The 115,343-nt window shown below is 51.8% G+C and carries 91 protein-coding genes, 1 tRNA gene, 2 rRNA genes and 2 other annotated features (1 of these 96 running past the window's edge); of the genes, 38 read left to right on the forward strand and 56 right to left on the reverse strand.

From position 1 onward, the window contains the following. On the forward strand, window positions 1-537 hold the 3' end of the coding sequence (locus DCX48_08500; protein QXE14535.1) for a NupC/NupG family nucleoside CNT transporter. It extends 648 nt beyond the left edge of the window; 537 of the gene's 1,185 nt are visible here — the last part of the coding sequence; the start codon falls outside the window, past its left edge; it ends in the stop codon at window positions 535-537. 198 nt (window positions 538-735) lie between these two features. Here the strand turns inward: DCX48_08500 and DCX48_08505 are convergent, their stop codons facing one another. Next, window positions 736-1,185 carry a DUF3574 domain-containing protein gene (locus tag DCX48_08505; protein ID QXE14536.1) on the reverse strand — a complete coding sequence of 150 codons (450 nt, stop codon included), beginning with the start codon at window positions 1,183-1,185 and terminating at the stop codon, window positions 736-738. A gap of 69 nt (window positions 1,186-1,254) precedes the next feature. Beyond that, window positions 1,255-2,406, reverse strand: coding sequence for a tRNA/rRNA methyltransferase (locus DCX48_08510; protein QXE14537.1), 1,152 nt, complete (start codon window positions 2,404-2,406; stop codon window positions 1,255-1,257). A 249-nt stretch (window positions 2,407-2,655) separates the two neighbouring features. On the opposite strand from DCX48_08510, the gene trxC reads away from it, so the two are divergent. From trxC to DCX48_08535, 5 genes are all read left to right on the forward strand, one after another. Beyond that, a complete protein-coding gene (trxC, locus tag DCX48_08515) occupies window positions 2,656-3,075 on the forward strand; it encodes a thioredoxin TrxC (GenBank protein QXE14538.1) in 420 nt (139 codons plus the stop codon). A gap of 146 nt (window positions 3,076-3,221) precedes the next feature. Beyond that, window positions 3,222-3,974 (forward strand): DTW domain-containing protein, encoded by a 753-nt coding sequence (locus DCX48_08520; GenBank protein ID QXE14539.1) that lies wholly within the window; start codon window positions 3,222-3,224, stop codon window positions 3,972-3,974. A 32-nt stretch (window positions 3,975-4,006) separates the two neighbouring features. Further along, window positions 4,007-6,655 carry a bifunctional acyl-CoA synthetase/GNAT family N-acetyltransferase gene (locus DCX48_08525; GenBank protein ID QXE14540.1) on the forward strand — a complete coding sequence of 883 codons (2,649 nt, stop codon included), beginning with the start codon at window positions 4,007-4,009 and terminating at the stop codon, window positions 6,653-6,655. Window positions 6,656-6,832: 177 nt separating this feature from the next. Next, window positions 6,833-8,188 carry a CDP-diacylglycerol--serine O-phosphatidyltransferase gene (locus DCX48_08530; GenBank protein QXE17189.1) on the forward strand — a complete coding sequence of 452 codons (1,356 nt, stop codon included), beginning with the start codon at window positions 6,833-6,835 and terminating at the stop codon, window positions 8,186-8,188. 62 nt (window positions 8,189-8,250) lie between these two features. Then, window positions 8,251-8,574 carry a YfiM family lipoprotein gene (locus tag DCX48_08535; GenBank protein ID QXE14541.1) on the forward strand — a complete coding sequence of 108 codons (324 nt, stop codon included), beginning with the start codon at window positions 8,251-8,253 and terminating at the stop codon, window positions 8,572-8,574. Here DCX48_08535 and DCX48_08540 read toward each other — a convergent pair. The 5 genes from DCX48_08540 to gmhB form a co-directional block, all read right to left on the reverse strand. After that, window positions 8,571-9,851, reverse strand: coding sequence for an MFS transporter (locus DCX48_08540; GenBank protein QXE14542.1), 1,281 nt, complete (start codon window positions 9,849-9,851; stop codon window positions 8,571-8,573). The two genes, DCX48_08535 and DCX48_08540, sit on opposite strands and share 4 nt — an antisense overlap. Before the next feature lie 307 nt (window positions 9,852-10,158). Then, window positions 10,159-10,274, reverse strand: a 5S ribosomal RNA gene (gene rrf, locus DCX48_08545). Between the two features lie 36 nt (window positions 10,275-10,310). Further along, window positions 10,311-10,386, reverse strand: a tRNA-Thr gene (locus DCX48_08550). An 18-nt stretch (window positions 10,387-10,404) separates the two neighbouring features. Next, window positions 10,405-10,520 (reverse strand): 5S ribosomal RNA (gene rrf, locus DCX48_08555). 110 nt (window positions 10,521-10,630) lie between these two features. After that, window positions 10,631-11,185 (reverse strand) — a sequence feature (possible 23S ribosomal RNA but 16S or 23S rRNA prediction is too short). Further along, window positions 11,178-11,369: a sequence feature (possible 16S ribosomal RNA but 16S or 23S rRNA prediction is too short), on the reverse strand. It overlaps the preceding feature by 8 nt. A 382-nt stretch (window positions 11,370-11,751) precedes the next feature. Continuing rightward, complete coding sequence (gmhB, locus tag DCX48_08560; GenBank protein QXE14543.1) at window positions 11,752-12,315, reverse strand: D-glycero-beta-D-manno-heptose 1,7-bisphosphate 7-phosphatase; 564 nt, start codon at window positions 12,313-12,315, stop codon at window positions 11,752-11,754. A 180-nt stretch (window positions 12,316-12,495) separates the two neighbouring features. Here gmhB and metN point away from each other — a divergent pair, with 180 nt between their 5' ends. The 6 genes from metN to proS all read left to right on the forward strand — a co-directional run bounded on the left by metN (window position 12,496) and on the right by proS (window position 18,145). Next, the gene (metN, locus tag DCX48_08565) at window positions 12,496-13,527 is read left to right on the forward strand and encodes a D-methionine ABC transporter, ATP-binding protein (protein QXE14544.1); all 1,032 of its coding nucleotides are present in this window, start codon (window positions 12,496-12,498) and stop codon (window positions 13,525-13,527) included. Next, window positions 13,520-14,173: a D-methionine ABC transporter permease MetI gene (gene metI, locus DCX48_08570; GenBank protein ID QXE14545.1), complete on the forward strand. Its 654-nt coding sequence runs from the start codon at window positions 13,520-13,522 to the stop codon at window positions 14,171-14,173. The genes metN and metI overlap by 8 nt, the downstream gene beginning before the upstream one ends. A gap of 61 nt (window positions 14,174-14,234) precedes the next feature. Continuing rightward, window positions 14,235-15,050 carry a MetQ/NlpA family lipoprotein gene (locus tag DCX48_08575; GenBank protein QXE14546.1) on the forward strand — a complete coding sequence of 272 codons (816 nt, stop codon included), beginning with the start codon at window positions 14,235-14,237 and terminating at the stop codon, window positions 15,048-15,050. A 107-nt stretch (window positions 15,051-15,157) separates the two neighbouring features. Further along, entirely contained in the window at window positions 15,158-15,568 is a 411-nt protein-coding gene (rcsF, locus tag DCX48_08580) for an Rcs stress response system protein RcsF (GenBank protein ID QXE14547.1), read from the forward strand. Further along, on the forward strand, window positions 15,565-16,281 hold the full coding sequence (gene tsaA / locus DCX48_08585) for a tRNA (N6-threonylcarbamoyladenosine(37)-N6)-methyltransferase TrmO (GenBank protein ID QXE14548.1): 717 nt from the start codon (window positions 15,565-15,567) through the stop codon (window positions 16,279-16,281). Before rcsF ends, tsaA begins: the two co-directional genes overlap by 4 nt. A 145-nt stretch (window positions 16,282-16,426) precedes the next feature. Then, window positions 16,427-18,145, forward strand: coding sequence for a proline--tRNA ligase (gene proS, locus DCX48_08590; protein QXE14549.1), 1,719 nt, complete (start codon window positions 16,427-16,429; stop codon window positions 18,143-18,145). A 105-nt stretch (window positions 18,146-18,250) separates the two neighbouring features. On the opposite strand, the gene rpoS is transcribed toward proS, so the two are convergent. The 7 genes from rpoS to ftsB all read right to left on the reverse strand — a co-directional run bounded on the left by rpoS (window position 18,251) and on the right by ftsB (window position 24,286). Beyond that, entirely contained in the window at window positions 18,251-19,243 is a 993-nt protein-coding gene (gene rpoS / locus DCX48_08595) for an RNA polymerase sigma factor RpoS (GenBank protein QXE14550.1), read from the reverse strand. Window positions 19,244-19,296: 53 nt separating this feature from the next. Further along, entirely contained in the window at window positions 19,297-20,331 is a 1,035-nt protein-coding gene (gene nlpD / locus DCX48_08600) for a murein hydrolase activator NlpD (GenBank protein ID QXE14551.1), read from the reverse strand. A gap of 424 nt (window positions 20,332-20,755) precedes the next feature. After that, window positions 20,756-21,382, reverse strand: a complete 627-nt coding sequence (locus DCX48_08605; GenBank protein QXE14552.1) for a protein-L-isoaspartate(D-aspartate) O-methyltransferase — start codon at window positions 21,380-21,382, stop codon at window positions 20,756-20,758. Window positions 21,383-21,520: 138 nt separating this feature from the next. Then, the gene (gene truD / locus DCX48_08610; protein QXE17190.1) at window positions 21,521-22,567 is read right to left on the reverse strand and encodes a tRNA pseudouridine(13) synthase TruD; all 1,047 of its coding nucleotides are present in this window, start codon (window positions 22,565-22,567) and stop codon (window positions 21,521-21,523) included. 117 nt (window positions 22,568-22,684) lie between these two features. Further along, window positions 22,685-23,182: a 2-C-methyl-D-erythritol 2,4-cyclodiphosphate synthase gene (locus tag DCX48_08615; GenBank protein QXE14553.1), complete on the reverse strand. Its 498-nt coding sequence runs from the start codon at window positions 23,180-23,182 to the stop codon at window positions 22,685-22,687. 51 nt (window positions 23,183-23,233) lie between these two features. Further along, window positions 23,234-23,947, reverse strand: a complete 714-nt coding sequence (locus DCX48_08620; GenBank protein QXE14554.1) for a 2-C-methyl-D-erythritol 4-phosphate cytidylyltransferase — start codon at window positions 23,945-23,947, stop codon at window positions 23,234-23,236. Between the two features lie 3 nt (window positions 23,948-23,950). After that, window positions 23,951-24,286 (reverse strand): cell division protein FtsB, encoded by a 336-nt coding sequence (gene ftsB, locus DCX48_08625; GenBank protein QXE14555.1) that lies wholly within the window; start codon window positions 24,284-24,286, stop codon window positions 23,951-23,953. Between the two features lie 341 nt (window positions 24,287-24,627). On the opposite strand from ftsB, the gene DCX48_08630 reads away from it, so the two are divergent. The 3 genes from DCX48_08630 to DCX48_08640 all read left to right on the forward strand — a co-directional run bounded on the left by DCX48_08630 (window position 24,628) and on the right by DCX48_08640 (window position 27,020). Next, window positions 24,628-25,413, forward strand: coding sequence for a basic amino acid ABC transporter substrate-binding protein (locus DCX48_08630; GenBank protein QXE14556.1), 786 nt, complete (start codon window positions 24,628-24,630; stop codon window positions 25,411-25,413). Window positions 25,414-25,546: 133 nt separating this feature from the next. Further along, window positions 25,547-26,311 (forward strand): amino acid ABC transporter permease, encoded by a 765-nt coding sequence (locus DCX48_08635; protein QXE14557.1) that lies wholly within the window; start codon window positions 25,547-25,549, stop codon window positions 26,309-26,311. Next, window positions 26,298-27,020: an amino acid ABC transporter ATP-binding protein gene (locus DCX48_08640; GenBank protein QXE17191.1), complete on the forward strand. Its 723-nt coding sequence runs from the start codon at window positions 26,298-26,300 to the stop codon at window positions 27,018-27,020. Before DCX48_08635 ends, DCX48_08640 begins: the two co-directional genes overlap by 14 nt. Before the next feature lie 75 nt (window positions 27,021-27,095). Here DCX48_08640 and DCX48_08645 read toward each other — a convergent pair whose 3' ends face one another. From DCX48_08645 to DCX48_08685, 9 genes are all read right to left on the reverse strand, one after another. Continuing rightward, window positions 27,096-27,440: a DUF3561 family protein gene (locus DCX48_08645; GenBank protein ID QXE14558.1), complete on the reverse strand. Its 345-nt coding sequence runs from the start codon at window positions 27,438-27,440 to the stop codon at window positions 27,096-27,098. Between the two features lie 45 nt (window positions 27,441-27,485). Continuing rightward, a complete protein-coding gene (gene cysC, locus DCX48_08650) occupies window positions 27,486-28,103 on the reverse strand; it encodes an adenylyl-sulfate kinase (protein QXE14559.1) in 618 nt (205 codons plus the stop codon). A 1-nt stretch (window position 28,104) separates the two neighbouring features. Beyond that, window positions 28,105-29,595 carry a sulfate adenylyltransferase subunit CysN gene (gene cysN, locus DCX48_08655; GenBank protein ID QXE14560.1) on the reverse strand — a complete coding sequence of 497 codons (1,491 nt, stop codon included), beginning with the start codon at window positions 29,593-29,595 and terminating at the stop codon, window positions 28,105-28,107. Window positions 29,596-29,606: 11 nt separating this feature from the next. Continuing rightward, window positions 29,607-30,515 carry a sulfate adenylyltransferase subunit CysD gene (cysD, locus tag DCX48_08660; GenBank protein QXE14561.1) on the reverse strand — a complete coding sequence of 303 codons (909 nt, stop codon included), beginning with the start codon at window positions 30,513-30,515 and terminating at the stop codon, window positions 29,607-29,609. Between the two features lie 9 nt (window positions 30,516-30,524). Further along, window positions 30,525-31,967 carry a uroporphyrinogen-III C-methyltransferase gene (gene cobA, locus DCX48_08665; GenBank protein QXE14562.1) on the reverse strand — a complete coding sequence of 481 codons (1,443 nt, stop codon included), beginning with the start codon at window positions 31,965-31,967 and terminating at the stop codon, window positions 30,525-30,527. A 504-nt stretch (window positions 31,968-32,471) separates the two neighbouring features. Next, window positions 32,472-33,206, reverse strand: coding sequence for a phosphoadenylyl-sulfate reductase (locus tag DCX48_08670; protein QXE14563.1), 735 nt, complete (start codon window positions 33,204-33,206; stop codon window positions 32,472-32,474). 12 nt (window positions 33,207-33,218) lie between these two features. Beyond that, window positions 33,219-34,952: an assimilatory sulfite reductase (NADPH) hemoprotein subunit gene (gene cysI, locus DCX48_08675; GenBank protein QXE14564.1), complete on the reverse strand. Its 1,734-nt coding sequence runs from the start codon at window positions 34,950-34,952 to the stop codon at window positions 33,219-33,221. Then, entirely contained in the window at window positions 34,952-36,781 is a 1,830-nt protein-coding gene (locus tag DCX48_08680; protein ID QXE14565.1) for an NADPH-dependent assimilatory sulfite reductase flavoprotein subunit, read from the reverse strand. The genes cysI and DCX48_08680 overlap by 1 nt, the downstream gene beginning before the upstream one ends. A 278-nt stretch (window positions 36,782-37,059) precedes the next feature. Next, entirely contained in the window at window positions 37,060-38,784 is a 1,725-nt protein-coding gene (locus DCX48_08685; protein ID QXE14566.1) for a metal-dependent phosphohydrolase, read from the reverse strand. 525 nt (window positions 38,785-39,309) lie between these two features. Here DCX48_08685 and DCX48_08690 point away from each other — a divergent pair. Next, window positions 39,310-40,050, forward strand: a complete 741-nt coding sequence (locus DCX48_08690; protein QXE14567.1) for an EAL domain-containing protein — start codon at window positions 39,310-39,312, stop codon at window positions 40,048-40,050. Window positions 40,051-40,271: 221 nt separating this feature from the next. Then, window positions 40,272-41,951, forward strand: a complete 1,680-nt coding sequence (locus tag DCX48_08695; protein QXE17192.1) for a hypothetical protein — start codon at window positions 40,272-40,274, stop codon at window positions 41,949-41,951. A 70-nt stretch (window positions 41,952-42,021) separates the two neighbouring features. On the opposite strand, the gene DCX48_08700 is transcribed toward DCX48_08695, so the two are convergent. Beyond that, entirely contained in the window at window positions 42,022-43,314 is a 1,293-nt protein-coding gene (locus DCX48_08700; protein ID QXE14568.1) for a carbohydrate ABC transporter substrate-binding protein, read from the reverse strand. 579 nt (window positions 43,315-43,893) lie between these two features. Here DCX48_08700 and DCX48_08705 point away from each other — a divergent pair. After that, entirely contained in the window at window positions 43,894-45,246 is a 1,353-nt protein-coding gene (locus DCX48_08705; protein QXE14569.1) for a glycoside hydrolase family 28 protein, read from the forward strand. Between the two features lie 82 nt (window positions 45,247-45,328). Beyond that, the gene (gene queD / locus DCX48_08710; GenBank protein QXE14570.1) at window positions 45,329-45,691 is read left to right on the forward strand and encodes a 6-carboxytetrahydropterin synthase QueD; all 363 of its coding nucleotides are present in this window, start codon (window positions 45,329-45,331) and stop codon (window positions 45,689-45,691) included. Window positions 45,692-45,755: 64 nt separating this feature from the next. Here the strand turns inward: queD and queE are convergent, their stop codons facing one another. Next, window positions 45,756-46,427 (reverse strand): 7-carboxy-7-deazaguanine synthase QueE, encoded by a 672-nt coding sequence (gene queE / locus DCX48_08715; GenBank protein ID QXE14571.1) that lies wholly within the window; start codon window positions 46,425-46,427, stop codon window positions 45,756-45,758. A gap of 318 nt (window positions 46,428-46,745) precedes the next feature. Here queE and DCX48_08720 point away from each other — a divergent pair, with 318 nt between their 5' ends. Further along, entirely contained in the window at window positions 46,746-47,729 is a 984-nt protein-coding gene (locus DCX48_08720; protein QXE14572.1) for an MBL fold metallo-hydrolase, read from the forward strand. Between the two features lie 15 nt (window positions 47,730-47,744). On the opposite strand, the gene DCX48_08725 is transcribed toward DCX48_08720, so the two are convergent. Further along, a complete protein-coding gene (locus DCX48_08725) occupies window positions 47,745-48,677 on the reverse strand; it encodes a LysR family transcriptional regulator (GenBank protein ID QXE14573.1) in 933 nt (310 codons plus the stop codon). Between the two features lie 98 nt (window positions 48,678-48,775). Here DCX48_08725 and DCX48_08730 point away from each other — a divergent pair, with 98 nt between their 5' ends. Together DCX48_08730 and DCX48_08735 are read left to right on the forward strand one after the other, a co-directional pair. Then, on the forward strand, window positions 48,776-49,765 hold the full coding sequence (locus DCX48_08730; GenBank protein ID QXE14574.1) for an MBL fold metallo-hydrolase: 990 nt from the start codon (window positions 48,776-48,778) through the stop codon (window positions 49,763-49,765). An 8-nt stretch (window positions 49,766-49,773) separates the two neighbouring features. Beyond that, on the forward strand, window positions 49,774-50,520 hold the full coding sequence (locus DCX48_08735; protein QXE14575.1) for an SDR family oxidoreductase: 747 nt from the start codon (window positions 49,774-49,776) through the stop codon (window positions 50,518-50,520). A 352-nt stretch (window positions 50,521-50,872) separates the two neighbouring features. Here the strand turns inward: DCX48_08735 and DCX48_08740 are convergent, their stop codons facing one another. The 3 genes from DCX48_08740 to DCX48_08750 form a co-directional block, all read right to left on the reverse strand. Next, window positions 50,873-52,012, reverse strand: coding sequence for a glycoside hydrolase family 105 protein (locus tag DCX48_08740; GenBank protein QXE14576.1), 1,140 nt, complete (start codon window positions 52,010-52,012; stop codon window positions 50,873-50,875). A 43-nt stretch (window positions 52,013-52,055) separates the two neighbouring features. Further along, window positions 52,056-53,615, reverse strand: coding sequence for an MFS transporter (locus DCX48_08745; protein ID QXE14577.1), 1,560 nt, complete (start codon window positions 53,613-53,615; stop codon window positions 52,056-52,058). A 301-nt stretch (window positions 53,616-53,916) separates the two neighbouring features. Further along, window positions 53,917-54,807, reverse strand: coding sequence for a LysR family transcriptional regulator (locus tag DCX48_08750; protein QXE14578.1), 891 nt, complete (start codon window positions 54,805-54,807; stop codon window positions 53,917-53,919). A gap of 168 nt (window positions 54,808-54,975) precedes the next feature. On the opposite strand from DCX48_08750, the gene DCX48_08755 reads away from it, so the two are divergent. Beyond that, a complete protein-coding gene (locus tag DCX48_08755; protein ID QXE14579.1) occupies window positions 54,976-56,394 on the forward strand; it encodes a coniferyl aldehyde dehydrogenase in 1,419 nt (472 codons plus the stop codon). A 47-nt stretch (window positions 56,395-56,441) separates the two neighbouring features. Then, window positions 56,442-57,119, forward strand: coding sequence for a type 1 glutamine amidotransferase domain-containing protein (locus DCX48_08760; GenBank protein QXE17193.1), 678 nt, complete (start codon window positions 56,442-56,444; stop codon window positions 57,117-57,119). A 90-nt stretch (window positions 57,120-57,209) separates the two neighbouring features. Here DCX48_08760 and DCX48_08765 read toward each other — a convergent pair whose 3' ends face one another. The 7 genes from DCX48_08765 to rlmD form a co-directional block, all read right to left on the reverse strand. After that, the gene (locus DCX48_08765) at window positions 57,210-58,286 is read right to left on the reverse strand and encodes an ABC transporter substrate-binding protein (protein QXE14580.1); all 1,077 of its coding nucleotides are present in this window, start codon (window positions 58,284-58,286) and stop codon (window positions 57,210-57,212) included. A 5-nt stretch (window positions 58,287-58,291) separates the two neighbouring features. Next, window positions 58,292-60,484: a TonB-dependent siderophore receptor gene (locus tag DCX48_08770; protein QXE14581.1), complete on the reverse strand. Its 2,193-nt coding sequence runs from the start codon at window positions 60,482-60,484 to the stop codon at window positions 58,292-58,294. Window positions 60,485-60,937: 453 nt separating this feature from the next. Beyond that, window positions 60,938-62,233, reverse strand: a complete 1,296-nt coding sequence (locus DCX48_08775) for a phosphopyruvate hydratase (GenBank protein ID QXE14582.1) — start codon at window positions 62,231-62,233, stop codon at window positions 60,938-60,940. Between the two features lie 98 nt (window positions 62,234-62,331). Continuing rightward, entirely contained in the window at window positions 62,332-63,969 is a 1,638-nt protein-coding gene (gene pyrG / locus DCX48_08780) for a CTP synthase (glutamine hydrolyzing) (protein ID QXE14583.1), read from the reverse strand. Window positions 63,970-64,195: 226 nt separating this feature from the next. Then, a complete protein-coding gene (locus tag DCX48_08785) occupies window positions 64,196-65,008 on the reverse strand; it encodes a nucleoside triphosphate pyrophosphohydrolase (protein ID QXE14584.1) in 813 nt (270 codons plus the stop codon). A gap of 324 nt (window positions 65,009-65,332) precedes the next feature. Beyond that, window positions 65,333-67,570 carry a GTP diphosphokinase gene (gene relA / locus DCX48_08790; protein QXE14585.1) on the reverse strand — a complete coding sequence of 746 codons (2,238 nt, stop codon included), beginning with the start codon at window positions 67,568-67,570 and terminating at the stop codon, window positions 65,333-65,335. Between the two features lie 50 nt (window positions 67,571-67,620). Then, window positions 67,621-68,973 (reverse strand): 23S rRNA (uracil(1939)-C(5))-methyltransferase RlmD, encoded by a 1,353-nt coding sequence (gene rlmD, locus DCX48_08795; GenBank protein QXE14586.1) that lies wholly within the window; start codon window positions 68,971-68,973, stop codon window positions 67,621-67,623. A 115-nt stretch (window positions 68,974-69,088) separates the two neighbouring features. Here rlmD and barA point away from each other — a divergent pair, with 115 nt between their 5' ends. Next, entirely contained in the window at window positions 69,089-71,890 is a 2,802-nt protein-coding gene (gene barA, locus DCX48_08800; GenBank protein ID QXE14587.1) for a two-component sensor histidine kinase BarA, read from the forward strand. Window positions 71,891-71,980: 90 nt separating this feature from the next. Here barA and DCX48_08805 read toward each other — a convergent pair whose 3' ends face one another. The 6 genes from DCX48_08805 to DCX48_08830 form a co-directional block, all read right to left on the reverse strand. After that, window positions 71,981-73,126, reverse strand: a complete 1,146-nt coding sequence (locus tag DCX48_08805; GenBank protein ID QXE14588.1) for a glycerate kinase — start codon at window positions 73,124-73,126, stop codon at window positions 71,981-71,983. Between the two features lie 176 nt (window positions 73,127-73,302). After that, on the reverse strand, window positions 73,303-74,187 hold the full coding sequence (locus tag DCX48_08810; protein ID QXE14589.1) for a 2-hydroxy-3-oxopropionate reductase: 885 nt from the start codon (window positions 74,185-74,187) through the stop codon (window positions 73,303-73,305). A gap of 90 nt (window positions 74,188-74,277) precedes the next feature. Then, complete coding sequence (garL, locus tag DCX48_08815; protein QXE14590.1) at window positions 74,278-75,048, reverse strand: 2-dehydro-3-deoxyglucarate aldolase; 771 nt, start codon at window positions 75,046-75,048, stop codon at window positions 74,278-74,280. A gap of 69 nt (window positions 75,049-75,117) precedes the next feature. Further along, the gene (gene gudD / locus DCX48_08820) at window positions 75,118-76,458 is read right to left on the reverse strand and encodes a glucarate dehydratase (protein QXE14591.1); all 1,341 of its coding nucleotides are present in this window, start codon (window positions 76,456-76,458) and stop codon (window positions 75,118-75,120) included. Window positions 76,459-76,495: 37 nt separating this feature from the next. Then, window positions 76,496-77,848 (reverse strand): glucarate dehydratase, encoded by a 1,353-nt coding sequence (locus tag DCX48_08825; protein QXE14592.1) that lies wholly within the window; start codon window positions 77,846-77,848, stop codon window positions 76,496-76,498. Window positions 77,849-78,452: 604 nt separating this feature from the next. Further along, on the reverse strand, window positions 78,453-79,805 hold the full coding sequence (locus DCX48_08830) for an MFS transporter (protein ID QXE14593.1): 1,353 nt from the start codon (window positions 79,803-79,805) through the stop codon (window positions 78,453-78,455). 560 nt (window positions 79,806-80,365) lie between these two features. On the opposite strand from DCX48_08830, the gene garD reads away from it, so the two are divergent. The 4 genes from garD (at window position 80,366) to DCX48_08850 (ending at window position 85,274) form a co-directional block, all read left to right on the forward strand. Beyond that, entirely contained in the window at window positions 80,366-81,940 is a 1,575-nt protein-coding gene (gene garD, locus DCX48_08835) for a galactarate dehydratase (GenBank protein QXE14594.1), read from the forward strand. Window positions 81,941-82,650: 710 nt separating this feature from the next. Further along, window positions 82,651-84,141, forward strand: a complete 1,491-nt coding sequence (locus DCX48_08840) for a PAS domain-containing methyl-accepting chemotaxis protein (protein ID QXE17194.1) — start codon at window positions 82,651-82,653, stop codon at window positions 84,139-84,141. 174 nt (window positions 84,142-84,315) lie between these two features. After that, window positions 84,316-84,720, forward strand: coding sequence for a hypothetical protein (locus DCX48_08845; GenBank protein ID QXE14595.1), 405 nt, complete (start codon window positions 84,316-84,318; stop codon window positions 84,718-84,720). Window positions 84,721-84,917: 197 nt separating this feature from the next. Further along, the gene (locus DCX48_08850) at window positions 84,918-85,274 is read left to right on the forward strand and encodes a hypothetical protein (protein ID QXE14596.1); all 357 of its coding nucleotides are present in this window, start codon (window positions 84,918-84,920) and stop codon (window positions 85,272-85,274) included. Window positions 85,275-85,366: 92 nt separating this feature from the next. Here the strand turns inward: DCX48_08850 and DCX48_08855 are convergent, their stop codons facing one another. The 5 genes from DCX48_08855 to DCX48_08875 form a co-directional block, all read right to left on the reverse strand. After that, window positions 85,367-85,588 carry a cytoplasmic protein gene (locus DCX48_08855; protein QXE14597.1) on the reverse strand — a complete coding sequence of 74 codons (222 nt, stop codon included), beginning with the start codon at window positions 85,586-85,588 and terminating at the stop codon, window positions 85,367-85,369. Window positions 85,589-85,686: 98 nt separating this feature from the next. After that, the gene (gene ligA, locus DCX48_08860; protein QXE17195.1) at window positions 85,687-87,732 is read right to left on the reverse strand and encodes an NAD-dependent DNA ligase LigA; all 2,046 of its coding nucleotides are present in this window, start codon (window positions 87,730-87,732) and stop codon (window positions 85,687-85,689) included. Between the two features lie 156 nt (window positions 87,733-87,888). Then, on the reverse strand, window positions 87,889-89,325 hold the full coding sequence (hldE, locus tag DCX48_08865) for a bifunctional D-glycero-beta-D-manno-heptose-7-phosphate kinase/D-glycero-beta-D-manno-heptose 1-phosphate adenylyltransferase HldE (protein ID QXE14598.1): 1,437 nt from the start codon (window positions 89,323-89,325) through the stop codon (window positions 87,889-87,891). A gap of 243 nt (window positions 89,326-89,568) precedes the next feature. Further along, a complete protein-coding gene (glnE, locus tag DCX48_08870; GenBank protein QXE14599.1) occupies window positions 89,569-92,424 on the reverse strand; it encodes a bifunctional [glutamate--ammonia ligase]-adenylyl-L-tyrosine phosphorylase/[glutamate--ammonia-ligase] adenylyltransferase in 2,856 nt (951 codons plus the stop codon). A gap of 52 nt (window positions 92,425-92,476) precedes the next feature. Then, window positions 92,477-93,814, reverse strand: a complete 1,338-nt coding sequence (locus DCX48_08875; protein ID QXE14600.1) for an inorganic triphosphatase — start codon at window positions 93,812-93,814, stop codon at window positions 92,477-92,479. A gap of 346 nt (window positions 93,815-94,160) precedes the next feature. Between DCX48_08875 and DCX48_08880 the strand changes: the two genes are divergently transcribed. Together DCX48_08880 and DCX48_08885 are read left to right on the forward strand one after the other, a co-directional pair. Next, a complete protein-coding gene (locus tag DCX48_08880) occupies window positions 94,161-94,781 on the forward strand; it encodes an SH3 domain-containing protein (GenBank protein ID QXE14601.1) in 621 nt (206 codons plus the stop codon). A gap of 108 nt (window positions 94,782-94,889) precedes the next feature. Continuing rightward, on the forward strand, window positions 94,890-96,134 hold the full coding sequence (locus DCX48_08885; GenBank protein QXE14602.1) for a multifunctional CCA addition/repair protein: 1,245 nt from the start codon (window positions 94,890-94,892) through the stop codon (window positions 96,132-96,134). A 59-nt stretch (window positions 96,135-96,193) separates the two neighbouring features. On the opposite strand, the gene DCX48_08890 is transcribed toward DCX48_08885, so the two are convergent. Beyond that, window positions 96,194-97,012, reverse strand: a complete 819-nt coding sequence (locus DCX48_08890) for an undecaprenyl-diphosphate phosphatase (GenBank protein ID QXE14603.1) — start codon at window positions 97,010-97,012, stop codon at window positions 96,194-96,196. Between the two features lie 307 nt (window positions 97,013-97,319). Then, a complete protein-coding gene (gene folB, locus DCX48_08895) occupies window positions 97,320-97,673 on the reverse strand; it encodes a bifunctional dihydroneopterin aldolase/7,8-dihydroneopterin epimerase (protein QXE14604.1) in 354 nt (117 codons plus the stop codon). 107 nt (window positions 97,674-97,780) lie between these two features. Here folB and plsY point away from each other — a divergent pair, with 107 nt between their 5' ends. Beyond that, complete coding sequence (plsY, locus tag DCX48_08900; protein ID QXE14605.1) at window positions 97,781-98,416, forward strand: glycerol-3-phosphate 1-O-acyltransferase PlsY; 636 nt, start codon at window positions 97,781-97,783, stop codon at window positions 98,414-98,416. 78 nt (window positions 98,417-98,494) lie between these two features. Here plsY and DCX48_08905 read toward each other — a convergent pair whose 3' ends face one another. Then, window positions 98,495-100,081 carry a methyl-accepting chemotaxis protein gene (locus DCX48_08905; protein QXE14606.1) on the reverse strand — a complete coding sequence of 529 codons (1,587 nt, stop codon included), beginning with the start codon at window positions 100,079-100,081 and terminating at the stop codon, window positions 98,495-98,497. 247 nt (window positions 100,082-100,328) lie between these two features. Here DCX48_08905 and DCX48_08910 point away from each other — a divergent pair, with 247 nt between their 5' ends. Next, on the forward strand, window positions 100,329-100,859 hold the full coding sequence (locus tag DCX48_08910) for an inorganic diphosphatase (protein ID QXE14607.1): 531 nt from the start codon (window positions 100,329-100,331) through the stop codon (window positions 100,857-100,859). 93 nt (window positions 100,860-100,952) lie between these two features. Here the strand turns inward: DCX48_08910 and DCX48_08915 are convergent, their stop codons facing one another. The 3 genes from DCX48_08915 to DCX48_08925 are packed head-to-tail and all read right to left on the reverse strand — an operon-like array spanning window position 100,953 to window position 107,055. Beyond that, entirely contained in the window at window positions 100,953-101,303 is a 351-nt protein-coding gene (locus DCX48_08915; protein ID QXE14608.1) for a gamma-glutamylcyclotransferase, read from the reverse strand. 2 nt (window positions 101,304-101,305) lie between these two features. Beyond that, window positions 101,306-105,343 carry a translocation/assembly module TamB gene (locus DCX48_08920; GenBank protein ID QXE14609.1) on the reverse strand — a complete coding sequence of 1,346 codons (4,038 nt, stop codon included), beginning with the start codon at window positions 105,341-105,343 and terminating at the stop codon, window positions 101,306-101,308. Next, a complete protein-coding gene (locus DCX48_08925; GenBank protein ID QXE17196.1) occupies window positions 105,340-107,055 on the reverse strand; it encodes an outer membrane protein assembly factor in 1,716 nt (571 codons plus the stop codon). The genes DCX48_08920 and DCX48_08925 overlap by 4 nt, the downstream gene beginning before the upstream one ends. Window positions 107,056-107,531: 476 nt before the next feature. Here DCX48_08925 and msrA point away from each other — a divergent pair, with 476 nt between their 5' ends. Both msrA and DCX48_08935 read left to right on the forward strand, forming a co-directional pair. After that, window positions 107,532-108,170 carry a peptide-methionine (S)-S-oxide reductase MsrA gene (gene msrA / locus DCX48_08930; GenBank protein ID QXE17197.1) on the forward strand — a complete coding sequence of 213 codons (639 nt, stop codon included), beginning with the start codon at window positions 107,532-107,534 and terminating at the stop codon, window positions 108,168-108,170. Between the two features lie 171 nt (window positions 108,171-108,341). Further along, complete coding sequence (locus tag DCX48_08935) at window positions 108,342-109,667, forward strand: HlyC/CorC family transporter (GenBank protein QXE14610.1); 1,326 nt, start codon at window positions 108,342-108,344, stop codon at window positions 109,665-109,667. Between the two features lie 64 nt (window positions 109,668-109,731). On the opposite strand, the gene DCX48_08940 is transcribed toward DCX48_08935, so the two are convergent. Then, window positions 109,732-109,938, reverse strand: coding sequence for a DUF1107 domain-containing protein (locus tag DCX48_08940; GenBank protein QXE14611.1), 207 nt, complete (start codon window positions 109,936-109,938; stop codon window positions 109,732-109,734). A gap of 348 nt (window positions 109,939-110,286) precedes the next feature. On the opposite strand from DCX48_08940, the gene DCX48_08945 reads away from it, so the two are divergent. Beyond that, a complete protein-coding gene (locus DCX48_08945) occupies window positions 110,287-110,865 on the forward strand; it encodes a YtfJ family protein (protein ID QXE14612.1) in 579 nt (192 codons plus the stop codon). A gap of 2 nt (window positions 110,866-110,867) precedes the next feature. On the opposite strand, the gene cysQ is transcribed toward DCX48_08945, so the two are convergent. Next, a complete protein-coding gene (cysQ, locus tag DCX48_08950; protein QXE14613.1) occupies window positions 110,868-111,608 on the reverse strand; it encodes a 3'(2'),5'-bisphosphate nucleotidase CysQ in 741 nt (246 codons plus the stop codon). 328 nt (window positions 111,609-111,936) lie between these two features. On the opposite strand from cysQ, the gene DCX48_08955 reads away from it, so the two are divergent. Together DCX48_08955 and DCX48_08960 are read left to right on the forward strand one after the other, a co-directional pair. Next, window positions 111,937-113,889 (forward strand): bifunctional 2',3'-cyclic-nucleotide 2'-phosphodiesterase/3'-nucleotidase, encoded by a 1,953-nt coding sequence (locus tag DCX48_08955; GenBank protein QXE14614.1) that lies wholly within the window; start codon window positions 111,937-111,939, stop codon window positions 113,887-113,889. A 190-nt stretch (window positions 113,890-114,079) separates the two neighbouring features. Continuing rightward, window positions 114,080-114,634: an NADPH-dependent FMN reductase gene (locus DCX48_08960; GenBank protein QXE14615.1), complete on the forward strand. Its 555-nt coding sequence runs from the start codon at window positions 114,080-114,082 to the stop codon at window positions 114,632-114,634. Between the two features lie 63 nt (window positions 114,635-114,697). Here the strand turns inward: DCX48_08960 and DCX48_08965 are convergent, their stop codons facing one another. Then, window positions 114,698-115,120 (reverse strand): DUF2502 domain-containing protein, encoded by a 423-nt coding sequence (locus DCX48_08965; protein QXE14616.1) that lies wholly within the window; start codon window positions 115,118-115,120, stop codon window positions 114,698-114,700. Window positions 115,121-115,343: the final 223 nt, after the last annotated feature.

Raw genomic sequence — 115,343 nt, forward strand, 5'->3', positions numbered from 1 at the left:
CCTGACGACGAACCAGAACTGAAGCTAGAAAAGCTGCATGAAGACCAAAGCTTCTTTGAAATGCTGGGGGAATACATTCTTGCCGGTTTTAAAGTCGCGATGATTATTATGGCGATGCTAATCGGCTTCGTGGCCTTGATTGCCGCCGTCAATGCGCTGTTCAGCACCGTCTTTGGCATTAGCTTCCAGGCTATCATGGGCTATGTCTTTTCACCGCTGGCCTGGCTGATCGGCATTCCGTCTTCCGATATCCTGAACGCGGGCAGCATTATGGCAACCAAGCTTGTAGCCAATGAGTTCGTTGCGATGATCGAATTGAAGAAGATCGCCGCAGAAATGTCGCCGCGCGGTTTGGGGATTTTGTCTGTCTTCCTGATTTCCTTCGCCAACTTCGCATCAATCGGCATTATCGCAGGCGCAATCAAAGGGCTGAATGAAGCACAGGGCAATGTGGTATCACGCTTTGGCCTGAAGCTGGTTTATGGTTCTACGCTGGTGAGTTTGCTGTCTGCGGCAGTGGCGGGATTGGTGCTGTAGTACGTATGAGATAAAAGTCAGTCGAGCGGTGATAATGGGTAGATCGTAAAGACGCTGTAAATACATGCCTGTACGCTCGGCTTGCGCCATCCATGGCGCAAACGCTTTACTCTTCTATCCCATTATCACCGTTCTTGTTCTGTCGATGGGATTACAAACGATATGAATCAGCCCCTGAAAAAGGGGCTGATAATAAAATCAGAAGGCGACGCAGACAGGAGCATCAATCCGCATGACGGATTCCTGCGCGAAACGTGATTTGTAGGCGGTGCGCAGCGCTTCGATATCGCGCTCTTTATCAGCACCGTGAATCAACATCAGCGCCTTGCTGTTCTCTCGGGCAACCAGTCCATTGTTCCCCAGCCATTGTCCTTTGGCATCAAACACCGTTAGCCCTTCTTTAAAGCGTGGCGTAACCTCACCGTCCAAAAACGCTTTCCACTCGGCATCAGAAATCACAGGGCCAGCAGGACGATTCAAACCAAAATACAGCGTGGTCTGTACCTGCTTGTCGCCAATCTGGCACACATCAGCGGTTGGTACAGCGGCAACAGCAGTGGATGAGCGCGACAGCGAACTGCAGCCGCTTGCCAGCAATGCGCCCAACAGTAACGATACCTCGATAACCTTCTGCTTTTTCTGCTTCATCGAACGTTCTCTCATCCATGGTGATGCCTTCTCAGGGAGCAAATCCCCCCTGAGAATTCACGCGTGATATCAGGCTTGATTCTGTCGCCACCATTCGGACAGCAAAATGCCCGTTGCGACTGAAATATTCAGGCTTTCAACCTTACCAGTACCGCCGATAGAGACTTTCACGTCTCCTTGTTGCCAGGCGCTATCTGACAGACCATCACCTTCCTGACCCAGCACGATCACGGTTTTCGCCGGAAGCGTTGCTTTCGACAATACCGTACCTTTATGGCTAGAGGTGGTCACGATGGTGTAGCCTGCACTACGGAACTCCGCCAGCACGGACAGGAAATCGTCAGCGTTAATCGCTTTAACGTGTTCCGCACCGCCTTCTGCCGTGCGTACCGCAGCACCGGATTCCAACAGCGCCGCATCCTGAACCAATACACCTTTCACGCCGAAATGCGCGCAGCTGCGCATAATTCCGCCGAGGTTGTGCGGGTTACCCACATCTTCCAGCGCCAACACACAGTCATGCTCGCCAGCCGTTTTCAGGTATTCACGCACATCCATTCCCTGACGCTTTTTAATCAGGAAGCAGACGCCGCCATGGTGCTCAGTGCCGGAAGCCTTAATCAGCTCTTCTTCTTCCACAACGTGGTAAGCCTTGCGGTTTGCCGCCATCCAGCGCAGTGCATCGCGGAAACGCGGCGTCACTTCTTGCAGGAACCAGGCACGAACAATCACCTCTGAGCGGTTTTTAAACAGCGCCTGACAGGCATTTTCACCGTAAACTCGCGTTTCTTCCTGACGCTGGCGACGCAGTTGCTCAGGATCGATCTGGCTCTTGCCAGTAATACCGCCATGGTCCGGCGTGTCGCTTTCGCTTGGCGCACGAGACACGGTTTTCCACGGTGATTCATAACCACCAGAATCTTCACCACGTGGGCGACGAGTAGTGTCGCTGCCGCGTTCGTTACGATCTTTATTGCCCCACGGCGTTTTCGCACTGCTATCGCCGTCGCGGGACGGATTTTCACGGGCATAACGCGGGTTAACATCACGCGGATGCTTTGGTTTCTCACGTTGATCGCGAGAGCCACCACTATCACGTCGATCGCCACGACGATCTTTATCAGCAGGACGCTTGTTTTTATTGTCTTTCTCGCCCTCATCATCACTGCGGACGTACATCACACGGACTTTGCCGCTTTTACTATTGAATGAATCGCTCATTGTTTTCTCCACCTACGCGCTGGGCGCGAAGATTACCTTATGTACACCCGCTTAGCCACACGCTTGTGGTAAAAGAGCGCTAACAGTCAGAAGCTATTGTAGCTATTGGGCAAACCACGTTGTTGCCATAATGTCTCCCCACCATAATTTATCCACTCTTAAGCACCATGCCGTTGACCTTCCAATGCAGCATTACGCGCATTTTATCAGCGACATCTTTATTTTAGCCCTTTTATCTGAGGCCCTGTTATGAATACGGTATGTGGATCTTGCCAAACAACCAATCGCCTGCCAGAAGAGCGTGTTGATGACCATGCAAAATGTGGTCGTTGCGGAGAAACCTTATTCAGCGGTGACGTCATCAATGCCACAGAAGCGACGCTCGATAAACTGTTACAGGATGATCTTCCCATCGTGATCGATTTCTGGGCCCCTTGGTGCGGTCCCTGCGTCAACTTCGCCCCCGTATTTGAAAACGTCGCGCAAGAGCGCAGTGGGAAAATCCGCTTTATTAAGGTCAATACCGAAGCCGAACCGGCACTCAGCGCCCGTTTCCGCATCCGCAGTATTCCAACGCTAATGATCTTCAAACAGGGCCAGATGGTCGACATCCTCAACGGTGCACTACCAAAAGCACAGTTTGAGAGCTGGCTGGATGAATCGCTGTAGAGAAACGCGGTAGAAATGTGGGGCATTATTGCCCCGCCTCTTTTGGTCAACCTGTCTGTCGATTAGAATGTCGTCTTTCTGAACCAGCTTCCCAATAATTAACACGAAGCCGGTTCGTTGCAGAATCTCATGGCGTCCTTAATTTCATGATCAACCGCCCTTCCACGGTTAACAATCCTTTCATCGGCACCAATGCCGTGCTCCGCCTGCGCCAGCAACGTCTTGAGCAGTCAACCAAACCGTTTCGCGCACGCGGCTCCCGCGTAGTGCGCTGCCAACAGTGTTTATTGCCCGCGATCAACTGCCTGTGCCACACCATTCAGGCGCAGCCATCCCGCAGCCGTGTCTGCCTGGTGATGTTTGATACCGAGCCGTTAAAACCAAGTAATACCGGACGCCTCATCGCCGATATTCTGCCCGAGACGCAGGCGTTTCGCTGGTCACGCACCGAGCCCGATCCCCAGTTGCTTGCTACTCTGCAAGATCCGAACGTTCAGCCGTATCTGGTCTTCCTTGCCGATGCCGCGGAAGAAGGACGTCAGGTGTTTCAACAGCTTCCCGCAACAGAAAAGCCTGCCATGTTTGTCTTACTCGACGGGACTTGGCCGGAAGCGCGTAAAATGTTCCGCAAAAGTCCCTATCTGGACACTCTGCCGATCCTGTCACTAAATGTAGACGCGCTGTCCCGCTACCAACTGCGTGAAGCCAGCAGCCCACGGCAGCACTGCACCGCCGAAATTGCCATCGCTCTGCTTGCACAGGCGGGGGATATCGTCGCAGCCGACGCGCTATCACAGCATTTTGATCGTTTCCGGCGACACTATCTGGCGGGGAAACCACACCACAGTTTGCGGGAAATTTTACCCATCGTCACAACACAACCCGCAGAAAACGTTTAGTATCAAAGGGGATTGATGTGAAGGAGTGACGCATGAGCCAGAGCGGATTGGAAGCACTGTTACGCCCTAAGTCTATCGCCGTTCTCGGCGCGTCAGAAAAACCGGGACGGGCCGGTTTTCTGATGATGAAAAACCTGTTGGACGGCCATTTCAGCGGCCCTGTGCTACCTGTTACGCCGAAATATCGTGCCGTTTGCGGCGTGCTGGCCTACCCTACTGTCGCCAGCCTGCCAATCACGCCCGACCTTGCCGTGATTTGTACTAATGCCAGCCGTAATCTAACACTGTTAGAGGAGCTAGGGCAGAAAGGCTGTAAAACCGTCATCATCCTCTCCGCACCGCCGACTCAGTTCAGCGAATTAAAGACCTGTGCTGTGCGCTACAACATGCGCCTGCTTGGCCCCAACAGTCTCGGGCTGCTCGCCCCTTGGCAAGGCCTGAATGCCAGCTTTTCCCCTGTCCCCATAATGAAAGGCAAGCTGGCATTTATTTCGCAGTCGGCCGCCGTTTCCAACACGATACTAGACTGGGCACAGCAGCGCGGTATTGGCTTTTCCTATTTCATTGCTTTGGGCGACAACCTGGATATCGATGTCGACGACCTGCTAGATTTTTTGGCTCGCGATGGAAAAACCAGCGCGATTTTGCTGCATCTGGAACACATCAGCGATGCCCGCCGCTTTCTTTCCGCTTCCCGCAGCGCGTCCCGAAATAAACCGATACTGGTGATAAAAAGCGGTCGTAGTCAGCAGGCACAGCAGTTGCTGAATGATCAACGCCACGGTCTGGATGCCGCCTATGATGCAGCCATTCAACGTGCAGGTTTACTGCGGGTACGGGACACTCATGAGCTTTTTTCCGCCGTGGAAACCTTAAGCCACCTGCGACCGCTACGCGGTGAACGTTTGATGCTGGTGAGCAATGGCGCATCACCGGCCGCACAGGCGCTGGATCAGCTCCTCAGTCGGCAAGGCAAGCTCGCACCGCTCAGTGATGCGACTCGACAAGCGCTACAGGACGCGCTGCCGCAAACCGTCACTATCGGCAATCCGCTCGATCTGCGTGATGACGCGACCTCGGCCCGCTATCTCGCGGCCGTCTCTGTATTGCTAGATAGCGATGAAATCGATGCACTCTTAATTATTCATGCACCCAGCGCCGCCGCTCCTAGTACCGATTGCGCCGAGCAGTTGATTACACTCTTCCAACAGCATCCACGTGGGAAAAGAATTACGCTCCTGACCAATTGGTGTGGTGAGTTCTCCTCGCAGGAAGCGCGACGCTTATTTAACGATGCAGGCATTCCGACCTATCGCACACCAGAAGGCGCGGTAACGGCATTTATGCATATCGTCGAGTATCGGCGTAACCAGAAACAGCTCAAGGAAACCCCGGCACTGCCGCTGAATTTGGGTATCAACGCCAGTCAGGCCCATGCGCTGATTCATCAGGCGCTGTCGGATGGTGTGACTCAGCTCGATACGCATGAGGTTCAACCGATTCTGCAAGCCTATGGTTTGGATACGTTACCCACCTGGATTGCTGGCGACAGTGCCGAAGCCGTTCATATCGCCGAGCAAATTGGCTATCCGGTCGCGATTAAACTGAGATCGCCAGATATCCCGCATAAATCGGAAGTTCAGGGCGTCATGCTGTACCTGCAAACCGCCAGAGAAGTCCAGCAGGCGGCAGATGCGATTCTTGACCGGGTGAAACGCACCTATCCACAGGCGCGCATTTACGGCCTGTTAGTGCAGAGCATGGCAAATCGCGCGGGTGCACAGGAACTCAGGATTGCCGTTGAACAGGATCCCGTTTTTGGCCCATTGATTATGCTGGGAGAAGGTGGCGTGGAGTGGCGAGAAAAGCAGGCTGCTGTCGCGCTACCTCCGCTAAATATGACGCTGGCCCGCTATTTGGTATTGCAAGCAGTGAAAGGCGGTAAGATTCGGGAATACAGCGCTCTTCGTCCGCTGGATATTCCCGCACTTAGCCGTTTGCTGGTCCAGGTATCCAACCTGATTCTCGACTGCCCTGAAATTTCCCGGCTAGATATCCACCCTCTGCTGGCATCCGGGGATACCTTTACGCTGCTGGATGTCACGCTGCATCTGACACCGTTCAGTGGCGATCCGCAGTCAAGGCTGGCAATACGCCCCTATCCACATGAACTGGAAGAAACGGTCATCCTCAAAAATAGCGATACTTGCCTGTTCCGGCCCATTTTGCCGGAAGATGAACCGCTGCTCAGTTCGTTCATCGCAAGAGTGACGAAAGAAGATCTGTATTACCGTTATTTCAGCGAAATTAATGAATTTACTCACGAAGACTTAGCCAATATGACACAAATTGACTACGATCGTGAGATGGCATTCGTTGCCGTGCGACAGCTTGGGGAAGAGACGGAGATTATTGGTGTGACGCGCGCAATTTCCGATCCTGATAATACAGATGCGGAATTTGCCGTGCTGGTGCGATCCGATCTGAAAGGACTCGGCCTTGGCAGACGATTGTTGGAAAAGTTGATTGATTACGCCCGGACGCATGGTCTTTCCCGCTTGACTGGCATCACCATGCCGCATAATCAAGGCATGATACAGCTGTCCAAAAAGCTTGGTTTTCACATCGACGTACAATTAGAAGAGGGTATTGTGACGTTGGAATTGCCACTGAAAGACTGATCGCGGGGCGTGATATGGCTCTTGCAACGGCAAAACAGGCTCACAACGGCCGGAAAGTAATGGTACTATCGCCCATTCGGCTACTCCTTAACTTTTGATAATGACCAGAAGGTCATATACCCTAGTGCAGCTTTAAGTATGGGGGGTATAAACTGATGAGAGAAGAAACGCACTGTGATGCTGTCAAATTTTAAACGCAATAAATACCAACAGCACCTTGCACAACTGCCCAGAATTTCTCAGAACGCAGATGATGTTCAGACGTTGCATTCGCCGGAGCTTTTCCGCACGACGCTGACTAACGCCATTCTACGTGCTAAAAAGCGCGTCTATATTGTGGCCTTATATCTTGAGCGTGATGATGGCGGCATCGGTATTCTATCCGCAATTTATGAAGCCAAACGGCAGTGCCCTGAACTGGATGTCCGTGTTTTGGTAGACTGGCATCGTGCTCAGCGTGGCAGGATCGGCACAGCGGCAGAAAATACCAATGCCGATTGGTATTGCGATATGGCGAAAAAGCATCCAGATACGCATTTCCCTATCTATGGTATCCCAGTCAACACACGTGAAGCGTTGGGTGTCCTGCACCTAAAAGGGTTCATTGTCGATGACACCGTCATCTACAGTGGAGCCAGCCTGAATGATGTTTATCTGCATCAGCATCAGAAATACCGTTATGATCGCTATCAGCTGATTCATAACCCTGTATTGGCTGATACGATGGTGCAATATATCCAGACAATGCTGTCCGCACCAGCAGTGCAGCGATTGGATCATACCGATCGCCCGAAGAGCCTGGAAATCAAAAATGATATCAAGCAATTCCGTCAAACCTTACGTACCGCCAGTTATCAGGCACCGGAATGCAGCGCAAATGCAAACGAATTAACCGTCACGCCGCTCGTTGGGTTAGGAAAACAAAGCCCGCTGAATAAGACCATACATCACCTGATGTATTGCGCCGATGAGCATTTAGTCATCTGTACTCCCTATTTCAACATGCCCGCGCTGCTGGTCAGAAATATCATTCGGCTATTGCGGGACGGCAAAAAAGTAGAAATTATTATTGGCGATAAGACCGCTAACGATTTTTATATTCCAGAAGACCAGCCTTTCAAAATCATCGGCGCATTACCGTATCTCTACGAGATCAACCTGCGCCGTTTCCTCAGTCGTCTGGAGCGCTACATTGAAAACCAACAGCTTGTTGTACGGCTATGGAAAGACGGCGACAACAGTTTCCATCTGAAAGGCATGTGGGTGGATGGCAAGTGGCAGTTGCTGACGGGTAACAACCTTAACCCACGCGCATGGCGTCTAGATCTGGAAAACGCTATCCTGATTCACGATCCTCAGCAGGTTCTATTGCAGCAACGTCTGGATGAATTGGATACGATCAGGACGCACACCCACGTCGTAAAAAGCTACACGGAACTGGAGAGCATCGCGCAATATCCAGTGAAAGTCCGCAAGTTGATACGACGTCTACGCCGTATTCGTATAGACCGGCTAATCAGTCGTATTCTCTAAAACCCACGCTATACTTTGAAAAACCTCGGCTTCCGAGGTTTTTTATTATCATGGGGAAAGCTATGCGCTTACTGTGTGTTGCGGCAATGATTTGCTGTTCTGGATGTAGCCATATCGCACAAGATCGCTGGACAGGACAAGATAAAGCCCAACATTTCCTCGCCTCAGCCGCCATCAGTGCCGCCTGGTATGAATATGGCACTCACCAGCGCTGGAGTTCAGATCGTAGCGGAGGATTCGGTATTATGCTGGCAATCAGCGTAGGCATGGCAAAAGAGCTTTATGATAGTCGGGAAGGCGGAACAGGGTGGAGCTGGCAAGATCTTGTTTGGGATGTAGCCGGTGCAACCACCGGCTATGCGTTATGGCAATTATCTGAAAACTAAAGTTTCATCCCTTTGCCTCTACGATGCAGCGTTAACGACACAATAAATGCAATGGCTCCCATCGCAGATACGTACCAGAAGAAAGCCGTTTCCATACCAAAAGATTTCAGCGAAAGCGCAACATATTCAGCAGATCCACCAAACAACGCATTAGCCACCGCATAAGATAAACCTACACCTAACGCACGGACTTCAGGCGGGAACATCTCTGCTTTTAAAATACCGCTGATAGATGTGTAGAAGCTAACGATAACCAGAGAAAGCATCACCAACGAGAAAGCAAGCACAGGACTCGTTACACTCTGTAGAACCGTTAAAATGGGAACCGTCAGTAGTGCCGCAAATCCGCCGAAACAGAGCATTGAACTGCGGCGACCAATCTTATCCGACATTGCACCAAAGAAAGGTTGCAATAACATAAAGATAAACAGTGCGAGGGTCATTAGCCCACTAGCGGTTTTTGCATGCATCCCTGCCGTATTCACCAGATACTTTTGCATATAAGTCGTGAACGTATAAAAAGCTAAAGACCCCCCAGCCGTAAAACCCAGTACGGTAATAAAGGCGCGACGATGTTTCCACAACCCCACAAGGGAGCCAGCATCTTTATGTCCGCGAGTCGTTTTATCAGATGTTTCATTCAGCGAACGGCGTAAATAAAGCGCCACGATAGCCAGAACAGCGCCGAGAGCGAAAGGAATACGCCATCCCCACGCACGTAAATCTTCATCACTCAGAATCTGCTGTAATATCACGACAACTAACAGCGCCAGCAATTGACCGCCAATCAGCGTGACATATTGGAAAGAAGCATAGAATCCCTTTCTTCCTTCAACGGCAACTTCACTCATATACGTTGCGCTGGTACCGTATTCCCCACCGACAGAAAGCCCCTGAAATAAACGAGCTAGTAACAGTAAAAAGGGTGCCCAAGTACCAATAGTTTCATATCCCGGTAGACAGGCAATAACCAGAGATCCAAAGCACATCATGCAAACTGATATTAGCATTGAATTTTTACGACCATGCTTGTCAGCAATGTAACCGAAAAGCCAACCGCCTATCGGTCTCATTAAAAAGCCTGCTGCAAAAACCCCTGCGGTTTGTATTAATTGAGTGGTGGTATTTCCCGAAGGGAAAAAGATATGAGCAAAATAGATTGAGCAAAAGGAATAAACATAAAAATCAAACCACTCAACCAAATTACCCGATGAAGCGCCAACTATAGCCCGGATACGCTGACGCGTATCTTTCGCACTTTCCGTTAGATCAGTCATCTTATTTTATTCTCCTATTTTTTCGGGCATAGAACGATGCCCATTGTAGTAAAGCAGTACTTACACCCAGAGGCAAAAGGTTCCTGATTGTAATAATTTATTAATGCAACAGTGTGATCCAGCGCCTTTAATTATCCTTAATTTGAATATGGACAAATAAAATGGTGGCAAACAATACGTTATTATTAGATGGGTTAATAAGAAGGTAAGCAGAAGTTTTTATTCGGATAAAAGAAAAGATCTAATAATCTGAAATAGGAATAAACAAAAGGCCATCCTTATCGGATGGCCTTTTGTTTTAATTGAAACCTGGCAGTTCCCTACTCTCACATGTGGAGACCCCACACTACCATCGGCGCTACGGCGTTTCACTTCTGAGTTCGGCATGGGGTCAGGTGGGACCACCGCGCTATCGCCGCCAGGTAAATTCTTTTTAAGCCGAACATTAACCCAAATCACTGGTGCTGATACCCAGAGTCGAACTGGGGACCTCACCCTTACCAAGGGTGCGCTCTACCAACTGAGCCATATCAGCGCACCTGTATAAATTGATGCCTGGCAGTTCCCTACTCTCACATGGGGAGACCCCACACTACCATCGGCGCTACGGCGTTTCACTTCTGAGTTCGGCATGGGGTCAGGTGGGACCACCGCGCTATCGCCGCCAGGCAAATTCTGTTTCATTCCAACCGTTACTTATCATGACTTTTTGTCATCTCCGTAACCATCAGAACCAATCTTCGAACAAGCTGAATATCGTTTTATATGAGTCACCCACAAAACACCTTCGGTGTTGTAAGGTTAAGCCTCTCGGGTCATTAGTACTGGTTAGCTCAACGTATCGCTACGCTTACACACCCAGCCTATCTACGTCGTAGTCTTCAACGGCCCTTCAGGGCATCTAGTGCCCAGGGAAGACTCATCTCGAGGCAAGTTTCCCGCTTAGATGCTTTCAGCGGTTATCTCTTCCGCACTTAGCTACCGGGCAATGCAATTGGCATCACAACCCGAACACCAGTGGTGCGTTCACTCCGGTCCTCTCGTACTAGGAGCAGACCACCTGTGTCGGTTTGGGGTACGATTTGATGTTACCTGGAGCTTAGAGGCTTTTCCTGGAAGCGTAGCATTGGTTACTTCATCACCGTAGTGACTCGTCATCACGCCTCAGTGTTAATAATGACCCGGATTTACCTAAGTCATCCACCTTCACGCTTAAACCGGGACAACCGTCGCCCGGATAACCTAGCTTTCTCCGTCCCCCCTTCGCAGTAACACCGAGTACAGGAATATTAACCTGTTTCCCATCGACTACGCTTTTCAGCCTCGCCTTAAGACGTTATGCGGTATTAGCTACCGTTTCCAGTAGTTATCCCCCTCCATCAGGCAGTTTCCCAGACATTACTCACCCGTCCGCCGCTCGTCACCCAAAGAGCAAGCTCTTCTGTGCTACCGCTCGACTTGCATGTGTTAGGCCTGCCGCCAGCGTTCAATCTGAGCCATGATCAAACTCTTCAATTTAAGATTTGTTTGATTTGCTGAACTCGTCAGCGATGCTCAAAGAATTAGTAACTGTTCATTCATAATGAATTTTACTGTTGTTCACTCTTCAAGACTTTTTATATCGTTTAAGATACGGTCTTGTGAGTGCCCACACAGATTGTCTGATTATATTGTTAAAGAGCAGTGCCACGTCTTCCGTGGCGCGGGCCGCATATATTATGCTTTTCCGCTGTGAAGTCAAGTCATTACTGACTGCCTTCGTTGAATCTTTTCTGTCACACCAACTTCGTAAGTCGCTGTTGCCGTGTCAGTGGATGCGCATTATAGGGAGCCAATTCAGAAGCGCAAGCAAATCTAGTAAAGTTTTTTCTGTTTGCGCATCTTTCATTCGTTCCGCCTGTTAACTGCGCGTTTTTATCCATTTTGGCAGATCTGCGAGGCTTCCAAGTACACCATCAGCCAGTGCTTCACCTTGCTCGGTAACCGGTTTACCGGTACGGACCAGCAGTTTATACCCCACACCAGCACCAATTGCAGCCTGCATATCCTCTAACTTATCACCCACCATATAAGAAGCCGCCATATCAATGTGCAGTTCGCGCTGTGCGGAGAGCAACATGCCAGGCTCAGGCTTACGGCAATCACAAGTCTGACGGTATTCATTTTCGCCAGCTTCAGGATGATGCGGACAAAAGTAGATGCCATCCAGATCGACACTACGGTCTGCCAGCGACCAGTCCATCCATTCCGTCAGTTGCATAAACTGATCTTCTGTAAATTTACCGCGGGCGATACCGGACTGGTTAGTCACAACAACCAGCGCAAACCCCATGTCCTTCAACTCTCGCATGGCATCGATGACACCATCAATAAATTGAAAATGGTCAATCTCATGAACATAACCGTGATCAACATTGATCGTGCCGTCACGATCAAGAAAAATTGCTGGAATGCTTTGTGCCACTGACTTTGCTCCTTAATGGCGTAAATTACGCGGCAGTATCGCATGTTTTCCCCTATAGAGAGAATGCAGGGCAGTGACAATCCCGATTGACTTAGCCGTCTAGACGCCCTAACATCCATTTCATCTTCTGTTAATTCAGAAACTGATTTATCCAGCCATAGGCACTTACGATAAAAACATATGATTGAACTTTCTAATATTACTAAGGTTTTTCAGCAGAACGGGCGGAGCATTACCGCACTTGCTGATGTCAGCCTTCATGTCCCCACAGGGCAAATCTATGGTGTTATCGGCGCATCGGGCGCAGGTAAAAGTACACTGATCCGCTGCGTCAATTTATTGGAACGACCAACAGAAGGGAAAGTCCTGGTTGATGGACAAGAATTGACTCAGCTGTCAGATAGCCAGTTGACGCGCGCACGTCGGCAAATCGGCATGATTTTCCAACATTTCAACCTACTCTCTTCACGCACCGTTTTTGGCAACATTTCGCTTCCGCTGGAATTGGATAACACGCCGAAAGCTGACATTACCAAGCGAGTAAACGAATTATTGGAGCTGGTTGGACTGGCAGATAAGCACGATGTCTACCCAGCCAACTTGTCCGGCGGACAAAAACAGCGTGTCGCCATTGCCCGCGCATTGGCGAGCAATCCTAAAGTTCTGCTGTGTGATGAAGCAACCAGCGCGTTGGATCCCGCAACGACTCGCTCGATTCTTGAATTACTGAAAGACATTAATCGTCGTCTGGGCCTAACCATTCTTCTTATTACACATGAAATGGACGTGGTGAAACGCATTTGCGATCAGGTTGCAGTTATCAGTGACGGACGACTCATCGAGAAAGACACGGTAAGCGAAGTCTTCTCGCATCCGAAAACGCCGCTGGCACAGAAATTCATTCAATCAACGTTACACCTGGATATTCCAGACGATTACCTCACTCGTCTGTCCCCTGACTATCACCCAGATACCACGCCGTTATTACGGATGGAATTTACGGGTAAATCGGTGGATGCACCGCTGCTGTCAGAGGTTGCTCGACGCTTTAACGTCAACAACAACATTATTAGCGCCCAGATGGATTATGCCGGTGGCGTCAAATTCGGCATCATGCTGGCAGAAATGCATGGCAACAATGCGGATATCAAAGACGCAATCCAATTCCTGCAGGAAAGTCACGTTACTATTGAGGTCCTGGGTTATGTCTGAAGCAATGATGTGGTTAATGGCTAAGGGAGTATGGGAAACCGTCGCGATGACGTTTGTTTCTGGTTTCTTTGGCTTTGTGCTTGGCTTACCCGTGGGCGTTTTATTGTATACCACGCGTCCGGGCCAAATTATCGCCAATCCAAAAATCTACAGGACCGTTTCTGCACTGGTAAACATTTTCCGCTCGATTCCGTTCATTATTTTGCTGGTATGGATGATTCCTTTTACCCGCATCATTGTCGGAACCTCTATTGGCCTGCAAGCGGCAATCGTTCCTCTTACCGTAGGTGCGGCACCGTTTATTGCCCGTATGGTGGAAAATGCACTGCTTGAAATTCCGACTGGCCTGATCGAAGCCGCCCGCGCGATGGGTGCGACTCCGATGCAGATCGTCAAAAAGATATTATTGCCAGAAGCGTTACCGGGGCTAATTAATGCCGCAACCATCACGTTAATTACGCTCGTAGGCTATTCTGCTATGGGTGGTGCCGTGGGCGCAGGCGGCTTAGGTCAAATTGGTTATCAGTATGGTTATATTGGTTATAACGCGACGGTCATGAATACGGTATTAATATTACTGGTTGTTTTGGTTTATCTGATTCAATTCTGCGGCGACAGGGCAGTAAAAGCTGTCACACATAAGTAATCATCACAATACGCATTTGCCTAAAGGCATCTGCCAAGAATAGCTAATTAGGGGTACGGATATGGCGATTAAACTGAAATCTATTGCGACCATTGGCGCACTTATTGGTGCTCTGGCGCTAGCGGGATGTGGTCAGGAAGAGAAGAATCCTAATCATATTAAAGTCGGCGTCATTGTTGGCGCAGAACAACAGGTTGCGGAAATCGCACAGAAAGTGGCAAAAGACAAATACGGTCTGGACGTTGAATTAGTCACATTTAACGACTACGTGTTGCCAAATGAAGCCCTGAGCAAAGGTGACATCGATCTGAATGCCTTCCAGCACAAACCTTATCTGGATCAACAGATCAAAGATCGTGGTTATAAACTGGTTTCTGTCGGCAACAGCTTTGTCTACCCGATTGCGGGTTACTCCAAAAAAATCAAATCGCTGAATGAGCTGCAAGATGGTGCTCAAGTCGCCATTCCAAATGACCCAACTAACCTAGGCCGTACGCTGCTGCTGTTGCAGAAAGTCGGTTTGATTAAACTGAAAGACAACGTTGGCCTGCTGCCAACCGTACTGGATGTGACCGAAAACCCGAAAAATATCAAACTGGTTGAACTGGAAGCGCCACAGTTGCCACGTTCTTTAGATGACGCGCAAATTGCGCTGGCTGTAATCAACACCACTTACGCTAGCCAGATTAACTTGACGCCAACCAAAGATGGCCTGTTCGTTGAAGAGAAAGATTCTCCGTATGTAAACCTGCTGGTTTCACGCGAAGACAACAAAGACGCTGAAAACGTGAAGAAATTCGTTCAGGCCTACCAGTCTGATGAAGTGAACGACGCAGCAAATAAAATCTTTAACGGCGGCGCGGTGAAAGGCTGGTAATCCTGCCCTAACGCATTTATCTGCAAGACGGGCTAATGCCCGTCTTGTTATTTGTGCAATTGCTTGCTTCAATACTCGCTCTTTGAGAAAAAGCAGAGGAATCCTTAATGCGTGCTGTTCCCTTTATATTGTTGGCAATGTCGCTGACAGGCTGTTCTTTATTTCAGAAGCCACCGGCACCTGCTCCTCAACCTGTTATTGAAACCAAAACCGCAGAACCGGCTCCAAAACCGAAGCCACCGGCTCGCCCAACGCCAGCCGTGTTGTATAAAAGTGCAGAAGAGTTAGTCGGTAAACCGTTCCGTGATATGGGCGAAGTTTCAGGTTCCTCATGTCAGGTCAGCGCTCAGGATGCTCCCCCCAACGCAGCAAATGCGCGTAAAAGAATGCAAAACCGCGCAACCGTAATGAAAGCCAATGCGGTTTTACTGCATGAATGCCAAACCGTCAGTGGCGTAGCGGGTTGCTACAGCCAAGTCGTTTGCCAGGGCACTGCGCTGAAAGTCTCTGCACAATGAGTCAATTTGTTTTCAATCAGATCGGGATTATCCGTTCACCGTATAAAGAAAAATTTGCCATTCCACGGCAACCGGGTCTGATTGAAGATGGAGGCGGGGAACTTCAGCTATTACCGCCGTACAATCAGGCGGAGTGTGTCCGGGGGCTGGAGGATTTCAGCCATATTTGGGTATTGTTCATCTTTCATCAAACGATGGAGGGCGGCTGGCGTCCGACAGTTCGGCCACCGCGTCTGGGAGGAAACACACGCACGGGCGTTTTCGCTACGCGTTCCACCTTCCGTCCCAACCCTATTGGCATGTCATTGGTTGAATTAAAAGGGATCCGTGCAAAAGGCGATACGATTACGCTCGAACTAGGCAGCCTTGATCTAGTTGATGGCACACCGGTAGTCGATATCAAGCCTTATCTACCCTTTGCAGAAAGCCATCCTCAGGCGCAAGCGGGTTTTGCCCAAATGGCACCCGATGCCGCGATGCCGGTATTTTTTTCGCCGAATGCAGAAAATCAGATCGCAGAACACCAAAAGAAATATCCTCAGTTAAAACGCTTTATCTCACAGGTATTGGCACAAGATCCGCGCCCAGCTTACCGCAAAGGGGAAAGTGCCACGCGGGAATATGCCGTTTTACTATTGGAATTCAATGTGCGCTGGCGCGTATGCGGGGAACAAACTGAAGTATTAAGCCTTGACCCGTCCCACACGTGTTAATACACGAACCACAGCAATATATTCTAAAATTGTCCCTGCTCTCTTTTGACACGCCTCCCACGCTGGTAAACTAAGCCACTTTTTATGTGCCTTCGGCTGCGCGGCAGCCCTATGCTATTTCTCGTTCTAACGGAACTAAAACCCCATGCGTACTAGCCAATACATGCTCTCCACTCTCAAGGAGACGCCAGCCGATGCCGAAGTCATCAGCCATCAGTTGATGCTCCGAGCAGGAATGATTCGTAAACTGGCCTCCGGCCTTTACACCTGGTTGCCGACCGGTTTACGTGTTTTGAGAAAAGTTGAAAACATCGTGCGCGAAGAGATGAACAACGCGGGCGCTATTGAAGTGTCCATGCCGGTTGTTCAGCCTGCCGATTTATGGGTGGAAAGTGGCCGTTGGGATCAGTATGGCCCTGAACTACTGCGCTTTGTCGATCGTGGTGAACGCCCATTCGTACTCGGTCCAACACACGAAGAAGTCATTACTGACCTGATTCGTAATGAAGTCAGCTCTTATAAGCAGCTGCCACTAAATTTCTTCCAGATTCAAACCAAATTCCGCGATGAAGTTCGCCCGCGCTTTGGCGTCATGCGCTCGCGTGAGTTTCTGATGAAAGACGCCTACTCTTTCCATACTTCGCAGGAATCGTTGCAGGCCACCTACGACACCATGTACGCCGCTTACAGCAAGATTTTCAGCCGTATGGATCTGGATTTCAGAGCCGTTCAGGCAGATACCGGTTCTATCGGTGGTAATGCATCCCATGAGTTTCAGGTACTGGCGAGCAGCGGTGAAGACGATATCGTTTTCTCAACGGAATCCGACTACGCGGCAAATATTGAATTGGCAGAAGCTGTCGCGCCGAAGCTAGGCCGTGCGGAAGCGAAGGAAGAGCTGCGTCTGATTGATACGCCAAACGCCAAGACCATCGCCGAGCTGGTTGAGCAGTTTAAACTGCCAGTAGAAAAAACGGTGAAGACGCTGCTGGTTAAGGCAACAGAAGAAAGCGGCCATCAACTGGTTGCGTTGCTGGTTCGTGGCGATCACGAACTGAATGAAATCAAGGCGGAGAAAATTGCTCAGGTAGCCAGCCCGCTGACTTTTGCAACGGAAGAAGAAATCCGCGCAATCATTGGTGCAGGCCCAGGTTCACTCGGCCCAGTCAAGTTGGATATTCCCGTCGTTGTTGACCGCACCGTTGCGGCCATGAGCGACTTCAGCGCTGGCGCGAACATTGATGGCAAACACTATTTTGGCATCAACTGGGTGCGTGACGTTGCGCTGCCGCAGGTGGCAGATATCCGTAATGTGGTTGAAGGCGATATCAGTCCAGACGGTAAAGGCACGCTGCAAATTAAACGCGGTATCGAAGTAGGTCATATTTTCCAACTGGGCAGCAAATATTCTGAAGCGCTGAAAGCGACCGTTCAAGGTGAAGACGGACGTAACCAGACGCTGACGATGGGCTGTTACGGTATTGGTGTGACGCGCGTTGTCGCAGCAGCGATTGAGCAAAATAATGACGAACGCGGCATCATCTGGCCAGACGCGATTGCACCTTTCCACGTTGCCATTCTGCCAATGAATATGCACAAATCTTTCCGCGTAAAAGAAGTGGCTGAGGATATCTACCAGCAACTGCGCGCTAAAGGCATTGAAGTTCTGCTTGATGACCGTAAAGAACGCCCGGGCGTGATGTTCGCCGATATGGAATTGATTGGCGTACCGCACACCATCGTTATTGGCGATCGCAATCTGGATAGCGAAGAGATTGAATACAAGAATCGCCGCGTCGGTGAAAAGCAAATGATTAAAACCAGCGAAATCATCGATTTCCTGCTGGCGAATATCATACGCTAATCGCCGTCAGACCGCCTTTTCATACGAAAGGGCAAACGCGAGCATAAAAAAATGGTGGGTTTCCCCACCATTTTTTATTTCAAGACATCAGTAACTCGTTACGAATTATTCACGAAACAGTTCTTCAATGCTCAAACCCTGAACCTGCAAAATTTCCCGCAGGCGGCGTAAGCCTTCAACCTGAATCTGACGAACACGTTCACGCGTTAAGCCGATTTCACGACCCACATCTTCCAGCGTAGCCGCTTCATACCCTAACAGGCCGAAACGACGCGCCAACACTTCACGCTGCTTGGCGTTAAGCTCAAACAACCATTTAACGATATTCTGTTTCATATCGTTATCCTGCGTGGTGTCTTCAGGTCCGTTGTCTTTTTCGTCTGCCAGAATATCCAGCAGCGCTTTCTCCGAATCACCACCCAGCGGGGTATCGACGGAAGTAATACGTTCATTCAAGCGCAGCATGCGGTTGACGTCATCAACAGGTTTATCAAGCTGTTCGGCAATTTCTTCCGCACTCGGCTCGTGGTCCAGTTTATGAGACAACTCGCGCGCGGTACGCAGGTAAACGTTGAGTTCTTTGACAATGTGAATAGGTAAACGGATGGTGCGGGTTTGATTCATGATCGCCCGCTCTATCGTCTGTCGAATCCACCAGGTAGCGTAGGTTGAAAAACGGAATCCTCTTTCTGGATCGAATTTTTCAACCGCACGGATCAGACCAAGGTTACCCTCTTCAATCAGGTCCAGCAACGCCAGACCACGATTGTTGTAACGGCGGGCAATTTTCACCACCAGCCGCAGGTTACTCTCGATCATCCGTCGGCGCGATGGGACATCGCCACGCAACGCGCGTCGGGCAAAATAAACTTCTTCTTCTGCGGTTAAAAGCGGCGAATAGCCAATCTCTCCCAAATAGAGCTGTGTTGCGTCCAGGACACGCTGTGGGACCCCTTGCGATAATAGCTCGTCTTCCGCCGAGTCATTATCATTGGTATCTTCCTCTGCCAGCGCTTTATCGTCAAAAACGTCAAGTCCATTTTCTTCGAAATCGGTATCTTCATGTAACTCGTTAACTTTCAGCGTACTTTGGCTCATAAGTGGCTCCTACCCGTGATCCCTTGGCAGAATACCTAAATACTCTGCCCGATTTATCGCTGCGGCAGAAAACGCAGCGGGTTTACGGATTTCCCCTTGTAACGAATTTCAAAGTGCAAGCGAACTGAGCTGGTGCCTGTACTGCCCATCGTAGCGATTTTTTGTCCTGCCGTGACATCTTGTTGTTCACGGACTAGCATCGTATCGTTATGGGCATAGGCACTGAGGTAGTCATCATTATGCTTGATGATTATCAGATTTCCGTAACCACGTAGCGCATTGCCCGCATACACCACACGCCCATTGGCAGTTGCGGTGATCGGTTGCCCACGTGAGCCGGCGATATCAATCCCTTTATTTCCCCCTTCGGAATCGGAGAAACTATCTATGACTTTCCCATCGGTAGGCCAACGCCAACTGCTGACAGCAGCCGTATTGCTGCTAGCAACAGCCGCTGGTGCGGAAACAGGAGCGGTAGTTGTTGCCCCTGCTGTAGGTAACATCTTACCTACATTCTGTTTACCCTGATTACCAGAATACGCATTAGTTGACTGAGAATCAACCGATGTAGTTTGTATTTGAGCACTTGATGGCGGCGTTGGTACTCCACCTCGGGTCGCATCCGTTGTTGCCAACATTCCACCACCGCTCATCATGCCACCGCCAGAAGCGTTGTTGCCAGAGCCGCTGCCTAAACTCAGTGATTGCCCGACATTCAGGCTATACGGCTCAGGAATATTATTGCGCTGCGCCAAATCCCGGTAGTCATTGCCGGTAATCCAGGCGATATAAAACAGGGTATCGCCCCGTTTAACGGTATAAGCATTGCCGCCGCTGTAGCTGCCTTTCGGAATATTACCGTAGCTGCGATTGTAAACAATTCGGCCTTCGGACGTAGATGCAACACTTTCACCCGCCGTTGAAATGCGTGATGGTGGCGCAGATAACATTCCCCCTCGGCTGCCCGTATTTCCGTCAACGCTGCTGATCGGCGCGGACTTGGAATTATTGTTGGAGCATCCAGCCCCCCCTAAGACAATCACCATACACGCAGCAATGTGACGCAAATTCATCATTCGGCTTCCCATGCGCCTTACTCCCCTATACCTATAGCGTTCAAAAAAGTAACTATACCCGCCAGACTTCTAGGCCGCATTATGTTGGCTTTCCTTCACCACCTGCCTGCAACTCGAATTATTTAGGGTATATAACATTCAAAAAACAGTCGTATCCAGAACTCAATCCGGACATGTGTGCCTTGCATCCGCTGTAACTTAACTAATCGTAGCCTAACTGACCGTAGCGTAAATGATTGTAGCGTAAACGATATCCGGTATTTTTTTCGTTAGCTGGAACGAGAAAGATCGCTACTTCGCCATCGCTGGCGCATAAGCAAAACGGGAGAGGCACCACGATGATTAGATGCTAACAATATCAACACGTTCGCACCATAAAACAGTTGTATTGAAATTTTAAAGACTTAACAAAACATGCATATCGCTGCCAACGGTATCAGGCTAATTCCCCTTTGACCAGAGGAACAAACCGAACTGCTTCAACCGTTTTAATAATAAATTCACCAGCATGGCGCTGAACGACCTGCAGTATTTGCGACTGTTCCCCGACAGGCAACACCATCACTCCGCCCTCATCAAGCTGTTCCAGCAGCGCCTGAGGAATTTCCGGCGGTGCCGCCGTAACGATAATGGCATCAAACGGCCCACGCGACGCCCAGCCCTGCCACCCATCCCCATGGCGGGTAGAAACATTGTGCAAATCAAGCTGCTTTAAGCGACGTTTAGCCTGCCATTGCAGCCCTTTAATACGCTCAACTGAGCAAACGTGTCGAACCAAATGCGCTAAAATCGCCGTTTGATAACCTGAACCGGTACCAATCTCCAACACGCGGGATTCGGGTGTCAAGTTAAGCAGTTCCGTCATCTTCGCGACCATATAGGGTTGCGAGATAGTCTGACCGGAACCGATAGGCAGAGCGGTGTTTTCATACGCTTTATGCTCGAAAGCTTCGTCAACAAAACGTTCTCTGGGTACGGCTTCTATCGCCGTAAGCAGACGTTCGTCCTCAATGCCCTGTTGGCGCAACTGCGCCAACAACGTTTCTATACGTTTGTTTACCATTCCCCGCCGACCTCAGCTCTGGTTAACCTCGTCACCAATACAGCAATTTTCCCGCACAGGGATAAGCCAGCCGCCGCGATTGCACGGTTGCCAGCATTAATTCTCTTCAACTATTTTCTAAAAAAACGCTGCTGCACATCAAGCACCGATATCGGTATCCTGCGATGAATGCAGCACTTCACGCACCACGCTGGTTGCAAAACTGCCAGCAGGTAGCCAGAACTTCACTGCCACCGTCACGTCATCCTGCCATTCCCATTGCATCTGCTGCGGATATAGCAGCACAGCACGCCGAGCCGGCTCGACCCGCTCACGCTTGACCAAAGACCATAGCGTTTCTTGCCCGGTCAACGCCTGTTCTTCAAATGCTAGTGCGTCATCCTGCGTGCCCAGTTCACCCTCTCCGGGCAGCGGCGCGGTAATCTGGAGCTCGCCAGCGTCAAGGCGCACCTGCAAGGTTTCCAGTTCATCCGCTTTAGCAACAAACCAACTGCCGCGTCCTGTCAGCTGCAATGCATCACCACACAAAACTGTTTTCGCTTGCTGTCCCGCCAGTCGTGCGCTGGCAACCTGATTAAACATCGCACTGCGGCTGGCGGAAAGATAAAAACTACGCTTACTGCGTTCTTTCACTCGAATATCGTTATTGGCCCAAAGACGAGCCTGCTCAAGATTATTTCCGTTTCGTCCGAAACGCTGGCTACCGAAATAATTAGGAACACCGCTCGCAGCGATCTGCGCTAAACGGGCGTCGACCTCGTTCCGGTCACTCACCTGACGTAACACCAAAGCAAAATGGTTACCCCGCAGCGTACCGATCCGCAGCTTGCGGCGGTGGCGGATAACCTCAAGCACGTCACAGCCTTCCAGTTCCAGCGAGGAGAAATCTGGCGTCTCTTTTCCCGGCATGTGCAGGCAAAACCACTGTTCTGTGACGGCATGGCGATCTTTCAGGCCTGCGTAGCTGACGGCACGTAGCGGTAGACGAGCAAATTTCGCCAGCATCTCGGCCACAAATTGCGTATTGCAGCCGCGCTTACGTACGCGTACCAAGACCTGCTCACCATCTCCATCTGGTTGAAACCCCAGATCTTCCACCACCAGAAAGTCTTCCGCAGTGGATTTTAATGAGCCGGTAGCCTGTGGTTCACCGTGCAGCCAGACGAGTTGTTCGCTATTTTCCATCATTATCCTACAAGGTACATGACCGGATGACGCACGATCATGACATTGTTTCTTATACTGTTAATTTTCTATTATTGATAAGGTATTGTTGATAATACATTACTTATAAAAAACGGCTTACCACGCGACAATTTCGCCTGTTTCTTTTTTCACGAGTAAGGCAACGGCTTCGCAGGCAATACCTTCACCACGACCGGTAAAACCCAGTTGTTCTGTCGTGGTCGCTTTCACATTGACGTCGTCCATATGGCACTGTAAATCTTCCGCCAGATTCACGCGCATTTGCGGGATGTGCGGTGCCATTTTCGGCGCCTGCGCAATAATCGTGACGTCCAGATTGCCTAGCTGATAGCCTTTGTCATTGATACGCCGCCAGGCTTCACGCAACAGGCCACGGCTGTCCGCACCTTTAAAGGCCGGATCGGTATCGGGGAACAACTTACCAATATCGCCCAGCGCAGCAGCTCCCAACAGGGCATCGGTCACCGCATGCAGCACCACATCCCCATCGGAATGCGCCAGCAAACCTTGAGTATAAGGAATTCGCACGCCACCGATCACCAGCGGACCTTCTCCACCGAACTTATGGACATCAAAACCGTGACCGATACGCATCGCGCGTTCTCCTTATGTATTTAGCGAATAAATTTAGCGAGTAAAATGAGATTACTGCAAACGGGTTAAATAGAATTCAGCTAATGCCAAATCCTCTGGGCGCGTGACTTTTATATTATCTGAACGTCCGCTGATAATTTGCGGGCGATAGCCACAATATTCCAGTGCGGAGGCTTCATCTGTGACGGCAACACCATCCTGAAGCGCACGTTGCAGACACTGTTTCAGCAGTGCCGCAGGAAAAAGCTGCGGCGTCAACGCATGCCACAAATCGTTACGTTCTACCGTGCGATCGATAAACCCGTCCGTACTGCGCTTCATGGTATCACGAACCGGCGCGGCCAGAATTCCACCGACATCACTCTGTTCGACAATCGCCAGCAAGCGCGTCAGATCGTCCTGATGCAGGCACGGACGCGCCGCGTCATGCACCAACGCCCACGCGCTATCGGCAACGACAGCCAACCCAGCCAGCACGGAATCCGCACGCAGTTTCCCGCCCGTTACGGCACAAATACGGGGATCGTTGGCAATCGCCAGAGTATGAAAGAATGTGTCATCTGGACTGATAACAACGACGACACGCTGTACTCGTGAATGGCGTAAGAGCGCGTCGATGGTATGTTCAAGAATGGTTTTATGGCCGGTTGCATCATTGCCAATCGTCAGATATTGCTTAGGACGATCGTTTTGCATCCGGCTGCCGTTACCCGCAGCGGGCAAAACAGCAACAATTTCAGGCGGGGAAAGGCTCGATATCTGCATGCGTCAACGTTGTGTATTGTTGGATGAAGTATTAGTAGATGAAGGCGTATTCGCGTTACGGTGGTTCGATTCTGGCACCAAACGATAGAAACTTTCGCCGGGTTTGATCATGCCCAGCTCATTGCGTGCGCGCTCTTCAATCGCTTCCTGTCCGCCATTGAGGTCATCAATTTCGGCAAACAGTTGTTCGTTACGGTCTTTTAATTTGGCATTGTTCCCCTGCTGGACAACAACATCATCCTTCACCCGAACATAATCATGAATGCCATTCTTGCCCAGCCACAGTGAGTACTGAAGCCAGCCAAGCAATATCAATAATAACAGCGTAAGCTTTCCCATCCGGCCCCCTGAAAAACCGCCTAATCATCCCATAACTTTTGTTTTGACTCCACTGTGTCCGGCAGTGGGAGGCAATATTCACCCTGCAGCATGCCCAAATGGGGATATTTAGGGCAGAAAATCACACCCAATGCACTTCCAAGCAGCACTCGCGTCATCTATTCATCCCCTCTTGCTTGCTACGACCGCCACCGTTCTTAGAGGACGAAAGCGAGCAGGAGCCCGCAGGGTAAAATCGACATAGGAAAAACGTCAGTTGAACCATTAATGCTATCTGTGTATTTTTATGCATACAAAGTGCATAAAAAAAGAAAATTTTACATTTAAACCAGGAGAAAACCATGTTCAAAAAACTGTTATGCGTTGGTGCGCTCTTCGCAACCGCACTATCCACCACCGTACTATCAACGAGCACCTTCGCCGCTGAACCTACTTACGTTGTCGGCTCTGGCGGAACCTATCGCCCATTTGAGTTTGAAAATGCGCAGAAACAGTTGGAAGGTTTTGATATTGATATTATTAAAGCGATCGCCAAAGCGGAGAATTTTAATATCAAGCTGATCAATACGCCGTGGGAAGGCATCTTCGCGACCCTGAACTCCGGTGACCGCGACATTATTATCTCCGGTATCACGATTACCGACAAACGTAAGCAAATGGTCGATTTCTCCGCGCCTTATTTCCCTGCCGAACAGTCCATCGTGATTCCTAAAGGGTCGACGATCGACTCAATTGCCGCGCTGAAAGATCACAAAGTGGGTGTCGTAAACTCCAGTACCGCCGATATCGTGGTCTCCGACGTATTAGGCAAAAACAGTACATCGATTAAGCGCTTTGATAACACCCCGTTAATGTTACAAGAGCTGTATGAAGATGGTGTGGGTGCTGCGGTTGGCGATGTGGGCGTGGTGAAGTTTTACATTAAGACTCACCCTGAAAAACAGTTCAACCTGGTTTCTGATGCCAAATTCGAACGTCAGTATTTCGGGATCGCCGTAGCGAAAGGCAACGATAAACTGCGCGAGAAGATTAACGCCGGTCTGAAAAAAATCGTTGCTGATGGCACCTACGCCAAGATCTATCAAACCTGGTTTGATAACAATGTGCCGACTTTACCCGCAGAATAACGCCTGCAATACGCCGCGTACCTCTCTTGGTCTCAATCGCCTCATGTGAGACGTCGCATCAACCGGACAGCTAGCCTGTCCGGTTTAATTTATAAAAACCATTACGTTAGCCGATTTAAAAAAGGAAACGATCTTGACGGGATTTCGTTGGGAGATCATTCAGGAGTACGCCCCGCTATTTATGGAAGGCACCTGGATGACCATCAAATGCACCATTATTTGTGTCATTCTTGGCACCTGCTGGGGATTAACGCTCGGATTAGGCCGCTTAGCGCAGGCGCCGCACGGGCCGTGGAAATATATACTGCACTACGGCATTCAATGGCCGGTGCGGATCTATATCAGCGCCTTTCGGGGTACGCCACTATTTGTGCAAATCATGGTGGTGCACTTCGCTCTGGTGCCGCTGTTAATCAACCCGCGTGACGGGTTGCTGGTGACCAGCAATATTATGTCGGTCGATTTTGCCCGCACATTACGCTCAGATTACGGTGCGTTCCTCTCCTGCGTAGTGGCCATTACGCTGAATGCGGGTGCCTATGTCTCCGAGATATTCCGCGCCGGTATTCAATCTATCGATCGCGGTCAGATGGAGGCTTCACGCTCTCTCGGCATGAGCTATGGCCGCACCATGCGGAAAGTGATCCTGCCACAGGCTTTTCGCCGTATGCTGCCGCCGCTGGGTAATAACGCCATCGCCATTGTGAAAGATTCATCGCTGGCTTCGGCAATCGGATTGGCGGATCTCGCCTATGCCGCTCGTACGGTATCAGGGGCTTACGCCACGTACTGGGAACCCTACCTGGCGATCTCTATCGTCTATTGGGTTATTACTTTCCTGCTCTCGCTGCTGGTGCGGCACATGGAAATGAGGTTTGGCAAAAGTGATTCACGTTAATAACCTGCAAAAACAGTTTGGTGATACCCATGTCCTGCGTGGTATTTCCTGTGATATCGCGCCTCAGGAAGTACTCTGTCTGATTGGCCCATCCGGCTCAGGAAAAAGTACCTTTCTGCGTTGTATCAACGCACTCGAGACGCTGTCGGCGGGTGAGATTACGGTCAACGGCTTTGCCATTCACGATCAGAAAACCGATATCAACCGTATGCGTGAAAGCGTCGGGATGGTGTTTCAGCGCTTCAATCTGTTCCCACACATGACGGTGTTGGAAAATGTGATTATGGCCCCGATGGGAGTGAAGAAATTATCCCGCACACAAGCCGTTGAACGTGCTAAAGCGTTGCTCAGCAAGGTCGGGTTGCTGGATAAAATCGATGCCTGGCCGAACAGCCTGTCCGGTGGTCAGCAACAGCGTGTTGCCATTGCCCGTGCGTTAGCGATGGAACCGGCGATCATGCTGTTCGATGAACCCACATCTGCATTAGACCCAGAGCTGGTTGGCGAAGTCTTGGCCGTCATGAAAACGCTGGCGAACGAAGGCATGACGATGGTCATCGTGACCCATGAAATGGCATTTGCCAGAGAAGTGGCTGATAGAGTGATCTTTATCGATCAGGGAATTATTCAGGAACAGGGAACGCCAGAGGCGATCTTTACTCATCCAAGTAACCCGCGCACGCAGGCTTTCTTGAGCAAGATCCTGTAAATAGTTTGAATGCTGTAAAATAACGGGCTGTCAGCCTCTTCCGCGCTGGCAGCCTTTCCCCTTACCGCCTTTCTTTTACCACCCGGTCAGAAAAGAAAACACCATCCAGAATAAACACACCACCGTCAGTCCCGTCGCAAAGAGCGTATAAAAAAGATAGCCTCTCAGCAGAAAGCTAAATCCGACGCCAACCAGCACCGAAAACGGCATCAGCGCCAGAAAGAACGGCCACGTGTAAAGCATGAAGAAAAACGTGGTATTAGAGCCATATACCAGAAAGGGGATGCTAAAAGCCAACCAATAAAAGGAGAACCCCGTTACCGCCCCCATAAACAGGTAGGAAACGCCGTCATCCTCTTCTTGCGCTGGCCGAGTCTTGCTAATCGTTAACTGCGTGGCATTTTGCATATTCTTTCCCATTCTTCCCCTGCATCACCCAACAGCGCGGTGAAAAAAGCGGGGACATCAGAGCTTGATAATAGCTCGCTTGCCAAGCAGCTCTAACAATTGGCCTGTCAAATTTGTTACGAATTGTTCGCCATCCAGATGACTATCCGGCGCTTCCGGCGCTTCATACGCCGAGTCGATCCCCGTGAAATTACGCAGTTCCCCCGCACGGGCTTTTTTGTACAACCCTTTAGGGTCGCGCGCTTCACAGGTCGCTAACGGCGTATCCACGAAGACTTCGATAAACTGCCCTTCGCCCAGTAAATCCTGCACCATTTTACGCTCGGCACGATGCGGCGAGATAAACGCAGTCAGAACCACCAGACCAGCATCGACCATCAGCTTGGCAACTTCACCCACGCGGCGGATGTTCTCGCGCCGATCGTCGTCGGTGAAGCCCAGATCCCGGCACAGCCCGTGCCGGACGTTGTCGCCATCCAGCAGGTAGGTGCTGACGCCACGCTGGTGCAGCGCTTGCTCCAGCGCCCCCGCCAGCGTGGATTTACCGGATCCAGACAACCCGGTAAACCAGATAACGACGCCCTGATGGCCACGCAGTTTTTCGCGCGACTCACGGGTGACATTGTGCGCATGCCAGACGACGTTATCGTCAGTTGGCGAGTGACGTAAAGACACGTTATTTGCCTCCCAGCAGATCGCGCGCACCCCAATGCGGGAAGTGGCGACGTACCAGTGCATTCAGTTCCAGCTCAAACGCGCCATACGCGCCTGGCTCCTGATACACCTGTTCGATAGGTTCCCGTACCAAACCAGCGCCGACCGTGACATTGCTCAGACGATCGATAAAGATCATTCCACCCGTCACCGCATTATGCTGGTAATTGTCCAGTACCAGCGGTTCATCAAAAACCAGCTCAATCGAACCGATGCCATTCAGAGGCAAGTTTTCCGCGACGCGCTGCGTCAGCGTATTGATCTCAACCTGATACTGAATATTCTCGACCCGAGCACGCGTTTTCTTACCGCCAATCTTGATGTCGTAGCTTTGTCCCGGCACCAGCGGCTGTTCTGCCATCCAGACGACATCCACTAACGCATGCTGCACCGCTTTCAGCGATTCGCTGCTGTCGACCAGCAGGTCACCGCGGCTGATATCAACCTCGTCCGCCAGCACCAGCGTAATCGCTTCACCCGCCTGCGCCTGCGGCAAATCGCCGTCAAAGGTCACAATTCGGCTGATGGTAGATTCGACGCCGGACGGCAGCACTTTAACCCGCTGTCCGACGCGGATCATGCCGGATGCCAGCGTGCCAGCGTAACCGCGGAAATCCAGATTCGGGCGGTTGACGTATTGCACCGGAAAGCGCATTGGCTGTTCCAGCGTGCGCTGCGCCACATTGACCGTTTCCAGCACATCCAGCAACGTTGGTCCGGTATACCAGCCCATCGTCGTGCTTGGCGTCGCGACATTGTCGCCATCCAATGCGGAAATCGGCACAAAGGTAATATTCAGGTCAGCTGGCAGTTGCTGGGCAAAATCCAGATAATCCTGCTTAAACTGTTCAAATACCGTTTGCTGATAATCCACTAAATCCATTTTGTTCACTGCCACCACCAGATCGCGAATACCCAGCAGGGTCGCGATAAAGCTGTGACGACGGGTTTGATCCAATACGCCTTTACGCGCATCAATCAGCAGAATCGCCAGCTCACAGGTCGATGCGCCGGTTGCCATGTTGCGGGTGTATTGCTCGTGTCCCGGCGTATCGGCGATGATGAATTTGCGTTTTTCCGTCGAGAAATAGCGGTACGCGACGTCAATCGTGATGCCCTGCTCGCGTTCGGCCTGAAGCCCATCGACCAGCAGCGCTAAATCCAGCTTTTCGCCCTGCGTCCCGATACGCTTGCTGTCATTGTGCAGCGTACTGAGCTGATCTTCATAAATCTGGCGCGTATCGTGCAGCAAACGGCCGATCAGCGTACTTTTTCCGTCGTCGACGCTGCCACAGGTCAGGAAGCGCAGCAGCGTTTTATCCTGCTGCGCGTGTAAATACGCTTCTACACCGCCTTGCTCGGCGATCTGCCGTGCAATCGCATCGTTGATGACGACGGCATCTTTCTCAGCCGCATTTTCTGCAACTGTGTCTTTTAAAGAAATTTGGCTCATTCGACGATTCCTCAGAAATACCCTTGACGCTTTTTCAGCTCCATTGAACCGGACTGATCGCGGTCAATTACCCTTCCCTGACGCTCACTGGTCGTGGAAACCAGCATCTCTTCGATGATTTCCGGTAGCGTCTGCGCATGCGATGCCACCGCACCGGTCAGCGGCCAACAGCCCAGCGTACGGAAGCGCACCATAAGTTGTTCGATCACTTCGCCCGGTTGCAGATCGATGCGATCGTCATCCACCATCAGCAGCATGCCATCGCGCTCCACCACCGGACGCGGCGCGGCCAGATACAGCGGGACAATATCGATGTTTTCCAGATAGATATATTGCCAGATATCCAGCTCGGTCCAGTTGGAGAGCGGGAAAACACGAATGCTCTCGCCTTTGTTAATCTGACCGTTGTAGTTGTGCCATAGTTCCGGGCGCTGGTTCTTTGGATCCCAACGGTGGAAACGGTCACGGAAGGAGTAAATACGCTCTTTGGCACGCGACTTCTCTTCATCGCGACGCGCCCCGCCAAACGCGGCATCAAAACCGTATTTATCCAGCGCCTGCTTCAGCCCTTCGGTTTTCATGATATCGGTATGCTTGGCGCTACCATGCACGAAGGGGTTAATCCCCAACGCTTCACCCTGTGGGTTGCGGTGCACCAGCAGTTCGCAGCCGTAGGCTTTCGCCGTATGGTCACGGAATTCGTACATTTCACGAAATTTCCAACCGGTATCAACATGCAGCAACGGGAAAGGCAGCGATCCTGGATAGAATGCTTTGCGCGCCAGATGCAGCATCACCGAAGAATCTTTGCCGATGGAGTACATCATCACCGGGTTACCGAACTCGGCCGCCACTTCGCGGATGATGTGAATGCTTTCGGCTTCAAGCTGCCGTAAATGCGTGAGTCGTTTCTCGTCCATACCCTTTCCTTAAGCCAAGTTTACTACCGCTGGGCGGCTGTCTTGCGGCACCGTCGGCGTTGTCTGACCAAACCAGGCAATCTGGTGATGCAAATCCACCACCTCGCCAATCACCAGCAGCGCCGGTGTCGGTGCTTGCCGTGCCAAATGTTCTAACTCTTGCAGCGTACCGATTTGTACCTGCTGATCGTGTCGGGTGCCGCGGCTGATCACCGCGACAGGCGTCTGCGCTGAGCGGCCATGTGCGATAAGCTGCTGTGAAATCTCCGCAGCCTTCATCGTTCCCATATAAATCGCCAGCGTCTGACGTCCACGCGCCAGCGTTGACCAGTCCAGCGAATCGCCATCGGGGCGACAATGTCCGGTAATAAAAATCACACTCTGTGCATAGTCACGGTGCGTCAACGGGATCCCCGCATACGCCGTGACGCCCGCTGCGGCCGTCACGCCGGGCACCACCTGAAACGTGATCCCTGCCTGTGCCACCGCCTGCAACTCTTCGCCGCCGCGGCCAAAAATAAAGGGATCGCCGCCTTTTAGACGCACTACCCGCTTGCCTTCCTGCGCCAGCTTCACTAGTAGTTGATTAATCTCACCCTGCGGCAGCGAGTGTGTGCTGGCGCGTTTCCCGACGCAGATGCGTTCGGCATCGCGGCGCACCAAATCCAGCACGTCGGCGCTAACCAGATGGTCATACAGCACCACATCCGCCTGCTGCATCACCTGCAATCCGCGCAGCGTAAGCAGCCCAGCATCACCGGGGCCTGCACCAACCAGTGCCACTTCGCCTCGTTCTGCGGCGGGCAGTTGCTGTTCGTCTTGCTGATTAACCAGTTGCTGTTGCAGTTCGACTTCGGCCTGATCCAACTGTCCGGCAGAAACCAGCGACGCAAAGCGTCCGACAAACAGCCGTTCCCAAAAACGGCGGCGTGCTGGCATGGAATGCAACCGGGTTTTAATTCTGTCGCGCCAGCTTCCGGCGATTTCTGCCATCGTGCCTAGGCTGGCAGGCAGTAATGATTCCAGTTTTTCACGCAGTAACCGCGCCAGCACCGGTGCCTGTCCCCCTGAGGAAATCGCCACCACCAGCGGAGAGCGGTCGACAATCGAAGGGAAAATAAACGAGCACTTCGGCTGATCGTCCACCACGTTTACCAGCAAATGGCGCTGATTCGCCGCCTCAAACACCGCAGCATTCAGCTCGGCGTCATCCGTTGCTGCAATCACCAGAAACACGCCGGATAACAGTTCCGGCGAAAAAGATTGCGCCAGCCATTCAACCTGCCCAGCCTGATGCTGTGCAGCCAAGGGTTCCGCCAGTGCTAACGCGACAATTTTTACCTCCGCACCCGCGCGTTGGAGCAGATCGATTTTGCGCGTAGCAACCTCGCCACCGCCAACGACCAATACTGGACGCTGACGAAGATCGGCAAATATAGGGAGATAGTTCACAATCGCCTTAACTAAGCAAAAAAGTAGATAATGCGACTATACGGTGTGGACAGAACACTTATGAAATGCCGAATTGGAATGACAAGTTCCGTAATGGAATAACACCACGTTTACAACTGTGATTGGGGCGAGGCTCTCCCCTAAAAAAGACTATTTCTTATACACAAATCCACAGGCTTCGCAGATTTTGCTATTCCCCGGCGTAAAAAATTATGCTGAGGAGGTAGCTGGCTTAGGATGAGCCGCAGGACGCGGCGAAAGCTTGCGCCACGTCGGGAACGTGTCGCAAGCGGTCCGTTAAGCCAGATATCGACGAAGGCATCGCGTTAGCGGCATAATTTACGCCGAAAGCCTAGGGGTCACGGGGCGAGTGGCGTTTGAGCCGCCCCGTGTCGGGCGTGTGCGACGAAGTAGCATGGAATGGCAATATTGTGGCGCACGAAACCGTCTCCTCATCTGCATAAAAATATGGCTAAGAGACAAACGACAATGTGTCAGATGCCTTTACCCTTCGTGCAACCCGCACTCGCGCTTTAAGCCGAAGAAGCGGGTTTCTTCTTCGCTCATGCCCGGCTCCCATTTGCGAGTGGTGTGCGTATCGCCGACTGACAAATAGCCCTGATCCCACAGCGGATGGTAGCTCAGGCCGTTTTCTTTCAGATATTGATACACCGTCCGGTTATCCCAATCGATAATCGGCAGGAATTTGAAGACGCCGCGCTGAATCGCCAGCACTGGCAATTCCCCCCGACTGCCGGACTGTTCACGGCGCAGGCCAGCAAACCACGTCCCAGCGTTTAGCTCACTCAGCGCCCGATTCATCGGCTCGACTTTATTCAGCTGGTTGTAGCGTTCAATACCTTCCACGCCCTGATCCCACAGCTTGCCATAACGAGACTCTTGCCATGCGGGAGACTCTGCAGCGCGATACACGTGCAGATTCAGATTCAGCTGTTCCGTCAGTGCATCAATAAACTGATAGGTTTCAGGAAACAGATAGCCGGTATCCGTAAGAATGACTGGAATATCCGGCCGCTGTTGCGTCACCAGATGTAGCGATATCGCAGCCTGAATGCCGAAACTGGACGACAAAACGAAATCGCCCGGCAAATTCTCCAGCGCCCAGCTCACCCTCTCCTGCGCGGACAGCTGTTCAAGCTGGCCATTCACAGCCGCCAGCGCGGCCACCTGTTCATCTTTCGGTAACGCGTTGAGCGCCTTAAGGTTAAATTCGGCCATCAGGATCTCCTATCAGTCATAAAAATCGCGGGCGGGATCCAGCACCGGTCTAATGATGTTGGTACGAATAACGAAATCGCCGAAGCCTTCATTCTGAAGACGATCTTGCGCCCATAGCCCGACAAGCCTGTCGATTTCGGCGAGGATCTCGGTTTCATTAATGTTTTCGCGATACATACGGGGAATGCGTGTCCCCTCGCGATTCCCGCCAAGGTGCACGTTATAGCGTCCCATCGCTTTGCCCACCAGACCGATTTCCGCTAGCATCGAGCGGCCACAGCCGTTTGGACAGCCCGTAACGCGCAGGACAATGTGCTCATCACCGACGCCGTGCTGCTGCATAATACCTTCCACCTTCGTGACAAATTCCGGCAGGAAACGCTCGGCCTCTGCCATTGCCAACGGGCAAGTAGGGAACGATACGCAGGCCATCGAGTTCTTGCGTTGCTCGCTGACGCTGTCATCAATCAGGCCATGTTCACGCGCCAGCGCATCAATCTTCGCTTTGCTACGCGTCGGAACGCCCGCAACGATCAAATTCTGATTCGCCGTTAAGCGGAAATCCCCTTTATGGATCTTGGCGATTTCCGCCAGACCGGTTTTCAGCGGACGACCCGGATAATCCAGAATACGACCGTTTTCGATAAACAGCGTCAGGTGCCATTTATTGTCGATGCCTTTTACCCAGCCGATGCGATCGCCACGTTCGGTGAATTCATAAGGGCGCACCGCTTCAAATTTCACACCAGCACGCGCTTCCACTTCCTGCTTGAAGTTGTCTACACCCACACGCTCCAGCGTGTATTTGGTTTTGGCATTTTTACGATTGGTACGGTTGCCCCAGTCACGCTGCGTGGTCACCACCGCTTCCGCGATGGCCAGCGTATGCTCAATAGAAATATAGCCCAGCTCACTGGCAGTACGCGGATAGGTTTCTTTGTCACCGTGCGCGATAGAAAGCCCACCGCCCACCAGCACGTTAAAGCCCACCAGACGGCCATTATCGGCAATCGCCACGAAGTTAAGATCGTTCGCATGCAGATCCACATCATTCTGCGGCGGAACCACGACGGTAGTTTTAAACTTACGCGGCAGATACGTTGAACCCAGAATCGGCTCTTCATCCGTCGTCGCCACTTTTTCCTGATCCATCCAGATCTCAGCATAGGCACGCGTGCGCGGCAGCAGATGCTCAGAGATCGTCTTCGCCCACTCATACGCCTGCTGATGCAGTTCGGACTCTATCGGGTTAGACGTACACAGCACATTACGGTTCATGTCGTTCGCCGTCGCCAGCGCATCCAGACCGATGCTATTCAGCATCTGGTGTACCGGTTTCACGTTCGATTTGAGAATACCGTGGTACTGGAACGTCTGACGGTTGGTGATACGAATGCTGCCGTAAATCGTGTTCTCGCCAGCAAATTTGTCGATCCGTAACCACTGCTGCGGCGTCATCACCCCACCGGGCAAACGGCAGCGCAGCAGCATCGCATGGCGCGGTTCCAGCTTCTGTTCGGCACGCTCGGCACGAATATCGCGATCATCTTGCTGATACATGCCGTGGAAACGGATCAGCAGAAAGTTATCGCCCTTAAAGCCGCCGGTCAGACCATCGTTCAGGTCTTCAGCTATCGTGCCACGCAGAAAGTTACTTTCTGTCTTCATGCGCTCTGCATCAGTGAGTTTCCCTTCTACCACCAAGGGGCCAGGGTGTTTTTCACTGAAAACGTATTTTTCGCTCATTAGTACACATCTCGCTGATAACGGCGCTCAAGGCGCAGATCGCTTAAAAACTCGTCGGCTTGTTCACTGTCCATGCCGCCATGCTCAACTATCACATCCAGCAGTGCTCGCTCGACGTCTTTCGCCATACGGTTAGCATCGCCACACACGTACAGGTGCGCACCGTCCTGAATCCAGCGCCAGACTTCCGCGCCTTTTTCCCGCAGTTTGTCCTGTACATAGATTTTGTGTGCTTGATCGCGCGACCACGCCAGATCGATGTGCGTCAACAGCCCTTCTTTCACGTAGCGCTGCCATTCAACCTGATACAGAAAGTCTTCCATAAAGTGTGGATTGCCGAAGAACAGCCAGTTCTTTCCTTCCGCCCCATCGGCATCGCGCTGTTGCATAAAGGCGCGGAATGGCGCAATCCCGGTTCCTGGCCCAATCATAATGACCGGAGTTTCCGAATTAGCAGGCAGGCGGAAGTTATCGTTATGCTCGATAAAGACGCGGATTTCATCGTCTTCACTCAGCCTGTCAGCCAGATAGCTGGACGCACCACCGGCACGCGCGCGTCCTTCATATTCATAGCGCACCACGCCAACGGTGATATGCACTTCGCTTTCGGCTTCTGCCTGTGATGAAGCAATGGAGTAAAGACGTGGCGTCAACGGACGCAGCAGGCCAAGCAGCTGTTCCGCCGTCAGTTCTACTGGCGCTTGTCGCACCATATCAACCAGCGGCGTCCGCTGCGCAAACTGCTGAAGCGCAGGCTTATCAGCCAGTAGCGACAACAGCGTCTCATTGCGCGACAACGCAGCATATTTCTCGACGATCGGCGCAGTATTTTGCGTCAGCTCAAAGTGGCTTTTCAGCGCCTGCGACAGTGGCAGCGTCTTGCCGTCAACGCTGACGGGTTCATCGCCTTTCAGCCACAGCAGTTCCAGCAATTCCTGCACCAGCGCAGGATCGTTATCGAACCAAACACCCAGCGCGTCACCCGGCTGATAACGTAAACCGGAATCCCCCAGATCGATCTCGATATGGCGCACGTCTTTTTCTGAACCACGCCCGGTCACTTTCTGATTCACGGCAAACGTGGCCTGCAACGGCGAGGATTTGCTGTACGGGCTGCTGGTAATTTCATCCAGTGCGCCCTGAGCGGCAAGCTGTGCCACCGCGTTGCCCTGAACCGGCACCCGCGCCTGCAAAATGTCAACCATCTGACGTCGCCATTGTGCGGCAAGCGCCTGATAATCCACATCGGCATCAACGCGATCCAGCAAGCGTTCCGCGCCTAACTCAGCCAGACGACCATCGAAATCTTTACCCGCCTTGCTGAAGAATTCATAAGAGGTATCACCCAGCCCAAACACCGCAAACGCGGTGTCTTTCAGCTCCGGCGCTTTTTTGGAAAGCAGAAACTTATGCAGCGCCACCGCCTCTTCCGCTGGCTCCCCTTCACCCTGCGTCGACGCCACGATCAGCAGCAGTTTTTCTTGCCCGATTTGCTTGAATTTGTAATCACCCGCATTGACCAGATTGACGGACAGCTTGGCCGCCAGCAGGTCGTCACGCAATTGTTCCGCGACCCGACGAGCGTTGCCGGTCTGCGAGGCGGAGATCAGCGTGATGGTTTGTACCGGCACCGTTACCGTAGAAGCGGTCGCCGCCGCGTCGATCGTTGCACCAGGTTGCACGTTCCCAGGCTGTTGTATCAGCCCCCAGAAATAGCCGGATAGCCAGGCCAGCTGCGTCGATGAGAAATCACCGGTTGCCGCCTGTAAACGCGTTAATTGCTCCGCACTCAGCGGAAGCAACGAAGTGGGGGAAACCGGAGTAGTCATTGTGATTTCTGTTTCCTTGTGCCTGTGCAGTTAGCCAACGGCGCTAATACAAAAACATGCAATAAAAAGATGGGTGGAGGATAAGGGTAACGATCTGCATCTTAACAATTAAAGAAATGATGGAAATATTAAATAACCAAAATGACTAAATGGTTTTTCTGATAGTCCTTATTGCTTAAAGTGTTATAGCCGATGGGGTGCGCGTTTCATGGCGGTATCGGTAGGAACTCATGAGGAAAGTGGGGCTGCCGCGCAGCCCCATACAAACAGGATGTGGGCTAAATTTTTAGGACTTTCATGCCGAAATCGTCAGGATTAACGATATTTTCGAGCTTACCGACCTGCAATAAGTCGCCATTAGAAACGACACTGCTGATATTGGTATCAGGAAAGCGAAGGTTCTTGATGAGATGCACCACGATAGGCTTGCCCTTTTTATCAATATCCATCACCCACCCAAGAAAGCCTCCCGAGTATTTCGCCAGACTGCCTATTGGGTAGAGGCCGTAAATCTGCACGTATTTGACCAACACGGTCTTATCATAGGCACCGCTCGCCTCATAGATTTTGCGGTAGGTAGCCAATGGCGTGCGAGGAGAAATGCCATTACGCGCATACCTCAGCTTATTAATTGCCTTAATCACGGACACTAATCGGACTAACTCCGATAGCCGATCGGCGCGCTTGCCTTGCGGATAGCCGCTACCGTCCAAACGCTCGTTAGCATTTTCTATCACATCGCAACACGTGGGGCTGAGCACCCAACCTAATTCATGAAGTTTCGCACACAGCACGCCTACATGACCGCTAAGGATCGCCTTCTGCGCCGGGTTCATATTCACTTTCAGCGACGGAAGACGGGCGTTTACTAGCAGCGGCTTGCCCATCGTGTGGAGTAACGCGCCTAACACCGCCTCACGCACCTGAGGATTATGTGGGTCGGAAATTAACAGCATATCAGCCAGCTTCCCCGCGACCTGCACCGCATGTCTGACCCAATCCGCCTCATCGCGCAGGAATGACAGCGCGTACAGAAAGGCTTTTCTCTCTTTTTTGACCATATAGAGCAAGGTGTCAACGCAGTCGTAAAAGATATCAATAGGCAGTTGATTGCGCGTTTTCATGTACATCAGCCCAATCTGAAGCCGATGAGCAACCTCCATCACTCCTCGTTCCATGGGCGTCTGACGAGTACGTTTCTCTCGCTCCTGACTTTCTCGCAGCAATATGTTTTTCTCCTTGGTGCCCGGAATGAACAACGGGGACGAATACACCATGCTGCCAGTGACGCCGGTTCGGTATGCCGCCTCTCTTTCCGACTCATTCGTGTAGTGAAGCAAGGCTTCCGACTGGGATGAAGACAAATTGATAAATTGGATGCCGACGGCTGCATAGCCATTATTCCCAAAGGGCCGTATATGGCGAATTTTCCCCTCGGCATAAAAACTTTCTCCGTTAGGGAATTCAAGCGTGATTCCGGGAATATCTTGACCCACTTCAATCGCGATACTCTCAACCAGATCGATTTCAACCATACATCCACCAGTCGATAAATTACGCACCATCCCGGGCACATTAAGCGCATGTAGATAAACTTCAATGCGAGCACGGGCCTGCATACCAAGAATAAAGGGAATACGAATCGCCCCCCTGTTTTCCGTGACAAAAACAGACTCTGGCAAGCGACATTCCAGACGATAAAACATACTGTCCGTCTTGAATAATTGGGTAGGGATATTACAAAGACTGTAGGTTTCTCGTTCGATGCTCTCCGTGCCTTTGAGTGCCTCCAGATCAAAATTCAAGCCACCATCGACAAGATACTTATCGATATCCGAGCCAGAATATTCAACATCTAATACCATACGACCTTTATTCAGGTTCAGTTCCGCAACATCTGCTTTCAATGCATATAGCATATCTTTGGCATAGACAGACATCACATAGGTATGTTGCAGCAATGCGCTAATCACTTTAGCGGGAGGAGGAGAAAAGTGTTCCACGATAAAATCCACCTATTAATGCGATGGTGATATACCCAAAAACCCAAAAAAGGATTTCTATTTTTTTAAAAAACGAATTATCACGTGGGATTAAAGTCTTTAGAAAATGTATATTATTACTAAGTGTAAATGTCACTCAGGAACAATTCCGAGTTGCTTCTCACCCCGATATCATTATGAAACAACGATCTTAACATCGCTTATCATCCTAACAAGGATGACATGAAGTCACAACGATCGCACGCCCCATCAAATTGATCAAAATACAAACAAAATAATCATAAAAACCAAACAAACGAGAATTATTAATAATAAATTCCATTAAAAATATCATTAATGGAATAAAACACAAACATCAATATAGATTTAAACGATCATTAGTTTTTTGTTGATAGCCAAAAACTATCAAACAGGAATTATTGATCATTTAAAACAATTTCCAAATATTCCAAATTATTGTGTAGAATCCAAACGAGCCATGTTATGGAATTCCTATTTCTATGGAGAGGGTGAGTAATCAGTAAAATGAATACAACAACATTGAATATCGATGGAGAAATTCTTAGGCTAACAGCAGAATTTCAGCCTATTATCCATCTCCCTAAAAATAAAATATTTCGCTATGAAGCCCTCGCCAGGTTTTATAACTCGGAAGGGGCACTCACACCAACTCAGCAAACAATAGATAAAATTGAGAAGTGTCAAGCAATCGATAAAGTAACAGATTTTATTTTTGATGTTGTTTGTCAGGTAATAAAAAACAAAAACAGCATGACAATATCATTCAACCTATCGCACTTACTTTTTAATAACACTCTCTATCTGGAAAGCTTATATCAGAAATGCTTAAGCAATAATGTTAGCCCACAGAATATAGAAATAGAGATCAGTGAAAAAACGACCCGACAACAGTTAATTGATGGAATACCTTTTTTAAACCAAGCCAAAAAATATGGCTTTATGATTTCATTAGATGATTTTGGCGCAGGAAATCTACAGATAGACAGCTTGAGTTTGTTTAACTTCGATACGATAAAAATCGATCGCTCCATTATAGATGGCATTGGTAAAGAAGAAACAAAATCACAAAAACTAAAAGTCTTATTGAATAAACTTATTCCTCTTGGGGTAAATATTATCTGTGAGGGTGTTGAAAAAGCCACCGATTTAAATCGATTAAATAAATACCATCCCATTGGTATTCAAGGATATATTTTCTATCGTCCATTAACGTTCAGCCAATTAAGGCTACTGGAAGGTTTTTAGCTTGTAGCTTGCACCCCAGCTTCTGCTGCCCTGTTCCTCGCAGGTTAGCGCGTCATAATCGGTCTGCGATATTCACTCCCACGATAAATCCCCCGCCAACAACGCCTTAGGCGATCGACATTAGCGAACAGGCTCACATTTCTGGCGTTCTCCCCAGGAATTTATCCTTTGCGCTAGCGCATCAATGCGATACTCACGCCAGTGGCAACGGGAGAAAAATGATGTGGCAACGACGCGCGCTGGAACTCAATACGCAGGATATATGGCACTGGCAACAGGTCATCTCGATCGTCGATTACACCTGTGAACACGGCTTCAATACGCTGGTGCTGGGTGCGGCAGATTTACTGGATAAACTCGTGACGCCGGAAGCCTACAATAACGCGCGTTTTGACGATCGCATCAGCAGCCAGCAGCGTTCCCGCTGCGTTTACCTGAATCAGGTTGCGGCGCACTGCCGCGAACAGGGACTGTCGCTGTATCTGCAATGCAAAGAGCTGTCGTTTCCCACGGATCTACTGCTTCATCACCCAGAGTTACTCGGCGACAAACATAGCCTTCGCATGGATACCGATTTTTGGTGCGACTATCTTGCCGCCAAAGTCGAACTGCTGATGCAGCAAATCCCACGTCTGAGTGGCCTGCTGCTGGCGATCTCCAACAGCGATAGTTTGCTGCGCTTTTCTGCCCCTTCCGGCGATGAGATCAACGGCGTCGTTCCCGTCACCACCCACTGGCCGACCAACGCCGACAGCGAGCAGATCTACCACCGGTTATTCTCCGCCGTCGCCCGCGTCATGCACTATCACCAGCGCCATCTGGTGTTGCGCGCGTTTCCCGCCAGCCATCAGGATATCGGTAACGTTCTGAACGCCATTCGCACACTGCCGGAATCCGTCTCCGTCGCCATCAAAGTCACGCCAGAGCGCTTCTGGCCTGAATTTCCCAATAATCCAGCACTGTTGGACATTAGCGGGCGCGAAGTCTGGGTTGAGCTGGATCTGGCTGGCGAAGAGGTCGGCTGGGGCAATCTGCCCTTCCTACGCTACACCGAGGTACAAGGGCGGCTGCTGTGGTGCAGGGAGAAAAATCCCGCGATTGTCAGCGCGCTGTGCCGCATCAGTTGGGAGGGCGTCGATAATCACAGCGTGATCGGCACGCTAAGCGAGTTCACCCTGTTCGCCTGCTCCCGATTACTCACTAACCAGACTGCATCAGCAAACGAAAGTACGCTGTTTGCACAGTGGTTAATGACGCGCTATCAGTGGCAGCCGGACGATAGCGTACTGCACACCATGCAGACCTTATTAGATCAGGCGCATCAGGCCGTTTCTCTGTCGCTATATACGCGTCACCACGTTTTTCATCGCCACAGCCTGCTGCCGACCAGCTTTGGTCAGGCAATCTGGAGTCTGTACGGTCAGCTCAACCGTAACCACTGGCTGCCGGGTTCTGGGCAAGATATTACGTTCGACCCGCAGCATGCCGAGCTGGCATCGCAAAACCTCTATCACATCGCGAAAGAGAAAGATGCCGCGTGGCAATTGGCAGAACAGTGCCAGCAGGCCGCACTGCAATTTTCCCGTGAACACACAATGCCGGAGGCGCTCAGACAGCGCTGGCAGCAGGAATGGCGTGGTCTGACACTGTATTGCCGCGCGTTTGTTCACGCACAGAAAGCCTTCTTTACGCTGCACTACTGCAAACAGGTGGAGAACAACTGGACGCTGCGTGAAATCGCCAAAACCAATATTCAGGCGTTATACGGCATTGGGCATGAGATGGAGGATTTCTGCCTGCAACACCGGGATTACCCGGTGAGCATGCATGTGATGTTTGATGCCGGGCGTCCGCGCGCGTTAGCCGATAGCCTGCAACAGCAGTTGGCTGAACTCGCGTAACGCACCGGCCAGTAATATACCTTAATCAGTAAAACACCTTAGTCAGCAACTATCTTAGCCAGTCATTCGCTTAGCGAATCACTCGCTTCAGAATTCTCTCCCCAGAATTGCTGAAGTTTTTCGCCGACTCTTCGACGCTCTTTTTACTATAATCGAGCTGTTCGATGGTTTGCAGGATCAGGCTGGCAAGCTGGGGATCTTCAAGATAGGAAGAAACGGATGTTTGCATCGGCTTTTGCAACGCAAGCGATAATCCGGCAACCGACAGATCGTTGGTGTCCAGCTTCTGCTTTTCTTCTAGCGTATGTCTGGCAATGCGGCTGAGCGGAATACCGCGCTCGGTCCCCATCAGCAGCGCCCCTTCAGGATCGTTCATCAGGAAATTCAGTAACAGCGCTGCTTCTTTCGGGTGTTTGGTGTTTTTGCTGATGGCAAACAGCATCGACGGTTTGAAGAACTGTCCTGAATTATCCGAACCTGGCGTCATAATATACGGCCCTAATTCAAGCTTGCCGGGTGCCGCCAGCGGATCGGCGTATTTCTTCACGACCGAAATCCACAGATGCGCACCACCGTATTCACCGTTAATCCAAGGGCGCGTTTCATACATACCCACTTTGCCAAACGCGTTGTAATACTTCGAAGACGGCATTACGTGTTCGTCGATCAAACGCTTGTAGAAGCGGAACGCCTCGATCCATTGTGCCTCGCTGTAGTTAAAGCGTTTGTTCTTTTCGTCGATCATGCCGATCTGATATTTCTGCGTCATGTAATAGTTGATCAATTCCAGCATGCCTTCACCGCTGTCCTGCGCAGGCGAAGCAATCGGGAAATAGTTATCACCCAGTTTTTCTTTAAATACCTTGCCCGCATGGAACAGCTCATCCCAACTGGTTGGGTACGGCAGCCCGGCTTTCTTCCAGGTTTCCGTGTTGTAGTACATCACCAACGCATTCAGCGAGGTGGAAATCGCGTTCACCTTACCGTCGATGGTCGCTGGCTTTAGCGCGTCTTCGGGGAAATCCTGCAATTTCAGCGTATCGGTCAGCTTATTCAGGTCATAAAAGCCGGTGCCGGTCTTGGAAAAAATCGGCAGCCAGTTCCAGTTTACCTGGAGCACATCCGGCTCTTCACCGCTGGCAATCTGCGTCGTCAGACGAGATAAGTGCCCATCCCAACCGGTATATTCTGGTTTTACGCTGATATATGGATATTGTTTCTGAAAGGCTTCCAGCGCGGTCAACGTCGCCTGATGACGGCTGTTTCCTCCCCACCAAGAGACGCGTAATTCCACTGGATCAGCAGCCTGCGCAAGCGAACAGAGCGCAGAGAAGGCGATGAAAATCAGTCCAAGTAATCTCATTTTTCCCCCAACGACATTATTATTGTGTGGTGTGTCTGGCGTACTGGTGTGATGTGTAGATGAGAAAGCAGGTTGGGTACATAACCGCTATCGTTTTGGGAATCGACATCTCCCTGACCCTGACAAGATAGGCAGAACTTTTTTTATCGCGCCAGTCACCACAGTGGGAAAGCGTGTGATTTGCGGGGCTGACGGAAGAAATGTGGATGACCGAGTGGCGTTAGCGGGCGTTTCAACCACGCAGCATGAGTCCTATCTGATGCAGCAGGGAGGTGCCTCACATCATTAACTGGCTCACTACACCAAAAAGAGATTTGATTCACAAATAAGAAACACAAAAACAACAAAATCACTCCACGTACGCGGCAAAAGAGAGAAAGCAGCCTAAAAGCGTGATGAAACACACACTGCATGAAGCTCCGTATCGTCCTCTTCGTTATGCCCTTCACATTCTCTTAAGCGGTATGCCCTGCGCTGTGAAGCCGGTTCCAAGCTCCGCAGATTTCATCGTGGCGGATCCTGCCGAACAACCCAAAACGTGCTGCAATGCGATAATGAAGGACAAAATTGGATCTCATCATGAAACATTCTATTCAGTCATACTCCCCCGCCGCTGATGGTGTCACACCGGATACCGCCATTTTTCAGCAGGCTATCGATCGGATTGCGGCACAGGGCGGCGGCACACTGACGGTAGAACCGGGGCGCTATCTGTTAGGGGGATTACTGCTGCCTTCCAATTTTTGTCTGCAACTGGAGGCGGGTGCGGAGCTGATCGTCAGCGGCGACTATGAACAGTTTGCGCAAGCCACGACGATCAGCATGGCCGAACTGTCGCACCGTGCGTTTCTTTATGCCTATCAACAGCGCAATATCACGATCTGCGGTCAGGGTAAGATCATGGGGAATGCCGATGCCTATTTTTCTGCGGAACCTGACGATCAGGGCTATCGCCTGCCAGCAAAATATCGCCCGCGCATTGTGGTCTTTGAGGATTGCGAACACGTTCGCCTGTGTGATTTTACGATTGAACACGCTCCGATGTGGACCGTGCATCTGGTCAGTTGTCGCCAGATCATCGTCGAACGTTTGACGATTGATAACGATCTGAGCATGGCGAATACCGATGCGCTGGATCTCGACAGCTGTCAGCAGGTGCAAATCAGCAACTGTTCATTAAGCGCCGCCGACGATGCGCTGTGCATCAAAACCACCCATAAGCCACCTCACCTGCAACGTAAGGTACAACAGGTTGTCATCAGCAACTGCCTGCTGCGATCCAAGAGTTGCGCGCTGAAAATCGGCACCGAAACCTTTGCCGATATCGAAGATATTTCCGTCAGCAACTGCGCTATTTATGACACTAACCGCGCAATCGGCCTGATCTCCCGCGATGGTGGCGCATTCCGACGCCTGCAATTCAGCAACATCACGTTCCAGTGCGTTGCCGCACATCCGTGCCACTGGGGCAAAGCCGATCCGATCTTTATCTCCGTGCGCTATCGCGATCCCGCCATCGAACCGGGCCGGATCGAAGCAGTGCAATTTTCCCAGATCGCAGGGATCAGCGAAGGAGCGATTAACCTGCACAGTACGCCCGTAGGCTACATTCGCGATATCCATTTCCACACCGTACACCTTGAACAACGGCAGAGCAATTCACCGGAACAGGGCATGTACGATGTGCGCCCGCCCTGCAACCCGGAACGCCCAACAGGAATGGGGCTGGATAATGCGTATCGAGTCGATCCTGCGACAGGCCGCGCCTTCGGTGTCGAGCATTACCCAGGCGGCATGCCCGCCCTCTTTGCCCGTGGCGTCCTGAACCTGACTACTAGCCATATGACGTTCCACCGCCCCGATCCGCTGCCATCCGGCTGGCATCACACTGCGATCGTGCAGTTGGAAGAAATCGTGCAGTTGGAAGAATAAGCACTTTCGGGTAGTATGCGACGGCTTTTTGCATACTATGTTCTGGAAGCCCCTTTTTCAGAACGAAACCGGGAACATCGCTATGGTCACGACACTATTTAAAGATTTTCAGTTTGAAGCCGCACATCATTTGCCTCACGTGCCGGAAGGCCACAAATGCGGGAGACTGCATGGGCACTCTTTCATGGTGAGACTGGAAATTACCGGTGAAGTAGATCCGTATACCGGCTGGGTGATGGATTTCTCTGAACTGAAAGCTGCGTTCAAGCCGACATGGGAACGGTTGGATCATCACTATCTGAATGAGATCCCCGGTCTGGAAAACCCAACCAGCGAAGTGCTGGCACACTGGATCTGGCAACAGCTGAAGCCGACATTACCGCTGCTCAGCGCCGTGATGGTGAAAGAAACCTGCACTGCTGGCTGCGTCTATAAAGGCGAGTAACGAAGAAGTGGTATGAAGTAGTATGTAGTCTGGCGTGAAGATCCCTCTCTCACGCCCCCTGATATCAGGCGATATTCAGGTATTTGTGTGTCTGCATGGAAAGCCGCCAATTACGGGCGATGCAGGTCGCGATGCACAGTTTGGTCGCATCGTCTTTCTGGCTGATCGGCTGTAGCGCCACAATACGCGGCTTATCATCATCAAGCCGCGCCAACAGCGCATCCAATGCTTCAATATCACGTTCACGCGCCACTGGGTGTTTGATCTCATCCGCCCGTTGCAGCGCTTGATCGAGCACCTTCATGCCGCCGCGCATATTCACCTTCGGCGATACCGTCACCCAGGTTTTAGGCGAACAGCGCACGTCGTGCGTGCCGCTGGTTTCGATCTGGCAGCTGAAGCCCTGCTTTTCCAACTGTAGCGTCAGCGGTGCCAAATCATGGATGCAGGGCTCGCCACCGGTGATGACGATGTGGCGTGCCGTGTAACCCTGCTGCGCCATCAGTGCCAGAATATCGTCTGCACTCGCCGCGCCCCAGGCATCACTTTCTTCCGTTTTTACCAGCACCTGATCCAATGAGGTTTCCCGCTCTGCCAGTTTGTCCCAGGTATGTTTGGTATCGCACCAGCTACAGCCAACCGGGCAACCTTGCAGGCGCACAAACACCGCCGGAACACCGGTAAAATAGCCTTCGCCCTGTAACGTCTGGAACATTTCATTAATCGGGTACTGCATGTTTTTCACTGTCTCGCTTACTTAAAAACACATTATACCCTAAATCATTCGTGTTGCAGGGCGGCAGCTACTCAGCAACCTCTTCGTCGGAGTCGGAACAGTTGAGTAATTCGACGTGTGCGTCAATAATCAATCTGTTGTTACGATTTCACCTGCTTTCATACTCTAAATAATTCGAGTTTCAGGAAGGCGGCAAGGGAAGGAATCCCGATGAGCTTACTCAAGTAAGTGATTCGGGTGACTGATCGCAGCCAACGCACATGCAACTTGAAGTATGACGAGTTTATTATGTTTCATAATAAACAAGGACAAAAACAAATGAAGTTATTGAAACCATTAGCCTTATTACTCGCCTCTTGTGCATTTGTACCTGCTCTTACGCAGGCACAGGATATCGCCCAGGTTAAAACGCAGCCAGGCTATTACCGCATGATGCTCGGACAGTTTGAAATCACCGCCCTGTCTGACGGCACCAACACCATGTCCATGGACAAACTGTTGCAGCGCACCCCGCCAGAAAAAATCACCGAACTGTTGGCAGAAAAATCGCTAACGCCACAGGTGGAAACATCGATCAACGCCTATTTGGTCAATACCGGGAAACACCTGATTCTGATCGATACCGGCAACGGTAAACAAAGTAACCCTACGGTAGGGAAAGTGCTGCCGAATCTGATTGCGGCGGGTTATAAGCCTGAACAGGTCGATACCGTATTGATGACCCACCTACACGGTGACCACTTTGGCGGTTTGGTGCAGGACAATAAGCTGAACTACCCGAATGCCACCGTGTATGTCAGTCAACCAGAAACCGACTTCTGGCTCAGCCCAGAAAATCTGAAGAATGCGCCAGAAGGTAGAAAGGCGGCGTTCCAACGCGTGCAAAATATTTTTGATGCTATTAAGAAAGATAACAAGCTGAAAACCTTCCCAGCCCCGCAGACGGTACTTCTGCCCGGAATCACCGCGATTCCAAGCCCAGGGCATACGCCGGGACACACCTCGTTTATGGTTGAAAGCGAGGGGAAAAAGTTGCTGGTATGGGGAGACATCGTTCATGCGGAAGCAGTACAGATGAGCTTACCAGCCACCACCATCAGCTTTGACTCAAATATGGATCAGGCGACGGAATCTCGTAATAAAGCACTGGCCGACGCCGCTAGTCAGGGTTATTGGGTCGCGGGTGCTCACCTGCCCTTCCCCGGCATCGGCCACGTAGGTACACGCCTGGAACGCAACGGCACCACCAACGGTTACCGCTGGCTTCCGGCGAATTACAGCATAGCTGGGCTGTCACAGTAATCCCCTCGCCGTCACTCAAGCAGGGGGCGAATTCGCCTCCTGCTCCTCCACCACCTCCGCAATTTGCTCATACAGCCACTTGATCGCCGGATTACTGTCCTGCCTTGCATGCCAGAGCGCCGAGAGCGTATATCTCGGTAAATCAAGCGGAACCGGGCTGTCGACCAGGCCGTAATGCTGACACCACAGCGTCGCCAGCTTTTCCGGTACGGTAGCGACTGACGGCGTTTGCTGCAATATTCCCAGCAGAGCGGAGAAATGCGGCGTGGTGTAATGAATCGTCCGCGTCATTTCCTGTTTTTCCAGCATGTCGTCCACAACACCACGTGCACGTTCACGGTAAGTCACCAGTAAATGGCGCTGCTGGCTGTATAGAGCCAGAGGAAGAGGATATGGCAACGTGAGCTGCTGTGGATGCCAAAGCACTCGGAACCCTGACGATAGCAACGCGCGCTGCTTCAACCAGTTAGCCTGCGAGCTGGCAACGGAGATCACCAGATCGACGCTGTCATTTTCCAGCCGATCCACATCTAAAAACGGATCGGTGGCAACAAGGTTGATGCGCAAATTAGGCGCAGTCGCGTTGAGCCGTTTCAGCAACAACGGCATCAGCCATATTTCTACCCAATCGGTCATTCCCAGCGTGATCACACGTGAATCTGTCCGCGGATCAAATCTCTCGGGATCGCCCAAAACCGACTGCAACTGTTCAAAAGTAGGTGACAGTTGGGTCGCCAGATAATCCGCGCGCGCCGTTGGGCGCATCACCTGCCCCGTGCGGATAAACAGCGGATCGTCAAACAGTGTACGCAAACGCGCCAGCGCACCACTTACGGCGGGCTGCCCCAAATGCAGCTTATCCGCCGCAGCGGAGACGCTTTTTTCGCGATACAACACCAGAAATGTCACCAGCAGATTTAAATCCACGCCTCGAAAATCATTTTCCATGATAGTTAGTATCAAGTTAATCAATTTGAACAATAGTAGCGTCAGCAGAATAATCGTTCCAGTCCCTGACGAGCAGGGTCACCTTCCTGGAATGCATAATGAAAATGAATCTTCTGAAACAGACGTTATTACCCGTGGTTTTGCTGGCGGGAACGCCCCTTATCGCCGAAGCAGAATCGGTGCCTCAACTGAGAACACAGGCACCGGGTTATTACCGGATGATGCTAGGCCAGTTTGAAATTACTGCCCTTTCTGACGGTACGGTCACTATCCCACTGGATAAGCTGCTCACCCACATTCCCCACGAAGACATACTGCACCTGCTGGCGCAAAAGAATCTCCAGCCGCAGGTCGAAACCTCAATTAACGCGTATCTCATTAATACGGGTAAACGGCTGATACTGGTAGACACTGGGGCCGGGCCACTATTCGGCAAACAGGGGGGGAAATTACCCGACAACCTGCGCGCCGCTGGCTATCCACCGGAGAAGATTGATACCGTTTTGCTGACCCATATTCATGCCGATCATTCTGGCGGCGTCTCGCGTGACGGCAAGCTGGTTTTCCCTAACGCCACCGTTTACGTTAATCAGAAAGATGTGGATTTCTGGCTCAATCCGTCTAACAGCAACCATGTTCGGGATAGCGAGAAACACACGTTCGGGCAGTCGGAGGACTCATTGCAGCCCGTCGTTGCGGCCAAACGGCTGAAAACCTTCTCCGGCAAGCAGCCGCTTTTTCCGGGCATTACCGCTGTTCCAGCGCCGGGGCATACGCCAGGTCATAGCCTTTATCAGATCGAAAGTGACGGTCAAAAACTGACACTATGGGGCGATACGATCCATGCCGAAGCGGTACAATTTCCTCGCCCTATGACTACGATCGATTTCGATCGCAATATGGATGAAGCCGCAGACGCGCGTTTACAGGTTCTGGCAGAAGCAGCGCAGAATAATGAATGGATTGGTGCGGCACACATTTCCTTCCCCGGTTTAGGTCAGGGCAAAGCCGTGTATGATTCAAGCGGTAAACCAAACGGCTATCGCTGGATCCCTGCGAATTACAGTATGGCGGGGCTAAAAAACTAAGGGGCAGAATGGAATTCATTACGTTAATTACTGGCGGTTCGCGCGGCATCGGTCGCGCAACCGCGCGCTATCTGGCAGGAAAAGGCCACAAGATTTGTATCGGCTACCGCACCCAGCAGGATAGTGCGAATAGCGTCCTCGAAGAGATACGCGCGAGCGGCGGAACTGCCATCGCCGTTCAGGTCGATATCGCCGATGAAGAGCAGGTTATCGAACTCTTTAAGCAAACCGATAAAATGCTTGGGCGTCTGACAGGCCTAGTGAATAACGCCGCGATACTCAAACCTCAGGCCACTATTGAACAGCTTGATGCCACACGGCTTAACGATATTTTTGCCACCAACACCGTGGGCAGTTTTCTTTGTGCTCGGGAAGCGGTCAAACGCATGGCATTTCGGCATGGCGGAAAAGGCGGAGCCATCGTCAACGTGTCATCCGCAGCCGCTCGGCTGGGTTCGCCACACGAATATATCGACTATGCGGCATCAAAGGGCGCGCTCGATACCTTAACTATTGGTTTATCTCTGGAAGTCGCCGATCAGGGCATTCGGGTTAACGCCGTGCGGCCCGGTTTTATTTATACCGATATGCATGCTGACGGTGGAGAACCGGCAAGGGTCGATCGCGTCAAGCATTCGCTGCCTATGAAACGGGGTGGTCACCCGATGGAAGTCGCGCAGGCGATAGGCTGGTTGTTATCGGACGAGGCGTCCTATGTAACAGGGAATTTTATCGATCTGGCAGGCGGGAAATAATCCCCCCCTCACCCCTCCTCTTAATCACATTTGTTATGCAGGCTAAGAGAGAGTTTCGTGCGCCATACTGCCGCCATTCATATGTAACATATACACGCGCCCGACGCAGGGCGCTCAGTCGCCGCCGCCCTGCGAACCCAGGCTTCCAGCTAAATTATGCCGCTACGCGGTTCCATCGGTGCCCATGCCCGCTTTTCGAGCCGCCAGTGACGCGTTCCCGACGCGGCACTGGCTTTCGCGACGTCCTGTCGCTCACTCGGCGGTCAAGCGCACCGCTGCATAATTTTCACGCCGGATAACGGCCAAACCATAAAAATTCGCAGCATTTGCATATAAGAGTAGCGATGACCTCTTACAGATAGACCCGCAGATATTCCGCCAGACAGAGGATCGCCATTGCCTGACCGTAAGGCATGGAGGTCAGCGCTATGTTGCGGTAGAAATCCAGATCGGTGCCCATCGCGGTGCCGAATGATACCTGCGTCAGTTCACCGTCCTTATTGACGTGATTAATCACGCCGCGAATCGCTTTCTCCGCAACCTCAGCGTAGCTCGGATCAACATAGCGCTTGCGCACCGCTTTCAAAATACCGTAGGCAAAACCGGCGGTTGCTGAGCTTTCTAAGTACGAGTTGGGATCGTCGATCAGCGTGTGCCACAGGCCGCTGTCATCCTGATATTTTGCCAATGCTTCAATCTGGCTTTCCAATACTTGCAGCAGGAAACGGCGCGTCGCGTTGTGCTCCGGCAGATCCAGCAGTTCGATAAATTCAGGGATAACGATGGTCAGCCAGCTGTTACCACGCGCCCAGCGCGCTTTGGCGTAGTTGTGCTGTCCTTCAAACGTCCAACCGTGGAACCACAGGCCGCTTTCACGATCCATCAGGTATTGCACGTGCAGCATGAACTGATATGTCGCTTCTTCTACAAACTCCGGCCGATTTAACAGCTTGCCGATTTTCGCTAACGGCAGCACGCTCATCATCAGCGTGTCATCCCACAGCTGCTGATGGTTTTCATTGTTATAAACAATGTGCTGCAAGCCCTGCTTGTCCGTGCGCGGCATTTCATACATCACCCACTCCGCCCAGCGCTCCAGATACGGCAGCCAGCGGGCATCGCCCGTCTCTTCATAGCGATAAGCCAACGTCAGGAACGGGCACACGGTGTTCACGTTCTTCGTCGGTGTGCCTTCCGCCAGACGTTCAGTAAACCAGTCGTCAATGATGGCGCGCATCTGCTCGTCACCCGTCTGCTGATAATACTGATAAATCCCGTACAGCCCGATGCCGTGCGTCCACTCCCACCCTGCCCAGCCTTTGGTATCAATCACCCGACCATCGTCCAGCCGTAACAAGAACTCACCGGTTTTATCCTCAATATTCACCAGATTGTCGGTGATACGGCAAATCAGCGCCTTCAGATCCTCACGGGAGATGAAGCGTTCCGGCTGACGTAAAAGCGGGCTATGTTTTACACTGAATACGGTCATAGTCATTCATCCAATTGAGTTATCAGTTAACAGTTCAATACAGTTACGGCTGTGTAGCGTGCGTTACCGGCTTGTCGCCGTTATGACGGTTCAAATAGCCGATATTGTTGTTGCCCCACAGCGATTCATACGGCATACCAGCCAACATTTCGACTGTCGCCCGCGCCTGCGGCGTAATCTTCTCCGGCACAGGACGCCCGGCTTCACGCATTTTCAACGTCTCTTCCCGCAGCACGCTGTGCGTTTGCAGGTTGAGCTTAAAGCGTAGAGAAACCAGGAAGCCCAGCGCCAGCACGCACACAGTGCCGAAGCTTAAAATCATCAGAATCGTGTGGCTGACGCTCGGCGCTTGTACGCTCTGCCCGGATACAAAACCGGACAGCTGCAACACAATCCCCACCAGCATCACCGCACCGGCCTGAGAGGCTTTACGAGTCAGCGTCATAATCCCAGCGAAGATGCCTTCACGACGCTGTGCGGTGATCACTTCATCTACATCCGCGATGTAAGTGTAGGTGTTCCACGGTACGTAGTTGATCCCGCCGCGTCCGATACCCGCCAGCGCAGAGATCAGCAGCAATAGAGAGAAGGTGTCATGCAGGCCGCTGTACCACAGGACAGCGTAGGAGAGCGCACTCAGGCCAAACAGGCACACAACAAAGCGGTAAGAGGGGGCTGGCCCAAAGCGGATACACAGCGGAATCATGCCAATCACCGCAATAAATTGCAGAATCGCCATCGTTCCCATCAGGTTAGAGGCCATCGTCGGGCTTTGCATCAGCACAAAGACTACGTAGTAGGTAAACACGGCGTTGAACACATCCTGCGCGATATACCCGCCCAGATACATACCGAGATGCTGGCGGAAAATACGAATACGCAGCGTGGAAACCAGTTCAACGTTCAGCCGTTTCAGGCTTTGGCTCAGCGTCAGGGACTGGCGCTCTTTTTCCGCCCGTAGCGACGCTTCCGACATCTGATCGCGTGGCCGCTCCCAGGTAAAGAAATAGACCAACGTCAGCACCAGGGCGCAGATAATCGAGAACACCAGACTCGAATAGAAGAAGGACACGGCATTGTCTTTACCGAAGTAGCCCAGCAGAATGCCCGGCAAGAAAGCAGCTAAAATCGCGGAAAGCTGCGCAAGCGCGATACGTGCGCCGGAGAACTTGGTTTTCTGTTTGAAATCGTCGGTCATTTCCGGCACCAGCGTTTCATACGGCACCAGCACCATCGTATAGACGATATCGAACAGCAGGTACGTCAGCAGATAGTACCAATAGCTCATATCCCCGACCCACATGAAGCTGTAGCTGAACACGAAGGGAATACCGAGCAGAATAAAGAACTTACGACGGCCGAAGCGCTTGCCCAGCCAGGTTGAGCCGAAGTTATCGGTCAGGAAGCCCATCAGCGGGCTGACAACAGCATCGAGCACGCGCGCCATCGCAAAAATAAAGGTTGCTTCAATCGGCGTTAAGCCGCAGAACGTGGTGTAAAAATAGAGTAACCAAGCGGCCGTCAGCGCGGTTGTACCCGCACCAAGAAAGTCCCCTGAACCGTAGGCTAAATAGTTAGCCAAACCGATCTTACGTGTTTTCATCGCCATCCTTCCCCGAGCATTTCTAGTTATGAGGGTGTCACGCTGTTACGTTAGCGCTCGGCGATCGTGAAAACCTTTGCGCTTTTGCCATCACGTCCCCTACGCTGGCAGCACAGGGAAGATTGGTGCGATCCGCTTCAAAGATTTTATAAAAAGCCATTTTAACTGAACAAAACTCGCAGTTCGTTTATGGCGATCACAGGATAGGAAGTGAGGAACAAGCAAGAAGGAAGGCGGAGCTGGCAGCAGGCTACGCCTCATTATGTCTTGAAAAACGGCATTTTTTTAATCGAGGACGAGATTATTCCGCGTGCTGTAAGCGCCACAGAAAAGTTTGCCGCGCATGGGCTAAACGTGGCTGGCGCAGCGCGCCCGGCACCCAGACCAGATAGTAATCAAGCTGCGTGGTGCCGACAGGCGGCGGGATAATGACAAGTTCCCCCGAATCCAACAGATCCTGACATAAATATATCGGCATCACCGTCCAGCCAAACCCGCTGGTCAGCACACGACGCAGCGCACGCAGATCTTGGCTCACCACGGCGGGCACCAGTCCCTTATCCTGTATGCGGTTTTTCTTCAACCAGTGATCAATCAGAGGAAGCTCCAGGTCATACGCCAGCATCGGCTCCCGTGCCAGCGCCTGCGGCAGATCGTCTGCCTGTACCAACCGTTCGACAATCGCGGGCGCCGCCACGGCCTGTAGCGTCGCACTCTTTAACAGATCGCTTTTCAGCCGCTTATCCGTCACGGGATGCGCCGTTATGCCCAGATCGCAATGCCCTTCCAGCAGCATCTGTTTAATCAAGTCGCCGTCACCGGTATGCATATGCACCCGGACACCCGCCTCAAGCAGCGGAAACAGCTGTTCTGATACCACTTCAGCCATGAAATCCGCATGACCAATGATATGCAGCGTCCCCGCGACATCCATTGACCTCGCACGGGCGGAGGCCAACGCCGCTTCGGCTTCATCCAGTTTATCCCCGAGATCCGCCGCTAAGTCATCTGCTGCCGACGTTGGCGTCACACCGTTTGCCTGACGCTCAAAGAGACGACGCCCCACCGCGACCTCCAGCCCGGCAATGTGCTGCGACACCGCAGGCTGAGTCAGATTGAGCGCGCGCGCCGCCCCGCTAATTGAGCGCTGTCGATAGACTTCCACAAACGTACGTAGACGAAGGAGTGACATGAGATACCTATAGAGCCTGAGATATAAAATTATTTATACCCCTAGAATAATAATCTTGTTGGCGGACGGATCAACCCCTGCCGTATCCTTTATCCCATCTTGAGTGACCCGGAACCCCGGCTAACTTTCTGTTTTCTCTGGTACTCGACGACTAAAAGGGGACAAAACATGTCGACACAACAATCCAAAAAGGATTTACAAGCCATCCTGAAGACGATGAAGCGTGCTCACATTGCATCTGGCCCCGCCGATGCCGCGCTACGTAAAGATCGCTTACAGCGCAGCATCAATCTGCTCCGTGAAAACCATGCGGCGCTCGCGCAGGCCATGAGTGATGATTTCGGCCATCGCAGCCTGTATCACTCGTTCGCTGCCGACATCGGCATCACGCTAAAGATGCTACAGAACGCCATCGATAACGTTGAACGTTGGATGCAGCCAGAACCGGTTGATGAACCCGCTCCCGGTATGCAGGCATGGATTCAACATCAGCCTCTGGGTGTGATCGGCGTGATCAGCCCGTGGAACTTCCCGGTAAACCTGTCATTCGGCCCGCTGGCTGACATTTTTGCCGCAGGTAATACCGCGATTCTGAAACCGTCAGAACTGACGCCACACACGTCTGAACTGCTGGCGGAATTGATTGCCCACTATTTTGACCCGCTGGAATTGGCCGTCGTGTTGGGCGATGCGGAAATCGGTCAGGCATTCAGCGAACTGCCGTTCGATCATTTGGTCTTCACCGGCAGCACCGCCGTGGGGAAACATGTGATGCGCGCGGCGGCGGCGAATCTGGTGCCGGTCACGCTGGAGTTGGGTGGCAAATCACCCGTCGTCATTGATAGCAGTGCAGATATCACAGAAGCTGCTGAACGCACGCTGACGGTAAAAACTTTCAACGCGGGGCAAATCTGCCTGTCGCCGGACTATGTGCTGCTGCCTGAAGGTCAGGAACAGGCTTTCCGCGATGCTGCCAAAGCCTTTATGCAGAAAAGCTTCCCGACACTACAGGCGAACCCAGATTACACGTCTATCATTGCTGATAGGCATTACGATCGCCTGATTCGACTCCTGAAAGAGGCTGAACAGCAAGGCGCGACCGTCGTTAGTCTGGCACCGGAAGGCGAAGCGTCCTACGATGCCAAAAGCCGCAAAATTGCCCCACATCTGGTGTTCGGCGTACGCGATGATATGACGATCATGCAGGAAGAAATTTTCGGCCCGCTGCTGCCCGTCAAAACGTATCAAACGGCAGAGGAACCGATTAACTACATCAATGCGCATCCACGTCCGCTGGCGGCCTATCTGTTCAGCCATGATGAAGCCATGCAGCAACGCTTCGCCGGCAGAACAACGTCAGGCGCGTTGGTTATCAATGATGTGATGACGCACGTCTCCATCGACACACTCCCGTTTGGCGGCGTTGGCGCATCCGGCATCGGCGCATATCACGGTGTCCACGGATTTCGCCGTTTCAGCCACGCCAAACCGATCGTCATACAAAGTGAAGATGGCGCGTCTAACCTGACACTGCGTGCGCCTTACCATGAGAAACAAAATGCGATTGTCGCAGTTCTCAAAGGCTAAATGGCCTCTATTCACCCGAATATCCTGCAGCTATAGAGAGAAAAATGATGAAAATTTTAATGGTCCTGACTTCTCACGACAAACTGGGCAACACCGGTAATAAAACCGGCTTCTGGCTGGAAGAATTTGCGGCACCTTATTACACCTTTAAAGATGCGGGTGCCGAGATCGTTCTCGCTTCCCCTGCTGGCGGCAAACCGCCCCTCGACCCGAAAAGCGATCTGGCTGATTTTCAAACCGAGCTGACGCATCGCTTTAAAGCAGACCCTGCTGCGCAGCAGGAACTGGCTAATACGGTAAAACTGGATACCGTCATCGAACAGGATTTCGATGCGGTCTTCTATCCCGGCGGCCACGGTCCGCTGTGGGATCTGGCTGAATCGCCCGTCTCTATCGCGCTCATCGAGGCCTTTGTACGTGCCAACAAGCCAACCGGTTTTGTCTGCCACGCGCCGGGCGTGCTGATTCATGTGAAAACAGAAGACGGCGATGCCCTGATTAAAGGCCGCAAAGTGACAGGCTTCACCAACGGTGAAGAAGAGGCGGTTCAGTTGACGGACGTGGTGCCTTTCCTGATTGAAGATGAATTCAAGAAACTCGGCGGCCTGTACGAAAAAGGCCCAGACTGGGCACCGTACCTTGTTGAAGACGGCAAGCTGATCACCGGTCAAAATCCGGCAAGCTCAGAAGTGGTCGCCAAAGCGATTCTCAAGCAGTTGGCTTAATCCGCGTTATACCTCATTTTTCTGTGTCTAAAAACAGGGCCGCATCGCAACGCTGATGCGGCCCTGTCATCAAGTGAAGTCCCCTATATTTCAGGGGGGAGACAAAATTGAATCGACCTGCTGCGCGGTTAAATCGAAACCGTAAAAACGCTGATAAAAATCATGCGTCTCTTTTGCCATATCGATGTGCTGCATCTGCTGCGGATACAGCGTTTTTGCCAACCAAAGAAATTGCAGCGCCTGCTCCGAGGTTTCCCGACACCACCAGAACATGCCCAGCGGATTGGCATAAACACGCCCCTGTTTTACCGCACGTAGCTGCTGCCACTGTGCATCCTGACGAATCGCTCTCGCATCCGCAGCCCGCATCGTAATAATCACATCAGGGTCGGCCTGAAAAATCTGCTCAAGCGAAACGGGTGCGGTTGTCACACCTGAACGGCTAAACCACGGTTCTGCCACATTGATCGCACCGCCCAGATCCATCCAGTCCTGATTCAGTGAAGGACGTCCCGACGTCGTTAACGGATCGCCAACCGCATGGTAGACCTTCACTCTCTGCTGTGACGGAATGTTCTGGATCACTTCCGTCACGCGTCTGACATTGTCCTGATAATAAGCGGCAAAATCCTGTGCCCGACGCGACGCTTCCGGCCCCAGAATCTCACCGGTGATCAACGTGCGTTCCACCATCGCCGCCAGCGAGTTGTAGCGCAGCGGTACGATGGCAATTCCGGCCTTATTCAACGCTTCGGCTTCAGCAACCGGCACGCTGTCCGACACGAAAAAGACCTGAGCACGGCGCGCAATCAACGCTTCGGTATTAATTCCCATGTTTCCGCTCTGGGAAACCAGCGAAGCCTGCGTAATGGACGGCATAAACTGGCGGAACAGCGGCATATCGCGCACGAGTTTCGTCGTCCCGACAATACGATCGCCATAGCCCAGCATAGCCAGTATCGAGTTTTGCGCATTCCATGAGGTCGCTATCCGCTCAACCGTCGCGGGCACCGTCACTGCACGGTCGCCGTAATAGTGAATCGTCCGCGGCGCGGACTCAGGCGTTTCTGCCTGAACCAAATGCACACCGGAGAAACTCACCGCCAACAGCATTAGCGCATTAAGCAGAAGCTCACCGTATCGCGCGGCAAAATAACGTTTCAGCATCGCACTCACCAATCAACGGTCAGAGAAGCGCGGATTTCACGCGGGTCACCAACGAAAGCGTTAGCGCCGCCGTTAATGCCGTCCGTGCTGCCGGGGAAAATAGAAGCCCAGTAACGTTCATTGGTGACATTATTGAGCGCCACACGAAACGCTGCTGGCTTGTCGTACAGCTTGAAGCCGTAGCGTGTTCCCAGATCCAGCGTCACATAGCTATCCGCCCAGGATGTGTTGGTGTCATTGGCCGCACGTTTACCGGTGTAGTGGAGATTGGCTATATAGACCAGATTGGGCGCAGACGGATGGCTATATTCCGTCAGCAAATTAGCCTGAAATTTCGGCACGCCGACCACTCGCTTATCACGCGTCGCGGCTAATGCGGTGTCTTTCAGCTTGGGATCCAATAGCGTCATGCTGCCGTAAAGGTGCAAACCGGAAAGCACTTCACCATCCGCCATCAGCTCCAGACCCGTGTTGACCTGATTGCCCTGCTCTTTGAACACGTTATCTGCTGCAACATACGCGAAGGGACGTTCCAAACGGAAAATAGCCGCATTCAGATTCAACCCATCCCACTGGGATTTCACCCCCGCCTCGTATTGAGTACTGCGATAAGGTTTCAGCGTCTGCCCTTTATTCACCACATAGTCATCCGTTGGCGCAGTACCGCCCTGCTCCAGCGAATCGGCATAGGCGACATAGGTCATCACGTTAGACAAGGGTTTGTACATCAGTGACACCGTCGGGCTGGTGCCTGTATCGCGAGTCACCCCACCATCAGAGCCAAAACTGCGTGAAGTGATCCAACTTTGGCTCACTACGCCCATGGCTGACCAACGATCGTTGAACGTGATGGTATCGCCAGCGGTGATAGCCTGCTGGCTGGTGCGGCTGGATTTATAGCGGCCCGATCCCAGATAGAAACGCCCATCGCTGGGATCGGTATAATGACGCGGTGAATCAATGGTGCTGTTTCCCAGCGGAAAGCGCCTGCTATTCCCTAGCCCGTTATAGATTGTCCACTGGTATCCCGTAGTACTGAATACCACGTCATGCGAAGGCCCATTCGTATCGATATGGCCGTTCAGTTGCAGCGTATTGCTCAATACCTTAAAACGTCCGGCGGAATAAGGCTGCGTCAGAGAGGTACTCACTGTGCCTTGATTGTTAGTAATAGCATTCGACAGCGAGCGCATACCGCGATCGGCAGTTTGATAGCCCACGCCACCCGAGGCGTACCAGTTATTGTTGAAGTAGTGCTTCAGGCGCGTGCTGGTCGTTTTCGTTACCAGATCGAGACCCGCAAAGCTCTGCCCGTATCCCTGTTTTGTCACATCCGGTGCGCTGGGTAACTGAATTGTCGGCCCATAGGAAAAACCACCGGCATAACCCATTTTTCGGAAACGATACTCGCTGGCGTTCACTTCCAGCACCGTGTCGGGGGAAAGATTCCAGTCAAACGCGACACTGGCTAATTGCCGTCTCAATGTGCTGTTGCTGATACTTCCTTCACCTTCATCGTGTAGCAGATTAATACGGTAGCCGAACTGGTTTTCATCCCCCGCATGCCCGCCTAGATCGGCATAGCCCACCGCGGCACCTTTACCGGAATAGCCAACGGTAAAGCGGTTTAACGTCTGCGCTGTCGGCCTTTTCTGCGTGAAGTTAAACTGCCCGGCTGGGCTAGCAGGACCATACAGTGCGCCAGTGAGGCTGTTAATCACGTCCAGCCGCTCCAGCATTTCCACCGGAAACGCTGTGGTAGAAATAATGTTCAGCCCATCCAATCGGCTGTTCGCCAACACGTCACCTTGCATACCACGGCTTTGTGGGCGACCTACGTCAATGCCACCCCGCGCCTGCATCTGGCTGGAGGCGCTGTATTTTAGGAGATCGTTAACGTTCTTCGCCTGCTGATTGGCAATCATGGCTTCCGTTACGGTCGTGGTCGAATACGGCGTATCCAGCCTTGCGCGTTTACCCAGCGGCCCGATCTCCACCTCATCGGTCGTCATACCTGCGCCAGCCAGATTCACATTCACCTCGCTGCGATCGGCTTTAACGACCATAACGTCAGCCGCCTTTGCCTTTTCGCTGTTATTGATCGTTGCCGGTTCGGCGCTCAATACGGGTGGAACAACCACCATTAATACTGGCAATAACCACTGTGCTTTTTTTCTATTATTTTTTCGGGCTTTCATCCGCTATATCCCTGTTGGTCAATATTATGTCAATAATCGATATATAACTCTTTATATATCGATACGTACTATACAGACATGACAGGAAGAAAATAAGGAGAGCGATAGAGGGATTTATTTTATAAAACTTTGAATTTTAAAAATTAAAATATAAAAATGAGGTGTATGAATGATACTCAAAAATGAGCATCAGCCATACCCACTGAAGGACGTGTTGAGCGGTAAGAATGTGGCGCAGCAACGGCCCGAAGGGTGACAGACAGGGTTTCCGCCATAAAAAAACGTCAGGAACATTTTTCAACGTTGCGCAGCAACGGCCCGAAGGGTGGCGGACAGGGATGTCTGCCATAAAAAAATCCAGAAACGCTTTCACGCTTCTGGATTTTTATAGCTAATCACGTTGGGCGCGTATCAGGCCACCTTCTCGGCTACCCGATTACGCCGGAGACGCAATTACTGGCCTTTAACTTCTTTCAGGCCGTTGAACGGCGCAGAGTCACCCAGCGCTTCTTCGATACGAATCAGCTGGTTGTATTTAGCAACACGGTCAGAACGGCTCATAGAACCGGTTTTGATCTGGCCCGCAGCTGTACCTACTGCGAGGTCAGCGATGGTTGCATCTTCAGTTTCGCCTGAACGGTGAGAGATAACAGCGGTGTAGCCTGCATCTTTCGCCATTTTAATTGCAGCCAGTGTTTCGGTCAGAGAACCGATCTGGTTGAATTTGATCAGGATAGAGTTAGCGATGCCTTTATCGATGCCTTCTTTCAGGATCTTGGTGTTGGTTACGAACAGATCGTCACCAACCAGCTGGATTTTGTCGCCCAGAACCTTAGTCTGGTAAGCGAAGCCAGCCCAATCAGATTCGTCCAGACCGTCTTCGATAGACACGATCGGGTACTGTTTGGTCAGATCTTCCAGGAAGTGGGTGAATTCTTCAGAGGTGAACGATTTGTTGCCTTCGCCAGCCAGAACGTATTTACCGTCTTTGTAGAATTCAGACGCTGCGCAGTCCATCGCCAGCGTGATGTCTTTGCCCAGCTCGTAGCCTGCTGCTTTTACCGCTTCTGCGATAACGGCCAGCGCTTCGGCGTTGGAACCCAGGTTTGGCGCATAGCCACCTTCGTCACCAACAGCAGTGCCCATACCTTTGGATTTCAGAACTTTAGCCAGGGTGTGGAACACTTCAGAACCCATACGGATGGCTTCTTTCAGGGTTTTCGCACCAACAGGCTGAATCATGAATTCTTGGATATCAACGTTGTTATCCGCATGCTCGCCGCCGTTGATGATGTTCATCATTGGCAGTGGCATAGAATATTTACCTGGGGTGCCGTTCAGCTCAGCAATGTGAGCGTACAGCGGCAGGCCTTTTGACGCAGCGGCTGCTTTAGCGGCTGCCAGAGAAACGGCCAGAATGGCGTTAGCACCGAACTGAGATTTGTTTTCAGTACCATCCAGGTCGATCATGATCTTGTCGATGTTCGCCTGATCTTTCGCGTCTTTACCCAGTACAGCCTGAGCAATCGGGCCGTTAACAGCAGCAACGGCTTTCGTTACGCCTTTGCCCAGAAAACGGGATTTGTCACCGTCACGCAGTTCCAGCGCTTCGCGAGAGCCAGTAGAAGCTCCTGATGGCGCAGCAGCCAGACCTACAAAACCACCTTCCAGATGAACTTCAGCTTCAACAGTTGGGTTTCCGCGTGAGTCGATGATTTCACGGCCGATGACTTTAACAATTTTGGACATTAGATTTTCCTCAGTACAAGTTAAACTAAAACTTTAGATAGAACTAAAACCCTAGACGAGCAACGCGCGATAACAATCGCGCGTTGCTGATATAACTCTTACTTCACCTGACGCTTCTGATACGCGCCAGCGGCTTTGACAAAGCCGGCAAACAGGGGGTGTCCATCTCGCGGCGTTGATGTGAATTCCGGGTGGAATTGACAGGCAACGAACCAAGGATGATCGGGTAACTCGACAATCTCCACCAGTTTGCGGTCGGCGGAAAGGCCAGCAACCCGTAATCCCGCCGCTTCAATCTGTTTCAACAACATGTTGTTAACTTCATAACGATGACGGTGACGTTCAATAATCGTCTGTTCACCGTACATCTGACGCACCAGACTGCCTTCGGTCAGATGGCATTGCTGCCCGCCAACGCGCATGGTGCCGCCCAGATCGCTTGCTTCATCACGGACTTCAACATCGCCGTTCTCATCACGCCATTCCGTGATCAACGCAACCACTGGGTACTTACAGTCTGGCACAAACTCCGTTGAGTTTGCCCCTTCCATCCCGGCAACGTTACGGGCAAATTCCATTAATGCGACCTGCATCCCCAGGCAAATGCCCAGATAAGGGATATTGTTCTCACGGGCGTAATTCGCCGACATGATTTTCCCTTCGACGCCACGATAGCCAAAACCGCCCGGAATCAGGATAGCGTCTAAATCTTTCAATACTTCGACACCACGGGTTTCAACATCCTGTGAGTCGATCAGCTTAATATTTACCGTCAGACGGTTCTTCAACCCGCCGTGCTTAAGCGCTTCAATAACGGATTTGTAGGCATCGGGCAGCGCAACATATTTGCCGACCATACCGATAGTCACTTCGCCGCCCGGATTGGCTTCTTCATACACAACCTGTTCCCATTCTGACAGGTTTGCTTCGGGGCAGTTCAAGCTGAATCGTTTACAAATATAATCGTCCAGACCTTGTGATTTCAATAGTGCTGGAATTTTATAAATCGAATCAATGTCTTTAAGGGATATTACTGCTTTTTCTGGCACATTACAGAATAAAGCAATTTTTGCACGCTCGTTGGCGGGCACTGTGCGGTCGGAACGACAAATCAGCACGTCAGGCTGAATACCGATAGAAAGCAGCTCTTTAACGGAGTGCTGCGTCGGCTTGGTTTTCACTTCGCCCGCTGCCGCCAGATACGGCACCAGCGTCAGGTGCATAAACAGCGTGTGCTCACGGCCCACTTGTACTGCCATCTGCCGAATCGCTTCAAGGAACGGCAAAGATTCGATATCACCGACAGTACCGCCGATTTCTACCAGAACGACATCGTGGCCTTCGCCACCTTCAATAATGCGCTCTTTAATCGCGTTGGTGATATGTGGGATCACCTGAATGGTCGCGCCCAGATAGTCGCCACGGCGCTCTTTGCGCAGGACATCAGAGTAGATACGGCCAGTGGTGAAGTTGTTGCGGCGCGACATTTTAGTGCGGATGAAACGCTCGTAGTGACCCAAGTCCAGATCGGTTTCGGCACCGTCTTCGGTGACAAACACTTCACCGTGCTGCGTCGGGCTCATCGTGCCCGGATCCACGTTGATATACGGGTCCAGTTTCATGATGGTAACGTTGAGGCCACGGGCTTCAAGAATAGCCGCCAGAGAGGCTGCGGCAATGCCTTTACCCAGAGAGGAAACGACCCCGCCGGTCACAAAAATATAATTAGTTGTCATGCTGAACCTGAGAGTTTAGGTTTAAAGACGATGGAGGTACCAAGACGGGAAAGTAGTATACCTGAACCTGATGAGCGCCACAAATGTTCGTTTTACACAATGTGGCGATCCCAACACGCGCGAAGATTAGGTAAAACCGCGCTTACCAAAACCTTCAATTACCTTTAAAAACAATAGAATAAAATCATTAAAACAGATAAAAAACCAGCTTGTGGTTAAAAATCGATTAATGGCTTATTTCCTGTTTTTTCACCTGCTGCCACGCGGCTTCCATTTCATCCAATGTTGCCTGTTCCAGCGTTTTTCCTGATGCTGTAACGATTTGTTCTACCTCACGAAAACGACGAGTGAACTTGCGATTAGCAGCCTGTAACGCGCTCTCTGCCTTGTGCCCAAGGTGACGAGAGAGATTGACTGTGGCGAACAATAAATCACCAATCTCTTCACCTAATTTTTCTTCATCGACAACGGCTTGTCGCGCCTCAAACATCACCTCATCGATCTCTTCATACACTTTGTCGAGAACCGGGCCCAGACTGTCCCAATCGAAGCCAACTGACGAACAACGTTGCTGAATTTTTTGCGCTTTCATCAACGCAGGCAGCGCATCAGGAATGTCATCCAACGGCGAGTGACGATCTTTTTCCGCACGTTCTTGCGCTTTTGTCTGCTCCCAGTTTGCCAGCACGGCATCGCTGTCCGTCAGCGTCAGTTCCCCGAAAATATGCGGATGACGACGTTCCAACTTGTCGCTGATGGCGTTACACACGTCGGAGAAATCGAACAGTCCCTTTTCCTGCGCCATTTGTGCGTAAAACACCACCTGAAACAGCAAATCTCCCAACTCACCGCGCAGATCGTCAAAATCCTGACGGCTGATGGCATCCAGCACTTCGTAGGTTTCTTCCAGCGTATAAGGCGCGATGGTGTCAAAAGTCTGCTTCTTGTCCCACGGACAACCATTTTCGGGATCGCGGAGGGTTTTCATGATGGCGAGCAGGCGCTCGACGGAGGATAAATTCGTCAAAGATACAGTCATAATATTCCTGAAAATCAAAAATTATTTTTACGAAGATTGCAGACAAGCTGGAGAGGTTTCGTGCGCGATACATTCCAACGATCATTTCCGCAACTGCGTCGCGCCCGACACGGGGCGTCCAATCGACGCCGCCCCGTGACCCCAGTCTTTTGCGCGGGAATTACGCCGCTTCGCGGTGCCTTCGGAAATACAGTCCTCTGGCGGACCGTCGCTGACGCGTTCCCTACGCGGCAGCGACTTTCGTGGCATCCATGCCACTCATCCTAGATAACTGTGTTTCCTCAGCGTAATTTTTACGCTTGAGGCAAAACACAAAACCATTATTTACGCCCCCTGCTGGCGCCGCGCATCAATCACATCCGGCAGTTGGTTGAGCTTCGCCAGAACGCGGCCCAGCACTTGCAGGTTGTAGATTTCGATATCCATATCAATCGTTGCCAGTTGCTGTTTGGTGTCGCTGCGGCTGGCAACGCCCAGTACGTTGACCTTCTCATTCGCCAGAATCGTGGTGATATCTCGCAGCAGGCCGCTACGATCGTTGGCAATTACCCTTACCACCAGCGAATAGCCGCTGGAGTAGCTTTCACCCCATACCGCGTCCACAATGCGCTCCGGCGAACTTGCCCGCAGTTCGTCCAACTGTTCACAGTCAGCGCGGTGAATCGAAATCCCGCGTCCGCGAGTGATAAACCCAGTGATCTCATCACCTGGGATCGGCTGGCAGCAGCGGGCAATGTGATGCATCAGATTGCCAACACCTTCAACCACCACACGACCATTGTCTTTGTTATTACTGCGCGCTGGCGGCTGATGCGTTTTTTGCGTCAGTTGGCGCAGGGCTTCGCGATCCAGTTCCTCCGCACTCGGCTGTTTTAACTGCGATTGCAGGAAATTCACCATCTGGTTCAGACGCACGTCACCGCCGCCAATAGCAGCTAGCAATTCATCCAGCGAATTCACGTTGTAGCGCGGCAGCAGCAATTTTTCCGCCGCTTTCAGGCTGACGCCCAAATGCGCCAGTTCGTCATCCAGAATCTGTCGACCCGCCAAAATGTTCTTGTCGCGATCTTGCTTACGGAACCAGTTCTGGATCTTGGAGCGTCCACGGCTGGTAGTGATATACCCCAGATTCGGGTTCAGCCAGTCACGGCTTGGGTTCGGCTGCTTCTGGGTGATAATTTCAATCTGATCGCCCATGTGCAACTGGTAGGTAAACGGCACAATACGTCCGCCGATTTTCGCTCCGATGCAACGGTGCCCAATATCGCTGTGGATGTGATAAGCAAAATCCAACGGCGTTGAACCCGCAGGAAGATCCACCACGTCGCCTTTCGGCGTAAAGACATAGACACGATCGTCAAACACCTGGCTGCGAACTTCGTCCAGTACGTCATTCGAATCAGACACTTCTTCCTGCCAGGCGAGCAGTTTACGCAGCCAGGCAATGCGCCCTTCGTAACCGGAACGCCCGCCGACTGCGGTGCCTTCTTTGTATTTCCAGTGTGCCGCAACGCCCAGTTCAGCATCTTCATGCATCTGACGCGTACGAATCTGAATTTCGAGCGTCTTTCCGCTAGGCCCTAACACCACGGTGTGGATGGACTGATAGCCGTTCGGTTTGGGGTTAGCGACGTAATCGTCAAACTCGTCCGGCATATGGCGATAGTGTGTATGCACGATACCGAGCGCCCCGTAGCAATCCTGCAAACGCTCAACGACAATACGTACCGCACGCACATCGAACAGTTCATCGAACGACAGTGCTTTCTTCTGCATCTTGCGCCAGATGCTGTAGATATGCTTGGGACGGCCGTAAATCTCTGCCTGTACGCCCTCTTCTTTCATCGCATCGCGCAGCGTTTTGACAAAATCATCAATGTACTGCGCACGATCGATACGGCGCTCGTGTAGCAGCTTGGCGATTTTTTTATATTCATCAGGATGCAGGTAGCGGAAGCAGAAATCCTCCAGCTCCCACTTCAACTGGCCGATGCCCAAGCGGTTAGCCAGCGGTGCGTAGATATTGGTACACTCTTTGGCCGCCAATACCCGTTCTTCTTCCGGGGCATCCTTCACTTCACGCAGGTGTGCAATACGCTCGGCGAGCTTGATCACCACGCAGCGGAAATCTTCTACCATCGCCAGCAGCATGCGACGGATGTTATCAACCTGCTCAGACGCGTCCGAATCATTCTGCGTCGCTTTGAGCTGGCGGATTGCATCCATATCGCGCACGCCATGCACCAAATCAACGATGTTTTTCCCAAACGCGGCTTCCAGCGTCGCTTCATCGACTACGTTCGCATCGGCCAGCGGAAAAAGCAGCGCCGCGCGCATGCTGTCATTGTCCATGCTGAGCGTGGACAGGATTTCTACCATTTCGATGCCGCGCCACAGCAGTAACGATGCATCGGGCTGATTTTGCGTTTGCTGCTCACAGTAACGCCAGGTTTCGGCTAAACGTTCACACGATTGCTGACTGGCAATACCCAGTGAAGCAATCCACGCGTCAGGGACGAATTCACCTTCCGTATTCAAATGCGCACTTCTTACCGCAACCATAATTTCTCCCTACGTTACCCTTCACCTTGCAAACGTCGCGACTTTGCTGCTTATTGCGCCTTCCGCGTGCCGGTATCGTGCAAAAACAGTGCCATCGACTCAAGGTGTCCGGTATGTGGAAACATATCCAACATCGCGACATTCGCCAGCCGATAACCGGCTGCGAGTAATACTTTGCTGTCGCGCGCTAGCGTCGTGGCGTTACAGGAAACATACACCACTCGTTTCGGTGCCAGTCTGGTAATCTGCTCCATCACGCCTGCCGCGCCCGCGCGTGCCGGATCAAGTAATATCTTATCAAAACCTTGGGCTGCCCACGGCTGCTGTGTGACGTCATCTTCAAGATTTTGGTGAAAAAATGTGACATTGGACAGGGCATTGCGTCGGGCATTCTCACGCCCTTTCTCAACTAACGCGGTAACCCCTTCCACACCAACAACGCTGGCGGCACGCTGTGCCAGTGGCAGCGTGAAGTTGCCCATGCCGCAGAACAGATCCAATATTCTATCCTGTGGTTGCACATCCAGCCACGCCAGTGCCTGCGCAACCATCTGTTGGTTCACTGCATCATTGACCTGAATAAAATCACGCGGGCTAAATGCCAGCGTCAGCCCGGCGATGTGATAAACCGGCTCTTCACCATGCAAACACATCAGCGATTCAGCATCCGGTGCCAGATAAACCGAGACACCCTGCCGTTGGGCAAAATCACGCAATGCCTGCTCGTCCGCTGGGTGAAGTGGATCAAGGTGCCGCAGCACCAGCAGCGGACCGTTCTCCGCCTGCACCAGTTCCACATGCCCAAGGCGTTTCACTGCGCTTAATTGGCTTAAACAGTCGCGCAGTGGTTGCAGCAGCGCTTCAAGCTCGGGGCGTAACACCGGACAAGCTTTGATATCCACCAGATCGTGAGAATTTGACTGTCGATAACCCATCAACAGCCGCTGCTCTTTTGCCTGAAAGTATAACGCAAGCCGCGCGCGCCTCCGATAGGCATAAGGTGTGCCAGCAATAAGCGATGCGGCTGACAGCTCAATACCCGTTTCCCGCGTCATCATGCGCATCAACGCCGCCGTTTTGCTGCTCTGTTGCAGCGTAATTTCTGCATGCTGCTGCTGACAGCCGCCACAGCGGGTAAAGTGAGGGCACGGCGGCTCAACGCGCTGCGGGCTAGGCGTCAACAGGCGTTTAAGCTTTGCATGTGAAAACTGACGCTTCTCTTCCGTCAGTTGCACCTCGGCCTGCTCTCCCGGCAGCACACCCGTGACAAAAACCGTCTTTCCTTCGTGACGCGCTACACCTTGCCCAAACGGGTCAAGTGACGCGACCGTGACAGTGAGGTTTTTCGCTGGAACCGCTTTCCGGGTCGTCACACGCCGGTTTGGAGAGTAGAATTGCGCCATAATGTACTATCGATTGATCTCTTGAGTTGAACGGCTGTACTCGAATTATTTAAGGTATAACTAAATTAAATAATAGGATGCCTAGCATCCTCTAATTCTCCCACATTGGAACCTCATGACCAAATACAGTCTTCGTGCACGGATGTTGATACTGATTTTGGCACCGACGCTCATGATCGGGCTACTGCTCAGCTCGTTCTTCGTCATCCATCGTTACAATCAGTTGCAGGCGCAATTGGCCGATTCAGGCACCAGTATCATTGAACCGCTAGCGACCATCAGCGCTTACGCCATTACCCATCGCCAGATGGACACGATTCCTGCGTTAATCAACACGCTTCATCGCCGCCATTCCGCGATTATTCGCACCATTAGCTTGTTCGATGCCCGTAATCAGCTACTGGCCACCACCAATGTACGCAACAGCGTGACATTACAGCCGATCAGCAGCGATGCGCTTTCATACAATAGGTTGCACCTGCACCACACGAATGATGCGCTGATTCTGCACATGCCGATCGTCAATGACAGCGAGTTCATGCCTAGCGGGGCGACGCCCGTACTGCCCGGTACCGCCACGCCCCTCGGCTATCTGGTGATCGAGCTGGATACCAGCACTATTCGGCTTCAGCAGTATCAGGAAATTTTTATCGCCGCGCTCTTGCTGCTGTTATCTTTGGGCGCCGCCGTCCTCTTTGCTTATCGTCTGATGCGGGATGTCACTACCCCGATCCGCAATATGGTTGATACCGTCGATCGCATTCGCCGCGGGCAGTTGGATAGCCGGGTGGAAGGCTACATGCTCGGCGAGCTGGATATGCTGAAAAATGGCATTAACTCGATGGCGATGTCGCTGACTGCCTACCACGAAGAGATGCAGCAAAATATCGATCAGGCAACCTACGATCTGCGCGAAACGCTGGAGCAGATGGAGATCCAAAACGTCGAACTGGATCTGGCTAAAAAACGGGCGCAGGAAGCGGCACGCATCAAGTCTGAGTTTCTGGCAAATATGTCACATGAACTGAGAACGCCGCTGAATGGCGTGATCGGTTTCACCCGTCAGACGCTGAAGACCCCGCTGAACACGACGCAGACTGATTATCTGCTCACCATCGAACGATCCGCCAATAATCTGTTGAATATTATTAACGATGTGCTGGATTTCTCGAAGCTGGAGGCTGGGAAGCTCGTGCTGGAAGATATTCCATTCTCCCTGCACAGCACGCTGGACGACGTCGTGATGTTGCTGGCGCATACAGCACATGAAAAAGGGTTGGAGCTAACGCTCAGTATTCAGAATGACGTTCCAGAGCAGTTTGTCGGCGATCCGCTGCGGATACAGCAAATCATCACCAACCTGTTGGGTAACGCGATTAAATTCACTGAACAGGGCAATATTGATATTCGGGTGGAAAAGCGCCGACAGGAACATCATCAGGTTCAGCTAGAAGTGCAGATACGCGATACTGGCATCGGTATCGCCGAGTTGCAGCAGTCACAGCTGTTTCAGGCTTTCCGACAGGCAGACACCAGTATTTCACGTCGTCATGGCGGCACAGGACTCGGGTTGGTCATCACCCAGCGTCTGGTCAAAGAGATGGGCGGCGATATCAGTTTCCAAAGTCAGCTCAACAAGGGATCGACCTTCTGGTTCCACATCACGCTGCCGCTCAACCCCCACGCCATGCCGACCGAGCCAGCTTATACGATGCTGCAAGGTAAACATCTGGCCTACGTCGAGTACCATCCGATTGCCGCACAGGCCACGCTGGATATCCTGAGCCAGACGCCGTTGATGGTGAGCTACAGCCCGACGTTTGAGCAATTGCCGGAAGGTGATTTTGATATCCTGCTGCTCGGTATTCCTGTGCAATATCGCAATATGCTGCTCGACTACACGCCCAGACTGCGCGATATCTGCCGCCGTGCGCCTTGCGTGATTCTGGCGCTGCCCAGTCTGGCGCAAATGGATGCCGAGCAGTTGAAAACCTTCGGCGTGCATGCTTGCCTGAGCAAACCGCTCGCCGCATCACGCCTGCTGCCCTTGCTACAGGACAGCACGCTGTTTCAGCTCTCTTTTCTGCCTGACGCTACCACATCGCACCAGAGTGTCGTTCGCCATCCAGCCCGTCTGCCGCTGAGTGTGATGGCAGTGGATGACAACCCAGCCAATCTGAAGCTGATCGGTACACTGCTGGAAGAACAGGTCGATACGATTATCCTGTGCGAAAGCGGAACAGACGCTATTTCACAGGCGAAAATGCATCAAATCGACATTATCCTGATGGATATTCAGATGCCGGGTATGGACGGCATTTGCGCCAGCGAGCTGATCCGCCAGATCCCTCATCATGCCACTACGCCCATTATCGCGGTGACTGCGCAGACCATGACGGGCGAACGTGAGCACCTGTTACGCTCAGGTATGGATGATTATCTGGCTAAACCGATAGACGAGCAGATGCTAAAAAGCGTGCTGACACGCCATGCGCGGAAAGATCCGCTGAAGCGCGACCGGGGAAATATTGCGGGTTTGCTGAACGAGCACGACGATAGCCAACTCTCACTCGACTGGGCGCTGGCGCAGCAACAGGCGGCGAACAAGCCGGAACTGGCACGTGACCTGTTACAAATGCTGTTGGATTTCCTGCCGGAAGTTCGGCAGAAGATAGAAAATGTGCTGAATGGTCAAACGGATGACAACATTATCGAGCTGGTTCATAAACTGCACGGCAGTTGCAGCTACAGCGGCGTCCCGCGTCTGAAACGCATCTGCCGCTATCTGGAACAACAGCTACGTAACGGCGTTCATGCCAGCGATTTGGAACCTGAATGGCTGGAACTACTGGACGAGATCGATAACGTGAACAAAGCCGCCCAGCCGCATATCAAACCTCTGCATTCGTCGTTATGAACGCGTCAGCATGAACACGCAGTAAAGCAGGCGTATTACGAACACCTGCCTTTACTGACGATCGGTACGATTATCAACTCAATATGGCGTTCAGCGCGATATTGACTGCGCCAGTCGGATCGTGGCGGCGATATTACGCGCCGTCATTCGCACATTCTCTGCCGCATTATCCAGCGCTTCTTCTAGTGAGCAGATGTTGTAAAGCACGCTGAATACTGCATCTAGGCCATGTTCATGTACCACAGCGACATCTGCCGTCAGGCTGCCTGCGATACCAATAACCGGTTTATTATACTGTTTGGCGACTCGCGCCACGCCAATCGGCACTTTGCCATGGATCGTCTGGCTGTCGATACGCCCTTCTCCGGTAATCACCAGCGTGGCATCTCGTACCAGTTCATCCAATCCTAGCGCTTCCGTAACAATCTCAATACCCTGGCGAAGCTCAGCGCCGCAAAAGGCCTGTAACGCCGCCCCCATTCCGCCCGCCGCACCGGATCCAGGAACGTGTTCCACGTCCATGTCCAGATCGTGACGGATCACCGCTGCATAATGCTTCAACGCATTATCCAACTGTTCTATCATCTCCGGCGTTGCGCCTTTCTGAGGACCAAAAATAGCCGATGCCCCCAGTTTCCCCGTCAACGGGTTGGTCACATCGCAGGCCACTTCAAAACGGCAGCTTTTAATACGTTCATCCAGCTCGCTGATATCAATGCTGGCAAGCTTGTCGAGTTCACCACCACCAAAACCAATCTGTTCGCCCTGCTTATCCAGCAACTTCGCGCCCAGCGCCTGCACCATGCCTGATCCGCCATCATTGGTTGCGCTCCCGCCAATCCCGATGATGCAGTGCTGAACGCCGTGATCCAACGCGCAGCGGATCAACTCGCCCGTACCATAGCTGGTGGTCTTTAACGGATTACGCAGTTGAGAAGGCACGCGTTCCAGACCGCTTGCCGCCGCCATCTCAATAAAAGCCGTTTTTTCATCGCCAGACAGGCCAAAGAACGCATCAATGTTATCGCCTAACGGCCCTGTCACCTTCACATTCACAATCTTGCCATCGGTCGCAGCGACCATGGCTTCAACTGTCCCTTCCCCACCATCTGCAACGGGCAATTTGACATAGCAGGCATCGGGAAATATTTCACGAAATCCCTTTTCAATCTGCGTGGCAACTTCTTGTGCAGACAGGCTTTCTTTATAAGAATCCGGTGCGATCACTATTTTCATAAACGATCCGATTTCATCAACGTTCCGATTGCATCAATAATCCGCGCGCTCATGAAATAGCGCTTATATCCACCTGCTTTCAGGGCAGAGATCCTGAAATCTCTTGGGTAGATCAGAATGCTTATCTGCCAGTCGGCTGGCACACCGTGCCAGCCTCGTGACTATCGCTTCACGGGTTATCTCGTGACTTCTACTTTAGCCAGCTTCTCGTAATAACACGCCAGTGCGCTATGGTCGGCCGATCCCAGATCGTCCGCTTTCAACGCCTGCATCATTTCCATCACCGCCGCCGTTAACGGCAACTGTGCGCCCACGCCGTGTGAGGTATCCAGCGCGTTCGCCAGATCTTTAATATGCAGATCGATGCGAAAGCCCGGCTTAAAGTTACGATCCATGACCATAGGCGCTTTCGCATCCAGCACGGTGCTGCCAGCCAGCCCACCGCGAATCGCCTGATAAACCAGATCGGGGTTAACGCCTGCTTTCGTCGCCAGTACCAGCGCTTCAGACATGGCAGCGATGTTCAGTGCCACAATCACCTGGTTCGCCAGTTTAGTGACGTTGCCCGCACCGATATCACCGGTATGTACAACAGAACCTGCCATTGATTTCAGAATTTCAAAGCAGCGGTCAAACTGCGCTTTGTCACCACCGACCATTACGGACAGCGTGCCGTCGACCGCTTTGGGTTCACCGCCGCTGACCGGTGCGTCCAGCATGGCGATATCTTTCTCCGCCAGCACAGCAGCAATTTCACGGCTGGCAAGCGGTGCGATTGAACTCATATCCACCACAATGCTTCCGGCACGCGCACCTTCGATGACGCCGTTTTCGCCCAGCACCACCTCTTTTACATGTGGAGAGTTAGGCAACATGGTGATGATAACGTCGCTCTGCTCCGCAACCTGTTTCGGTGTTTCAGCTGACGTCGCACCTGCCGCAACCACTTCCGCGACGGCTTCCAGATTTCTGTCCATCACGACTAATGAGTAACCTGCTTTCAGCAGATTTTTACTCATCGGTTTTCCCATAATGCCCAGTCCAATAAAACCAATTTTCATCGCCCTAACCTCATTGTCTGATGTAGATATCACTTCAATTCACGATGAACCCGTCTCATGACGGATCCGATTCGCGGCGGAATCACTGAATTACTTCTTGTATTTGTCGCTCAACGCCTGTGTCGCGCTGCGGAATACGCCCAGATCGCTGCCTACCGCGACGAAGCTTGCACCCCATTCCAGATAGCGACGCGCATCGGCTTCAACCGGAGCCAGAATGCCGCACGGTTTGTTATGCGCCGCAGCGCGATCGAAGATGTGGCGGATCGCTTTCTGCACGTCAGGGTGGTTAGGCTGACCGAGATAGCCCAGCGCCGCAGACAGATCGCTCGGGCCAACGAATACGCCGTCTACGCCGTCTACCGCGATGATCGCATCCAGATTGTCGAGGCCGTCCTGGCTTTCGATTTGCACCACGACGGTAATGTTGTCGTTAATCTTGGCGAAATAGTCCGGTTCGGTGCCATAGCTATTGCTACGATGTGCCACGGAAACACCGCGAATACCCGCAGGCGGATAACGGGTTGAAGCGACCGCACGCGCGGCTTCTTCTGCCGTTTCCACGAAGGGGATCAGGAAGTTATTGAACCCTATATCCAACAGCCGTTTGATGATGATCGGCTCATTGCACGGCGGGCGGACGACGGGCGCACTGTGGCTACCTTTCAGCGCCATTAGCTGAGGGATAAACGTCACGATATCGTTAGGCGCGTGTTCTCCATCCAGCACTAGCCAGTCGAATCCCGCGAGCCCCAGCACTTCAGTTGAAATCGGGTTGCCTAGCGCACACCAGCAGCCAATCAACGTTTTCCCCTGCTGCAAATCTTGGCGAAAACGGTTAGGTAACAGCGGAGTCTTCATTTTTTATCCTCGGTCATTCCAGCGCCACTTAGCTGAAGCGGCGCGCTCAAAAAACGGAAAAGCAGAACGTTAGCGAACCAGACACGGACGTTTATTATCAAATGTCCACTCAGGAATAAGGTACTGCATTCCCATTGCGTCGTTACGTGCGCCTAATCCCATGTTTTTATACAGTTCGTGTGCTTTCATTACCTGATCCATATCCAGCTCAACACCCAGACCCGGTTTCTTCGGTACTTCCACCATGCCGCCAACAATCTGCAACGGTTCTTTCGTCAGGCGCTGGTTGCCTTCCTGCCAGATCCAGTGCGTATCAATCGCCGTAATCTTGCCCGGAGCCGCCGCGGCGACCTGAGTAAACATGGCCAGTGAAATATCAAAGTGGTTATTGGAGTGAGAACCCCAGGTTAAGCCCCATTCGTGGCACATCTGCGCCACACGAACGGAACCTTGCATCGTCCAGAAGTGCGGATCGGCCAACGGAATATCGACCGATTGCAGCGAAATCGTGTGGCCCATTTGTCGCCAGTCGGTAGCGATCATGTTGGTCGCGGTAGGCAGACCGGTCGCACGGCGGAATTCAGCCATCACTTCACGACCAGAGAAACCTTGTTCCGCGCCGCACGGATCTTCTGCATACGCCAGTACGCCGCGCAGTTGTTTGCCCAGATCGATGGCTTCATCCAGCGACCAGGCACCATTCGGGTCTAGCGTGATACGTGCCTGCGGGAAGCGCTTAGCCAGTGCAGTTACCGCTTCGGCTTCTTCGCTACCGGCCAGTACGCCGCCTTTCAGTTTGAAATCATTGAATCCGTATTTTTCATACGCGGCTTCAGCCAGACGCACGATGGTTTCTGGTGACAGAGCTTCTTCGTGACGCAGACGATACCAGTCGCACTTCTCATTCGTCTGGCTCTGGTAAGGCAGATCGGTTTTATTACGATCGCCGATGTAGAACAGATAACCCAGCATTTCTACCGCATCACGCTGTTGGCCATCGCCCAGCAGCGAGGCCACGCTGACATTGAGGAATTGCCCCAGCAGATCGAGCATTGCGGCTTCTATACCCGTGACGACATGGATGGTGATACGCAGATCGAACGTCTGCAAACCGCGTCCAGAAGAGTCACGATCAGCGAACTGCGCACGTACTGCCGTCATCACGTTTTTGTATTCGCCCAGCGTTTTACCCACCACCAGCGCGGCAGCATCCTCCAGCGTCTGACGGATTTTTTCACCGCCAGGAATTTCACCAACACCGGTATTCCCAGCGTTATCTTTCAAAATCACAATGTTGCGAGTGAAATAGGGTGCATGTGCACCGCTCAGGTTGAGCAGCATACTGTCGTGACCTGCAACCGGAATAACCTGCATGTGGGTAATAACCGGAGTTGAATTTTGCAACGTCATTTTCTTATCCTTATCTCTCTAATTTTTCTATGTAGGGTTAGCGGCCAAAAACCGGGCGTTTACGATCAAATTTCCAACCAGGAATCAGGTACTGCATGGCGGCAGCATCATTACGTGCCCCGCTCGGTAATTTTTTATACAGATCGTGAGCTTTCATGACCTGTTCCATATCCAGCTCAATCCCCAGACCGGGACGATCTGGCACCTTAATTTTACCGTTGACGATTTGCAGCGGCTCTTTGGTCAGATGCTGCCCTTCCTGCCAGATCCAGTGCGTATCAATCGCCGTCGGGTTACCCGGCGCCGCCGCACCCACGTGCGTGAACATCGCCAGGGAGATATCGAAATGGTTATTTGAATGGCAGCCCCACGTCAGGCCCCACTCATCACATAGCTGGGCGACGCGTACCGCACCGTGCATCGTCCAGAAATGCGGATCGGCCAGCGGGATATCGACCGCTTGCAACATCACGGCATGATTCATTTCACGCCAGTTGGTGGCAATCATGTTGGTCGCTACTGGCAGCCCGGTAGCACGGCGGAATTCAGCCATCACCTCACGACCGGAGAAACCTTGCTCAGCACCGCACGGGTCTTCCGCATAGGTCAGAATGCCCTTCATGTCTTTGCACAAATCTATTGCTTCATCCAGCAGCCAGGCACCGTTTGGATCGACGGTAATGCGGGCATCTGGGAAACGTTTTTTCAGCGCCTTCACGGCATCGATTTCCTGCTCACCGGGCAGCACGCCACCTTTAAGTTTGAAATCTTTGAATCCGTAGCGGTCGGTGGTGGCTTCGGCCAGACGCACAATCGCCTCGCTGTCCATCGCCTGTTGGTGACGCAGGTGGTACCACTCGTGCTTGCCTTTTTCACCTGATACTTTCTCACCTGATAAATAAGGCAAATCCGTCTTCGTGCGGTCGCCGATATAGAACAGGTAACCGAGCACGGTGACTTCATCACGCTGCTTACCCGGTCCAAGCAGTTCGGCAACCGGGACACCCATGAATTGCCCCAGCAGATCGAGCAGTGCCGCTTCGAGTGCCGCAACCGCATTCACGCGCAGCTCAAACGTCCAGGCACCTTTGCCGAAAGAATCAAAATCAGAAGATTGGTTGCCGACATGGATGTCATGAACCAGACGGTTCATCCGGGCAATTTGTTCGCCTTTCACGCGGGGAATGGCCTCGACCAGCGTGTTGTAAATGACCTCACCACCGGGCGCTTCACCAACACCGGTATGCCCAGCGCTGTCGGTTAAAATCACGATGTTACGGGTGAAGTAAGCGCCATGTGCACCACCGATGTTCAGCAGCATGCTGTCATAGCCCGCAACGGGGATGACTTTCATGTCGGTAATTACAGGAGTCGCTGAAAAATTTGTCATTACAGGCTCCCGTCATGGATAGAGCGAACAGAATTTACGCTTAGGTTTCCGATACTTGCCAAAACGCAGGTACGCGTTGAGGCGGATGAAAATAATTCAGTCATACAGAAATAAAAAACAGATGGTGCACCAGTAGATGATTTCATGTTGTTTTCCTACTTTTTAGCGCGACCTTGTTTTTACTCTGATTTGAAATGAACAATGCCTGTAGGGTTATCAGAATAAAAACAGGTATAAACTACCTTGATACCGGAATAAAACGATCGGGAAAGCGGTGCCATAATCCGTACCGCCTTACCAACCTCAGTCAAAAGTATAAGTTTTCTTATTTCACAACTCATTGGGCAATAGCACAGCATTCCCTGTCGAAATGCAGATTAAATATGTCATTATCACAGGCCAATGGGAGGTGTTTCACGAAAACCGGGAAAAGCGAATTTCTGCCTTATAAACACCGGAATACAGACCATTAGCGCCCGATTTCGAATAGGTAAATCCCTACTTTCCATGACATAAATAAAGGACAAAACGCCGAGCCATCAGTATGACGGCACAGCGTTTTGTGTTACTGCCTACATGCAGGTTAATGCTGTAACGAACGACTTTAATTCTTAACGAATGGCTTCAATTCGACACGTTTAATATCTTGCACAATGAACAGGTAGCTGACGATGGCAACCAGCGCATGGATCCCGACATACACCAGGCCACCATTGAAAGAGCCGGTCATCCCGATGATGTAGCCAATTGCAATCGGCGTTACGATACCAGACGCATTGCCGAACATATTGAACAGACCGCCACTTAACCCGCTGATTTCTTTCGGTGCCGTATCGGCCATAACCGCCCAACCTAGCGCACCAATACCTTTGCCGAAGAAGGCCGCAGACATCACAGCAATGACAACCCACTCGGTTTCAACGTAGTTACAAATCACCATCGACATGGAGAGCAACATACCGAGAACGATAGGCGTTTTACGGGCAAAGGTCAGTGAATTGGTCCGGCGCATCAGGTAATCGGAAATGATGCCGCCCAGAACGCCACCCACAAAACCGCAGATAGCAGGCACCGAGGCAACAAATCCCGCTTTGAGGATCGACATGCCGCGCGCCTGAACCAGATAAAGTGGGAACCAGGTGATGAAGAAGTAGGTCATTGCGTTAATGCAATATTGACCAATGTAAACACCAAGCATCATACGGGACTGCAGTAATTGCTTGATCTGATGCCATTTTTCACCCTTCACGGTCGCTTTCTTCGACCCTTTGGCATCCATATTAATCAGTGCGCCACCGGCTTCAATATAATCCAGTTCAGCCTGATTCACGCTAGGGTGATCTTTGGGATCGTGGATCACTTTCAGCCAGACAAAGCTGAGGATGATACCTAACCCGCCCATGAACCAGAACACATGCGCCCAACCTACGGCGTGTACCAGCCAGCCCATGATAGGAGCGAAGATCACGGTCGCAAAGTACTGTGCCGAGTTGAATATCGCGACAGCCGTTCCACGCTCCTGTGCAGGGAACCAAGCCGCCACAATTCGGCTATTTCCCGGGAAGGAAGGTGATTCACACAAGCCGACCATAAAGCGCAGGAGGAACAAAGAAATGACGATGCCCGCCCCGCTGAAGATATCGACAAAGCCTTGTAATAAGGTAAAAATCGACCAGGTGAAGATACTGTAAAAATAGACTTTCTTTGAGCCAAAGCGATCGAGCAGCCAGCCTCCGGGTATTTGACCAATAACATATGCCCAGGAGAACGCAGAGAAGATAAATCCCATCCCTACCGCATCCAGTCCAATATCCTTGGACATTGCTGAACCAGCAATGGACAAGGTCGCACGGTCTCCATAGTTAAATGACGTGACAATAAACAACATCACGACAATCCAGTAGCGGGCGTTTGTTCTCTTTTGTATCGCGCCAGCTGCTGAGCTTACTGTATTCATGATGAACTCCTGCTTCAATCGCGGTTCGCTCATTCATTCTGAATAACAGATAACGGTGTAGGGTTATCAGAATGAAGATCGGTGGATAGTTAACATTCCCATTTTTATTTTTTTTTGCGAATAGCCAGGCTATATAGCATCAGAGTAATTAGCTGACATCTTCAACTCGCAGGAACATTATAATTTTTACCTGCTGGATGCTCACTAGATAAAAGCACAACATTAAAAATGTCCTTTGGAATATGTTGGTGCACTTGCCCTATATAGTGCGAGGTATTTCACGAAAAACGCCGTTATTCTCTTTTTACATTCATACATATTATTTTCATTTCCGGCCTAAAAACAGTGCGCAGACAAAATGTGATCAAACTCACCAAAAACTAGTCATTCACCCGATAAATAAGAAACAAAAAGCGCCGGCTTAGGTCAATTGCATAATGTACGAGAAAGGAACCTCACGTATACTCATTAGCGAGCAATGAAGTAGTCATGTGGTAAGTTACTCGTATAGTAATAGTTACCACAGCGTTTCTGATAAACAAATAATAAAGGCTTGCATCATGTCAGATAAATCAGAAAGTAATGCTGCACAAGAGCAGCCACTTTATATTAAGGTTCACGATTCCGATAATGTTGCCATTGTTGTTAATAATAATGGCTTACGTGCCGGAACCCGTTTTAATGATAATCTGGAATTAATTGAACATGTTCCGCAAGGTCACAAAGTTGCCCTTGTTGATATCGCCAAATCAGGCGCAATCATCCGCTATGGCGAAATTATCGGCTATGCGCTGCGCGATATTGCCAAAGGAAGCTGGATTGACGAATCCGTTGTCGAGTTACCTCAGGCACCCGCGCTGGAAACCTTACCGCTGGCGACCAACATTCCCCCTTCTCTTCCTCCGCTGGAAGGCTACACCTTTGAAGGTTATCGCAACGCTGATGGCAGCGTAGGCACGAAAAACCTGTTGGGCATTACCACCAGCGTACACTGCGTCGCGGGCGTAGTGGACTATGTCGTCAAAATTATCGAGCGAGATTTATTACCCAAGTATCCCAATGTGGACGGTGTGGTCGCGCTCAATCACCTCTATGGCTGTGGCGTGGCAATCAATGCCCCTGCGGCGGTCGTTCCTATCCGCACCATTCACAATCTGGCACTGAACCCGAATTTTGGCGGCGAGATACTGGTGGTGGGTCTGGGCTGTGAAAAATTACAGCCGGAACGCCTGCTAGAAGGAACGCCAGATGTACAGGCCATCTCCCTCGATGACACCAGCATTGTCCGCTTGCAGGATGAACACCATGTTGGTTTCAGATCGATGGTGGATGACATTCTGACGATGGCAGACAAACACCTGCAACGATTGAACAAACGTCAACGTGAAACCTGTCCAGCATCAGAGTTGGTTGTCGGTATGCAGTGTGGCGGCAGCGATGCTTTCTCTGGCGTCACCGCTAACCCAGCCGTTGGTTTTGCATCTGACCTGCTGGTACGTTGCGGCGCAACCGTCATGTTCTCCGAAGTGACCGAAGTACGCGACGCTATCCATCTGCTAACACCACGCGTCATCAATGAAGAGGTCGGTAAACGTCTGTTGGAAGAAATGGCCTGGTACGATAACTACCTCGACAGCGGCCAGACCGACCGTAGCGCCAACCCATCGCCGGGCAACAAAAAAGGTGGCCTCGCGAACGTGGTGGAAAAAGCACTCGGCTCTATCGCCAAATCCGGCACCAGCGCAATTGTCGAAGTCCTGTCCCCCGGCCAGCGCCCCACCAAACGCGGGTTGATTTACGCAGCAACACCAGCCAGCGACTTTGTGTGTGGTACCCAGCAGCTCGCTTCCGGCATCACCGTACAGGTCTTCACCACCGGTCGCGGTACGCCCTATGGTCTGCTGGCCGTACCCGTGATCAAAATGGCGACCCGTACCGCGTTGGCAAACCGCTGGCACGATCTGATGGATATTGATGCCGGTACGATTGCAACCGGAGACGCCACGATCGAAGACGTCGGCTGGCAGCTTTTTCATTTCATTTTGGATATCGCTAGCAGCAAGAAAAAAACCTGGTCCGATCAATGGGGGCTTCATAATGCCCTTGCCGTTTTCAACCCAGCCCCAGTAACCTGATTATATTTTTCCGCAGGCCAGAGCCATTATCTGGCCTGCGGATGGCATTATTTGATCTACAATAAATTCAGCTTCAATAAAAACATAGAAAAAGCAGTAATTAAAAGAACAAACATCAATGCAGCAACATTTCATTTCATTCATGCAAAGAAAAAATAAAAAAAAGTTAACAATAAGTTCTTCTTATTGTCAATTACTCCCATCCAGAACACTCTCTTAGTAAATCTACTATGTGCCCCTCACCTATTTTTCATCATTTTTTCTCTGATTATTTATTGCCAATAAAATGAATCAATTGACAGGTAATCGTCCTCATCATAAATTTACGCGTGCTGAAAAAGCGTGCTAACACTGATGAAACATTTGTTACAAATATATAGTTACAAAACGCCATCACGCACAATATAGGGTCAATAGCCCGCTCATTAAAAATAGTGCATAGCATTGTTTTATATAAGCGAGTAAATCGCCCAAAAAAATTCAGTATACCTATTTGAATAACTTGAATATTTACACAGCAATATGCCTGACAGATTTCACGGTATCGTCACGCGGCAGCCCTGTAACGTTTCAGCCTCTGGAATAACCAGAACGGCTGAGGCGAGAAAAGCAGCCAACATGGCTGAACCTGGAAACTGAGCGGGATACGTACGCCGGGGTTTCTAATGAGATTGAATACACCTGTAACACAGCAGGAGTATCTGTTAGACATGGACACCATATTGATGTCCACAACAAATATTCACAGCCACATTACCTATGCCAACTCTGCCTTCATTAAGGTTAGCGGTTTTTCTGAAGAGCAGCTCATCAACCAGCCTCACAATATTGTGCGTCATCCAGATATGCCCGTTGAAGCCTATGCCGACATGTGGTTTACGTTGAAACAAGGTGATAGCTGGACTGGATTAGTTAAAAATCGTCGTAACAACGGCGACCACTATTGGGTTCGCGCCAACGTTACACCGGTTTACCAGCAAGAGCAGCTTGCGGGCTATATCTCGGTACGTAACACGCCCAATGCCGAAGAAATAAAAGCGGCCGAAATGCTGTATAGCGCCGTGCAGAAAAAACAGGCGGGCAGCCGCAAGTTCTATAAAGGGCTGGTCGTTCGCACCGGACTCTTTTCTCCGCTGTCGCTCTTACAAAAATTGTCAGTCCGTTGGCGCTTGCGTATCGCGGTATTGGCTGTGGGGCTGATCCCTGCACTATGTGCTTTCAGTGGAATGAATCCGCTATGGCTATTGGCACTGACGCTGTTACTCATCGTCATCATGGATCAGTTTCTGCAAAAGCAAATTGCACAGCCAATCAGGATGATACTCAAGCAGGCTCAGCATGTCGTATCCGGTCGTAAAGTAAACCATACCCATATGAATCGGGTAGACGAAATTGGCCTGCTGCTACGCTCCGTCAACCAGTTTGGCTTGAACCTACACTCGCTTGTCGATGACGTCAGTACGCAGGTTAACGGCATCACCAATGTCAGTCACAAACTGGCAGAAAACAATGTCGACCTGAATACGCGCACAGAAGAAACATCAGCAAATCTGCAACAAACCGCCGCCGCCATTGAAGAAATCACCGTTGCCGTACAACAAAGTGCAGAAACGGCGGCACAAGCCACAACAATGGCACAAGCAGCCAGCAGTACCGCCCTTAAAGGTGGCAATATCATGAAGGAAACCATCGGCATGATGGATTCCATCTCCAGCGCCAGCGATAAAATCGTTGATATCATTGGCGTGATAGACAGTATTGCCTTCCAGACGAACATCCTTGCGCTGAACGCAGCGGTTGAAGCCGCCCGTGCTGGCGTGCAGGGACGGGGGTTTGCCGTGGTGGCCGCTGAAGTTCGCAATCTGGCACAGCATTCCGCCTCTGCGGCCAAAGAGATTAAAACGTTGATTGACACCAACGTAGAAAGCGTGAAAAAAGGCAGCACAATGGTAGAGAACGCGGGCAAACATATCAGCGACATCGTTGATGAAGTCTTGCAGGTCTCCACCATGATCAAAGAGATCAGCAACGCAACGCATGAGCAAACTTCTGCACTGGGCCTGATCAATACCTCTATTGCACAGATAGAACAAATGACGCAGCGCAATACCGATATGGTCACGCACTCAACAGAAGCCGCAGAAGGGCTAAACATTCAGGCTAAGCGACTGAACAGCGCGATTAACGTGTACGGTAGTTAACTGCGTCATGTCATCACTATTGCTGGCAAGAGAGTAAGGAAACACTCTTGTCAGCCCCCCTTTTTTCCTTTAACAAGTGCCCGGCAGTCCCTCACTGATTTGTAAGTTTTTCGTAAAGAAAATAGCGGCACAGCCGATAGTGATTGGAGAACTGACTTATTTCAGGAGGAAGTGATGTCCAACGATATCAGCCGGATTACCATGAATACGTTGTCAAAAGTAGCGGTGGCACCTACGGCCAGTAAGAGTAAGGCTACATCAACTACAGAGAGTAATGCTGCACCCGCGGCCAGTAGTGGTAATGGCGCTCAACAAAAAATTGCCGCATTACAAAATCAAATCAAAGTTCTAACCAAACAGCTAAGAGAATTGAGCGAATCAGCCGTCAATGCGCAAAGTGAAGATGAGCGCAAACTCATTAAGCAGCAGCAGCAAATGATTCAGGCGCAAATACAGGCACTCTATGCCGAGATTGCCCGCATCCAAAAAGAAGAAGCAGAAAAGCAAGCGCTTAGCGCGGCATCAGAAACAACATCACAACAAAATGAAAAAAAAGACGGTGTTGATATCTACGTCTGACCGCAATCTCTGACGCATTCCCCCATTATTTATCTCTCTTTCCTGGCTGATACATTCCGTTACATTAGCTGTCAGGAAAGTGAGTATTTCATGTTTCATTGCCAACAATGTCACCTTCGAGAAAGTGTTTAAATTGCCGATATAAGGGCTTGTACCCCTAATAATTTGGGTATGACGGCATATTTTCAGGAGGGAAAATGTCAAACACAATAAGCAGTACTAGCATATCGACAACAACGGCAAGCAGCAGTAAAAGTAGCAACACGTCAGAGCAGCAGATTGCGCAGTTAACCAAGCAGGTCCAGACGCTCACCAAACAGGTGAGTAAGCTGACCGAATCGGCTTCCAGCGCAGAAAGCGATGAAGAACGTAAACTGATCGAACAGCAGCAGCAGGCAATTCAGGCCCAGATCCAGGCATTACAGGCTCAAATTGCTCGTTTGCAGAGTGAGAAATCAGAGCAACAGTCTGATTCCTCTTCTACGACGCAAAATGCTAAACAAGAAGGCGTTAATCGTCCAACCGCAGACAACAAGATTAATATCTACGTATAGTCTGCGTCAGGGATGGAGTAGTCAGTAAACGCAAAAGGTCGCTTCATTGAAACGACCTTTTTTCATCACGGGTTACGCCGAGAGAGGGATAATCAGGAACGAGGTCGCTTCAGCGGCGTTACCAACCCTTGTAGACCCTCTATCTTGATTGCCAGCGTAATTTGCATCAACTCCCCTAAGCGCCCCTGAGGAAATTCATCCTTACGGGAAAACCACAGCAGGTACTCTTCCGGTAAATCAATCAACACCCGCCCTTTATATTTCCCAAAAGGCATCTGCATCCTGGCAATATCTATCAGGTCTTCTTTTTCCACCCGCTTTCACTCCCAATAGCTTAGTCGTTTCAGGTTCAAGATACACAGAGCGACCACAAGGCGAGGCCCCATTTAGGAACCTCATCCCCGTGTTTCTCCTATAACGTGCTTACGTCACCGTGATTATTCAATAGTCGGATCATTTCCGCCTCATCGATCACTGGGATCCCCAACTCTTGCGCTTTCGCCAGTTTAGAGCCTGCGGCTTCACCAGCGATCACCATATCGGTTTTCTTCGAGACGCTGCCGCTCACTTTTGCCCCTAAGGCCGTTAGTCGATCTTTGGCTTCATCACGGGACAGAATACTCAGCGATCCGGTCAATACTACCGTTTTCCCCGCAAACGGGCTGTCGATCTCTTCAGCATTGACGACCTTAACCTCTGGCCAGTAGATGTTGATACCGGCAGGATCGGTCAGCTCGCGGATCACGGTTTGGTTGTGCTCTTCTTCAAGGAAATGGCGTACATGCGCGGCAACGATTTTACCGACATCCGGCACCTCAAGCAGCGCGTCTTCATCGGCAGCAAAAAGCGTCTCCAGCGAACCAAAATGCGCAGCCAGATTGGCAGCCGTCGATTCGCCAACGTCACGGATCCCCAGCGCATACAGGAAGCGCGCCAGCGTGGTGCTCTTCGCCTTTTCCAGCGCATTGACCAAGTTCATCGCGGACTTCGGCCCCATGCGATCCAAACCCGTCATGATCCCGGCGCTCAGACGAAACAGATCGGCCGGTGTTTTGACGTACTCTTTTTCCACCAGTTGATCGATGATCTTATCGCCCATGCCCTCGACATCCAGCGCACGGCGAGAAACAAAGTGCTTCAGCGCCTCTTTACGCTGGGCACCACAGATCAATCCACCGGTACAACGCGTGACGGCTTCCCCTTCCACACGTTCAACATCAGATCCACACACGGGGCAGGCCGCAGGAAAAACGATCGGTTGCACGGTTTCGGGCCGTTCAGATTCCACGATGCCGACGATCTGCGGGATAACATCCCCCGCTCGGCGCACAATCACGCGATCGCCAATCTGCAAACCTAGCCGCTCAATTTCATCGGCATTATGCAGCGTAGCGTTGCTGACGATCACACCCGCCACGGCGACGGGTTCCAGACGCGCAACGGGCGTAATCGCCCCCGTCCGCCCCACCTGAAACTCGACATCGCGCACCCAGGTCAGCTGTTCCTGCGCGGGGAATTTAAACGCCACCGCCCAGCGAGGCGCACGGGCAACGAACCCTAATCGTTCCTGCAACGCCAGCGAATCAACTTTGACGACGACGCCATCAATATCAAAGCCTAATGAACTACGAGTCTGTTCAACCTGACGATAAAAATCGAGTACCTCAGCCGGACCAGTGCATAACTTGATTCTGTCGCTAACCGGCAATCCCCACGCCTTGAACTGCATCAACCGCTCCCAGTGGCTCGCGGGCAGTTCACCGCCTTCCAACAGGCCGACACCATAGCAGAAGAAGGTCAACGGGCGTTTAGCCGTAATGCGTGGATCGAGCTGGCGCAGCGATCCGGCAGCGGCGTTACGCGGGTTGGCAAAGACTTTGCTCCCTGTACGGCGAGCCTCTTCGTTTAACTTCTCAAAGCCGCCGTGCTTCATAAACACTTCGCCGCGCACTTCAACACGACGCGGAATATTTTCACCCTCAAGACGCAATGGGATCGCCCCAACGGTACGGATGTTACTGGTGATATTTTCCCCAGTCGTTCCATCCCCTCGCGTGGCTGCCTGTACCAGAACACCCTCTTCATACAACAGGCTGACAGCCAAGCCATCCAGTTTCAGTTCACAGCAGAATGTCAGATCGTCACCGTTCTTCAGCCTGTCACCAATTCGCTTGCTGAAGGCCAGATAGCTTTCTTCATCAAACACATTATCCAGCGATAGCATTGGCACTTCATGGCGGACCTGCTCAAATGCGGCCAATGGTGCCGCACCAACGCGCTGTGTAGGAGAATCGCTCGTCACCAGTTCTGGGTGATCGGCTTCTAACGCCTTCAGTTCCTGCATGAGTTTGTCATATTCGCTATCAGGAATTTCGGGCGCATCTTCAACGTGATATTTGTATTCGTGATGGCGTAAGACCCGGCGCAACTCCGCTACCCGCAGTGCGACCGCATTCACTTCGGCTGGTTCTTTCTTCACTGGTTTCATACCTGTTTTATCTGACGTGTCGCCCTGTCGGCGTCATGATTTTTATGATTCTCGCCCGTGATAGGCCTAGGCGAGAATCATTAACTTGCAGCTTGAACGGCATCGACGCCGTCAGTTTTATTTCGTTTAAGATTGAGACGTGCTGGCTTTAATCGTGTTGATAATATTTGTCGTGGAGCAACCGTCCTCAAAATTCAGGACTTTCACTTCACCGCCGTTGGCCCAGACCTCTTCACTACCGGCGATTTCATGTGGCTGGTAGTCTCCGCCTTTCACCAGAATATCCGGCAGGATACTGGCAATCAGACGCTGCGGCGTACCTTCTTCAAATGGCACGACCCAGTCGACAGCTTCCAATGCGCCCAACACGATCATCCGCTGCGGCAGCGGGTTGACAGGCCGAGTCGGCCCCTTCAGGCGTTTAGTTGAAGCATCGCTGTTTACCGCAACGATCAGCCGATCGCCAAGTTTGCGAGCATTTGCCAGATAAGACACATGTCCAGCATGCAGAATATCGAAGCAGCCGTTGGTCATCACAATCTTTTCGCCACGCTGACGCGCCAACTCAACGGCATGTTTCAGCTGTTCTTCGGTCATCACACCAAATCCAGTGTCGGCACGGCCACGGATAGCATTTTCCAACTCAATCGGAGTAACGGTTGAAGTTCCCAGCTTGCCAACGACGACGCCTGCGGCAGCATTCGCCAGGAAACAGGCCTCTTCCAGCGAATTACCCGCCGCCAGCGCAGCAGCCAGCACACCAATCACTGTGTCGCCAGCACCAGTGACGTCATACACTTCCTGCGCCAGCGTCGGCAAATGCAGTGGGGCTTTGCCCGGCTGTAGCAACGTCATCCCTTGCTCGGAACGCGTAATCAGCAACGCAGACAGCTCGTAATCAGCCACCAGTTGCATACCGCGCTCGACCAGTTCTTCTTCCGTTTTACTACGCCCTGCGACTGCTTCAAATTCAGACAGATTCGGCGTCAGCAGCGTCGCACCACGGTAACGGGAAAAATCGGTGCCTTTTGGGTCGATCAGCACCGGAACGCCAGCCGCTTTTGCCGTCTGAATCATGGTTTGCACATGCGCCAAGGCGCCTTTTGCATAGTCAGACAGCACCAGCGCGCCAATTTCTGGCAGCGCCTGTTGGATACGCTCAATGATCGGTTGAGGATCAATCCCCTCAAAGCCCTCTTCGAAATCCAGTCGAATCAGTTGCTGATTGCGCGACAGTACGCGCAGCTTGGTGATCGTCGGGTGCGTAGGAACAGAGACAAAATCACACTTCACATTCACTTCGCCAAGTTTGGCGTTCAGTGCGCGTGCAGCATCATCAACCCCCGTTAACCCGACCAGACGTGATCCCGCCCCTAATGCTGCGATATTCATTGCGACGTTCGCCGCGCCGCCCGGGCGCTCTTCGATCGTATCAACCTTGACCACAGGCACCGGTGCCTCTGGTGAAATTCGGCTGGTTGGCCCATACCAGTAACGATCCAGCATGACATCACCAACCACTAACACACCCGCTTGACGGAAATCAGGCAGCGTCACTTTCATCCTCTACTCCAGGCTTATTTCGCATAATGCGCGTAATAATATCATAGGCACGTATCATACACGCCACTGCTGCGCGGCTCTAAACCGCACGGCACATTTTGACCATATAGATATACCCTAAATAATTCGAGTTGCAGGAAGGCGGCGACGCAGCGAGTCCCCAGGAGCTTACATCAGTAAGTGACTGGGGTGAGCGAGAAAAGCCAACGCACATGCAGCTTGAAGTATGACGGGTGGAGAAACTTACGCACCCATCAGCCACTTATTCCAACTCACCAGCACCTGTTCCCGCTCAGCAACAAACCGATCCTTGCTAACCCGCCCGGACAGTTCCTGCAAAGCCAGATGGTGCAGTTCATTGCGCATCGTGACATAGGCCAGCTTGAGCGCATTGGCTTCGCTCTCTTCCATCACGCCATACTGCGCCATCAGCTCCAGAATACGCACATTGTCTGACCAGTGAGTCAAACGTGGTTCCTGCGCGGCGTAGCGCAGCACCAGATACTGGGTGATAAATTCGATATCCGTAATACCGCCCGCATCAGTTTTGATATCAAAGCGTGATTTATCTTTGTTCGCCAAATGCTGACGCATTTTTTCCCGCATTTCCCGCACTTCAGTTCGCAAGGTATCTGCATCACGCTCTGCACAGAGGATACTGCGGCGGATAGACTCAAATGTCTGCTGCACACCGCTTTCGCCGTACACCATACGCGCGCGCACCAATGCCTGATGCTCCCACGTCCACGCCTCATTGCGCTGATAATCATCAAACGCTTCAACCGTGCTGACCAACATGCCAGCCGCGCCCGATGGCCGTAAACGCGCATCCACTTCATACAGAATGCCTGATGACGTCCGGGTGCTAAACAGATGCATCACACGTTGTGCAAGCCGCAGGTAAAACTGGCGGCCATCAATACTGCGCTCGCCATCCGTCATCACGTCCGATGGACAATCCAGCAAGAACACCAGATCCAGATCGGAGCTATAGCCCAATTCCCATCCCCCGAGCTTGCCATAGGCAATGACGGCAAACCCACGGCCTTCACGATGCTGCAAGTGGGAGGGTTGGCCGTAGCGCTCCACCATCAGCCCCCACGCTTGCTGAACTACTGCCGCGATAATCGCTTCTGCCAAATACGTTAAGTGATCGCTCACTTTCATTACCGGCAGTACGCCACCGATATCTCCTGCGGCGATGCGTAACTGTTGTGACTGCTTAAACTGGCGAACGGCTTCCAGTTGTTGTTCTTCATCATCCTCAGGGACGCGCATCAAATACTGACGTAACTCGTCAGCGTACGCGCCCGGAGCCGTCGGCTGATACAGCGTTGACGCATCAAGCAATTCATCCAACAGAAGGGGATAACGTGCCAATTGGCTGGCAACCATCGGCGAAGCCGCACACAGGCGAATCAGTTGGGCCAGCGCGGCACGAGACTCCAGTAACAGTTCGAGATAGGTGGTTCGAGTGACAATCCCCAGCAGCAGCGGGGTCAAACGAGACAGCACCGTATCGGCCTCCTGACGAGCACAGACCTCCGCCAGCAAACACGGCATGAGCTGATCCAGCACATCTCGCCCGCGTGGCCCTATTGTGCGTTTCGCCACATCATTACGGAATTCCACAATCGTCCGCATCAGCTTCTCACGCACGGTTTCCGTAAGATGCGGCGTCAGCGGAGCCAGGTCACCGTCATCCAGCGTGTCCTGCCATAGGCTGCTGTAGCTGCTATGTTCAGGGATATCATTATTGTCCGGTGCATCATCGCCAATCAGTTCATCAAATACGTGGCGCACCGCCTGCATATGCTGTGACAACATGGATTGCAACGTGTCCCAGCTGTCGAACCCCATTCCCCATGCCAACCGCTGCTGATTCAGTTCATCACTCGGCAGCGTTTGTGTCTGTTCATCGGCAATCGCCTGCAACAGGTTTTCCAAACGGCGCAGAAACAGATAAGAGGTACTGAGATCGAGCACCTGCTGCGGGGTTAATAACCCCAATGCTCCCACATGCTGGAGCGTAGGCAACAGTGAACGTCCCTGTAACCCCGGTTCACGTCCGCCTCGAATCAGTTGGAAAACCTGCGTGATAAATTCGATCTCACGAATCCCACCCGCGCCCAGCTTGATGTTATTGCGCAGATCCCGGCGACGCACTTCACGGGCAATCATGCCCTTCATATTGCGTAAAGACTGGATCACGCTGAAGTCAATATAACGACGAAAGACGAAGGGCTTTAATGTACTGCGCAGTTCCTGACTGTAGGCATCGTCCATTCCGCCCATCAGACGCGCTTTAACCATCGCGTAGCGTTCCCAGTCGCGGCCCTGTTCCTGATAATAATCCTCCATAGCCGCAAAGCTGAGCACCAGTGGGCCGCTGTCGCCAAAGGGACGTAGCCGCATGTCCACACGGTAAACAAAGCCATCGACGGTCGGCTGATCCAGCACCTTAATGAGCCGCTGTCCCAAGCGCGTGAAGAACTGCGCGTTATCCAGCTCACGCCGTCCGCCTTGCGTATGACCATTTTCGGGATAAACGAAGATCAGGTCGATATCTGAAGAGAAGTTGAGCTCTCCCCCCCCCAATTTTCCCATGCCAAGAATCAGCAGAGGCTGAGCAACGCCCTGCGCATTGCAAGGTGTCCCCCACTCGCGACAACAGGCCTGATATAGCCAGCTTCTCGCCGCCACAATTATCACCTCGGCCAGCTCGCTAAGCTGACGCAGCGAGTGTTCCGTCGTACTGGTTTGCAGCGCCTGCGACCACGCAATTCGCGCCAGCATATGGCGGCGAAACCGGCGCAATGCCGCCATCAACGCATTTTCATCGTTAACGTCAACCAGTGCGTTGCTCAACCAATCGGCGTAGTGCTGCCACTCTTCAGGCTGTGGCGGCTGCTGATGAATCCCCTGCCACCAGTCAGGATGCAGCGCAAGCGCATCGCTGACAAAATCACTCAATGCCAGAACAGCCGAGTCGCTGTCTGTTATCGGTTCATCAGGCGCGGCCTCCCGCAAACGCGACAAAGCACGCTGAGATTGTTCCGTCAGAAGCACAGGTAAAGCGGGCAAAGGAAGTATCGACATGGGGGTTCCCTTGATACGCCGCCTATCCTCACTGACAAGCGGCAGTTAACGGTTACTGTGATGGTCCACCGCTATGCAGCCAGAACGGAGGCAGGGTCAACACTTCTTTGCGATAGGCTTCCAGATAAGCAGAAGGAGCCTGATCGACAGCAAGGTGCTCAATTTCCTGTAGCAACGTCTGCCAGTGTTCAACGTAGGCTTCCACTTGATCCGCCGGATAGGCACCGGATAAAAGAAGAAAAGCGTAGAGATTACGTTGCAGACGAGGGATTTGCTGTTCGTATTGCTCTGCCGTCAATTTAGAAGAGAAGGCGCTTTTCAGCTCCGCCGTGCTGCGGCTAAGCATAATGTCGGCAAAGCGTTTGAACGATCCCTGTAGCTTAATGCGATCTTTATTATCCATGTAGTCGCGCCAGCCGGACTCGACCAGCCAGGAAGTCAGTACCAACTTACTTTGCAGGTAGTCGGTGCTGTAACAGATTTCCGACCCGCCGGAGCCTTGTAGCCGATTTTCCAGCGTGGCGAGTGCAGAGCGGAAAAGCGTGGTGACCCTACGCAGCACCACGCCCCCCACCAGCACCAGCATTTCGCGCATCAACGCGCTGGCCTGTGGCAGAGCTTCACGAGCAGAGGAATCCCCTCTTACCCACAGTTCTTCATGGTATTGCCAGTGACTTAAGGCCAATTCCAGCGCCGCGCGGATCGCCTGATCGATATTGGTTTTGGAGTCCACAACCAACCGATTGAGAGGAAGACACTCGCGAACCGGATTGCCTTTAGCCAGATGGTATCCTCGTGCCGCCTTACTGAGGCTGCCCTGGCGCATACCACCAAACTCCGCGATTTCCTTTGCCAAGGCCAGCAGATGAGTGGTCTGCCCCACCTTAAGCTCCATCTCCAGTTCGCACAAAGGTTCACTCAGATCGCCAGCGCGGATTTCGCCGCGATCTAACGCAACCTCAATCACGCTTTGATAGTAAGTAAACACCCACTTTTCACGCGTAAAATCTGTGCTAAACAGCGGGTTAAGCGACGGTTGCAGCGTTTTAACATCGCAATCTTCCGGCCAGATTTCCGCAGGAAACAGGCTAAGATCCAGTTCTGCTGTCTCCAGCGCAACATTATACTCAGGGTGCTGATGCAGCCCGCCAATCACCTTGCCGGCTGTTTTCACCGTCATTTCGTAGCGTTCATTCTCGCCGCGAATACGCAGCCCAATGCCATTACGACGCAGATAATTATCCGCCGTTTCATAATAGATATTGCTCAGACGCTGAGCACGCATGTGCTCATACTGGCTATAATCGCTCTCCCATTCAGCCAGTTGTGTCAGCAGCGATTCAACGCTGTCGGGATGAACAATAAATTTCAGCTCAATTTCTTCACTCATAGCATTCACAATACCAAGACCACGTTCATTATCATGTCAGTAAATAACATTTTACTTCACCTGACTACCCTTACCGTACACACTCTTTTTCAGCTGCGAACAAGCGCGCATTTCTTATGCAAACCTACTTATCAGCAATGCCACTTTCCCGTGCTTAAACAGGCAGCATGCCGTCTTCCAAGAACCTGCCCCAGTAGGCGTTATTCGCGCTGTCCGTGTCCAAAATGGCAAATAAAATAGCCCTAATGGGATAGGTTCTAAGACTGTTCTCATTTCGGTTTATAGATTGCCTCGTCAGACTTAAGCCTCTACTATCAGACCACCATTAACGCAACATGATGATCTTATGCAGAAATTAGGCTTACTCTGTTTTACTTTATTTTCACTCACGCTGAGCTGGACCACACAGGCGGAAGAAAAACGCTACATTTCCGACGAGTTATTGACGTATGTCCACAGTGGGCCAGGCAATCAATATCGTATCGTCGGTACTGTGAACGCTGGCACTGAGGTCACACTACTCAGCGTTAATGAAAGTGCGGGCTATGCACAGATTCGTGACGATAAAAACCGCACCACCTGGATTCCTCTCGACCAGCTTAGCAATACGCCAAGCCTGCGCACACGAGTGCCAGAGTTGGAAAAACAGGTAAAAGACCTGACTGACAAACTGAATAATATCGATCAAACCTGGAACCAGCGTACCGCTGATATGCAGCAGAAAGTCGCTGCCAGTGATAGTGTTATCAACGGGTTACGTCAGGAAAATCAGGATCTAAAAAATCAGCTTATCGTCGCACAGAAGAAAGTTAGTGCGGCGAATGTCCAGCTTGACGATAAGCAGCGCACCATCATTCTACAGTGGTTTATGTATGGCGGCGGTGTTGCTGGCATAGGCTTGCTGCTGGGTCTGCTGTTGCCGCACATCATCCCTCGCAAAAAGAAAAATGACCGCTGGATGAGCTAATCGAAATACGTGCCTGCTTCTTGCAGGCATTTTTCTTTGCGGCCAACGTAGCGGCGCAAAGATGGTAGAATGTTGTGAAGTATTGGTTATTTATTCAGGAGCCCGACGTTGAAGATTTACCTTGTCGGCGGCGCTGTTCGGGACAGCCTGCTGGGTTTGCCCGTCACTGAGAAAGATTGGGTGGTGGTCGGCGCTACGCCAGAGCATCTGCTTGCGCAGGGCTACCAGCAGGTCGGAAAAGATTTTCCCGTCTTCTTACACCCCATCAGCCGCGATGAATACGCCCTCGCGCGTACCGAACGTAAATCCGGTAAAGGCTATACCGGATTTGTCTGTCATGCTGAACCGGATGTTACGTTAGAGCAGGATTTGCTGCGCCGCGATTTGACCATTAATGCCATTGCTCGTACCGAGCGTGGCGATCTGATCGATCCTTATCATGGCCGTCGCGATCTCGACAATCGCGTACTGCGCCACGTCTCGGATGCCTTCAGCGAAGATCCGCTACGGGTTCTGCGTGTCGCCCGTTTTGCCGCGCGTTTTGCTCATCTCGGCTTCCAGATTGCAGAAGAAACCATGGCGCTAATGCAAAAAATGGCGCATGAAGGCGAACTGGCTTACCTGACGCCAGAGCGCGTCTGGAAAGAGACGGAAAAAGCACTCGGCACGTCGTCGCCGGATGTCTATTTTCAGGTGCTGCGTGACTGCGGCGCACTGGCCGTGCTGTTCCCTGAAATCGATAATCTGTATGGCGTACCTGCCCCTGCCAAATGGCACCCGGAAATCGATACGGGCATTCATACCATGATGACGGTAGCAATGGCCGCACGCCTCAGCCCTGACATTGACGTGCGTTTTGCTACGCTGTGCCACGATTTAGGAAAAGGGCTAACGCCACCTGAACTATGGCCGCGTCATCTTGGCCACGGCCCGGCGGGCGTCAAACTGGTTGAAGCACTCTGTCAGCGCCTGCGCGTACCTAATCCGATTCGTGATTTGGCGAAGCTGGTTGCGGAATATCATGACCTGGTTCATACCGTGCAGGTGCTGCAACCCAAAACCCTGCTGAAGTTATTTGATGCGATTGACGTCTGGCGCAAGCCGCAGCGTCTGGAACAGTTAGCGCTGACTAGCGAAGCCGATGCCAGAGGCCGAGCCGGTTTCGAAGAAAACCCTTATCCGCAAGGCAATTACCTGCGTGAAGCCTTCCGCGTCGCCAGTCAGGTAAGCAGTGCAAGCGTCGTCGCCGATGGCTTTAAGAGCATTGATGTGCGCAATGAACTGGCACGCCGCCGTATTCATGCATTAGCAGACTGGAAAGCACAACAGCCTGATGTATCAAGCACGTCCTAAAAAAAGAGGCCACGCTCATGCGTGGCCTCTTCTCTATAATTACAGCTAAACGCTCAGTCTTACATAAATACCATGTAAACAACGCCTGCGACGATAAAACGGTAAATCGCAAAGGGAATAAACGAGATTCGTTTGATGATTTTCAGGAAAGTTTTAATCGCAATCAGCGCCACAACAAACGCCGTCACGAAACCAACGGCAAACATCGGCACATCAGCCAACGACAGGAAATGCCAGCTCTTATACAGATCCAGAACGGTCGCGCCCATCATCATAGGAACCGCCAGGATAAAAGAGAACTCAGAGGCCGCATAGCGGCTGACGCCCATCAACATCCCGCCGGAAATGGTCGCTCCCGAACGTGAAAAGCCGGGCCACAGCGCCAAACACTGAAAACAGCCAATCATAAATGCCTGACGATGCGTAATGTCATCCAGCCCAACGGCGCGCGGCTCTTTTGGCTTAAACCATTCCGCGGCTAGCAGCAGAAAGCCACCGATAACCAGCGAGTACATCACGTTTTGCGGATAAAACAGCGATTTGATGACATCATGAAAAATCAGACCGAGCACGACCGCAGGGATCATCGCCAACAGGATGTGCGTCAGCTTCAGACGCCCAGAGGTTTTCCCCTCATGCGGCACCTTGCCGAAGTGAATCCCAATCAGGCCAAAAAGGCGACGCCAGAACATGACGACAACCGCCAGAATCGATCCAAGCTGGATGATAACTTCAAACGTCTTGGCTTTCTCATCAACAAACCCTAACCAATGACCAACAATAATCATATGCCCCGTAGACGATACGGGCAGAAACTCGGTCAGCCCTTCGACCACGCCAAGAATAAATGCGATTAGCAACGAATGCAGGTCAGTCATCTAAAAATCCTTGCCTCTAATAAAAACGAAAATGCAGCCCATAAAAAAGCGGCCACGCACTTCAGCGAGCCGCTACACACCCTAAATAATTCGAATTGCATGCAGGCGGCAAGAGAAAAACCCCGATGAGCTTACTCAAGTAAGTGATTCGGGTGAGCGACCCCAACGGGGCGAGGTCCACGTAAGTGGGCCGAGTAGCGCGCCAACATACATGCAGCTTGAAGTATGACGGGTATAACTGGCTTATAGACTATTCAGGTTACGATTTAGTTGCACGTAAACCCGTATTTATTCTGTTAAATCAGATTTATCGCGCACCGCGCTCAATAATGACCCCAACCTGACGCGCCTGCGCGACTGCGCCCGGCTTGCTAAGCTTGATGCGCAGCCAGGGAATCGAGAAGCGTTGCATCAGCATGTGTGCAACTTCTTCAGCAACACGCTCCACCAGAGCAAAGCGTTGGTTTGCCACATGGGCAATCACCGCGTCACTGACATCAGCATAGCTCAGGCAATCATTCACATCGTCACTGGCCGCAGCCTGACGGTTATCCCAGCCCATTTCGATATCGAACACCAGTTTCTGCTGGATGGTCTGTTCCCAATCGTAAACACCAATCGTAGTGATTACGGTAAGTTCTTCAATAAATACGATATCCATCACGCCGTTCTCTGTTTTTGTCGCTGTCGGATACCACTTCCGACGGAATATGCGTATTATCCACAGATGAGAAGAGTAAAACGACCCTTATTAAACGGAATGGCGTTATGAGTGTTACCGCGCTTGGTATGATGTTAATCGCGTATCTGTGTGGCTCTGTTTCCAGTGCGATTTTGTTCTGCAAAATTACTGGGCTGCCCGATCCGCGTCTGCATGGTTCTGGGAATCCTGGAGCCACGAACGTATTGCGTATTGGCGGCAAGGCTGCCGCTGCAACCGTATTGGTCTTTGATGTCCTGAAAGGCATGCTGCCTGTCTGGGGCGCTTATGCATTAGGCGTTACCCCGTTGTATCTCGGGTTAACCGCCATCGCCGCCTGCCTCGGCCATATTTATCCGGTCTTTTTCCACTTTCGCGGTGGTAAAGGCGTGGCAACCGCTCTTGGCGCCATCGCCCCAATCGGCTTGGATCTGACGGGTCTGATGACCGGCACCTGGCTACTAACCGTACTGTTAAGCGGCTATTCCTCGCTCGGTGCCATTGTCAGTGCGCTTATCGCACCGTTTTATGTCTGGTGGTTCAAGCCACAATTTACCTTCCCCGTCGCGATGCTCTCTTGCCTGATACTGATGCGTCACCACGACAATATCCAACGCCTATGGCGCGGACAGGAAAGTAAAATCTGGGATAAGCTGCGCAAGAAGAAGCAACCGGAAGACGAGGATACGTCCCCCGAAGAGTGAAGAGTAAGGCAAAAAAATTCCCGTTTTCACGGGAATTTTTTATGAGGGACTCCCCTAAATAATTCGAATTGCAGGCATTTAGAATCGGCCGATAGCGGCAAACTCCTGCGACTGCACTTTAAACTGTGCCATGCTTTCAGCTAACAGACGCGCCTGATCTTCCAGTGAGCGTGTAGCGGCCGCGGATTCTTCGACCAGAGACGCATTTTGCTGTGCAACTTCATCCATCTGCGATACCGCCAGATTCACCTGTCCAATGCCATTGCTCTGCTCACGCGTTGCCGTTGAGATTTCACGCATTAGCGACGTCACTCGTGCCACCGCGTCAGAAACGTCGTCCATTGTTTCACCTGCCATTTTTGCCATAACGGTGCCTTCACTGACGCGGCTCTGGGATTCCTCCATCAGCGTTTTGATCTCTTTCGCCGATTGCGCACTGCGCTGCGCCAGATTACGGACTTCCCCCGCAACGACCGCAAAGCCACGTCCCTGCTCACCCGCCCGCGCGGCTTCAACTGCCGCATTTAGCGCCAGAATATTGGTTTGGAACGCAATGCCGTCAATCACTGCCAGAATATCGCCAATACGTGCGGAGCTGCTGGAGATCATCTGCATTTTCTCAATCATGCCCCCCACCGTCTCGCTGCCTTTAGTGGCAATGTCAGACACGTTTTGCGCCAGCGTATGAGCTTGTTCCGCACTCTCAGCGTTTAGCGTTACCGTGGCGGTCAACTGCTCCATACTGGCTGCGGTTTCTTCCAGCGATGATGCCGACTCTTCCGTACGAGCAGCCAGATGGGTATTACCGGATGATAGCTCGCGAGTACCAACGTCAATCTGCATCCCCGCATCGCGGACGCGGCCAACGGCGGTTGCCAGCGAATGCTGCATTGCCTTCATCGCCTGAATCAGGCGGCCAATTTCATTATTGCCACCATCGGCAATACGCTGGGTCAGGTCACCGTGGGCAATAAACTCCAACTGGACGACGGTATCTTCAAGCGGAGACAAAATGGAACGCTTCAGTGCAATCCATGCAGCTAATACCAGCAGCAGAACAAATACGCAGGCAATACCGATGATCACCAGACGGTCAAACGCAAAGCTTTCTGCTTCTGTGAGCATGTTTTCCCCAACTTCCAGCCCAAAGTCGCGGAATTCATTCGCTACTTTATCCATCTTAACGCTAAGCGGTGGTAGCACGTCTTGCAGTAACACGTAATAAGCAGCAACGTCACCACGTTTCAGCGCATCGACCATTGGCTGAACGCCAAGGTTCATGTATTGCTCGTAGTTGCTTTTGACCTCTGCCGCCATTTTGGCGCCGCGTTCCGTTACGGTTCCATAGGAAAGAAAACGCGTCATTTCTTTGTGGGAGAGCGCCGTATAGGCTTCCGCTCGCACTACCGACGCATTTGCGAGATCGGTCAGCCCGTTTTCCATCTGACGAGCAGCCAAAGCCGCCCCTGTTCTTGCACGCAGCGAGGCGGTATAGCTCCCAGCCAGCGCAGTAACCTCTTTGCCCTGAATCTTGTCGATTGTTGTAAGCGAAGTGATTCCCTGATTAATGGAAGTGATGCCAATTCCGCAGACCAGCAATAAGAGCAGTACCATCGTTCCTAACAAAGCAATCAAGCTCGTCTTGATTGTGATGTTTCTTAACATTTTTGTTTCCCTGGAATTACAACTAGTAAATAAATGCGGAGAAATGCTCCACATAACGTGATCTCGATCATGTTTCTATCGGTAGCAAGCCTGCTTTCTTTAAAGAAACTTTAGTAACGAAAGTATTTTTACTTAAACTGCTCACGCTAACGTATGGCGCCTCGGTGCGCTAAAAGTCAGGGACATTAAACGCTTTTTGGCTATAATGACGGCCACGCTATTCAGGTTTTAAGAGAAGGAAACTGACATGAGTCTGAACGATGTTCCAGCAGGTAAAGATCTGCCAGAAGATATCTATGTAGTGATTGAAATCCCCGCGAATGCCGATCCAATCAAATATGAAATTGATAAAGATACCGGTGCGCTGTTTGTAGACCGTTTCATGTCTACAGCCATGTTCTACCCATGCAACTACGGCTACATCAACCACACGCTGTCTCTGGATGGCGACCCAGTTGACGTGCTGGTACCGACCCCGTATCCGTTGCAGCCGGGCTCAGTGATCCGCTGCCGTCCTGTTGGCGTGCTGAAAATGAGCGACGAAGCGGGCGAAGATGCCAAGCTGGTTGCCGTTCCGCATAGCAAGCTGACTAAAGAATACGATCATATTAAAGACGTTAACGACCTGTCCGAACTGCTGCGTGCACAAATTAGCCACTTCTTTGAACACTACAAAGATCTGGAAAAAGGCAAGTGGGTGAAAGTTGAAGGTTGGGATAACGCTGAAGCGGCAAAAGCCGAAATCATTGCTTCCTTCGAGCGCGCGAAAAACAAATAAGCGCTACGCGATCAAAGACACCGCACGATCAAAAACACCGCTTTACGCGGTGTTTTTATTTATGGAGATAATGACTTGATTGGTTACTCGACTTCAAGCCTCTTCTTCATTGCGCTTCAGCCAGTCGCCGCTGGCAATACGCATTAGCCCTACAACAGGGTGTTTGTACAGATAAATCCAGGCATTGCCCAGAGGGGTGGGAATCAACTCACGCTGGTATTCGTGACCGTCCCGTTTTAACGCATCCAGTTCCGTCAGAATCGACGAACTAATGCGATAGACCTCGCAACGGATCTCTCCATCGCCAGGTACGACTGCCGGATAATGGCCGAGATCGTACAGCTCGAAACCAGCGAGCAGACAATCCCCTAACCATTGCGCATTCGTCATCCAATGACTATTTCCCTGTTTGCGTCGTAAACTGCCGTAAACAATAATTCGCATCGCTAGAACTCAAACTGATAGAGCACATCTAATGCCTGACTAATTCCAGACACCGCTTCCAAGTATAGCTTTGGCATCAGGCGGTAACGCAGCGTTAACGTTGCCAAAGAATCGAATATGCCAACTCCATATTTCACTTGCAGACCCGGAAGGACGTAACCGCTGACGACAACCTGAGAATTATCGCCAACACCCTGTGTATCCAGAGCTAAATTACTTACGCCAAAGGCCTCGCCGATTTTACCCACAACTTGACCACTTTGTGCAACCCCTAAACCTACTAACATTGAGGTCATCGCCGAGCTATCTGCTCCGCCGCTGTCCAAACCCTGTCCACGCAGCAGATAAGAGAGCGCTTCCTGCTGCGACATCGCCGGATCGGAGAAGACTTCCAGCTTCGGTGTAGCAGCCATGCCAGTGACGCGCACGCCTGCGGTAACGTCGTCAGCAGTGTTGTCTGGATTACGCACGGCTTCGATATTCAGGATCGGCTGGTCGGGCGGGCCAGAGAACAAAATCAGTCCTTTACGGACGATCAAATCTTGTCCATAGGCTTTAAAGCGGCCGGACGGAATATCGATCTGGCCGTTTAGCCCTAGTCCGCGCTCGTCCTGAACCATCTTCAGGTCACCCTGTAGACGGGCGGCAAGCCCAAATGCATCTAGCTGTACATCATTACCAACGCGGATCGTGAGGTTGCTATTAATAGGAATCGCAGCGCTGGCTTTTTTCAGCGGCTGGCGCTGAGCATCGAGCATCACTTCATCCGACGACACCGCCACCGCGCTTTCCGGCATATCTTTAACCACGATACGCGCCCACGGAATACTGACCGATCCGTTTAACGCAAACAGCTGCGGCGTGGCCTCGAAAACAATATCTGGCGAAACATCCAGCCTCGCCATAGGCGGAATCGTCACCCGCAACTTCTGGCCTTTCGCGGCAATTCGCGCACGCCAGGCATCAGGCTGCGACCAGTCCGCGTTCCCACCAAGATTTAACTGTCCATTATCCGTTTTCAGGAAACCTTGCAGCGTTGACGACATCCCACTGAAGTTCACCGCCAGTCGCCCATTGGTCAGGTCAATCGGCATCCAGTTGCCATCAATATCCAACCGTTCCAGCACCATCTGGCCGAATAACTGCGGGCGAGCGACATCTCCCGCGAGACGCAGGTTCGCATTCAGTATCCCCGCCGCTTTTTCTCCTTTGCTCAATGCAGGGTTGAGCAACGCCAACGAAATATTATTGATCGTGACGCTGCCGCCGAGATTGCGCCGACCCTGTGGATCGGTCACTTGAATATCACCGCTGAAGCGCCCGTTTTCGCGAATCGCCATCAGCCAGCCAAGCTGCGCCCGCCCGCGATCGAGCCCGGCATTCAACGTAAAAGTATCGAAATCAATCGGCAACGTATTGCCCTGCATCTGTTGGCGAACGCTGATGCCGTTCCCTACCAGCGATACTTTCGCCTGCGGTAAGCCTTGTCCCGCCTGCCAGCTGATATCGGCACCGCCCGTGAACGTCCCAGCCAGCACCGTATCCTCCGTCAGGAACGGTTTTAACATGGCAAGATCGAAACGGTTCAGTCGAACGCTTGCCTGTCCGCTCGGCCCCGCTTCAATCGCTTTTGGTACACAAAGTTCTGCGTTCGGATTACGCCAGCAGTGCGTGCCAATTGTGATCTTCTGCTGCGTATTCAGGTAATCCAGCGCCATATCCTGTGTCAGACGCCATTCCCCCACAGGGGTGTCGAAACGGGTATTGCTCAACGTGCCACGCCAGCGTTGTTCCTGACGATCGAAGCTGCCTGAAAGCGCTAATTGCCCCGCGACCGGCTCACCCTGCATATTCAATCGGAGCTGGTGCTGTTTCTCGTTGCCGCTGGCATCCAGCGTTAACAGACTAATATTCAGGCCATCTTGCTTCAGATCTTCAAGACGCACCGCGAGCTTGCCCTGAATCTGCTGCTCAGAACGTACATCGCCTTCCACCCTCACCTGGCTAATCGTGATAGCTTGCCAGCGCAGCCCAGAAGCCGTGATATCCGCTAACATCTGCGGTTCACGCAGATTGCCGCGTAGTTTGAGCGTACCGATGGCGCGCCCCGCGAGGCCGGGCAACATACCATCCAGCGACGGCGCATTGATGTCCGCATCCAACTGCCACTTGTCGCTCAGGTCGCCCTTAACGTTCAGTTGGTTACGGCCTAACGCCAGATTCAGCCCAGGTATTGTCCACTGGCCCGCGGCGTTACCGCGTAGTTCACCTCTGGCCGTGAGCTTGTTCGCTTTCACGTTACCGTCCAGCCGCAATTCAGGCACCTGCAACTGCCAGCTACCGCCATAGACGCTGCCGCGAGTCGTTATTTTCCCGTCTATTTTCGCGGGCCATTCGGGCCACTGTTTCGCGGTGTTAATCCCGTTCAGCAGGAGTTCACTGCGCCAGCTTATCGCTTTACTCCAGTCGATAAGCGCACTCAGATCGGCATTGCCCTGCAACGCTGCCAGCCGCAGACGGCTCAGCGTAAACTGCTGCTCGTTGCCTTTGCCATCCAGCAACAGCGTCGCGGGGGGAATGTCCGCTCCGCTGAGGTCGCCGCGCAGCGACAGCGCGTAGTCGGTCGCTTTGCCGTTAAAACGCAGCCTGACGTTGCTAGCCTGATACTGTGTTGCCCCCGTCAGCGGCCAGCGCACACGCTCGGTTTGCAGCGTCAACGCCAGCGGCAGCCCGGCTTCCGCCAGTTTAGTTTGTAGGTCTACCTGTGCACGCTGCGGCCCCGAGAGATTCAATGCCACATTCAGCTGTTCGCGCAGGCCGCCGTCGACCGTCAGTTTCAGCTTTTCGCCCTTGAGCGGATCGACGTTCAACACGCCGTTCGCCGTTAGCGAAACGGGCCAGTTATCACTGAGCGTCGCCTCACCGCGCACATTCAATCCGCCCTGCGGCGATTGCACGATCAATTTGTCCAGACGCAAATGCTGCTGTTGGGTCGACGCCTGCACGAACAGGTTATTAATCAAAATGTCCTGATCGCCCGTCAGCCGCAGCTGTTCGCCATGAATCTCGACAATGTTCAGATCCAGTGGCAGCGTGAACTGCGGTAGATCCGGCAGCAGCGGTTTGGAGAACAGTGCGCTCAGGCGTTCACCCAGTGGCTGTTCAGGCACTGCTGGCTTGTCAGATGCGCTATCTGTTTTGGGTGTCGATGCTGTCAGTATCGGTGTCGTGGTGGTGGCTGCCGCGACCGTGTTATTTGCCTCTAGCACTTTATCGATTTGAAGCGTTTGCGAGGAGCCTTGCTCAACCGCCTCGCGTACGTTCGCCGCTGTTTCTTTGATGACGGATGCCATTTCAGCCGCCGTCACTTTGCCATCTTCCAACACATCGACAGGTGTTTTCGGCAAAGCCACCAGCAGCGCACTAATTTTGGTCGGCAACAGCGTCAGCGCACGTCCTTCCCACTGCATTCCCGTACGGAATTCGCCCAGCGAAATCGCTGTATCATCGACGGTAACCTGAACGCTATTGAGTACCAACTGACGCAGAGAAATAGGGAAAGGTGCTGAGATTTCCGTGACTGGCGTCGAAGGAGGCGGTGATTCTTCTGCCGCTGGCAAGGCTTTGGTATCCACGACGACATCCACGCGGTTCGCCGAGAGATCATTGATGCACAACTGGCTTTTGCGTAAACACCCTAACGCCAGCGACAGATGAAATTCATCAACCTTTACCGTCACGCCCGGCATCTCGTAGCTGACATTTTTCAGCGTTAAATCACGCCAGCCACCGCTCACGCTGGCAATATCGAGTCCCGGCACCACGCGCGCGGCGGTATTCAGCAATAGATGCAGGCCCGGCGTAGTTCCCACCAGCAGCCCTAGCCCGACAATGAGCAGTAATAAGAAGGCGACGATCCCGATACCTATCTTTTTCCACCAGCGTCCTTTCCGCGCTGGCGTCGTCGGCGCGCTATCAGGCATGACGTTTTCTTCTGTCACCGGATCCTGTGCTTTTTTTTCGTTTTTATCATCCATCATAATTCAGGCCCCAGTGCGATATAGAACTGAACATCGTTCTTCTTCTCTGCATCGCCGATCGGCATGGCAACATCGAGTTTCACTGGGCCAATCGGCGAGGCCCAGCGCACACCGACACCCGTGCCAGTCTTGAAGTTACTCCGTTTGATGTCATTCACCGCTTCACCTGAATCAACAAAAACCGCGCTCCACCATTTTCCCGTCACGTTGTATTGGTACTCGAGCGAGCCAGTCGCCAGCTTGGACGCACCGGTCAGTTTGCCGTCGCTGTCACGCGGCGAAATAGATTTGTATTTATACCCACGAATGCTGCGATCGCCACCGGCAAAGAAACGCAGTGAGGGAGGAACGCGGGAGAAATTATTGGTCTCAATCCAGCCCAGATTGCCGCGCGCGACAAAACGGTGTTTATCCGCCAGCGTACGAATCCAGACGTTCTGCGCCTGAACCACGGCAAAATCGATATCCGATCCCCAGGTAGTGTCGGAAATATCGATAGAATAACGCTGCGTATCACCCCATACCGGCATCAGCCCGCCGCGTTGACGAGTTCGGTTAATGCTCACGCCCGGATAGATCAGCATCGTGGTATCCGTCACGCTCGCCTGCGTAAAGTGATCGAGGCTCCAGCGCAGGTTGATCGCCCGTTGCCAGCCGCTGGAAAGATCCCAGTAGCGTGCAACATTCACCGTGGTGCCATCGGATTTGGTATCGTTGAGATCTTCGCGTTTAAAACCGCCTTGCAACAGGTAATACTGCTCAAGCGGGTTCTTCAACAAGGGAATTTTGTAGCTAAAATCGAGTGATTGCTCCGGCGCAGACACGCTCAGGCTGCTTTCCAGACTGTGGCCCCGAGAATTCACCCAAGGTTTATTCCAGGTCGTTTTAAAACGAGGGCCAACATCAGTGGCATAACCCACCCCAGTTTCGATGCGGTTGCGGGTTCGCGGCGTCACCACAGCGTCAAGCGGCAGAACCTTGGTGCTTTTTGACTGTTCGAAATTGGGCGATACCACGACGGAATTAAACCATCCCGACGCAGAGAGGCGACGGTTTAACTCACCGAGATCCTCACTGGTGTAAACATCGCCTTCATGAAACGGTACCAGATTTTGCAGATAATCATCGCGGATTTGTGCGCCCTGAAAATTCACAGCGCCAAAACGATAGCGTTCCCCACTATCAAAATCGATGTCCCAAAATGCTTCTCTCTCTTCGCGCATCACGCCGAGCTGGCTTTGCTGGAAGCGTGCATCAAAATAGCCTTTGCGTAATGACAAGCCGTTCAACCCGCTTTTAAAGCGATCGTAATCACTGTGATTCAACACAGAACCAATTTCAGGACGATCGTCTTTAACCAGCTGCTGATAGTCTTTATCGTCATGCGCACCGCCACGCAAGGTGATGTTCACACCAGCAATTTTTACCGGTTCGCCGGGCGTAACAGTCGCAATCAATACAGGTCGCCCACCATTAACGGCAGGTCGAAATTCAAAACCAATCTGTGGATCGTAATAGCCGAGCGCACGCAACCCCTGACGGATCGCCTCATCAACGCGTGACCGAAAACGTCCGTCAGCATTAACCTCATCGACCGCAATGGTAGATAAACCTGCCCGCACATTTTTTTGTAGCTGCCCTTCCAGCCCCATGACTTGCAGACGCACACTCGCCGCCTGGCTATCTGGCGCCAACATGAGCAGCGCGCACATCAGGCCAAGAATCCGGTATCGTGGTGCACCGCAGCCAGCAAGGACGTTCTTTTGTTCTGCTACGCCTTTTTGCCCGGTAACACTTTTTTTTCCAATGAAACGGTTCTTTGAAGTGAAACGTCTTTTTGCAATGAAAATAGTCACTGAGCTCCCTGATAAATCGGTCTGTCGCCTAAAACCTATAGCATGGCTTTTATCACTTCGCCCGCCGCGTTGACGGCCGCCGCTGTACGCTTACCTGACAATCCGCAATGTAGCGCTGAAATCTTCTGCCAACTTTGCATGATATTAGTGATAAATACTAATTTTCTATCTTAAAAATAGATTTTCACCTACAAACATCAGTGTGCGGCATTACAGATAAACATTACCTTAACATTAAACACCATTAAGATATAAAGACAGCCCAATGCTTCTTGGTTATGCTTTCAATGAAAGCGGGTTATTTACCCAGTCTAGCTGGAGTTAACAACGTGATGAATTCGATTGATAAGACGCAGCGGATTACGCAATCCGATGCTTTACCGGGGCGTTCCACCCCTATGCCAGTAGCCAGGCTGCACGTCGTGCATGAACATTCCATGACGCATGTGCCGGACCACATGTCTGTCGCTATTTTTGCGATGGGCTGCTTCTGGGGCGCAGAGCGTTTGTTCTGGCAACAGCCGGGCATCTACAGCACCGCTGCGGGTTATATCGGTGGTTACACGCCCAATCCGACCTACCGTGAAGTGTGCAGCGGGCAAACCGACCACGCCGAAGCAGTGCGTGTCGTTTTCGACCCTGCGACTATCAGCTACAGCCAATTGCTGCAATTATTTTGGGAAAATCACGACCCCGCACAGGGTATGCGTCAGGGTGGTGATATCGGCAGCCAGTATCGCTCCGCCATTTATACGCTCACTCCCGAGCAGGAACAGGCCGCGCAGGCGAGCCTTCAGCGCTTTCAACAGGCGATGAGGGAGAACAGCGACGGTCGTGCGATCAGCACAGAAATCGAACCTGCGGGCCCGTTCTATTATGCGGAAGAGGATCACCAGCAATATCTGCACAAGAATCCGAACGGCTACTGTGGATTAGGCGGCATCGGCGTCTGTCTGCCGCCTCCGCGTTGACCGCTGGCGGTAATTTCACCGCTCCTGCTATAATGCCCCCGAACCGGGCTAATCCTCGCCCGGTTTTGACCTTCAATAACGATCATAATGTGTTCACTTTTATGTGTTCACCTTTCTGAGGATCGCTGCGTCAATCTCGGCTCATGCGAAAACTTACCTAAAGTAAAAACTATGTTAAACAGTCTATTACTGATTCTTTTTCTTATTGCCATCAGTGCGTTTTTCTCGATGTCGGAGATCTCGCTGGCGGCGTCTCGTAAAATTAAACTCAAACTGATGGCTGATGAGGGAAATATCAACGCCAATCTGGTGCTCAAGTTGCAGGAAACGCCGGGCATCTTCTTTACCGTGATTCAAATTGGCGTCAACGCCGTCGCGATTCTGGCCGGTATCATCGGCGATGCGGCATTTTCCCCTACCTTTTCCATGCTGTTTGAACGCTTCATGTCACCCGAATCCGCAGATAAAGTCAGTTTCATCTGCTCATTTGTCCTTGTCACTAGCCTGTTCATTCTGTTTGGCGATCTCACCCCGAAACGCATTGGTATGATTGCGCCGGAAACCGTAGCGGTCCGCATAATCAACCCCATGCGCTTCTGCCTGTTCCTTTTCCGCCCGATGGTCTGGATATTTAACGGTCTGGCTAACGTCATTTTCCGCATGCTCAAGCTGCCGATGGTGCGTAAGGATGACATCACGTCCGATGACATTTACGCCGTGGTGGAAGCCGGTGCGCTGGCTGGCGTACTGCGTAAGCAGGAACACGAACTGATCGAAAACGTGTTTGAGCTGGAATCCCGTACCGTGCCTTCTTCCATGACCTCGCGTGAAAGTGTGGTCTACTTCGATCTGCGCGAGCACGAAGACAGCATTAAGGAAAAAATTGCCCAGCAGCCACACTCAAAGTTTCTGGTTTGCGATGGCACAATTGATCAGATCGTCGGCTACGTGGATTCCAAAGACCTGCTGATTCGGGTGCTGGGAAACCAGAGCCTGACGTTGAGCAGCGGGGTACAGATTCGTCAGGCGCTGATCGTTCCGGATACGCTGACACTGTCCGAAGCGTTGGAAAGTTTTAAAACCGCGGGCGAAGATTTCGCGGTTATTTTGAACGAATACGCACTGATTGTCGGCATCATCACCCTTAACGACGTGATGACCACACTGATGGGCGATCTCGTCGGCCAGGGAATGGAAGAACAGATTGTGGCGCGTGATGAGAATTCATGGCTGGTTGAAGGCGGTACACCAATAGAAGACGTGATGCGGGCGCTGAATATTGATGACTTCCCACACTCCGGCAACTACGAAACCATCGGCGGATTCATGATGTATACGCTGCGGAAAATCCCGAAACGTACCGATGCGGTGCGCTTCTCAGGCTATAAGTTTGAGGTGGTGGATATCGACAGCTACAAAATCGATCAGTTGCTGGTGACGCGTCTGGAAGATCGTCCGATTATCGCGTCAAGCGCGAAAGTTGATAGCACAGACTAACCGTTACTCTGGCAAAGCCAGATAACAAACCAGAACGGCCCGCTATGGGCCGTTTCTTTATCACTTATCCCATCTCAGCCTGAAGCCGGATGACCTGGCGATTCACTTCTGACATCACCAGAAGATGCTGCTTATCTTGTTTCTTTGGCAATAGAATTTTGCCGTAGTCGAACTCAAAAGCACCAACCCCTTTGATGTACAGTCGCCCGCGAAACAGAGTTTTCACATATTTGGCGACTTTCGAAGGATTGTAACGTTCGAAGATCCTCATCGTTTTACTCTCCCGTTTTATTTTTCTACGCTCTCCCTTTCGCCAACATGGCTGAGGTTCTGGAGCGCTAATGAGATAACGGATACTGCTAATTAGTACTGTAAAACGGCATTTAGTTCCCTACCATTTAGTATTCTTAACTGCTTTTACGGATTTTTACAGAATAGTGTTTAAGTAAATATTTAGTCATCAGTATAAACCTTCAAAAATAAGGGTTTTGTGCACTCCGGCATAAACCGTGTTATCGCGGAGCAGGACAGACCCGTTTCCTGAATCTACGCTTATTCCATAGCCTGACATTTTCCATAATAGACATCGCATCAGGTCACCCACACGGAAGGAAATACCATGATAAAAATACGCCACCTGCTCCTCGCGCTCTCTACAGCTTCCTTGCTGGGGCTTATCTCACTCCCAGCCTCGGCCCATACGTTAGTGCTCAACCAATGGGTTCCCCCCGTCGGGGTCGCGGACAGAGGAGAACTTCAGTACCTTAATAATCAGTTTAGTTATAAAAACTGGAACAGCGCGCAATTGCCTGGGAAAGTACGGGTGATACAACACATCGCCGGTCGAACCTCGGCAAAAGAGATGAACGATCCCCTCATCTCCGCACTGAAGGCCGCTAACCTACCGCATGATTATTACCAAACGACGACAATCGTGAATACCGACGATGCCATCATCGGCACCAGCATGTTTGTGCGCAGTAGCCTTGAGGACAACAAGAAAGCCTTTCCATGGTCGCAATTCATTGTCGACAGCAACGGTAACGTGCGTAAAACCTGGCAGCTACAGCCGCAAAGCTCAGCTATCGCAGTGTTGGATAAACAGGGGAAAGTCCGTTTCGTGAAAGATGGCGCGTTGAGCGGGCAGGAAGTGCAGCAGGTGATGTCCCTGCTGCGTCAGTTACTGGAAGAGAAATAGCGCTAAAATAAAGAGACGCGAAAACCGGGGTTGAGGAAAGATTCACGCGGCGTGTAAGACAGAGGCTGCCCCTGCCAATCGTGAATCTGCGCCCCAGCCGCCACCGCCACCGCATGGCCCGCCGCCGTATCCCAAATGTTAGTCGGCCCGAAGCGTGGGTAAAGCTGCGCTTCACCTTCTGCCACCAAACAAAATTTTAGCGATGACCCAATCGCCACCGTCTGGTGCTCACCCAACTGGCTAAGATAATCTTTCAGTTCACGATCGGCATGAGAGCGGCTGACTACCACCAGCGGCGGATACGCCTGCTTCACCGAAATTTGCCGGCGCTGGCCGTTCTCTTCTTTCCAGGCTTTACCGTCCGCCGCGGAATACATCACGCCCGTGACCGGCACATAAACCACACCCAGCACGGCTTGGCCGTTTTCGATCAGCGCAATATTGACCGTAAACTCGCCGTTGCGGTTGAGGAACTCTTTCGTGCCATCCAGCGGATCGACCAGCCAATAGCGCTGCCAGTGCCGACGGACTTCCCACTCCGGCGGATCTTCTTCTGACAGCAAAGGAATATCAGGAAACGCCGCCGCCAGTCCTTCCTTAATGACCCGATGAGCCGCGAGATCGGCTGCGGTCACTGGCGAATCATCTTTCTTGTGCGCGACATCTACGGGATGCTGCCCGTCGTAAACCTGCATAATGGCAGCACCGGCATCACGGGCCAGATGGCAAATAGGTTCTAGCATGATCTACCTCGTCGTTATTGGTTGCGCGTAACGCAGACTTCATCTCTCTCATTCATTATATACCCCAAATAATTCGAGTTGCAGGAAGGCGGCAAGAGAGGGAATCCCGATGAGCTTACTCAAGTAAGTGATTCGGGTGAGTGAACGCAGCCAACGCACATGCAGCTTGAAGTATTACGGGTATACATCTGTGAGGCAATCTACGATTATCGCCATTACTGATGTCATACTCAGAATTTAGAGACGATAATCACTTTAACTTCATCATGATATGAAAGACACCCCGATCGCCTCACGCGTCGACAATCACCGCACAAGGAGTTACGCAATGAAGCATTCACTGGCACTCAGCCTACTTGCTACGCTGGTCGCCACGACCGTTCATGCCGCCACCGTTGATTTACGGGTATTGGAAACCACCGATCTGCACAGCAATATGATGGATTTCGATTACTACAAGGATACTCCAACCGATAAATTTGGTCTGGTGCGCACCGCCAGTCTGATTCACGCCGCGCGCGAACAGGCGACCAACAGCGTGTTGGTAGATAATGGCGACCTCATTCAGGGCAGCCCGTTAGGCGACTACATGGCGGCGAAGGGGTTGAAGGCTGGCGATGTACACCCGGTTTATCAGGCGATGAACACGCTGGATTATTCCGTCGGCAATATCGGTAATCACGAATTCAACTATGGATTAGACTACCTGCACAAGGCGCTGTCTGGCGCGAAATTTCCTTATGTGAACGCCAATGTGCTGGATGCAAAAACGGGCAAACCGCTGTTTACGCCTTACCACATTGAAAATAAATCGGTTAAAGATCGCGATGGTAAGCCGCATACCCTGCGCATCGGCTACATTGGCTTCGTCCCGCCGCAGGTCATGGTGTGGGATAAAGCCAATCTGACAGGAAAAGTCACCGTGGAAGACATCACGGAGAGTGCCAAAAAATGGATACCGGAAATGCGTAAGCAAGGTGCCGATCTGGTGATTGTTATCCCCCACTCTGGCCTGTCCGCCGAACCGTATAAAGCGATGTCGGAAAACTCTGTTTACTACCTCAGCCAAATTCCTGGGGTTGATGCCATCATGTTTGGTCATGCTCACGCGGTTTTCCCCAGCAATGACTTTGCCAACATCAAAGGCGCGGATATCAAACAGGGAACGCTTAACGGTGTGCCTGCCGTGATGCCGGGACAATGGGGTGACCATCTCGGCGTCGTCGATTTCACATTGAATAACGACAGCGGCACATGGAAGGTAGAAAATGCGAAAGCGGAAGCCAGACCTATCTATGACAAAGCACAGAAGAAATCACTGGCGGCGGAAGACGACAAGCTGGTGAAAGTGCTTTCCGATGCGCATAAAGACACACGCGAGTTCGTCAGCAAGCCGATCGGCAAATCCGCAGATAACATGTACAGCTACCTATCGCTGATTCAGGACGATCCAACCGTGCAGATCGTCAACAATGCTCAGCGTGCCTATGTCGAACACTTTATTCAGGGCGATCCCGATCTGGCCGACCTGCCGGTGCTCTCCGCCGCCGCACCGTTTAAAGCCGGTGGACGTAAAAACGATCCGGCCAGCTATGTCGAAGTGGAAAAAGGCCAGCTCACCTTCCGCAACGCCGCCGATTTATACCTCTACCCGAACACGCTGGTGGTGGTGAAAGTCAACGGACAACAGGTGCAGGAGTGGCTGGAGTGCGCTGCGGGCCAGTTCAAACAAATCGATACGAGCAAGCGTGAACCGCAATCGCTGCTCAACTGGGATGGCTTCCGTACCTATAACTTTGACGTGATCGATGGCGTCAATTATCAGATTGATGTCACACAACCTGCCCGCTATGACAGCGAGTGCGCGTTAATCAACGATAAATCGCACCGTATCAAAGCGCTAACGTTCAACGGCAAACCGATCGATCCTAAAGCAACCTTCCTGATCGCCACCAATAACTACCGCGCCTACGGCGAGAAATTTGCCGGTACGGGTGAAAAGTATGTGGCCTTTGCATCGCCAGATGAAAACCGTTCCGTGCTGGCGGCTTACATCAGTGCGGAAACGCAAAAGTCGGGAGAAGTGAAGCCGCAGGCGGACAACAACTGGCGTTTGGCGCCTATCGTCAGCGATACGCCGCTGGATATCCGTTTTGAAACGTCGCCGTCAGAGAAAGCCACCGCGTTTATCAAAGAGAAAGCACAATACCCGATGACGTCCATCGGTAATGATGACACGGGCTTTGCGGTTTACCGCCTCGACCTGCAACACGCTAAATAAGCGCTTAACGCCTATTATGCGCAGGCTCCTGCTTCGGCGGGAGCCTGAACGATCGGTTATTCAAACCAGAAGATCCTCCATTTTCACCCCAGTATCATACTGTTACAGAGTAATGAAACAGGGGTAATCTCTTCTCGGTGTACAGTAGGTTATCTACATACCGATACAACATAGAAAAATGGGGACAAGAATGTCAAAAACCGTCGTTATTTATCATTCAGGCTATGGTCACACGCAACGTTTGGCTGCTGCCGTCGCAGAGGGTGCAAATGCCGAGCTCATCGCAATTGATGCAGAAGGGAATATCAGCGACGCCGAGTGGGAGAAACTCAACGCTGCCGATGCCATTATTTTCGGTACACCAACCTACATGGGCGGCCCGACCTGGCAGTTCAAGAAATTTGCGGATGCCAGCTCTAAAGCCTGGTTCTCCCGCACCTGGAGCAACAAAGTATTTGGCGGTTTTACCAATAGCGCCAGCCTAAACGGGGACAAGCAGGTCACGCTGATCTATCTGCAAACGTTGGCTTCACAGCACGGTGGGATTTGGGTCAGCCTGAACCAGTTGCCGTCCAACGCCAAAGCGGCGAAACGCGACGATCTGAATAACCTTGGTGGATCAGTAGGTCTGCTGGCGCAGACACCTTCCGACGCCAGCGCAGATGAAGTGGTCGCTGGCGATCTGGCGACCGGTAAACTGTATGGCCAGCGCATCGCTGATATCGCCGCGAAACTGGCAAACTAGTTAAAAGACACATCATATCTCGATCAACAAGCGCCGCCCTTTCGCGGCGCTTTTTTTATCTGACTAGTCGCGGAACGAGCCTCGCCCATTGCGGTAGTACCCATCTCCTCGCTCATGTCCGCGCCTGTCCCAATCACCTCGGCGTGGCCCACGTTCCTCAACATAACGCGGCGGATCAAAACGACGATTGTCATAATGGCGTCTGTCGCGCTGACTCTCACGCCACTCGCGGGCATCCCGCCAGCGCCAGCCATCCCAGTAGTAGCCATGCCGATTACGTTCACCACGATTGTAACCTCGGTGTTCCTGCCACCAGCGCTCGCTGCGCCAGTCGTAGCCATCCCAGTAATTACCTCGTCTGTCACGCTCGCCGATATTCAACGTGACGCCAGGCATCAAATCGATGCTGGCACCCTTCGCCTCTGGCGCTGGCATAACCGCAAACATTCCCACAAACAGGGCACTGATGACGAGTGGCTTAAACATAGGGTAACTCCTGGCTCACCGCGACTGCGGCCTAGCAAAGATATACGGGGAATTCCTGTGCGCCACTATCAGATAAATACGCATTTTCCTGATTTTACCGTTCTTAACGTTTCGCTAACACTAATAGAGGCTATTCATCAGCATCCTATTAATTAATTTAATGAATCAAGCTTCATCAGGCACGAATAAATAAAGACTCAGGGATTAACCATAGGGAATAAAT

The sequence above is a fragment of the Pectobacterium atrosepticum genome, assembly GCA_019056595.1.
In the GTDB taxonomy this organism is placed as follows: domain Bacteria; phylum Pseudomonadota; class Gammaproteobacteria; order Enterobacterales; family Enterobacteriaceae; genus Pectobacterium; species Pectobacterium atrosepticum.

Bases quoted from the DNA above. Each gene is read 5' to 3' on its own strand.
- cysD (QXE14561.1), bottom strand. From the start codon at position 30,515: ATGGACGAGAAACGACTCACGCATTTACGGCAGCTTGAAGCCGAAAGC.
- DCX48_08725 (QXE14573.1), bottom strand. From the start codon at position 48,677: ATGGAAAATGATTTTCGAGGCGTGGATTTAAATCTGCTGGTGACATTT.
- DCX48_08615 (QXE14553.1), bottom strand. From the start codon at position 23,182: ATGCGTATCGGTCACGGTTTTGATGTCCATAAGTTCGGTGGAGAAGGT.
- DCX48_08620 (QXE14554.1), bottom strand. From the start codon at position 23,947: ATGCAGATATCGAGCCTTTCCCCGCCTGAAATTGTTGCTGTTTTGCCC.
- DCX48_08770 (QXE14581.1), bottom strand. From the start codon at position 60,484: ATGAAAGCCCGAAAAAATAATAGAAAAAAAGCACAGTGGTTATTGCCA.
- gudD (QXE14591.1), bottom strand. From the start codon at position 76,458: ATGACGTTGCAAAATTCAACTCCGGTTATTACCCACATGCAGGTTATT.
- DCX48_08775 (QXE14582.1), bottom strand. From the start codon at position 62,233: ATGTCCAAAATTGTTAAAGTCATCGGCCGTGAAATCATCGACTCACGC.
- DCX48_08680 (QXE14565.1), bottom strand. From the start codon at position 36,781: ATGACTACTCCGGTTTCCCCCACTTCGTTGCTTCCGCTGAGTGCGGAG.
- DCX48_08645 (QXE14558.1), bottom strand. From the start codon at position 27,440: ATGGGAAAGAATATGCAAAATGCCACGCAGTTAACGATTAGCAAGACT.
- DCX48_08720 (QXE14572.1), top strand. From the start codon at position 46,746: ATGAAGTTATTGAAACCATTAGCCTTATTACTCGCCTCTTGTGCATTT.
- DCX48_08505 (QXE14536.1), bottom strand. From the start codon at position 1,185: ATGAAGCAGAAAAAGCAGAAGGTTATCGAGGTATCGTTACTGTTGGGC.
- metN (QXE14544.1), top strand. From the start codon at position 12,496: ATGATTGAACTTTCTAATATTACTAAGGTTTTTCAGCAGAACGGGCGG.
- garL (QXE14590.1), bottom strand. From the start codon at position 75,048: ATGAAGACTCCGCTGTTACCTAACCGTTTTCGCCAAGATTTGCAGCAG.
- pyrG (QXE14583.1), bottom strand. From the start codon at position 63,969: ATGACAACTAATTATATTTTTGTGACCGGCGGGGTCGTTTCCTCTCTG.
- DCX48_08920 (QXE14609.1), bottom strand. From the start codon at position 105,343: ATGATGGATGATAAAAACGAAAAAAAAGCACAGGATCCGGTGACAGAA.
- cysN (QXE14560.1), bottom strand. From the start codon at position 29,595: ATGAGCCAAATTTCTTTAAAAGACACAGTTGCAGAAAATGCGGCTGAG.
- cysI (QXE14564.1), bottom strand. From the start codon at position 34,952: ATGAGCGAAAAATACGTTTTCAGTGAAAAACACCCTGGCCCCTTGGTG.
- DCX48_08965 (QXE14616.1), bottom strand. From the start codon at position 115,120: ATGTTTAAGCCACTCGTCATCAGTGCCCTGTTTGTGGGAATGTTTGCG.
- DCX48_08905 (QXE14606.1), bottom strand. From the start codon at position 100,081: ATGTTAAGAAACATCACAATCAAGACGAGCTTGATTGCTTTGTTAGGA.
- DCX48_08915 (QXE14608.1), bottom strand. From the start codon at position 101,303: ATGCGAATTATTGTTTACGGCAGTTTACGACGCAAACAGGGAAATAGT.
- rpoS (QXE14550.1), bottom strand. From the start codon at position 19,243: ATGAGCCAAAGTACGCTGAAAGTTAACGAGTTACATGAAGATACCGAT.
- proS (QXE14549.1), top strand. From the start codon at position 16,427: ATGCGTACTAGCCAATACATGCTCTCCACTCTCAAGGAGACGCCAGCC.
- metI (QXE14545.1), top strand. From the start codon at position 13,520: ATGTCTGAAGCAATGATGTGGTTAATGGCTAAGGGAGTATGGGAAACC.
- DCX48_08535 (QXE14541.1), top strand. From the start codon at position 8,251: ATGCGCTTACTGTGTGTTGCGGCAATGATTTGCTGTTCTGGATGTAGC.
- DCX48_08945 (QXE14612.1), top strand. From the start codon at position 110,287: ATGATAAAAATACGCCACCTGCTCCTCGCGCTCTCTACAGCTTCCTTG.
- DCX48_08700 (QXE14568.1), bottom strand. From the start codon at position 43,314: ATGAGATTACTTGGACTGATTTTCATCGCCTTCTCTGCGCTCTGTTCG.
- DCX48_08510 (QXE14537.1), bottom strand. From the start codon at position 2,406: ATGAGCGATTCATTCAATAGTAAAAGCGGCAAAGTCCGTGTGATGTAC.
- DCX48_08955 (QXE14614.1), top strand. From the start codon at position 111,937: ATGAAGCATTCACTGGCACTCAGCCTACTTGCTACGCTGGTCGCCACG.
- garD (QXE14594.1), top strand. From the start codon at position 80,366: ATGTCAGATAAATCAGAAAGTAATGCTGCACAAGAGCAGCCACTTTAT.
- relA (QXE14585.1), bottom strand. From the start codon at position 67,570: ATGGTTGCGGTAAGAAGTGCGCATTTGAATACGGAAGGTGAATTCGTC.
- DCX48_08730 (QXE14574.1), top strand. From the start codon at position 48,776: ATGAAAATGAATCTTCTGAAACAGACGTTATTACCCGTGGTTTTGCTG.
- DCX48_08765 (QXE14580.1), bottom strand. From the start codon at position 58,286: ATGCTGAAACGTTATTTTGCCGCGCGATACGGTGAGCTTCTGCTTAAT.
- msrA (QXE17197.1), top strand. From the start codon at position 107,532: ATGAATTCGATTGATAAGACGCAGCGGATTACGCAATCCGATGCTTTA.
- DCX48_08750 (QXE14578.1), bottom strand. From the start codon at position 54,807: ATGTCACTCCTTCGTCTACGTACGTTTGTGGAAGTCTATCGACAGCGC.
- DCX48_08745 (QXE14577.1), bottom strand. From the start codon at position 53,615: ATGAAAACACGTAAGATCGGTTTGGCTAACTATTTAGCCTACGGTTCA.
- DCX48_08925 (QXE17196.1), bottom strand. From the start codon at position 107,055: ATGTGCGCGCTGCTCATGTTGGCGCCAGATAGCCAGGCGGCGAGTGTG.
- DCX48_08890 (QXE14603.1), bottom strand. From the start codon at position 97,012: ATGACTGACCTGCATTCGTTGCTAATCGCATTTATTCTTGGCGTGGTC.
- DCX48_08605 (QXE14552.1), bottom strand. From the start codon at position 21,382: ATGGTAAACAAACGTATAGAAACGTTGTTGGCGCAGTTGCGCCAACAG.
- DCX48_08845 (QXE14595.1), top strand. From the start codon at position 84,316: ATGTCCAACGATATCAGCCGGATTACCATGAATACGTTGTCAAAAGTA.
- rlmD (QXE14586.1), bottom strand. From the start codon at position 68,973: ATGGCGCAATTCTACTCTCCAAACCGGCGTGTGACGACCCGGAAAGCG.
- DCX48_08850 (QXE14596.1), top strand. From the start codon at position 84,918: ATGTCAAACACAATAAGCAGTACTAGCATATCGACAACAACGGCAAGC.
- DCX48_08740 (QXE14576.1), bottom strand. From the start codon at position 52,012: ATGACCGTATTCAGTGTAAAACATAGCCCGCTTTTACGTCAGCCGGAA.
- DCX48_08670 (QXE14563.1), bottom strand. From the start codon at position 33,206: ATGGCCGAATTTAACCTTAAGGCGCTCAACGCGTTACCGAAAGATGAA.
- DCX48_08755 (QXE14579.1), top strand. From the start codon at position 54,976: ATGTCGACACAACAATCCAAAAAGGATTTACAAGCCATCCTGAAGACG.
- queD (QXE14570.1), top strand. From the start codon at position 45,329: ATGGTCACGACACTATTTAAAGATTTTCAGTTTGAAGCCGCACATCAT.
- DCX48_08520 (QXE14539.1), top strand. From the start codon at position 3,222: ATGATCAACCGCCCTTCCACGGTTAACAATCCTTTCATCGGCACCAAT.
- DCX48_08880 (QXE14601.1), top strand. From the start codon at position 94,161: ATGCAGAAATTAGGCTTACTCTGTTTTACTTTATTTTCACTCACGCTG.
- DCX48_08690 (QXE14567.1), top strand. From the start codon at position 39,310: ATGAATACAACAACATTGAATATCGATGGAGAAATTCTTAGGCTAACA.
- barA (QXE14587.1), top strand. From the start codon at position 69,089: ATGACCAAATACAGTCTTCGTGCACGGATGTTGATACTGATTTTGGCA.
- DCX48_08705 (QXE14569.1), top strand. From the start codon at position 43,894: ATGAAACATTCTATTCAGTCATACTCCCCCGCCGCTGATGGTGTCACA.
- DCX48_08575 (QXE14546.1), top strand. From the start codon at position 14,235: ATGGCGATTAAACTGAAATCTATTGCGACCATTGGCGCACTTATTGGT.
- tsaA (QXE14548.1), top strand. From the start codon at position 15,565: ATGAGTCAATTTGTTTTCAATCAGATCGGGATTATCCGTTCACCGTAT.
- queE (QXE14571.1), bottom strand. From the start codon at position 46,427: ATGCAGTACCCGATTAATGAAATGTTCCAGACGTTACAGGGCGAAGGC.
- trxC (QXE14538.1), top strand. From the start codon at position 2,656: ATGAATACGGTATGTGGATCTTGCCAAACAACCAATCGCCTGCCAGAA.
- rcsF (QXE14547.1), top strand. From the start codon at position 15,158: ATGCGTGCTGTTCCCTTTATATTGTTGGCAATGTCGCTGACAGGCTGT.
- DCX48_08735 (QXE14575.1), top strand. From the start codon at position 49,774: ATGGAATTCATTACGTTAATTACTGGCGGTTCGCGCGGCATCGGTCGC.
- DCX48_08830 (QXE14593.1), bottom strand. From the start codon at position 79,805: ATGAATACAGTAAGCTCAGCAGCTGGCGCGATACAAAAGAGAACAAAC.
- DCX48_08540 (QXE14542.1), bottom strand. From the start codon at position 9,851: ATGACTGATCTAACGGAAAGTGCGAAAGATACGCGTCAGCGTATCCGG.
- DCX48_08940 (QXE14611.1), bottom strand. From the start codon at position 109,938: ATGAGGATCTTCGAACGTTACAATCCTTCGAAAGTCGCCAAATATGTG.
- DCX48_08805 (QXE14588.1), bottom strand. From the start codon at position 73,126: ATGAAAATAGTGATCGCACCGGATTCTTATAAAGAAAGCCTGTCTGCA.
- folB (QXE14604.1), bottom strand. From the start codon at position 97,673: ATGGATATCGTATTTATTGAAGAACTTACCGTAATCACTACGATTGGT.
- ftsB (QXE14555.1), bottom strand. From the start codon at position 24,286: ATGGGAAAGCTTACGCTGTTATTATTGATATTGCTTGGCTGGCTTCAG.
- hldE (QXE14598.1), bottom strand. From the start codon at position 89,325: ATGAAAGTGACGCTGCCTGATTTCCGTCAAGCGGGTGTGTTAGTGGTT.
- cysQ (QXE14613.1), bottom strand. From the start codon at position 111,608: ATGCTAGAACCTATTTGCCATCTGGCCCGTGATGCCGGTGCTGCCATT.
- nlpD (QXE14551.1), bottom strand. From the start codon at position 20,331: ATGGGAAGCCGAATGATGAATTTGCGTCACATTGCTGCGTGTATGGTG.
- DCX48_08630 (QXE14556.1), top strand. From the start codon at position 24,628: ATGTTCAAAAAACTGTTATGCGTTGGTGCGCTCTTCGCAACCGCACTA.
- DCX48_08695 (QXE17192.1), top strand. From the start codon at position 40,272: ATGTGGCAACGACGCGCGCTGGAACTCAATACGCAGGATATATGGCAC.
- DCX48_08785 (QXE14584.1), bottom strand. From the start codon at position 65,008: ATGACTGTATCTTTGACGAATTTATCCTCCGTCGAGCGCCTGCTCGCC.
- DCX48_08530 (QXE17189.1), top strand. From the start codon at position 6,833: ATGCTGTCAAATTTTAAACGCAATAAATACCAACAGCACCTTGCACAA.
- glnE (QXE14599.1), bottom strand. From the start codon at position 92,424: ATGTCGATACTTCCTTTGCCCGCTTTACCTGTGCTTCTGACGGAACAA.
- DCX48_08960 (QXE14615.1), top strand. From the start codon at position 114,080: ATGTCAAAAACCGTCGTTATTTATCATTCAGGCTATGGTCACACGCAA.
- DCX48_08935 (QXE14610.1), top strand. From the start codon at position 108,342: ATGTTAAACAGTCTATTACTGATTCTTTTTCTTATTGCCATCAGTGCG.
- DCX48_08760 (QXE17193.1), top strand. From the start codon at position 56,442: ATGAAAATTTTAATGGTCCTGACTTCTCACGACAAACTGGGCAACACC.
- DCX48_08525 (QXE14540.1), top strand. From the start codon at position 4,007: ATGAGCCAGAGCGGATTGGAAGCACTGTTACGCCCTAAGTCTATCGCC.
- DCX48_08825 (QXE14592.1), bottom strand. From the start codon at position 77,848: ATGACAAATTTTTCAGCGACTCCTGTAATTACCGACATGAAAGTCATC.
- DCX48_08910 (QXE14607.1), top strand. From the start codon at position 100,329: ATGAGTCTGAACGATGTTCCAGCAGGTAAAGATCTGCCAGAAGATATC.
- truD (QXE17190.1), bottom strand. From the start codon at position 22,567: ATGGAAAATAGCGAACAACTCGTCTGGCTGCACGGTGAACCACAGGCT.
- DCX48_08810 (QXE14589.1), bottom strand. From the start codon at position 74,187: ATGAAAATTGGTTTTATTGGACTGGGCATTATGGGAAAACCGATGAGT.
- plsY (QXE14605.1), top strand. From the start codon at position 97,781: ATGAGTGTTACCGCGCTTGGTATGATGTTAATCGCGTATCTGTGTGGC.
- DCX48_08840 (QXE17194.1), top strand. From the start codon at position 82,651: ATGGACACCATATTGATGTCCACAACAAATATTCACAGCCACATTACC.
- DCX48_08875 (QXE14600.1), bottom strand. From the start codon at position 93,814: ATGAGTGAAGAAATTGAGCTGAAATTTATTGTTCATCCCGACAGCGTT.